The sequence below is a fragment of the Klebsiella sp. BIGb0132 genome, from assembly GCF_024810075.1.
Taxonomy (GTDB): domain Bacteria; phylum Pseudomonadota; class Gammaproteobacteria; order Enterobacterales; family Enterobacteriaceae; genus Klebsiella; species Klebsiella terrigena.
This window is the reverse complement of the sequence record NZ_JANUDW010000001.1, coordinates 1-115,343: the sequence shown is the minus strand read 5'-3', so window position 1 is coordinate 115,343 and position 115,343 is coordinate 1. Positions and strand designations below refer to the sequence as shown.

The window sequence follows — 115,343 nt, the reverse complement described above, 5'->3', positions numbered from 1 at the left end:
CGACGTCGCGCGGGTGGGCGCTTCTCCAGACACCGATCGGCTGATTGCCGAACTTTCCCGCCAGAGCCCGGAGTTTGACGCCTACTGGCGAAGTAACGATGTCGCCGGGCACGGGGAAGGGTTTAAGCGCATGCACCACCCGCAGATAGGGATGATTGAGCTGGAATTCTCGACCTTTAGCGTCGAGGGGCGCGCGGATCTGAACATGATGGTGTTCAATCCGGCCAGCGAAGAGAGCCGGATTAAAATCGCCGCCCGGGTCAGGGAGCAGAGGCCGCAGGCGGAAACCCGCTAGGCTCTTCGTTCAGCGGCGAAAATTCATACAGCACCAGGGCGTTGCTTTGCAGAGAATCAACGCGATGCCAGCCCGACTGCGGGCTCTCCTCGGCGACGCTCAGCGCCGGGCGCGCCTGGTGCATCAGCCAACCGTAGTCTTCATCATCCGGTCCGCTGCGGCTGCGAAACGCTTCAAACAGCGGAAACAGCGCCCCGTGATGCTGGTCGAACAGATGTTGTTTAATCCGCCAGCGCCCGGTCAGGCCAAGCAGCTGAATGCTGTAGGGCTGGCTGAAGCGCTGGGTAAAGGTCTCTTCGCTGGAGAGCCAGGGGTTGAACACGACCGTATTGCGCAGCAGCAGCTGATAGTGCCCGTTATGGCGCAGCAGCAGCAGGTTTCTATCCGCCATCAGCACTTCGCCGCGCAGGCGCCGCCACAGCCACAGAACCCAGTACACCGGACGCGGCAGACCGTGAAGGTAGTGCAGGGCCAGGCTGGAGGTATCCAGCCTGCCGTTGGCGCGCGCCTCTCCCTGCAGGCCTGAATTGAGCCAGAATCCCGCCAGCCATACCCGATCGGCCAGCCCCAGCAGATTATCCATCAGCAGCGCGCCGCGAAAGAAGCGGCCGTTGGTGTCGCGGGTGTTGCCGGTTAGCGTATTCCACGACAGCAGCCACAGGGGGAGTGCGAGCTGGTGCTGGCGCAGGGCGGCCTGGATCTGCCGCAGTTTGTGCACCGGATAGCTCTCGCTGGAGGCCAGCCTGCTGCTATCCAGCTGCGCCAGATCCAGCAGCTCGTTGGCGTCGGCCTGGCAGGCGAGAAAATCGGCTTCGGTGAGGATCGGCGAAGCAAGAAAAGGATCGTCGCTTATCGCCTCTTCGCTAAAGCGGTGCCAGACGCCCAGCTGCGGCTGCGGCAGTAAAGCCTGCAGCGTTTCACGCTGCTGACGCCACGCGTGCAGGCGCGCCTCTTCGCTGGCCTGGGGCGACCAGTGCCAGACAAAGCGCCAGCTGGCGAGCGTGGCGGGGGAGAAATGGTTTGCGGCGAGGCGTAAGAAGCGCTGGAGCAGGTCGCAGCGGGTGGTCAGTCCGGTATGTAAAATCACTCCCCAGCCCATTTTTGCCAGCCAGCTGAAAATTCGCTGCAGATTATACCAGCAGGCGTAGCCCGCCATCTGCGGGTCGTCCCAGCCGGTGCCGAACAGCCGGCTGCTGAGAAAAGGGTCGTTAATATCGATGGCGTAAATCGGTAGGCTGCCGTGCAGCTGCTCGAGCTCGCGGCGCACGTCCTCGCGCAGTAAATCGTCGAGCTCGCGAACGGTGACGACCATCCGGGTATGGCGCAGCGGCGCCGTGCGCTCGGGAAACTGGCGGAGATCAATCTGGCGCGTCTGCTGGGGATTGAGCTGCAGCGGCGGGCTGTCCCAGCCTTTTATCTCCGGCTCGTTTAGCCGGGCGTAGAGCCGCTCGACGGCCACCGGCTGCCAGTCGTCGCCGGCCCCGGCGCGCGGGCGGGCTGTATCCACCGTCGGCTGCGGGCGCTGCTGGCGATACTGTCGCGGCGTTAGGCCGTGCTGGCGTTTAAACAGATCGCTCATCATACGGGTGCTGGCAAAACCGTGCTCCTGAGCGACCTGCTGCACCGTTTTACGGGTGCTGATAAGCTGCTCGGCGGCTTTGTTCAGGCGCAGCGCGGTGATGTACTGCACAAAGCTCATGCCGACCTCTTTGTGAAACAGACGCGACAGCCAGGCTTCGGAGACAAACTCGGCGGCGGCGACCTCGTGCAGCGATAGCCGTTGCCGGTAGCTGGCCTCTATGCGCGCGACGACCCGGGCAATCCGCCGGCTCCAGTTCTCCGTCCCGCGCCTCGTGCCGGCGGCGATCGGCTGCGTAAAGCGGGTGGCCAGCAGCAGAACGATTTCGCTCAGCCAGCGATTGGCCTCGAGGCGATAGCGGGGCTGGTGGTTCACCAGCTCAATCACCAGCAGCTGGCGCATCAGGCGGCGCAGGCTATCGTCGGCGTCGCGGGTGTCGGGGGAAGTTTGGTAGTCGAAGGTAAAAAAATCACCGTCGAGGCGCGTCAGCCAGCTGCCGGAGAGCGTCAGAACCATCACCGCGTTGGGCTCGCGGCTGCTCAGACGCCAGGGGCGGTTGCGGTTCACTATTTTCAGCCGATCGACATCCAGCAGCTGATGCTCCTCACCGTCATGCAGGCTGACGCTGCCCTGCAGCGTCCACAGCAGCGTCAGCGCGTCGCTCTCCGGCTGGCTGAGCTGACGAATATCGCGAACCGCGACGCTAAAGTCGCCTGAATGATGTTCCACCGTCGCCTCCTGGCAAAGACAAAAAACAGCGTGTTATTTTTTGTCATAACCGATTTATATGAAAAACACTTCTCAATATCTCGTCAATATAAAACAAAAAACGGCGTATTAAAGCCGGTCCGGCAGCATAAACTCGAAAGTGTCGCGCAAACACCACAACAGGAATAATAAAAATGACACATCCCCTTATTGAAGCACTACAGGTTAATGAAGCGCAGTTTATTGCCCTCCGTCGTCGCTTTCACCAGCAGCCGGAAATTGGTTTTGAAGAGCATAAAACCAGCGATGAGGTCGCCCGGCTGCTTGGCCAGTGGGGCTATGAGGTGCACCGCGGCCTGGCCGGGACCGGCGTGGTCGGTACGCTAAAAGTCGGCAACGGCGAGCGCCGCCTTGGCCTGCGGGCGGATATGGACGCGCTGCCGATGCAGGAGGCCAGCGGGAAAGCGTGGGCCAGCCAGGTCGACGGCCGCTTTCATGGCTGCGGGCATGACGGGCACACCACCACCTTACTCTACGCCGCCGAGTATCTGGCGCGCACCCGTCGGTTCAACGGCACGCTGCACCTGATTTTCCAGCCGGCGGAGGAGCTGCTGTACGGCGGTCGGGTCATGGTTGAGGACGGGCTGTTCGATAAGTTTCCCTGCGACACCATTTTTGGCCTGCACAACATGCCGGGGCAAACGCTGGGGAAAATCGGCCTGCGCGACGGCGCGATGATGGCCTCTTCTGACACGCTGCATATCGAGGTAAAAGGCGTTGGCGGCCACGGCGCGGTGCCGGAGCATACCGTCGATGCGACGCTGGTGGCCTGCCACATCACGCTGGCGCTGCAGTCCATCGTGTCGCGCAACATCACGCCGTTTGAGCCGGCGGTGGTGACCGTCGGCAGCATTCAGGCCGGGCATGCGCCGAATATTATCAACGACAAAGTGCTGATGAAGCTGACGGTACGCACGCTGAATGAAGAGGTGCGTGAAACCGTGCTGCAGCGGATCCACGATATTGCCGTCGCGCAGGCGGAAAGCTTCAATGCCACCGCCACGCTGATCCACGTCAACGGCAGTCCGGTGCTCAGAAACGATCCTGCCGCCAACGACAGAGTGCGCGCGGTGGCGACGTCGCTGTTCGGCGCCGGGCTGGTCGGGGAGGTGAAGCCGTTTATGGGCAGCGAGGATTTTGCCTTTATGCTCGAGCACAATCCGCACGGCTGCTACTTCACCATCGGCGCCGGGGATGAAGCGGAACGCTGCATGGTGCATAACCCCGGCTACGACTTCAACGACGAGATCCTCCTCAAGGGCGCGGCGCTGTGGTGCGGCCTGACGGAAGACTATCTGCGTTAACCACCTGCGACGGGAGATCCCAATTATGAGTTCCGTATCTTTGAGCGCCACGTCGTTCGTCGGTACCGATCGCCTGCTGGCGGGTATCGTACTCAGCGTGCTGACGTTCTGGCTGTTTGCCCAGTCGGTGATTAACGTCGTTCCGGCGATGAAAAGCAGTCTCGACATTTCCCTCGAAACCCTGACCCTCGCGGTCAGCCTCAGCGCCCTGTTCAGCGGCTGTTTCGTAGTAGCCAGCGGCGGGCTGGCGGATAAGTTTGGCCGCATGCGCATGACCCATCTGGGCCTGGGGCTGAGTATTGTCGGCAGCGCGCTGCTGGTGGTGGCCCAGGGCCCGGGGCTGTTTCTGACGGGCCGCGTGCTGCAGGGGCTATCGGCGGCCTGCATCATGCCGGCGACCCTGGCGCTGATCAAAACCTGGTACGAAGGCAAGGCGCGCCAGCGGGCGGTGAGCTTCTGGGTGATTGGATCCTGGGGCGGCAGCGGCCTGTGTTCATTCGTCGGCGGCGCGATTGCCACCGGTCTTGGCTGGCGCTGGATTTTCGTCTTTTCCATCGTCGTGGCGCTGGCGGCTCTGCTGCTGCTCCGCGGTACGCCGGAAAGCCGCAGCCAAAGCGCGGAGCGGCAGAAGCTGGATGTCAGCGGCCTGTTAACGCTGATTGTCTCGCTGGTGCTGCTGAATTTGTTTATCAGCAAAGGGCATAGCTGGGGCTGGAGCAGCGGGCTGTCGCTGGCGCTGCTGGCCGGTTCGCTGCTCTCGGGCGGCTATTTTATCCTCAGCGGACGGCGCAAGGGCGACGCGGCGCTGATCGATTTTGCGCTGTTTCGCAATCGCGCCTACGGGGCGGCGGTGCTGTCGAACTTTATGCTCAACGGCGCTATCGGCACCATGATGATTACCAGCATCTGGCTACAGAAGGGCCACAACATGACCCCGCTGGAGACCGGAATGATGACGCTGGGCTATCTGGTCACCGTGCTGGTCATGATTCGCGTCGGGGAGAAGCTGCTGCAGCGCTATGGCGCGCGGCTGCCGATGATGACCGGCCCTATTTTCACCGCCGTTGGGATCCTGCTTATCTCCTGCACCTTTCTCGATAAATCGCTCTATATCGTGACCGTCTTTTTTAGCAACGTGCTGTTTGGCCTCGGGCTGGGCTGCTACGCGACGCCGTCGACGGACACCGCGGTGGTTAATGCGCCGGAGAACAAAGTCGGGGTGGCCTCCGGTATTTACAAAATGGGCAGCTCGCTGGGCGGCGCGATGGGGATAGCCGTGACGGCGTCACTTTTCGCGCTATTTCTGCCCCTCGGCATGGCCAGCGCCGCGCAGTACGCGCTGTGGTTCAACGCGGCGCTGTGCCTGGGCTCGACGGCGGTCAGCGCGCTGATGCTGCCGAGAACGGTTCAGAGCTGATGCTTTTTGAGCAGCGCCCGCAGCTGGTGGTAGGTGAGTCCTAGCAGATCCGCCGCCTGCTTCTGATTGTACTTTGCCTGCAGCAGGCTGGACTGCAGCAGGCTTTTTTCCTGCTCTTGCTGAAAAGCGCGCAGATCCAGCGGCAGCACGGGGCCGTCCGGGGTTTGCTCGACGACGGCTGGCAGAGGCTGCTGCGGCTGAAAGGGATTGATAATAATGTTATCCAGCTCGCTGTCGCTGGTGCCGTGGCGATACACCGAGCGCTCCACCACGTTTTTCAGCTCGCGGATATTGCCCGGCCAGCGGTAGCCCAGCAGCGTTGCGGTCGCCCGCTCGCTAAAGCCGGGGAACAGCGGCAGCCCCAGCTCGCGGCACATCTGAATGGCGAACTGGTTTGCCAGCAGCATAATGTCGCTCTGCCTTTGGCGCAGCGGCGGCAGCTGCACCACGTCGAAGGCCAGGCGGTCGAGGAGATCGGCGCGGAAATGGCCGCTTTCCACCATCTGCGGCAGATCGGCGTTGGTGGCGCACACCAGCCGCACGTTGACCTGCAGCGGCTGGCTGCCGCCCACGCGCTCCAGCTCCCCGTACTCAATGACCCGCAGCAGCTTTTCCTGTACCAGCATCGGGGCGGTTGCCAGCTCATCAAGAAAGAGGGTCCCGCCGTCGGCGCGTTCAAAGCGTCCCGGATGGCGCTTGCTGGCGCCGGTAAAGGCACCGGCTTCGTGGCCAAATAGCTCGGAATCCAGCAGGTTCTCATTCAGCGCGGCGCAGTTGAGGGAGATAAACGGCCCCTGCCAGCGGGATGAGAGAAAGTGCAGACGGTTAGCGATAAGCTCTTTACCCGTCCCGCGTTCGCCAATCACCAGCACCGGCTTATCCAGCGGCGCCAGCCGTGAGACCTGCTCCAGCACCTCAAGAAAGCTGTTGGCTTCGCCGAGCAGGTTGTCCTTGTATTCCGCCATGATGAAATTCGCCATTTAGTCGTGTGATTCACCAGGTTACTTTAGCAACCCGCTGCGCATATAACAACCATGCCTTTTAAAATCAATAAGATAAAAAACTGGCACGCTATTTGTATTAGTCTCTGCACAGGCCGTTGCCTGATAACAGAACTATGAGGATTGAAATTATGGGTATTTTTTCTCGTTTTGCCGACATCGTGAACGCCAACATTAACTCTCTGCTGGAGAAAGCGGAGGACCCGCAGAAGCTGGTTCGCCTGATGATCCAGGAGATGGAGGATACGCTGGTTGAAGTCCGCTCGACTTCGGCACGCGCGCTGGCGGAAAAGAAACAGCTGAGCCGCCGCATTGAGCAGGCGCTCGCGCAGCAGGCCGAATGGCAGGAAAAAGCAGAGCTGGCGTTGCGCAAAGATAAAGACGATCTCGCCCGCGCCGCGCTGATGGAAAAACAGAAGCTCACCGACCTTATCGGCAGCCTGGAAAATGAGGCGCAGCTGGTTGATGAAACCCTGGCGCGGATGAAAAAAGAGATCGGCGAGCTGGAGAACAAGCTTAGCGAGACGCGCGCTCGTCAGCAGGCTCTGACCCTGCGTCACCAGGCGGCCAGCTCGTCCCGCGACGTGCGTCGTCAGCTGGACAGCGGTAAAATTGATGAAGCGATGGCGCGTTTTGAATCCTTCGAGCGCCGCATCGATCAGATGGAAGCGGAAGCGGAAAGCCACGGCTTCGGCAAGCAAAAATCGCTGGACCAGCAGTTTGCTGACCTGAAAGCCGACGACGAAATCAGCGAACAGCTGGCGGCGTTGAAAAGCAAAATGAATCAAAATAACTGATGACATTCGCAAAATCCTTCAGGCCGCGCTACCGGTTGAAAGACCGGGGCAGGCGATGCCGCCAGCCTGAAGGATCAAGCGTCGCGGCGCCGTGACGCGCCGCCGCTCACTCACTGTAAGGAGTACACATGAGTACGCTTTTTATTGCCATACCCCTGACGTTATTTGTGCTGTTCGTTTTGCCGGTGTGGCTCTGGCTGCACTACAACAATCGTTCTGCCAGCGGCAGCCTGTCGCAGAATGAACAGCAGCGCCTGCTGCAACTGACCGATGACGCGAAGCGCATGCGCGAACGGATTCAGACGCTGGAAGACATTCTTGATGCCGAGCATCCAAACTGGAGGGACAAATAATGGCCGGACTCGATTTGAGTAAAAAACTGTGGCGAATTCCCCAGCGCGGTATGGTGAAGGGCGTTTGCGCCGGGATCGCGCACTATCTTGACGTGCCGGTGAAGCTGGTGCGTTTGATAACCGTCCTGGCGATGATTTTTGGTCTCTTTTTCTTTGTGGTGGTGGCATACATTATCCTGACGTTCGCCCTCGATCCGATAGCGGAAAGCGAGCTGAACGGCGAGAAAGTGCCGGCCAGCGGCGAGCTGCTCGCCGAGGCGGATCGCGAGCTGGCGGCCAGCGAACGACGCCTGCGGGAAATGGAGCGCTACGTCACCTCCGACACCTTTACCCTGCGCAGCCGCTTTCGTCAGCTGTAGCTTAACCTGAGGTTACCTATGAACATCAAATGGCAGCAGGCAGGACAGAAAATGAAACCCGGGCTGAAAATCGCCGGCCGGCTGGTGCTGCTGACCGCATTGCGCTATGGCCCGGCGGGCGTTGCCGGCTGGGCAATCAAGTCGGTTGCGCGTCGGCCGGTGAAAATGCTGCTGGCGGTTGCTCTCGAGCCGCTGCTCAGCCGCCTGGCAAATCGCTTAACTCGCAACATGAAGTAGCGGGCGGGGATCGTCGTGCCGCACTTTATAACTTCTCGGCTTATCCCCACCTAATGGCTTATGATTAAAGCACTTTCTTCAAAGCACTAGCCTGAAATATTACGGATAGCATGGGATGGCAATGAAGCGACTTAAAACTGAATTCAATGCGCTGGTCAACCGTGGCGTTGACCGGCACCTGCGTCTGGCCGTTACCGGCCTTAGCCGCAGCGGCAAGACCGCGTTTATCACCGCGCTGGTCAACCAGCTGCTGAACATCCACTCCGGCGCGCGCCTGCCGCTGCTCAGCGCGGTCAGGGAAGAGCGCCTGCTGGGCGTCAAGCGCGTCCCGCAGCGCGACTTCGGCATTCCGCGTTTTACCTATGATGAAGGGCTGGCCCAGCTCTACGGGTCGCCGCCGATGTGGCCGACGCCGACCCGCGGCGTCAGCGAGATCCGTCTGGCGCTGCGCTACCGCTCCGGCGAATCGCTGCTGCGCCACTTCAAGGACACCTCCACGCTGTATCTGGAAATCGTCGACTACCCCGGCGAATGGCTGCTGGATTTACCCATGCTGGCGCAGGACTACCTTGGCTGGTCGCGGCAAATGACCGGGCTGCTGCAGGGCCAGCGCGCGGAGTGGTCGGCGCGCTGGCGCCAGCTGTGCGAAGGGTTGGATCCGCTGGCGCCGGCCGATGAAAACCGGCTGGCGGAGATTGCCGCCGCCTGGACCGACTATCTGCACGCCTGCAAGCGCGAAGGGCTGCACTTTATTCAGCCGGGGCGCTTCGTGCTGCCCGGCGATATGGCCGGCGCGCCGGCGCTGCAGTTCTTCCCCTGGCCGGACGTGGACGCCGTCGGCGAAGCCCGGCTGGCTCAGGCGGACAAGCACACTAACGCCGGGATGCTGCGCGAGCGCTTCAGATATTACTGCGAGAAGGTGGTTAAGGGCTTCTACAAGGACCATTTTCTGCGCTTTGACCGCCAGATTGTGCTGGTGGACTGCCTGCAGCCGCTGAACAGCGGGCCGCAGGCCTTCAACGATATGCGCCTCGCGCTGACCCAGCTGATGCAAAGCTTTCACTACGGCCAGCGGACGCTGTTCCGCCGCCTGTTCTCCCCGGTGATTGATAAGCTGCTGTTTGCGGCGACCAAGGCCGATCACGTGACCGTCGATCAGCATGCCAACATGGTGTCGCTGCTGCAGCAGCTGATTCAGGACGCGTGGCAAAATGCGGCCTTCGAAGGGATTAGCATGGACTGCCTGGGGCTGGCGTCGATTCAGGCCACCCAGGGCGGGCTGATTGCGGTCAACGGCGAGAACATTCCCGCGCTGCGCGGCGATCGGCTCAGCGATGGCCAGCCGCTGACCATCTATCCCGGCGAAGTGCCTGCGCGCCTGCCGGGCCAGGCGTTCTGGCAGCAGCAGGGCTTTCAGTTTGAGAATTTCCGCCCGCGGGTGATGGATGTCGATAAGCCGCTGCCGCATATTCGCCTGGACGCGGCGCTTGAGTTTTTGATTGGAGATAAATTGCGATGAGCGAACCGTTAAAACCACGCGTAGATTTCAACGGACCGCTGCAGGCGGAGCCTGCCGAGGCGCTAAAGTCTGCCCGCGCGTTTGCCGGCGCTGACGCAGAAAAGTTCGCCCCGGCGCGGGTTGACCTGCTGACAGAAGACGAAGAGGGCACGGCGGAAGCGGTGGTAGAGTCGGTTCTGCGGCCGAAGCGCAGCCTGTGGCGGCGGATGGTCAGCGCCGGGCTGGCGATATTTGGCGTCAGCGTGGTGGCGCAGGGCGTGCAGTGGACGATGACCGCATGGCAGACGCAGGACTGGATTGCGCTCGGCGGCTGCGCGGCCGGGGCGCTGATCGTGGGGGCGGGCGTCGGTTCCGTTGCCACCGAATGGCGGCGCCTGTGGCGGCTGCGCCAGCGCGCTCACGAGCGCGACGAGGCCCGCGATCTGATGCACAGCCATGCGGTAGGAAAAGGGCGGGCGTTTTGCGAAAAGCTTGCGCAGCAGGCGGGGCTCGATCAGGCGCACCCGGCTCTCCAGCGCTGGTATGCCGCGATCCACGAAACGCAAAGCGATCGTGAAGTTGTCAGCCTGTATGCACAGCTGGTTCAGCCGGTGCTGGATGCCCAGGCGCGGCGCGAAATCAGCCGCTCGGCGGCGGAATCGACGCTGATGATCGCCGTCAGCCCGCTGGCGCTGGTGGATATGGCGTTTATCGCCTGGCGTAATTTACGCCTGATTAACCGGATTGCCACCCTGTACGGCATCGAGCTGGGCTACTACAGCCGCCTGCGCCTGTTCCGTCTGGTGCTGCTGAATATCGCCTTCGCCGGCGCCAGCGAGCTGGTGCGGGAGGTCGGTATGGACTGGATGTCGCAGGATCTGGCGGCCAGGCTATCGGCCCGCGCGGCGCAGGGCATTGGCGCCGGGCTGCTCACCGCGCGGCTGGGGATCAAAGCGATGGAGCTGTGTCGCCCGCTGCCGTGGATCGCTGACGATAAGCCGCGGCTGGGGGATTTCCGCCGCGAGCTGATCGGCCAGCTGAAAGAGACGCTGCAAAAAAGCAAAGCCCGCCCGGAATAACCTTCTTAGCCGATCTGGCCGTCGCTCCCCGGCGGCCAGCGGCGCATTCTCGCTTTTCTTCGCTCGCCTTTACGCCACAGCGGCCATTTTTCCGCCATACTGTCAATATTTGTTGACAGCTATCTTCACGCCAGCAAATAACTGTCCTATTATTCATCCGTCATTGGCCTTTTTAGGGTGAAAACTCCTATGCGTCTTGAAGTCTTTTGTGAGGACCGTCTTGGTCTGACCCGTGAATTGCTCGATTTGCTGGTGCTGCGAGGGATCGACCTCCGCGGTATCGACATCGACCCTATTGGCCGGATCTACCTCAATTTTGCCGAGCTGGAGTTCGCTAACTTTAGCAGTCTGATGGCGGAAATCCGCCGTATCGCCGGCGTGACCGACGTGCGTACCGTGCCGTGGATGCCGTCTGAGCGTGAGCATCTTGCGCTGTCGGCGCTGCTGGTGGCGATGCCGGAACCGGTGCTCTCGCTGGACACCAAAGGGAAAGTCGAGCTGGCGAACCCGGCCAGCTGCCAGCTGTTTGCGCAAAGCCAGGAGCGGCTGCGCAATCACCCGGTGGCCCAGCTGATTACCGATTTTAACATCCAGCGCTGGCTGGAAAGCAGCCCGCTGGAGTCGCACAGCGAGCATGTGGTGATTGGCGGACAGAACTTTGTTCTGGAGATTACGCCGGTCTACCTTGAAGGCGAGCACGGCGAACGCGTACTCACCGGAGCGGTGGCAATGCTGCGTTCCACCGTACGTATGGGGCGTCAGCTGCAGACCATGACCACCCAGGATACCAGCGCGTTCAGCCAAATTCTCGCCGTCGGCCCGAAAATGCGCCACGTAGTTGAGCAGGCCCGCAAGCTGGCGATGCTCAGCGCGCCGCTGCTGATCGTCGGCGATACCGGTACCGGGAAAGATCTTCTGGCGCACGCCTGCCACCTCGCCAGCCCGCGGGCGAGCAAGCCCTATCTGGCGCTGAACTGCGGTTCTATCCCGGAAGACGCGGTGGAAAGCGAGCTGTTTGGCGATGCTATTCAGGGCAAAAAAGGCTTCTTTGAGCAGGCTAACGGCGGCTCGGTGCTGCTGGATGAGATCGGCGAAATGTCGCCGCGGATGCAAACGAAGCTGCTGCGTTTCCTCAATGACGGCACCTTCCGCCGGGTGGGGGAAGATCACGAGGTTCACGTTGACGTGCGGGTGATTTGCGCCACCCAGAAAAACCTCGTGGAGATGGTGCAGAAGGGTCTGTTCCGCGAAGATCTTTACTACCGCCTCAACGTCCTGACCCTGCATTTACCGCCGCTGCGCGACTGCCCGCAGGATATCATTCCGCTGACCGAGCTGTTCGTCGCCCGGTTTGCCGACGAGCAGGGGATCCCGCGGCCGAAACTTTCCGCCGATCTCAGTACGGTGCTGACCCGCTATAGCTGGCCTGGCAACGTTCGCCAGCTGAAGAACGCGGTTTATCGTGCGCTGACGCAGCTTGATGGCTACGAAATGCGGCCCCAGGATATCCTGCTGCCGGATGGCGACGTCGCTTCGCTGCCGGTAGGCGAAGAGGCGATGGAAGGTTCGCTGGACGATATTACTCGTCGCTTTGAGCGTTCCGTTCTGACCCAGCTTTACCGCAGCTTCCCGAGCACCCGTAAGCTGGCGAAGCGACTGGGGGTTTCCCATACCGCGATTGCCAATAAGCTGCGCGAGTACGGCCTCAGCCAGAAGAAGAGCGAAGAATAGCGTAGCCTCGTTGGCCGGCGGGATTGACCGTCGGCCAACGTGCTGCAAACTTATTTTGCAGGAATTCAGATGGTAATGTCGCCTGGCCCGCTGCTGTCGTGGCTGAAACTCCTGACCCTCTCCGCCGCGCTGTCGTTTGTGCTGTTCTGGCTACATCTGCCCGCGGCGCTGCTGCTCGGCCCGATGATCGCCGGCATAACCTTCAGCCTGCGCGGCACGACAATCAGCGTACCTCGACCCTTTTTTATCGCCGCTCAGGCCATTATTGGCTGCATGATCGCCCAAACCCTCACGCCCTCAATTTTTGGCGTGCTGCTCGGCCACTGGCCGCTGGTGCTGTTTATTCTGTTCGCTACGCTGGCCTTCAGCGCGCTGGCCGGGTGGCTGCTGGTGCGCTACAGCTCGCTACCCGGGGCAACCGGCGCGTGGGGCAGCTCGCCGGGCGGCGCTTCGGCGATGGTGGTCATGGCGCAGGATTACGGCGCCGACGTGCGGCTGGTGGCCTTAATGCAGTATCTGCGGGTGCTGTTCGTTGCCGGCGCGGCGGCGCTGGTGGTGCGTTTTGCCTCTGGCGGCGAGGCGCAGGAGATGAACCAGCAGATCGTCTGGTTTCCCGCCATCAGCGGACAGCTGCCGTTGACGCTGCTGCTGACCGCCGCCGCGGGCTGGCTGGGCCTGCGCATGCGCTTTCCTTCCGGCGTGATGCTGCTGCCGATGCTGGCCGGGGCGCTGGTGCAGGGTGAGGGCTGGCTGATGCTGGAGCTGCCGGAATGGCTGCTGGCGCTGGCTTATGCCGCCATTGGCTGGAGCGTTGGTCTAAAATTTAATCGGGAGATTTTTCTGCTGGCGCTAAAGACTCTGCCGCAGATTCTCGCCTCCATCATCGGCCTGATTTTACTCTGCTCGCTGATGGCGTTTGGCCTGACGCAGGTGCTGCCGCTCGATTTTATGACCGCCTATCTGGCGACCAGCCCCGGCGGCCTGGATACGGTGGCGATTATTGCGGCGGGAACGCGAGCCGACATGTCGTTTATCATGGCGATGCAGACCTTGCGCCTGTTCACCATCTTATTGACCGGCCCGGCGATTGCGCGATTTATCTCCCGCTATGCGCCGCGAAAATAAAAAAGCCCTCGATAAACGAGGGCTTAGGACATGCGGGCCGGGCGTGAAGCGCGGTCCGGGGCAGAGGCTGATTACGCTTTCAGCGCAGCCAGGGCCGCATCGTAGTCCGGCTCTTCGGTGATTTCATTCACCAGCTGGCTGTAAACAACCTGGTCATTCTCATCAACAACGACCACTGCGCGAGCGGCCAGGCCGGCCAGCGGGCCAGCAGCAATGGCAACGCCGTAATCAGCCAGGAACTGCGGCGCGCGCAGGGTGGACAGGGTGACGACGTTGTTCAGGCCTTCAGCGCCGCAGAAGCGGGACTGAGCGAACGGCAGATCGGCGGAGATGCACAGCACAACGGTGTTGTTCAGCTCGGATGCCAGTTGGTTAAATTTACGTACCGATGCCGCGCACACGCCGGTATCGATGCTTGGGAAAATATTCAGTACTTTACGTTTGCCGGCGAACTGGCTCAGCGCGACGTCGGAGAGATCTTTGGCGACCAGCGTAAACGGCTGCGCGGCTGCGCCTGCCTGCGGAATGGTGCCCTGAACGGCAACGGGATTGCCCTGGAAATGCACGGTTTGTGACATGTTTATCTTCCTGTTTACATATAGTTAACGTCACGGGTAGTGTATGACATCCGTTATCAGCACGGCAAATCCTATTTAACGTTTCCCCTGGAGGAACCTGGGAATGCGAAACCTGCGAGTGTACGAAGAAGCCTGGCCGCTACATACCCCGTTTGTGATTGCCCGCGGCAGCCGCAGCGAGGCGAAGGTCGTGGTGGTAGAGGTGGAGGAGAATGGCGTTAAGGGCGTCGGCGAGTGCACGCCGTACCCTCGCTATGGGGAGAGCATTGCCTCGGTTATGGCGCAAATTCTGACGATTGGCGAGCAGCTGGAAAGCGGCGCGACCCGCGAACAGCTTCAGCATCTGCTGCCTGCGGGGGCGGCGCGTAACGCCGTCGACTGCGCATTGTGGGATTTACAGGCGCGTAGCGTGGGCAAAAGCATTCCGCAGCTGCTGGGGGTTGCGTTGCCGAACCGGGTGGTGACGGCGCAGACGGTGGTGATCGGCACCCCGGAGCAGATGGCGGCCAGCGCCGCGGCGCTGTGGGAAAAGGGCGCGCGCCTGCTGAAGGTCAAGCTTGACGATCGCCTTATCAGCGAACGGCTGATCGCCATTCGCAGCGCGGTGCCGGAGGCCACGCTGATTGTTGACGCCAATGAATCCTGGCACAGCGATGGCCTGGCGGCGCGCTGCCAGCTGCTGGCCGATATCGGGGTGGCGATGCTTGAGCAGCCGCTGCCGGCGGACGCCGATGAGGCGCTGGAGAATTTTATTCATCCGCTGCCCGTCTGCGCCGACGAGAGCTGCCACACCCGCGACAGCCTGCCGCGGCTGCGCGGGCGCTATGAGATGGTGAACATCAAGCTTGATAAATCCGGAGGCCTGACCGAAGCGCTGTTTCTCGCGCAGGAGGCGGAGCAGCAGGGCTTTGAGCGCATGCTCGGCTGTATGCTCTGCACCTCGCGGGCGATTTCAGCGGCGCTGCCGCTGGCTCCGCTGGCGCGTTTCGCCGATCTCGATGGCCCGACCTGGCTGGCGGTTGACGTGGAGCCGGCGCTGCATTTCAGCACCGGCGTTCTTCATCTTTGAGAGTGCCAGTGTAGCAGGTCGATCATCGCCGGCAGGTACGTTTCCGTGGCCTCGTCGGCGGATATCGGCGGGAATTCTGCGGTAATGCACGGCAGGCCGATATCGGCGCACCAGCTGCCGAAAGAGCCGGGCGTTTCGTACCCGACGCTGCCGACCAGCGGCAGGGCGAACGCGTCGGCCAGCCACTGGCCGAGCTCGCTGTGGCCAGGATCCTCAATGCAGGCCAGCGGATCGTGAAACGAGACCACCCACGCCGGGTGGATCTGGTGGATCAGCTGGCACAGGGCCTGGGTTTCCGGCTCCGAGCCGGGCTTTTCCCCGGTCAGCAGCACGACGTCGCGCTGCTCGGCCGCGCTGTTCCAGCGATAGACCGTTTCCCCTTCTTTCCAGTTTGCCGCGGGAAAATTGCGATTGAGATCGATGCCGCGCGCGTTGGCGCGCAGCCCGAGCTGACAGCCGTCGGGGTTGACCGCCAGCACGACGTGATGGCGACGCAGTTCGGGCTTCAGGGTTCGAAGCGCGCAGGAGAGGGTGACCACCGACGAGTTTTCATCGCCGTGAGTGCCGGCAAGGATCAGGCCGCTGCGGCTATCGGCCAGCGGCGCGGGGAACCACAGCAGCGGTGCGCCAAGATGGGACTGGCCGTAGCGCTGGGTGCCGGGCGGAAAGGCGCCGCGCTGGGTACGAGGACGAGAAACGGGCATAGGGCATCCTGTTAGCAGGTTATTTTCAGCAGTGTTGTGTAAAACCGTCCCGGAATCAAATAGTTTCCCTGGACGATGAAATCAGAATACGCGTCAATTTTCTATCACAAGCCGTTTGCAATTTCAGGTGATGAAACAAATAATCATCCTTCTGCCAGCTCTGGTTTTTTTATTTTAAAGGGGATCTTATGAAGTATCCTGTCACATTGACATGCGGCGCGCTGTGGTTAGCCAGCGTTTCATCTCTGGCCTGGGCGGCGGATGTCCCTCCGGGTACCGTCTTAGCCGAGAAACAGGTACTGGTACGGCATATTAAAGATGAGCCGGCCTCATTAGATCCCGCTAAAGCCGTGGGCTTGCCGGAAATTCAGGTGATCCGCGATCTTTTTGAAGGTTTAGTCAACCAGGACGCTAAGGGCAATCTTATTCCCGGCGTGGCGACCCGCTGGCAGAGCAACGATAACCGGGTCTGGACCTTTACCCTGCGCGATGACGCCCGCTGGTCGGACGGTACCCCGGTTACGGCGCAGGACTTTGTCTACAGCTGGCAGCGCCTGGTAGACCCGAAAACGACGTCACCCTTTGCCTGGTTCGCCGCGCTGGCGGGCATAACGAATGCGCAAAATATTATCGACGGTAAGGCCGCGGTCGATACGCTGGGGGTTACCGCCGTAGATGCGCGCACGCTGCGGGTGCAGCTGGATAAGCCGCTGCCGTGGTTCAGCAATCTGACGGCCAGCTTCGCGTTTTATCCGGTACAGAAAGCGAACGTCGAGAGCGGCGCTAACTGGACGCGTCCGGGCAGCCTTATCGGCAACGGGGCCTACGTGTTAAAAGACCGGGTGGTTAACGAAAAGCTGGTTGTCGTCCCTAACAGCCACTACTGGGATAATGGCAAAACGGTTATCCAGCAGGTGACCTTTGTACCGATTAACCAGGAGTCGTCGGCGACCAAGCGCTACCTGGCCGGGGATATCGATATCACCGAGTCCTTCCCGAAAAACCTGTACCAAAAATTGCTGAAAGATATTCCGGGGCAGGTGTACACCCCGCCGCAGCTGGGCACCTACTACTACGCCTTTAACACGCAGAAGGGGCCGACCGCCGACGAGCGCGTGCGCCTGGCGCTGAGCCTGACTATCGACCGCCGCCTGATGGCGGAAAAAGTGCTGGGAACCGGCGAAAAGCCGGCCTGGCACTTCACCCCGGACGTGACGGCAGGGTTTACGCCGCAGCCCTCGCAGGCGGAGAGCATGAGCCAGGCCGAGCTGAACGCGCAGGCCAAGGCGCTGCTGCAGGCGGCGGGCTATGGCCCTGGCCGTCCGCTTCAGCTGACGCTGTTGTATAACACCTCGGAAAACCACCAGAAGATTGCCATCGCGGTGGCGTCAATGTGGAAGAAAAACCTCGGCGTCGACGTTAAGCTACAGAATCAGGAGTGGAAAACGTATATCGATAGCCGAAACACCGGGAATTTCGACGTGATTCGCGCCTCGTGGGTGGGGGATTACAACGAGCCTTCCACCTTCCTGTCTCTGTTGACCTCAACCCATAGCGGTAATATCTCCCGCTTTAACGATCCGACCTACGACAAGATCTTAGCCCAGGCGGCGCAGGAGACGTCGGATAAGGCGCGCAACGATGATTACAACGCAGCGGAAAAGATAATCATGGCCAAAGCGCCCATCGCGCCAATTTATCAGTACACCAACGGACGTTTGATTAAGCCGTGGCTGAAGGGCTATCCGATTACCAACCCGGAAGATGTTGCCTATAGCCGGACAATGTATATCGTCAAGCACCCGTAGTTCGTTATCCCATCGTGATTCGGTAATGGCGCGGTTCTCCACGCCATTACCGCCTGCCAGCGGCTTTCGCCCGCGTTGACGTGTCGTTCAACCTATTGCTGCTGCAGCACTTCGGCAAATTTCGCCAGCCACTGCGGGTGCGCGGGCCAGGCGGGAGCGGTGACCAGGTTGCCGTCAACGTGCGCCTGATCGATACCGATGTCGGCATAGTGTCCGCCGCTGAGCCGAACTTCCGGCGCACAGGCCGGATAGGCGCTGCAGGTACGTCCTTTTAGCACGCCGGCCGCAGCCAGCAGCTGCGGGCCGTGGCAAACGGCGGCAATTGGCTTACCGGCGCGGTCAAACGCCTGCACCAGCTTGAGCACCTCCTCATTCAGGCGCAGATATTCAGGCGCCCGTCCGCCGGGGATCAGCAGCGCGTCGTAATCTTGTTCTTTTGCTGCGGAAAAGTCGGCGTTAAGAACAAAGCGGTGGCCGGGTTTTTCGCTATAGGTCTGGGCACCGTCAAAATCGTGGATCGCCGTCATGATATAGTCACCTTTGGTTTTATCGGGGCACACCGCGTCAACCTGATGACCAATCATCTGCAATGCCTGAAACGGCACCATCGTTTCGTAATCTTCGGCGTAGTCGCCCACCAGCATCAGAATCTTCTTGCTCACCACCATCACTCCTGTACGCATAAAGGTGTCTAAGATATAGCCTGGTGGAAGAGGGAATGCGAACCGTCAATCTCCGTCCTGGGAGCTTCATTCCATCCGGCGATGGCTGATTTCTGACCCGTTGCTCGCGGATGCGACATTTCGTCATTTATTCGCCATACAATTGTAACGAAAACGATTGCTTACTGGTTTTATATGGTTCTTAATGTTACCCATAACATTAAGTGATAGATAAAAGGGACGTTGTGAACGTTGCTGAAACTGGTGCCACCCTGTTATGGCTTGTCGGCGTTATCGTGGTTATTTTTGCCATCGATCTTAAATTTAAGCGTAAGTATCGGCGTAAGCGGAAGAAGAAGTAGGTATGCCGGCCGTCTCCTCGGCCAGCGCGTCAGCGCCTCCGGGTGACGGCTCGGGGAGAGGTTACGGCAGCGGAAGGCAGAGTCGGGCACCCGCGGCGGTAAAGCGCTTCTGCAAAGGAGAGGGTTCTGCAAAGAAGAGGGCGGCGCTACGGAAAAACGATAATCGCTGACGTGCGGTATGTAGGATCAGCGACAGGGAAGCCAGAGCTTCGACGATAGCCCGAAGAGCAATCAGAACTCGTCGGGGTTATTGGATACAGCAATTCCAACTTTTGCCAGGCTCAATACGAACAGGCTAAGCACGGCAAGCGTTGTTACAACAATCATAAGTGTGGTCACAGCAGTCTCGATAGTTTAATACAGACGGTAATCAGACTGCGTACCTGAGCAATAGTTCCGCAAATAAACAGAACCCGTTCGGGATGCGATGGCCTGACGTGATGCAACAATAATATTTCTCGTTTCCCGAAGCCTGGCCTCACTGTAATAATTCAGGCTATTTAAGCTATTTCAAACAGATACCGTCAAGGACGGTCCCTGCGCTCGCCCGGCTGCGTAGGTTAAAGGGACTCAACGTCTGTTCGTCCCCCTAACGTTGTTGCCGCTAGCGTCTTTTTTTGAAGGTAAACTTTTGTTTCTTGCGATCTCTTATATACGAAATAAGAGAAAAAACGGCGACCAGGAGCAGTGCGACCGCCAGTGCCAAAAAGAGTAAATTCGCCATACGCATTTATTCCCCGAGAAATTTATGGATATTCTTGCTTTTATGCGAAGAAATTTACTCTCGCCTTAAGAAAAATCCTAATGAAATATTTTTCATAGTTATCAAAAAAGCTTTTTTAATGATATTTATGAATCAATGCTGGGTTTTCATATCGATGTCTCCGCAGCGGTGTAGCATAATATTTCAATTAATCGCCGCTATTTTGCTTAAAGATGCTGGAGGGGATTTGGGCCGTTTGCGCCAAAAGAGAGCATCATCCGTGCCGTTTTCATGGACTAACTGACTGAAACAATTTAGAAACATTGGTGCGCCCTCGGATGAAAAGCGCCGCGGAGGAAAAAAGAGCGGCCAGGCGGTAACGCCTGCGCTACCTGGCGGGCGTTGCCTGAATCTTTTGCGGCAAACCTGCCTGTAAAAAATGGCTATGGACACGACGGGAGTGATTCCTCAGCCGCCATGGTCAGAATAATCTGCAGTGGGTTTCATTTTATTCAGGTTGTGAATATAAAATTACGTAATATTCAGGGAGTCAGGTTGTATCTGGTGTTGATGGCGCAGTTTGCTTCCCTGGCCGCGGATAAATTTAAGTCTGGTGAACAGGATAGCGTATTTAAATGACCGGCGGGCAGCGCCGGTGGCCGGGGAAAATATTTGCAGGGCAAGGTGATATCCAGGGAACCGTATTGGGTAATGCTAACGCCGGCCCCTGAAAAAACGCTGTTGATATCAACGCGGCGGCCTGGCTTATTCGTCTGCGGTCATCCACATATCCGCTTCTTCAAACATCTCCTGAACGGCGCGGCTGATCTGCTCCTTTTCATGCTTGCTGGCATCCGTATTGATGGCGGGCAGCGTCATCATCGGCTTAACGCGAACGTCGGCCTCAGGAAAAATGCGGTGAATACGTTTGGTGAGTTCAGCCATAATGGTCTCTCTGGCCCCGGCTAACCCTTCAAAATTTCTTTTGTCATAAACCAGTTCTACAAACATGCTTTGGCTCCTGTAACGGTAGGCAGTAGTTATACTGTTTTTTTGTACAGTGTCAAGGCGAGAGGAAGAACCGCGCGCGTTTTCCGCCTCGCCAGCCGGCCAGTGCAGGGCATGTAGGTAATAAGCGGGGGTCGGTTATTCAGCTACTGAACAACCGTTAATCGACGTTGTTAAAATAGTCTCGTGCAACCGCCTCGACATTCTTCGCGTCAATGCCCGTTTTTTCCGTAATCAGCTCGATGAACTGCCTGAACTTGTCGGTCATTACGTTGCCGCCATCCCAGTGGGCAACGTAGAAACGGCACTGATAGCGATAGAAGTGGAGGGTGGTATCTCCTAACGTGTAGTACATAAGAATCTCCCGTTCAGTATGTCGGACGAATCGCCATAGTTTGTGGTTATGGTACCTCACCATAACGCGCTGCTTGCAAGCATCTATCCTGCTACGAATCGCGTGAGATTGCCAGAGACGCGTTATTTTTAGCGCCGCCTGGCGCGACGAGCCGCAGCATCCGCCTAAATATGGCCGAACTTCAAGACCTTCGCGATAACGGAGCATGAGCGGCTTGATTAACCCTGATGATTTATTAATACTGTATATAAACACAGTTATTATGCCAGGTGAGTTTATGTTGACGTTCTACAAGCCGGTTGAGCCGTCGCCACGGTTTTTGGTGCCGCTGTTTCGCGATCTTGTTCCCTGCGGCTTTCCCAGCCCGGCCTTTTTCCCCATATTGAAGCTATATCAATGCACTTTTTTATTTTATACGATGACTGGCAGGAGGGCCGCCGCAGGTCGCCGCACTGATGATACGAATGTGCTTGCCCGTATACACCAAGTTATCGGCGTGCTGTCCACGTATGGCTATCGCCGGGGGGGGTTCTGCTTCGCAGGCCGACAGAACCTGATGGTGCGGCAACGAATAACGCCAAACGTGTTTACCGAAACATACGTCAGAATACGCTACTGCTTGAGAGTAAACCCGCGTACCACCAGCGAAACGGGCACATACCAGCAGAGTGTCCGTGAAGAAAAGCAACCAAGTGGTGCTCTGGTGGGTTCTAATTCCGCTGTGATAATGGCGAAAACTGCGTGCCGCGTTCGCGCTGGGCTACTGCGATCGTGAAACGCTGCACTGGGCAGCCAGTATGGGCGGCTTCAATAGCGAAACTGTACAGGACGTCATGCTGGGAGCCGTGGAGCGTCGCTTCGGCAGCGGTCTTCCGCCGTCGCCAGTGGAATGGCTGACGGATAACGGTTCATACTAACGGGCGAATGAAACAAGGCAGATCGCTCGGATGGTGAGACCTGAGCCGAAAAACACGGCGGTGCGAAGCCCGGAGAGTAACGGAATAGCAGAGGGGCTTCGTCAAAATGATGGAGCGTGACTACATCAGTAGCATACTCAAACCTGGCGGGTTAACGGCAGTAAATAACCTTGCGGAGGCGTTCGAGCACTATAATGAATGGCATCCGCATAGTGCGCTGGGTTCTCGCTCGCCACCGGAATATCTTCGGTGGCGTACCAGTAATAGATTAAATGATAATAGGTGACTGGAAATATAGGGTTAAATACAAATACATTCAATATGGCTAATATATGCATTTTAATACATTCTGGCTGTTACCAGATCGGCTTGTTGAGAAAATGATGGTCTGGCTTCATAATCTTACTGACGTCTCAGGAACGGTGTGAGATATAGCTTCAAGATTTACCTCAATTCTCTGACGACATTCTCCGAATTTTGATTGTAAGTCTAATATTCAGAAGGTAATGATATTGCTTATCTCACCGATTTTCTGGCGAACAGGTCAAGAAAAACAGCAGGAGACGCCTATTTTTTTCGAATCCAGATACATTAACAACAATATTGGACGAACCATCTAGCGGATCCATCAGCAAACTGTGTTTTGCATGCTCCCTCCCGCAAAAATAACAATGTTATCATCTTATTCAGAGGCTATTCATGCAACAATGTTACGGGAACGTAATGCATTTTTTAGCTTTTCATTGGCAAACAGATCAAGTTTTTGTTGTTCTTCTCCTTGTATGTTTCCACGTCCACGTCCACTTGCCCCAGGGATACCGACGAATTCGGCCTTATTGATATCCCTGTGGATAAATTTGCGCCAAGTTTAATCGCCGATAGCAATGTCGTAAACTCCTCTGTTGCATGAAGGGAATTATGTTGATTTTCTACAATTAATTCACCTACTATTTTCATTGCCAGTTCCTTCTATCTATATGAATAATTGAATTTTCAAAAAAAACTCTTCCTGAGAGGGAACTGTATAAAAAATAAATTACCTCAGTGTTAAAGGTGTTATTTTTATATTGGTGGAGTTGATGGTTGATGGTTGATGGTTGATGGTTGATGGTTGATGAGGGAAGAGGACTCTTCTCATGCTATTCATCCTGTTAAATAAAGCATTTTTGGACCTGTGTTTTTAACATTAAATACGGGGGTATAATATTCAGCCAGTCAGTTAAAAAACTGACTGGCATTATCAATCTTAATGATTTTTATATTATAGGAGTATTGATCAGCGACTCAGTGACGCGTTCAAGGCATCAATTGATGTACATAAGCCTGCTTCTACACTCATCGTCAGATCTTCCATTTCAAGAGATACATAACCATCGTATCCGGTCATTCGAAGAACGGAGAAAAATTCCTTCCACCATTTCAAATCCTGACCACAGCCTACAGCGACGTAGTTCCAGGTACGGTTTTTAGTATCGGTTACCGGTTTGTATTCCAGCAGACCATCAATATCAGCCAACCCGCGCTCGATACGGGCATCTTTACCGTGGACATGATAAACCGAACCTTCGAGTTTACGTGCTGCAGCGATTGGATCGGCTCCCATCGCTATCAGATGAGATGGATCGAGATTCATGCCGATAATATCGCCGACTGCCTTGCGCAGACGCAACAGAGTGTCTGGGTTATACACCAGCTGGCTTGGGAACTCTTCCAGTGCGATTTTTTCAATGCCATGCTCTTCGGCATGACGAGAAAACGCTTGCCACCACGGAATTGCAACCTGATTCCACTGGTAATCAATTACACCAGGCATATAATCTGGCCAGGAGATCGTTGAAGTGATCCAATTTGGGATTTTATCTTCAGGACATCCTCCCGGCAAACCACTCATCATGACAATTTTTTTCACACCCAACTTCGCGGCGAGCTCTACGGTTCTGTAACTGCTTGCTGAATGTTTTTTGCCTAGTTCACCTGGAGCAAGTGGATTACCTGAACAATTGAGAGCGACGATCTCCATCTCACGTTTTTCTAGTTCGCCACGAAATACCGCAAGTTTTTCAGGTGACTCCAGCATTTCTTCCGTCTTAACATGAGGGCAGGGTGACCAGCCGCCTGCTGTCATTTCAACACCATTGATTCCATATTGCTTAACACGGTCAAGCATATCAGTAAATGACAAATCTCCAAGAACGTCGGTACATAATGCCAGTTTCATAACTTTTCCTTTCTTTAATTAATTAGTTGCCTTCGAGGATTCCCAGAAATTCTTCTTTGCTTTTGGCACTGGCCAACAATGTAGTTTTTACTTCATCGTCGAGTAGATCCGCCAAAGCAGCAATAACGTCAATATGTTCATTATTTTGTGCTGCGACGGCTACAACCAGGAAAGCAACTTTACCCTCCCCCCAGCCGACTCCCTCCGGGAACTGAAATACCTGAAAGCCTGTTTGTGTCACTAAATCGATACCTTCTTTTGTACAGTGTGGCATTGCCACCCCTGCGCCCAGCCAGGTTGAAAGCACTTTTTCACGATCCAGCATCGATTCAAAGAAGCCATTGCTGACATAACCACTCGCCTGTAAGGCATCAGCTGCAATACGCAGAGCCTTCTTTTTTGAATTCGCGCGGCAGCCAATAAAAATATCTTCTTGCCTGATAGTTAGCATGATGCTCTCCTGTGGCTGCGATAATTAGCGGTACAGAGCCGGGCATTCCGGCAGGTTAACTGCGTGTTTTTCCCCGTCTTTCAGTGATTCCAGGCCAGCGTCGCAGACGACAGCAACTACGTAGCCATCCCATGAAGATGGGCCGGTCATTTCGCTACCTTCACTTACTCTATCCACAAAGTTTTGTACTTCACGATCGTAGGCAGTAGCAAAACGTTCCATACAGGTCATTGGGATGGCGTGACTATGACCTTTGGATGAGCGCGTTGCGGTTAAAGCCTGTTCAGTGAGACCAGCAATGGCGTTCTCTCCGATCACTTCACATCGGATGTCGTAACCGTAATTGCAGTTCACGAATAATTCGTCATCGATCCGAACACCTGATTCGGTTTCAAAAATAACAATCAGGGGATCCTGTAAGTGCGCACAAGCGCGGCTGGTTTTTTTATGGGGTTTATCCACGCGTACAGAGACAATATTTTCATTAAGTAAATATCGAATGATGTCTATTTCGTGTGTTGCTGAGTCATTTACCGCCATTTCCAGGGTGTAACTTTCTGGAACTGATGCGTTGCGATGCGCGCAGTGGATTAACAGAATTTCACCTAATTCACCGCTGTCCAGCGTCGCTTTCAGTGCGTTATAGCCAGGGTCAAAGCGGCGCATAAAACCCAGTTGTATCATTCGTTTACCGTAAGCAACTTCTGCATCAATGATAGCGCGTGCTTCATTTGCGGTTGGTGTCAATGGTTTTTCACAAAATACAGGTTTGCCTGCTTTAATTGCAGCGAGTATTTGATCTTTATGAGCTGGGCCAATGGAACAGATGAAAATCGCATCAACGCTGTCAGATTTGATCATCTCTTCCGCATCGTAAAACGCACTGGCACCATATTCACTTGCAAGATTATCAGTGACGCTGCGGTTGATATCGCAAACCGCACTCACTCGGGCATTTTTAATGATGGAATGGAAACGCTGCAGGTGATCGCGGCCAATCATTCCTAAACCAATTAATCCGATATTAACTGTCATAAACTGTTCCTCTTGGCTAAGTTAGAATCTGAATTTCTTTTCAATTTGTTCAAGCGTTAATCCGCGGGTTTCTGGTAAATATTTCACCAGCAGGATCAACATGATTACGTTTGTTGCGGCAAAGAAACCAAAGGTCATGCTGCCTCCATAATGGTTCAGTAAGAACGGGAACACCGACTGAATGATGAAATCGAAAATCCATAGTCCAAATACAGCAAATCCCATTCCAAGCCCCCTCATTTTTAGGGGATAGATCTCTGCCAGCATTAACCAGAAGACCGGTGCGATCCATCCTTGCATAAATACCAGGAAGACCAGCATCAAGCCGAGAATCAGATAACTGGCACCGTTAAAGTTCGGATGCAGAGAAGTTACTTGATCGACAGTTTCCATGTGGAAACAGAATTTAAAGGCTAAACCAATCATTATCAGACTGAGCGTCACGCCAAGCTGGCCAGTGAAAAACATTTTCCGGCGTGAATGTTTCCCGATTAGAACCATACCCAATAATGTGGCAAGAATTGAAACAATCCCGTTGGCAACTGCACCGGTCACCGCAGCTGCATCCCCTAGTCCAGTAGATTTCAATACGGTTGGTGCGTAATACATGATGGTGTTAACACCGGTGACTCGTGTTGCAAGAACAATCATCAATCCAATTAAAATGAGCTGAAGTACCCATTTCTTTTTAATTTCTTCAAAAAAGCTGCCGTGAGAAGAATCGATTTGAATCACCTGCTGAATTTCTCTAATCTCCTGGGCCACTTCATGGGGCTGTCGCAGTGTTTCCAGTACTGCGACCGCTTTATCTGTTTGTCCTTTGCGGACAAAGAACCTCGGTGATTCTGGCATTACGAGCATGCCTAGCCACAGGAGTGCGCCAGGTAAGGCCGGAATGGCCAGCATAATGCGCCAGTTGTGGGACATGTCCGGGTAGAAGTTTACGATTGCCGCGTTGACCGAATAAGCCAAAAACTGGCCGGTCACGATCATCAGTTCGTTTACGGTCACCAGTCTTTCCCGCTGTGTAGGTTTCGCAAGCTCCGTAATGTAAATAGGTACAGTTACTGACGCACACCCTACGGCAAGACCTAGGATGAAGCGTGCGACAATCATTGAAGTGACATCCCATGCCATCGCGGTACCCAGGGCTCCGAAAATGAAGATCACAGCAACCCACAGGATATTTTTTCGACGTCCCTGACGATCTGATAGCCAGCCCCCCCCTACAGAACCAAGAGCAGCACCAAACAGCAGGAAAGAGGTAACCAACCCTTCCTGTAATGGTGTGAGGCTTAGGTCGTGTTGCATGAAAAGCAAAGCGCCAGAAATAACACCGGTGTCATAGCCAAAACATAAACCTCCGATGGTGGAGACTAAGGTTATTAACCTCATCTTCTTGTCATTTCTTGCTATTGAATTATTTATTGCGTTATCAGTCATATGTTTATCCTGTCAGGGTGAATGCACTATCACTATGTTTTTATTGGATATAATAGCTATTACAAAATACGGAGTAACATTTAGAGCATCGTCCCTGATGACGTGTATTTGTTTTTGCACTCGGGTGCACGTGCTTACACGGTTGTTATACCCGCATGGTTTTAAAAGTCCATAGCGTGTCATTTGTGAAATATTCATTTCGTTATGGGCGTCAAGTTTTTGAAAAAATACTCGTTGATTTAACAATCTTGATCACGTTTTTTCACGTCTGAAAAAGGGAGCTAACAGCGCATGTCAGTAATCTGGGAGGAGAGGTACGTAGGAGTATGGGGAGACTCGCCTCGTATCTGATGGTTAAGTTAGATTTTTTTGGCAGTATGGAGCTAATGTACTGATCTGAAAGGTAGATGTAGAATGCGGTTATACGGATTGATAGACACAGTTTTGGGAAAAAATGTGACATAGATTATGCGGCTCTGCCACAGCATAAGCATAGACCTCTATCCTGTTGCTCTGTTAGTGACGTTTTTACTGATAGTCGAAGCGTCTCCGCTGTCATAGCTGGAATGCATAAGGCTATTGATTTTAAAATCAATAGTTTATGTTTTTTTGATTAATAATTTTGTATTATTTTATGTGATTTAAGTCACATTATTAATTATTTTGGGTTAATATGTTTTGTTTTTCCATAAAATGGAATGTACATTTCAATTGCGTTTGCATTTATCTGTCAGTTGGATAGCAAGGTAACTGAATCCCTGGACTGATAAGACAGTAATGCTAAGTATCGGAGATGATTGCTCGGGTTTCAAACAAACATCCCGAAACATTTTCAGTAAATAAAACCACATAGGTAATTGTAGCTTTTTCCATATGAAGATGTCGGAGGGCAGGGGAGAGTCATGAAAGTTCTATTTTATAGATATTTGCCAGTTTGTTGGTATCTGGTAGTTTTTATATATACGAGATTTAGTTTTGAGCATAAAAAAGAAGTTGCTTTATAAATTAGAAGTCTTTAGAGTCAATAAATCCATATAATGTTTTGAAAAGAAGGGGCCTTATGAAAAATAATGAACAAGCGTATGCATTAGAACTTGTTAATATTAAAAACAAGAAAGTGGCGAAAATACATTTGGAGAGCATCTCTGGTTTTCGAACTCATCAGGATTATCAGTTCATTATAGAAAAATTATTGAGCGAAGTGGCGGGGGATACCCTTAAAGATGAAGGCGTTAGACTTACGCTTACCAACCAACTTAGTGGAATATCAGTTGAAAGAGAGTACAGTTCTTACTCTTTTTTTAAGGATATAAATTTCCCCACAATTGAAATAAATCAATTGATTACCATTGTCATGGGATATGAGGAAGCTGAAGATCTATTTATTCATGAATAATACACAATGCCCGTGAAAACTTTATCAGTGAAAGTGTTTCTTTGGGAGTATTTTATTTAGTATGTTTAACGCTGTAGGTTGTCTATTTTAATTGATGTATTTAATCATTCCACAATATCAGTGTAAAAAGTGCAATTTACCATCTTTCTCAGGAGGGAAGAATGTGTAGACCTCCTGAACAGTTAGTAGTGCTAAAAAAAGAAATTCTAGATAAGTACGATAAGCTTAATAAACGACTTCGATTTGTGGCTCGTTACATTCTTGATGATAATAATATTTCTTTTGAAACGATAGAGTCACTATCAGAGCGCCTGCATGTTTCACCATCAACCTCAAATTATTTTTTTCCAGGATAATTATCACTGTTAACCCATGCGTGATCCTTTTCCCAGGTAAATTTCCATAGGCGAACCGGACCAGCCATTACGTTAAGATAATAATTATCGTAACCCGCAATAGTTGCAACTGGATGGTAACCACGCGGTACCATAACTACGTCTCGGTGATAAGCAACAACACATTCATCCAGAGAACGATCATCGGCATATATACGCTGCATGGCGAACCCTTGCTCAGGATTAAAGCGATGATAGTATGTTTCTTCCAGATAAGTCTCATCCGTCGAGTTCTCCTGGTCATGTTTATGGCTGGGATAAGAACTTGTATCACCTTCGTTGCTATAAATTTCAACAACGAGCAAACTATCTGCTGGCTTATCATCCGGCAAAATATTATGTACAAGACGTTTCTTACGTCCTTTACCACGCTGTTCAACACCAACATCTCCAGGAGTTATTAGTTGGGCAGGCAAATTACCTTGTGAAGGCGCGCTGCACACCGCCAGTTCCAGGTCGCTATCGGCTAGAATTTCTATCTGATCATTGTGTGGAACGCATACTGGGTATGGCGGTATGCGTTCAAATGAGGACATACGTTTACCGATCCCCGGAAACTCGGCAGACTGTGTTTTGATTGGGGCTAACCCGGCGACTAATTCCAGACAAAGTTCTTTGTCACCGTTTGTCAGCTGCAATGTTTGCCCTTTTTTAAGCATATAAACATCAAAGCCAACATAACGCCAGCCGGTAGATTCTGGCGTTACATGCCGGATGCGCCCTCGCGCGTCCGGCTTTTGATTTCGGGAGAGTACTGATATTGTGTTCTCCTTTTGATTTTCAGCCCAGGGTCGGCATACTGAACTCAGAAACCGTCTGCTGGCCGGCAGGCCACCGTGTGGTTGCTGTCTTCATCCGGGTATAGAAACGAACGCCATCAGGACCATGTACGTTCAGAGCCCCAAAGACAGAACGTTTCCAGCCGCCAAAACTGTGGAATGCCATCGGTACCGGTACCGGAACGTTAACTCCAACCATGCCAGCCTCTACGTCATGGACGAACTCACGTGCTGTATGGCCGTTACAGGTAAAAATGGCGCTACCATTGCCAAACTCATGGCTGTTGACTAGTTTCAATGCGCTTGCATAGTCCGCTTCGCGCATTATGCAAAGTACGGGGCCAAAAATTTCCTCACGCCAGATTGTCATATCCGCAGTTACGTTATCAAATAATGATCCACCTACATAATAACCTTCCGCATAACCATCGACATGATAGTTACGACCATCAACAATAAGTTCCGCGCCTTCTTGTGTACCCTTGTCGATATAACCCAGCACCTTTTTCTGGTGAGCAGCGGAAATAACGGGGCCCATTTCGTTTTCTTCGGCGCCTTTTTTGATCCCCGGGCCGACGCGCAATGCTTTCACCAGTGGGGTGAGGCGAGTAATGAGTTTATCTGCAGTTTCATCACCAACAGCAACCACCACCGGTAGAGCCATACAACGCTCACCGGCAGAGCCGAAAGCACCACCCATAATGGCGTTAACTGTTGCATCGAGATCCGCATCGGGCATCACGATCGCGTGGTTTTTCGCTGCACCATACGCCTGCACGCGTTTCCCGTAGGCACTGGCAGTTTTGTAAATGTGTTCTGCAACACCAGAAGATCCAACGAAGCTGACGGCGGCAATACGTGGATCCCTGTACAGTTGTTCGGCATTTTCGTTAGAGCAGTGGATAACGTTAAAGACGCCGTCTGGCAAACCGGCTTCAGTCAGAAGTTCTGCCATACGAACTGAGGCTGAAGGATCGAGTGCAGGAGGTTTTAGTACAAAGGTATTTCCGCAGGCCAATGCAATAGGGAACATCCACATTGGCACCATTGCCGGGAAGTTGAAAGGTGTGATGCCCGCCACAACGCCGACTGGCTGCATTAAGGAATAACTGTCGACACCGGTACCCACATCTGAAGAGTATTCACCTTTCATCAGGTGAGGAATGCCGCATGCAAACTCAACCACTTCAAGACCACGTGTTAATTCACCTAGCGCATCAGACCATACTTTGCCATGCTCACTAACGATCAGTTCTGCCAGCTCATTACGATGCTGCTCCAGCAGCATTTTAAAGTTGAACAAAACTCGAGCACGGCGCAGGGGAGTTGTTCGGGACCAGTTATAAAATGCATCATGTGCAGTACCTATTGCGTCAGAAACTTCCTGCGTAGTACTTTGCGTTAATTCCCGTACCACTTTTCCTGTAGATGGATCGTAAACAGAAATTTTTTGGTTGCTGGAGCTGATGACTGTTTTTCCATTAATAAAGTTGCCGATTGTTTGCATGTTTTTTTTTCACCTTTACTTTGATATTCCACGTCAGGGGCAACAATATATAGATTTATAGGGAATTCGATATTGATGCGTGTATTTTCTATTGAAAATCTCAATGGCTATCCGTGTTATTTTAACCACGAGAAACATGTGAGATTTATAATTCTTCCATGATATAAAGTAGCGGCCGGAATTTAATGAATGGGCACTTAATTATGGGTGGTAGATCATATTTCCCAATAATGTGCCCGATTTTCGATTTTCGATTTTCGATTTTCGATTACCGATTACCGATTACGATACAGCCGCCAGTAACTAATTAGGGTCTTATAACGATTTTTCACATCGTCAATCAACTCCTTGTCTGAATATTCATGGTTCAGCCAGCGACGGGATGGTTCCCCGAAAATAGTACGCCCAACGGCAAAACCTTTTACCCACGGCTCACCAGCTGCTGCTGCAAATCCAGCTTTTAATTCATCTTCAGGTGCGTCAAGACCGAGGATTACAATGCCATGGCAGTGTGGATCGTTGGCATCAAGCAGGACGGAGACCGATTTCCATGCTTCTGCGCTGAGTGACGGCAATTTCCACCAGTCCGGTTTCACACCTAGTTCGTAGAAGCGTTTAACAATTCGACTATAGTGGCTTTCGTCCAGATCAGTCGATGTGGCCGGTAGAATGACTTCAATTAACAGTTCATGGCCTGATTTACAGCATCCTTCATAGACTTCTTTAACCAGTGCTTCCTGCTCTTCGCGTAACGCAAGTTCATCATCCGGATGGTAGAAAACCAGACATTTTACGACATGTTCCAACGGCCAGTCGATCAGCTGCGAGCCGATGTTGCCGTGCTCAAGTCGCAGTGGCCGTGAACCGGGCAGTTCTATAGGGCGGCCAATCCACCAACCTTCCCCTGTAATGGCATTCAGAGCATCCTGACCATAAGTCGTATCAGCAAGGATACCCGCGTTGTGCTGCAAACCTGCTTCTTGTGCACTCTGGCGAGCGGCTTCCAGTAACAATAACTTGAGTTTAGGGATCTGGTCGTAACTGGCACCAGCCTGTTGAGCAATTTCTTCCAGTTGCTTACGGTGATCGAATGCGAAAACGCACAGTTCCGGCCATTGCTTTTTACGTGTTGTAGTACGGTGAAGATGATTTAATTTTTCATCCTTATCCGGACGAGTAACGTTTTGCTCGCGGGTCAGGTAGTCATCCAGTTCTTTGCGAGTTGGCATCGCTGGTGCGCAGCCATGCCGGGAAACGACCAGTGCACCGCAGGCATTGGCATAGCGACAGGCTTGTTCCCAGCCTTCATCATTGAGGTAGCCACGTAGAAGACCGGATAAAAAGGCATCGCCAGCACCGAGGACGTTTAGTACATCGACGCGAACTCCCGAGTACAGTGTTACACCTTGCCAGTCAGATGGAATGTCTCCTTCAAAAACAGAGCAACCGAGTGCCCCGCGTTTGCACACTAGTGTCGCCTGCGTACGCTGACGAACCTGCTGCAACGCAACGAGTGTTTCGGTGGAGCCGCCAGCAATATGGAATTCTTCCTCCGTACCCACAATTAAATCAAAGTGATGCAGGACATCCTGCAATTCACGGGTCACTTTGTCTGATTTAATATAACGTGTTTCACCGTCGCCCGGTGACGTCAGCCCCCAAAGCACCGGACGATAGTCGATATCCAGTACCCTGCGAAGTTGATGTTTTTGAGCCAGTTCCAGAGCCTTCTGCACGGAAGAGCGTGTATTAGGATGGGAAAGATGAGTACCGGTAATAGCAAGTGCACGGGATGACGCTATATAACTTTCATCAATATCTTCCGGGGACAGAGCCATGTCAGCACAATTTTCGCGGTAGAAAATTAACGGGAAATTATCTCTGCCTTTGATCCCAAGCAGTACCAAAGCAGTCAGGCGCTCCGCATCAGTAATCAGGTATTGGGTATCAACCCCTGCACGGTTCAACTCCTCCCGAAGAAAACGCCCCATATGCTCATCACCTACTCGAGCCAGCATGCCGGAGCGTAACCCCTGAATCGCTGTACCGTAAGCTACGTTACCCGAAGAACCACCCAGATACTTCGCGAACGTACTCATATCTTCCAGTCGTGCGCCAATCTGTTGCCCATATAAATCGACCGCAATTCGGCCAATGCAAATGACATCCAGAGCCTTTTGCTCGCTGCCCATTATTCATGTCCTCTGTATAAGTATAAGTAGGGGGGTAGGGAAATATCATAAGGATTAAAAATTTCATTTTCAATAAAAATGGAATAATCATTCCTTTGTAGTCTGTTTTTTTAAGCGTGTAATCAGGATGTTTTGTGGGTGTTTTTTATCTATATATTTGATACTTAATGGATTTTTTATCATTTTTCTTTATGCTAATTTTGAAAGCATAAATCTATTTTTATGATCCGTGCCACATAAATGGAATTTTTGTTCCATTACGGGCTATGAAGAGATGAGAGATTTCATATAATCGAAGCTATGCAGTTCCGTCAGGAAAGGTTGACTTTGATTACAGTACCGCAATTCCCAACGCACTTGCTACCGGGTGCAAGATTAAATTAATTGATTACAGGTAATACTCATGACGACAACACGGTTAACCGTCGCGCAAGCGCTAGTCCGTTTTCTTGATAATCAGTACCTTGAAGTAGATGGAAGAGAGATTAAATTTGTTAAAGGCATCTTTGCTATTTTTGGTCACGGCAACGTCCTTGGGTTGGGGCAGGCACTTGAAGAAGATAGTGGTCAGCTAAGCGTACATCAGGGCCGAAATGAGCAGGGTATGGCCCATGTTGCTGCGGGCTATGCTAAGCAGAAACTACGTCAGCAAATCTTCGCATGTACGTCATCCGTAGGTCCGGGGGCTGCGAATATGATCACTGCGGCGGCAACAGCTACCGCCAACCGCATTCCATTATTACTCCTGCCTGGAGATGTGTACGCTACCCGTCAACCTGACCCGGTATTACAACAGATTGAACAGACACACGATCTCAGCATCAGTACCAATGATGCCTTTAAAGCCGTCAGTAAATACTGGGATCGCGTTTGCCGTCCGGAACAGCTGATGAGCGCCTGTATCAGCGCGATGCGTGTGTTGACCGATCCGGCGGAAACCGGTGCAGTGACACTGTGTCTGCCACAGGATGTCCAGGGGGAGGCCTATGACTATCCTGAGTATTTTTTCGCTAAGCGTATCTGGCGCCTTGAACGTCAGGCGCCGACTGATGCCATGCTGGCAGATGCTGAAGCATTAATTAAGGGTAAACGTTGCCCGCTTATCGTCTGTGGCGGGGGGGTTAAATACTCACAGGCGGAGCTGGCATTGCTGCAGTTTGCAGAGAAATTCAATTTGCCAATTGCGGAAACACAGGCCGGGAAAGGGGCGCTTTCTTCTGAACACCATCTCAATCTCGGGGGGATCGGTGAAACAGGGGGCCTGGCGGCGAACCTGCTTGCCAAAGAAGCCGATCTCATTATTGGTGTCGGCACCCGGTATACGGATTTTACGACGTCATCAAAATGGATTTTCCAGAATCCGGAAGTTTCTTTCCTGAACATAAATATTAACCGCTTTGATGCTTTCAAACTGGACGGCGTTCAACTGTTGTCGGATGCCCGTATCGGCTTACAGGCGCTTGAAGCTAAGCTTAATAATTACCACTCTGGTTGGGAAGGGGCGATTGCTGATGCGCGCGCGCAATATCACGAAGAAGTCAAACGTGTATTCAGCGTGGAGTACAGCGGTGGCGATTTTATCCCTGAAATTGACGATCATCTCGATCGCAAGAAGGTGTTTGCAGAATTTAACGAAATTACTCGTTCTTTCCTGACACAGAGTCGCGTGCTGGGAATTCTGAACCAGCACCTGGCCAAAGATTCGGTTATTGTCGCAGCTGCGGGCAGTCTGCCCGGCGATTTACAGCGCGTCTGGCAGAGCCGAGGTTGCAATGATTATCATGTTGAATATGGTTATTCCTGCATGGGATACGAAGTCAATGCCGCACTGGGCGTTAAGATGGCGCAGCCGGAAAAAGAAGTGTATGCCATGGTGGGTGACGGTTCGTTCATGATGCTTCACTCCGAGCTGGTGACCTCCTTGCAGGAAGGGAAAAAGATTAACGTTATCCTGTTCGATAATATGACTAACGGGTGTATCAATAACCTGCAAATGGAACACGGAATGAATAGCTTCTTCACGGAGTTTCGTTACCACTCTTCAGAAAGTGGCAGGCAGGACGGTGGGTTAATACCCGTTGACTTTGCCGGGATTGCAGAAAGCTATGGTTGCCGGGCTTACCGGGTGAACACCGAAGAGCAACTGCTGCAGGCACTGGAAGATTCCCTTCAGCAATCTGTCTCCACACTTATTGATATTAAAGTGTTGCCAAAAACCATGGTCCACAAATATTTCAGCTGGTGGCGCGTGGGTGGAGCTCAGGTCTCCCGAAGCGAACGTATTCAGGCTGTCGCTAATATGCTCGATGAAAATATCGCTAAAGCACGTCAGTATTAATTACTCTGAACGGAGATAGATAACGATGAAAGTGGCATTTGATGTTGATGTGATTAAAGAACGCTCAATTACAGATATGGTTCGCCAGGTATCCGAATGGGGCTATAAGTATATTGAACAATCGCCGCACCCACGCATTAACCCGTTTTACAAGCATCCGAAAGCCAGTCGGGAAGTTATGACGGAATACAAACATGCGTTGCAGACATATGGTGTGGAGATTTCCTCCTTTATCGTTGTCTACCGTTGGTCAGGTCCTGATGAACTGCGTCGCCAGGCTGCGATAAAAAACTGGAAGCGCATGATCGAGATTGCTGTTGATATGGGGGTTCAGGTCATTAATACCGAACTAGCCGGTACACCTGATGAACCCGAAATCTGTGAAGAAATGTGGTATCGGTCAATGGATGAGCTATTGCCAATTATTGAGAGGGAAGGGATCCGTGTTGAAATTCAATCTCATCCATGGGACTTCTGTGAGCTAAGTAATGAAACCGCAGATATGGTGAAATCTTTACGTAGTGATAATTTAACCTATCTGTATAGTTCACCGCATACTTTCTTCTATGATAAAGGTAAAGGTGATGTTAAGAGCATGCTGGAGTATGCCGGTAGCGACTTATCACATGTACTGTTAGCCGATACTATGAATCACACGCTACCGTGCCGTTATATTGTCAACCCACCTGGGGTTAATGCTGCAATTCATCAGCATCTTGGTATGGGTGAAGGTGAAGTCGATTTTGATGGTATCTTCCAGGCGCTACGGGACATGGATTTCGCAAAAAGGACTTTTAAAGTAGGTGGGGAGTCAATTATTACTGCATCTCTGTTTGGCTACCCGGAAAAAATGAATGTCCAGGCGGTTGAAACACGTGAGCGTATCGAAAAGGAACTGCTTGCTCGTTGATTTTATTTTATCTGAGAATGCATTAATAATGTATTGGCTAACTAATGTGTATGGCGTGCTTCATAATGTAATCCAAAATTAAATCTAATTAAATATGCTATTAGAGTAAGGGCGCCGTGTATCTCTGGTAGCGTATATTAATACTAACTCAAAAGTTGATCCTCTATCTCCTCATTGAGTTGGAGATATTGCTAATTGATTTTGTCAAATTGTCACTGACTTAATAAGTTAATTTCAATTTGATGAGACATGGAGGCTGTCGGATGTCAGATTCTAATCGTATAAATGCAAGATATGTTTATAGCTTATGCTGCCTCGCGACTATGGGTGGAGTAATGTTTGGTTACTCGACCGGAGTCATCTCAGGTACTGTTGACTCTATTCAACAATATTTCCAGCTTAACTCTACTGAAACAGGCTGGCTGGTATCCAGTATCTTTGTCGGGTGTATTTTTGGATCAATATTTGCGGGGCGCCTGGCGGACAAACTGGGAAGAAAAGCAATTCTCTTGCTTTCGACATTAGCATTTGCTGTTTCTGCTGCAGGGTCAACTTTTGCTGATTCTTTTTTAATGTTTTCACTGGCAAGGATTATCGCCGGATTTGGAGTAGGACTTGCCGGGACCGTAGCCCCAATGTATATGAGTGAGATATCACCAGCAAGTATACGTGGTAAAGCTGCTGGAGTTTTTAATCTTTCTCTTGTTGGCGCACAAACGTTAGTGTTTTTTGTTAATTTTCTCATTGCAAGAGGTATGAGTGATTTCTGGCTTGCTGAGGAGGGATGGCGATGGATGATGGGGGCCCAGTTTGTTCCTGTGGCTATAATGCTGGTGAGTACGATCCTGTTACCTGAATCACCACAGTGGTGCATGGTAAATGGTCGAAACACTGATGCAATCAAGATTTTTGGCAAAATCTACCCTGATATGAATTCAGAAGAGGCAATGCAGGTATTTAGTCTTAAGAAAGATAATAAAAATGAAAAAAATGCAGGATCATCAAGTCTGAAATATATCCTAAGTCACAAAACCTTACGATATGGACTTATCATTGGATGTTCAATTGCTGTATTGCAACAGTTCACTGGAGCCGCTATCGTTATGTATTACGCTCCCCTGGTCCTTCAGACTGGAGAACTCAGTAAGGAGTCGATCCTTTTCCAGACAATTTTTATAGGCCTGTTGAATGCAATTGGTGCATTCGTTGGAATGAATCTTTTTGACAAGTTCGGGCGCCTACCCATTATGAAAATCGGTACTCTGGGGTCTATTCTTAGTCTTCTTACACTATCTTATAGTATGTTCACACACAGTTCCGGGTATCTTGCTATTAGCTCCGTTCTTGTATTTATGGTTATGTTTGCAATTAGTTGGGGCTCTGGATGTTGGGTGTTGATTAGCGAAATATTCCCACCTAGAATAAAAGGTTATGCCATGGGGATGGCTGTTGGGTTAATGTGGATATTCAATTTTTCAGTAACTCAAATCTTTCCTATGATTAATGAGATCCCAATACTGAAAGAAAATTTTAATGGTGCATTTACCATATGGATATTTGTGGGGATGAATGCTTTCTGTTTTTATTTCTTGAATAGGTATATCCCGGAAACTAAAGGTGTCGCACTGGAAAATATAGAATCAATTCTACAGGAGCGTTTAGAGTCTCTGTCATCAGGAAAAGGTAAGAACACTGCATCTATAGTCCAACAAACCAGGAAAATAAATCATGATTAAAGCACTACACGGAATTTCAACTCATTATTGTAATGTCGTTTCGGAAGCCAGGATTGCTGCTGAAACAGGTTATGATGGTTTAGAGTTTTTGCATTACAAATTACTGCGTTACCTTGACAACGGTGGAAGCACATCTGCACTTAAGAAAATTGTCTCAGGGTATGGTTTGCAAACTGTGTGCCTTAATGCCTTGATAGATATTGAACGGTATCAGGGTGAAGATAAAAAGCAACTCCTTAAAGAGGCGGTACGCCTGACTCAGGTGGCATCTGAACTTGAATGTCCTACTATTCAGATCCTTGCTCAGCATGGTATTGATCATTTACCGCAAACTCAGATCCTGGACATCATGACAGAGAATATTTCGCAAATCGCAGATATTGGTCAACAGTACGGTGTTCAGTACCAAATCGAAGTTATCGCACATACGAAATTTAACACAATGGATCAGGCGCTAGAAGTTATTCGCCGGGTAAATAAAAAGAATGTCGGGCTCGTTATTGATTTCTGGCATCTTTTTGCTGCTGGTGTCACACAACCTGAAGATGTCGCGGCTTTAGACCCATCCCTTATATTTGGCGTTCATTTTTGCGATGGACGCAAGCCTGTTTCTGGCGAAGCCTGGGATGAAACCGTTTTACGCGCCTATATGCCTGGAGAAGGCCAGCTTGATGTACAGGCCTGGACGAATGCAGTAAAGACCACTGGTTTTGACGGCGTCTGGTCCGCGGAACTTTTCAGTCCTGTATGCTGGGAGATGGACCATTATGATCTAGCACGAAAAGTTCATGAAAATCTGACCAGCTATACAGGGTAAATCTGAATAGTTACTCATATAATGGCAATCAACCTCACTTGCGGAGGTTGATTCTTTTCATCTGATACAGGGCGTGGAATGAGCACTTTTTGTAAATCATCACGCTTTCAAGTGGCTGCATTTGGGGGCGGTTGTGTTTTATGATTTTGTATTTAAATGGTTTTTTGTTAATGCATGGGAGGGCCGACTGTGGGGGCGCGGAAGATTTTATCGTGATAGTGTGTTAGATCTTAGGGATTAATGATCAACCCACGACAACGATGATGAACGAAACTCATAAGAATATAATGACAAAAACACAGCGATCACAGAAAGCGACTGCAAGCGATGTGGCTGAACTTGCTGGTGTATCGAAATGGACGGTTTCTCGTGCGTTTACCGAAGGGGCATCTATCTCAGAGAAAGCACGCTTAGCTGTACTGGCTGCAGCGAAAGCGTTGGAGTACAGACCTAATTTATTGGCCCGGAGTTTATCGAAAAAATGTACTCATATAATTGGTGTGGCTATTGATGAACTAAAAAATCCACACTCAATGATGATGCTCGGCACAGTGACACGACAGTTGCAGGCGAGAGGTTACACCGCATTATTACTGAACGTTACTGAGGGAGAAAACTATCGCTCGGTGATGATGATGGCAGAGCAGCTTCAGGTAGATGGTATATTGTTTTTAGGTAACCTGTTGAGTGGTGAAATGAATACAGTAATCAGGTCGCTACATCATATTCCACTGGTACAGGTTTTCCGTAACGCTGAGTCTCCTGCTATCGACTATGTCGCCAATGATGGATACCAGGCAGGATTGCAAATCGCCGGGTTACTTATGGAGCAAGGATATTCTCGATTTGGGTATATGAAGGGACCGGATACGCTTTCTTCTCATCTGCTCAGAATGGAAGGTTTTCGAGATGGCCTCGCTAAGGATAATCGTCAATTAGAGTTAATGCTGACTGCGGGGCATTACGAACGAGAGCTTGCTTATCTGACAATGAATGAATATTTGCGTGGTTTGGGTAATGAACAACCGGTCGATGCTGTATTCTGTGAAAACGATGTACTGGCTCTTGGTGTTATGGATGCGTTAAGAGATGCGAATATTTCGATGGCTGTAGTTGGTTTTGATGATATTGATGAAGCAACACTGCCTTCCCGGCAATTGACGACCTACAGCCAGAACCGGGAGTTATTAGTGGCCGAGGCATTGAATCGTCTAATTGATGGTGTTTCCACTCCCGATGGTCCATGGCAACAGGGAGAGTTATGTATTCGCCGTTCTCACCTGAAGAACTGAATACAGACATTGAATAAAACCTGAAAAAGCCGGTTATTCCTGATTATGCCTGGATCATATTCGGGGTCAGGGTCAAGTGCGATGTTGGCGGTTATCTCCAGGGCTCATAGCGTGACGTATCTATTCACTTAACAGTGGGTAGATCGGCAAATCGTGTTGTGTATCGAGGTGAGAGCATTTCCCGTTTCATTTGCCATTGTTGCTGAATACCCTGTCCCGCAAAGTAGAGCGTTCCACGGCCATTTTCAGCATTCAGCTGATCTAATACATCCATTAACTTTTGGCTATTTTTCCTTGGTGCATTGTCGTCAAACAGATTAAGTTGTGCGACACTCTGGCTATAAAAATCGCCTAGCAGTACGCCAGCTTTCTGGTACCGACATCCGCTTTTCCAGATTGCATCCAAACAGTGCGTTGCTGCAGCGCTGATATCTCTGCTGTCCTGGGTTGGAGTGAGCAGCTTTAAAGATGCGCTATTGCCGTAATAGGGCTCGTTAACCGCAAAGGGGGAAGTTTTCACAAACGCCGAGATAAATCGACAGTATTGATGTTCAATACGAAGTTTCTCTGCTGCCCGGGCCGCGTAGCTGCAGATAGCCTGACGCATCTCCTCATATTCGGTGATGCGATCGCCGAACGAACGAGAACAGATGATTTCTTGCTTTACCGGTGCGAACTCTTCGAGCTCAAGACAGGGGTCGCCCCGTAATTCACGGACTGTTCTTTCCAGCACGACATTGAAGTGTTTCCTGATGAATCGGATATCAGAGTCTGCCAGTTGCAAGACTGTCTTGATCCCCATCATGTTAAGTTTCTTCGTTATGCGTCGCCCTACCCCCCAAACCTCGTCTACCGGTAGAGCAGCCATCAATTTTCTCTGACGATCCACATTTGACAACTCAACAACTCCTCTTGTCTGCAGTTGCCATCGTTTAGCTGCATGATTCGCCAGTTTAGCCAAGGTCTTTGTTGGTGCGATTCCTACCCCTACGGTCAGGTGTGTGCGCTGTAGAACAGTATCTCTCATTTCCCGCCCAAATTCGGAAAGATCGCGACAGTTACGCACGCCAGTAAGATCACAAAAGATCTCATCAATTGAATATATTTCGCTACGAGGGGACATCTCTTCAAGCGTGGTCATCACCCGATCGGACATATCGGCATAAAGTTCATAGTTGCTACTGAAGCACACCACACCATGATGTCTGAACAGCTCTTTCTGTTTGAAATACGGCTCACCCATCTTCACAAAGGGTCTTGCTTCCGCTGAACGGGAGATGACGCAACCATCGTTATTTGACAAAACTACGACCGGCCGGCCCTTCAGGTCCGGGCGAAAAGCGGTTTCGCAGGATGCATAGAAAGAGTTCACATCACACAGTGCAAACATGCTCAGCTCGCAGATTTCACGATATAGGTCACAACGCCGAATACTTCCAGGCTATCGTCACTGCCTATCATAATGGGCTTGTAGGCAGCATTTTCAGGTTTGAGCATGACAAAAGGATGCAATTGCAGGCGTTTAACCGTGAATTCACCGTCGATAGCTGCAATGACGATGCTTCCATGCTCGGCCTTGCGGGAGCTATCCACAACCAGCAAATCACCTTCGCCGATTCCGGCATCAATCATTGAATCACCGCTGGATTTTACGAAATAGGTCGCGCTGGGGTGTTGAATCATCAGTTCATTTAGATCGATACGACGCTCAATGTAGTCCTGCGCAGGACTTGGAAAGCCACAGGGGACAAGGTCATTGAACATGGGGAGCACTACTATCTGGTGTAGCTCAGTAGGTGTGAAAAACTGCATTTTGATCACCGTTAACTAATACTGTTTTTATATACAGTATTGTATGTCGATAGCAAAGATCAAGGGGGGGGGACCACGAATAGTGTGATATGGGTGTAGAAGGGCGATTGTCATGTCCGAAATTTTTGGCGATGCCCATCTAGCTGCCGAATTTCGCGGCTAAAAAGTGGCGCAAAACCGGCGGCGTGGTCGAATTATCGAATCGCGATCGCCAGCGTAAGCTGCTCGCTCTGGTGCCGGTGCATGAAGTTTGGGGCGTGGGCCGTCGGATCGCAAAAAAGCTGGAGCTGATGGGCATCGAAAACGCGCTGCAGCTTGCCGACAGTTCTACCTGGGTGATGCGTAAGCACTTTAACGTCGTGCTGGAGCGTACGGTGCGTGAGCTGCGGGGGGAATCCTGCCTGCAGACGGATGAGTTTGCGCCGACTAAACAGCAGATTATCTGTAGCCGTTCGTTTGGCCACCGGATTACCCAATATAGCGATATGCATCAGGCGGTTTGCGCCTATGCTGAACGCGCGGCGGAAAAGCTCAGGGTAGAGAAGCAGTACTGCCGCGCGGTTAGCGTCTTTATGCGCACCAGCCCGCATGCCGGAAATGAAGCCTTCTATGCTCCCCAGGCCAGCGGTCGGCTGGCAACGCCCTCCGACGATACCCGGGACATTATTCGCGTCGCTATCCACGCCCTGGACAGAGTGTGGAAGGACGGCTTTCGCTATATGAAAGCCGGCATCATGCTGGGTGATTTCTTCAGTCAGGGCGTGGCGCAACTCAATCTGTTTGATGAGTATCAGCCGCGGGCGAACAGCGCCGCGCTGATGCAGGTGGTGGATAGCCTGAATCGCTCGGGACGCGGCAGCGTGTGGTTTGCCGGGCAGGGCATTCAAAAAAGCTGGGCGATGAAGCGCGAGATGCTATCGCCCGGCTATACGACCCGCTACGCCGATTTGCCCGTCGTCAAATAGGCCTCCGGGGCGTTCACCGCGCTACCGCCGAGCTGCTGCTGCAGCGCGCTGAGCATCCCGGCAATATTTTCCGCGGATGACACGGCGCCGTAAATATAGAAGTCCGGGCGCATTAATACGGCGTTAACCTGATGACGGCGCATAAACTCCCGGTATTTACCGGAGACATCCTCCCAGTACCCGGGAGAATTTGCACTATCGGCAATGACTATTACCTCGCCGCCGATCTGCGCCATCGCGCGGCGGGCGAAATCGAGCAGGGTGCGCGTTGCCACGGCTTCGCTGAGAATCAAATGAAATCCTCGCCCCATCGCATCATCGAAGCGCCGAGTCTGGCCTCCGCGCCGCAGCGAGCCGTGGACAAAAAGCTCGCCGCTGAGTAACGAAGAGGAGTGTGGCTGCAGGTAAATCAGCCCTCCTTTTAGCCCCGGGAAAGGCGGGAGAGGGGGAACATCCCCGCGAAGATAGGCCCTGTCGCGGGTCTCTGCCTGCTCCGCATCTGAAACGCAAACTACGCGCCCCATCGCGATAGAGGCCTCGATCACCGCCTGGATCTGCGGCCTGCGCTCGATCGTATAATCATCCAGCAGCTCATCGCAACAGGCGCCCCGCAGTACGCGATCGAGGCGCCAGCTTAAATTCCAGACGTCGCGCAGGCCGGAACACATGCCCTGGCCCATAAACGGCGGCATCAGGTGCGCGGCGTCGCCGGCCAGCAGGACCCGGCCCTGCCGCCACGTTTCGGCAATACGTGAACGGAACTGATACACCGCGTGGCGCACCAGATCCACGCTCTCCGGCGTGGCCCACGGCTGCAGCAGCTGCCAGACCTTGTCCGTTGACTGCAGCTCCTGCAGCGCCTCGTGTGGCAGGCGCATAAACTCCCAGCGGCGGCAGCCTGGGCCTCCTGGCACCATGGTCGTCGGCCGCTGCGGATTGCACCACTGAGCCGCCTCCGGGACGTCGAGCGTTACGCCCGGGCGCGGCTTGACGTCCACCACCAGCCAGTCCTCGGCAAAACCTAAATCCAGCCATTCAATGCCGCAGGCCTGACGGATGGTGCTGTTCGCCCCATCGGCACCGATAATATAGCGGGCCTGCACGCGCTGGCACGCCGCATCCGGGTTATCGCGATCCGCGGTGCGTACCATCAGCAGCTCGCCGGATTCGGGATGCTGCTTTAACTGCTTCACTTCCCAGCCATGCTGCACGTGCACGTTGTCTAACATCTTCACGTGCTTATCAAAAATGGCTTCCAGCTCCGGCTGATTGAAAAAATAACCAAAGGGCCCGTCGCTGATCGATTCTGACGCCCAGTCAACTTCCACTAACATTTCCCAGCGGGCGTTGAACCACTGATAGAGGGAAGAGGGATGGGAAATAGCCGCCACGTCCTCTTCAAGATTCAGCATGCGCAGCATTCGACGGATCTCGTGATCGTGGAAAACGGCGCGCGGCAGAGGGTAGAGCGTCTCCCAGCGTTCAAAAACCGCCACCCGATAACCCTGCCGTCCCATAATGAGCGATAACAGTTGACCGACCGGCCCGTAGCCGACGATCGCAATATCGTACATAGTGTTATTCATAACGTTTGCCTGTATTCGTGACGGGAGCCGCCTGATGGCGGATTTACGCTTCGCTGTTATGGATAAAGTCGGGCGGGACATCAGGGCCCCATAGGTAGAGCGAGTTCTCCGGCGGAAAATCGCCCGCCGGCCAGGTGGCGTTGGCGCTGATAAAATCAATGTCCGCCGAGTACTCAAAAAACGATCCCCACGGATCGCGGACGTAGTGGAAATAGTTTGAGCCAAGGCAGTGTCGGCCGGTTCCCCAGCCGGCCTTATAGCCGGCGGCGGCCATCTGGGATGCGCCGTTGCCGACATCATCAATACTGTCAACTTCCCAGGCCGCATGATGAAAGCCTTTGCTCGAGCTTTTGGCGAACGCCACCAGATGGTGATCGCAGCCGTGGCGAGCGTGCATAAAGGCGATAATATCCTGCGAAAAATCAGACAAATTCAGCCCCAGCGCCTGCTGATAAAAGCGAATAGCGCGCGGCACGTCCGGTGAGAAAAGCAGCACGTGGGACAGCCGGTGCGGCCTGATTTTTTTGACCGCATCGCGGGTGACGGTGCCGCGCGTATCGACTGACTTCGACTGGAAAGGCACCACCCGGCGGGTATCCGGGATCGTCTTTTTGCCGGGCCTGACGTTCAACAGGTTGCCGTCGGGATCGCTGAACCAGAAGCCGGTATCGTCAACAAACTCGGGTTCGCCGCCGCTCGCGCGCACCTGGCGGATCAGGGCGTCATAATCCTGCTCGAAGCATAAGAAGCTGATGTAGGCCAGCGACTTGCGTTCGGCCGGTAAAATTTTGGCCCAGGTATGCCCGTCGGCGGCGGCCAGCTGCAGGCCCTCCGCCGTGCTGCGGGTTGTCAGGCCAAAATGGTCATAAAAGAACGCGGCTTCCTCTAATGAAGGGACAAACAGCGCAAAGTGATCGATGGAGTGAACACCACGTAGTTCCGTCATCATTCCTCCTGGTTGTGTAGGGTACGTCGGGTAACGTTAGATTATTTTTCTAAAACCACGGGATTGCGCAGCGTGCCGACCTGCTCCACGCTCACCTCGACAACATCGCCTGCCTGCAGATAGCGCTTTGGATTCATCCCGAAACCGACGCCTGCCGGCGTGCCGGTAACAATCACATCCCCAGCCTCGAGGGTGATGGCCTGGCTCAGCGTGGCGATAAGCGTCGCGACGTCAAACAGCATGTCGCTGGTGTTGGCCGACTGTACGACCCGGCCGTTTACCCGCGTTTCCAGCAGCAGGCCGCGGGCGCCGGGAGGGAGTTCATCGGCGGTGACTAAATCGGGACCGAAGGCGCCGGTATCGTCAAAGTTTTTGCCGACCGTCCACTGCGGAGTCAGGAACTGATACTCCCGCACGGAGGCGTCGTTAAACAGCGCGTAACCGGCGACGCACTCCAGCGCGTGCTGAGGGCTGATATAACGTCCACCGCTTTTGAGGATCACCGCCAGTTCGCCCTCATAATCGAGGGTGTCGGAAAGCCGGGGCAGGACGATAGGCTGGTTATGCGCCAGCAGGCTGCTGTTAAAGCGCGGGAAGACCGTCGGATAATCCGGCTGAGCGTAGGGCGATTCGCTGGTGTGGTCGGCGTAGTTCAGGCCCACGCAGATAATTTTCCCCGGGCGGGTCAGTACCGGCAGGTAGCTATCTTCCTCCGGCACGACGGTTTCGCCCTGCGCCTCTTTGCCGTACTGGCTCAGGTCGACGCCGCGGCCGAGCAGGGATTCCAGCGGTTCTTCACCTAAGATTTTGACGCCTTCCGCGGTGCGCACGCCGAGAGTCGCCCGCTGCCGATGAGTAAAATATACGTAACGCATAGGTCATTTCCTGTAATGGTTGTGAGTCGTTAGTTGCAGGCTAATGGCAATAAAATATATGATCAATAAAAAATATATATTTTTAAAGATTAAGTTCTATTGTGTGATCTGTATATAATTTTGCCATTCAGCGCGGCCTGCGGGCTGCCGTATCCCTATAGCGAGTCGATGAGATGAATGAAAAACGTACGATGGCGTCACGGCTGGAAGAGCGGGTGCGGCGGGATATCATCAACGGCAAGCTGAAGCCCGGGAGTAAAATGCGCCTGAAGGCGCTATCCGAGCACTATGACGCCGGGGTTATTCCGCTGCGTGAAGCGCTGTCGCGCCTGGCGACCACCGGGTTTGTTGCGGCTGTCGATCAGAAAGGTTTTAGCGTGCGCCGCGTTTCGGCCCCGGAGCTGCGTGATATCACCCTGACTCGCCTGCATATTGAGTGTAAAGCCCTGGAACTCTCGCTCCTTAATGCCGACATCGACTGGGAAAGCCGGCTGATTGCCGCCCATCACCGTATGGAACGCCACGACATGCGCGATCCGCAAAGCCAGCAGCTGGACCCGGCGTGGGAAGAGGCGCACGAGGCATTTCACTCGGCGCTGCTCGCCAACTGCGGCTCGCCGTGGCTGCTGAATTTTGTCGATACCCTTTGCGATCAGACGCTGCGCTACCGCGCGCTGGCGGTGGAGTCGCCGGTCAGCCAGGGTCGCGACGTAGCGCTGGAGCATCGCCAGCTGCTGCAGGCCGCGCTGGATCGCAATATCGCGCTGGCGACGTCGCTGCTTACCGCGCACTATTTGAAAACGATGGAGATCGTGCTGGAAAACGAAGCCCTGGGCTGAAGCCGGGGGAAGGGCATGACCTGCGTAGCCGCAGGCCATGTTTATACGAGGATTACTTCAGCGCGGCCAGCTCGTCGGCGGTGAGCGCTAACGTCTGCAGCGTGCCGGTTTCTGCGGAGATAACGGCGGCCTCCAGTACGGCCATCACGGCAAGTGCCTGCAGCGGCTGCACCGGGTTTTCAATCTTGCCGGTGAGCGCATCGCGTACGCTGATGTAGTACTGGCGCTGATCGCCCTGCGGCGCGCCCACTTCCTGCACCTGCGATTGCGCGTCGTAAATGCTCAGGCTATCGTCATCCTGGCCCCAGCCTGCGCTGCCGGGAATGACGCCCGCCAGCAGCTGGCTCTCCTGCTGGTCGGCTTTCTGTTTGACCGCGCTGCCCTGGTCACCGTGAACGGTAAAGCGCGCGCTGCCGCCGGCGACCAGCATGCTGCAGTGCAGAATGACCTTATGCTGAGGGTAATTTAAGACCACGTGCGCCCAGTCATTGATCTCCGCGCCCTGACGCAGGGTGGCGATATTGCCCTGCACCGACTGCGGCAGGCCGAACAGCTGCAGGGCCTGATCGATCAGGTGCGGGCCTAAATCAAACCACAGGCCGCTGCCCGGCACGTTCTGCTCTCTCCAGCGCACGCGAACTTCCGGGCGGAAGCGGTCGAAATGCGACTCAAATTGCTTCACGTTGCCGATAAGCCCCTGCTCAATAACCTGTTTGATCCCGAGGAAGTCGCTGTCCCAGCGGCGGTTGTGGAACACCGAGAGCAGCAGCTGCTTCTCCTGCGCCAGGGCGATAAGTTCGCGAGCTTCCTGCATATCGAGGGTAAAAGGTTTATCAACGACCACGTGCTTGCCGGCGTTTAGCGCCAGTTTGGCGAGCGGGGCGTGCGTGGCGTTAGGGGAGGCGATCACCACGAGATCGATATCCGGGTGCTGAATCGCCTCTTCGGGTGAGGCGATGACGGTAACATCGGGGATGTCGCGCTTAACCTTCTCCTCGTCGCGCGATGCGACGACGGCTAGCTTCAGGCCGTCAATCGAGCGGATCAGCGGCGCATGGAAGGTTTTGCCCACGAACCCATAACCGATCAGCGCAATATTAATGTTCTTACCGTCACCGGCGATAACTTTGTTCATTATTCTCTCCACGTTATTGAGCGTCAGCAATGTTGATGCGCGTTGAAATGTCGTCCCCGGCGTCTTCCCAGGCTGTATCTAAAAATAGCTGATGAATTTCTGCTAATCCGGCGACCTGATAAGGCTCGCAGTGGTTCAGCTTCATATGGTCGGCAACCAGCCAGCACTCGGCGCTGGCCGCCAGCATGGCGCGCTTGATCTCGGCGTCGGCCTCCTGGCTGGCGCTTAAGCCCAGCTGCGCATGCAGCGCACAGGCGCCGAGAATAGCGATATCAGCCCGATAGCGCGCGAGCAGCGCGAGGGTGGCGCTGCCGGCAAACAGGCGCTGCTGCATATCCCATCTGCCGCCGAGCAGGATCAGCTGAATATCCGCCCGGTCGCTGAAGTGCTGGGCGATGTCTAAAGAGGTAGTGATGACGGTCATCGGCCCCTTGATGTGGCTGGCGACGGCCAGCACGGTGCTGCCGGCATCTAAAAAGATCGTCGAGCCGGCGGGAATTTTCTCCGCCACCATTTTACCCAGCCGCTGCTTGGTCTTCGGCAGCAGGGCGTTTCTGCCCTGGCGGTTCATCGCCGACAGGTCGAGGGCGATAGCGCCGCCGTGATTCTTTTGCGCCAGCCCCTGCTTTTCCAGGTCGGTCAGGTCGCGGCGAACGGTGTCCGCGGAAACCTGCAGCCTGTCGACCAGCTCGCTGATGCTGACCTGGCCATTTTCGCTAATGATATCCAGGAGGTATTTTTGTCTGGCGGTTTTGTGCACGGTCTTCAATCCTGCAAATTGCTGCAATAAATCGCATAATACAGCATTTTGCGGCAAAAGAAATCCCGCACCGACTAAAGTGGGGGAAGCGTGGGGGAAGGCGCCGCCATCCCTGGCGGCCGGTGTTGTTTTTCGGGCTTCGGGGCGCTGATTGCGGCGGAGGCCCGGCGTTTCTTTACCAGGCCCGGGTCGCGCGCGGCGCGGCGAAAACTCAGTCGAGCTTAATGCGGGCGACGCTGTCCGGGCCCTTAGTGGAGTTATCCTCGTTGAACTCCTGCTTGATGCTGACGTACAGGGTCTCCTGGTCAGGGGAGAGCAGCAGGCTGTTCGGGTGGCTGGCGAACGACCAGGCGTTTTTCAGCGCATAGGTGGTGGCATCCAGCTGGAGCACCTTCTTCGATTCGCGCTGGCTGATATAAATCTCGTTGCGCTTCGCGCTGAACTTAATACCCAGCGCATCGCCGTCGATACGCTTGATCACCTTACCCGTACGCTCATCAAAGACCAGCGTTGCTTTGGCCTTAGAATCATCGGTGACAAACAGGCGGCCGGTGGCCGGATCTTCCGCCAGATTGAGGAACAGGTACTCTTTGCCGTCGCCCGGCGTCCAGCGCTGCTCAATTTTGTGGCTGGTCGGGTTAATCACCAGAATTTCACCGCCGCCGTTTGCCGCATAAATGCGATCGGTGTGCGGAGAGTAGATAAGCCCCGTCACCCACTTCCCGGCGTTATCAATGCGCCCCTTGAGGGTCATGGTTTGCGCATCCACGATGGAGATAAAACCCGGATCGGCCACGCGGCCAATAAACAGTTGGTTATTGTGGAACAGCACTTCACGGGCGCCGATAGGGTCGCCGTCCTTATCCTGACCGACGAACATCAGGCGCTGTAGCACCTTACCGCTTTGCGCATCCACTTTGGATACCCCGCCGTCCAGCGAGTTGGTGGTATAGAACGCCTTGCCGTCATCCGCGACCGCCATGCCGAAGTTCTTCAAATCGGTATGGGTTTCCGTCCGGGTGGCCAGCGTGGTGGGATCCAGACGGTAGATCATGCCGCCGTTAACCGCTTTAAATCCCTGGGCGCTGGCGACAACCAGCGCGCTCTGCGCCGGTAAATAGGCCATCTCGTACAAACCATCCCCCAGCGTCCGCTGGCTTAATGACGCCGGCGCTTTGGCGGGCGGCGTGGCCTCGGCCGAAGCCTGCCATGCCGTCAGGGTTAACGCGGAGAGAAGCGCAGCGCACAGCGCTGATTTACGCGGGCCAAACAACGATTTCATTCTGAACCCCATCATTGGATAAAGCACTCCCGCCGGGGCAAACCGCGGCGGAAACGTAAAAAACAAGAATGAGAATCATAATCATTTATGCTGCAGGCGCAAATAATCCCGGCCTCAGGCGCCGCCCTGAGCGCCCGAACCGGCACGAGGATCGCCGACGACGCGGCTATTTCTCCCTGCGTTCTGAAGCAGCCCGGCGGTAGATCCGCCCGCGCTAGCGCCAGGCTATTGATTTACATGGCATATACATTTACTTACATATTTCTTACGATTAACTGACAAAATAGCCTGCGATAAATAAGGCAAATAATTATTATTCCCATTCTCATTTGTTGTTTTCTCGCGCCGTATGCCGTCAGCAACCTGCTGGCAAAGCGCAGTTTCTCAGCGCGGCGGCGGGCGAGATAACGCCACTCACAATAATAATTCCTGATGGGAAAATTTATGTTTTTCAACGACAGGGGCACGGGCGGCAGGCTGCCGGCACAACGATTATCTAAACCATTTACCGTTTCACTGCTGGCGCTGGCGATCCAGGCCTTTATCCACCCCGTGCAGGCGGCGGAGAAGGATGAAGGCGCGGCGGCCGACACGCAGCAGGATATGGTGGTCTACGGCAGCGCGGGAAGCGCGTCCGAAGAGCAGCAGGACTACGCGGCCAAAACCACCCGTGCGGGGACGAAGATGCTGCTGGCGCCCCGCGATGTGCCGCAGTCGGTCACGATTGTGACCCAGCAGCGGATGAAGGATCAAAATCTGCAGACCATCGACGATGTGCTGACCAACGCGACCGGCGTCTCCTCGCAGCAGATCGACAGCGAGCGTTCGGATTACTATGCGCGCGGATTTCAAATCACCAGCTTCGCCTACGACGATATTCCCACCTCGCTTGGTGATGCCTGGAACTACGGCGATGCGCAGGAAGATACCGCTATTTACGATCGCATCGAAGTGGTTCGCGGCGCCACCGGCCTGATGACCGGCGCGGGCGACCCCGGCGCCACGGTGAATATGGTGCGTAAAAAGGCGGACAGCAAAACTCTGACCGGGAACGTGAGCGCCAGCTACGGCAGCTGGAATAAGCAGCGCTACGTGGGCGACCTGTCGGCTCCGCTCAATGCCGACGGCAGCGTGCGCGGGCGGGTGATTGCCGGCTATCAGGATCAGGATAGCTGGCTGGACCGCTATCATAAGAGCAAAAAGTTTCTCTACGGTGTCGTGGATGCTGACCTGACGGATAGCACCCACGTATCGCTGGGCTGGGACTATCAGAAGTCGAATACCGGCAATCCGACGTGGGGTGGACTCCCCAGCCTGTATAGCGACGGTTCGCGGACCCGCTACGACCGCAGCACCAACACCGCGGCGGACTGGACGCGCTACGCGATTGAATCCCGCAAGGTATTTGCCAGCCTGACGCAGGAGTGGGATAACGGCTGGTCATTCCGCTTCAACGGCACCCACGGCGAGCAGACGCTGAACGACACGCTGCTGTATGTGATGGGGAATCCCGATGCCGATACCGGCGAAGGGGCCAGCGGCTGGGGAAGCAAGGATCGCGGCAAGCGAACCCTCGACTCCTTCGACGCCTACGCCAGCGGGCCGTTTGAGCTGCTGGGGCGCCAGCATCAGCTGATGGCCGGCGCCGGCTACAGCCGCCAGCATAACGCCAGCTTTAGCCAGGACGGGCCGATGGATAGCGCGCAGATCGGCGTCTTTAATAACGGCTGGAACGGCAGCGTGGCGCAGCCGGAGTGGGGCGACTGGTATCTGAATGCGGATGATATCGTGCGGCAGAAATCGGCCTATACCGCCGCCCGATTCTCGCTCGCCGACCCGCTATCGCTGATCCTCGGCGCGCGCTACACCCAGTACAGCGCCAACGGCAGCAGCGGCGATATGCGTAAATACAACGTCACGCCGTACGGCGGCGTGGTGTACGACATCACCGAGAGCCTGTCGGCATACGCCAGCTATACCTCAATCTTCTCCCCGCAGACCAAGCGTTCGGCGGACGGCGGATGGCTGGCGCCGATAACCGGCAAGAACTACGAATCCGGGCTGAAGGCCGACTGGCTGGATAGCCGGCTGACCACCAGCTTCGCCATCTTCCGCATTGAGCAGGAGAATGCGCCCGAGGCGGTGAGCGGCGAGTTCGTTAACGGCTCCAGCGAGCAGGCCTACCGCGCGGCGAAGGGCGCGGTCAGCAAAGGGGCGGAGCTGGAGGTTAACGGTGCGGTCAGCGACAACATGCAGCTGACGTTCAGCGCCACGCGCTACGTCGCCACCGACAGCAGCGGCCGCTATAACAGCTTTGCGCCGCAAACCCAGCTCAAGCTCTTCACGCGCTATCGTATCCCGGCGCTGCCCGAGCTAACCGTCGGCGGCGGGGCAACCTGGCAGAATCGGGTCTACAAAGACGTCAGCGGGCCGGACGGCGAAACGCAGCGCCTGTATCAGGGCAGCTACCCGCTGGTGAGCCTGTTCACGCAGTATCAACTGACGAAACAGCTTAGCGTGCAGGCCAATATCAACAACCTCTTCGATCGTGAATATTACTCCTACCTCGATGATTCCGCGGTGTACGGGGAGCCACGCAGCGTTTCGCTGAGCATGAACTACAGGTTCTGATTACCGCTCCCGCAGGCGCCTCGCAAGAGGGCCTGCGGGCAGGGAGGCTAGCGCATTACCCAGTGCTGGGGGCCAACCTGTTCATAGGTGCGGGCGGGGGGTTGCCAGGCCTTATCGCGAAACGGCGTCGGCAGCTCGTCATTACTGCCTTCGCGCAGCAGATGGCGGCGCGCGGGATCGGTCTTGGGGATTGCCGCGATCAGCTTTTGCGTATACGGGTGCTGAGGGTGGGTGAAAATCGCCTGACGCGGACCAATTTCGACGATTTCGCCGAGATACATCACCGCCACCCGGTGGCTGATGCGCTCGATAACCGCCATGTCGTGCGAGATAAACAGAAAGGCGATCTGCATGGTGCGCTGCAGTTCGATGATTAAGTTGACCACCTGCGCCTTCACCGACACGTCCAGCGCCGACACCGACTCATCGGCAATAATCACCTTCGGGTTCATCGCCAGCGCCCGGGCGATGCAGATACGCTGACGCTGGCCGCCGGAGAACTCGTGCGGATAGCGGTTCAGCACCGACGCGCTCATCCCGACCTTTTCAATCAGCTCCTGCGAGCGCGCCAGCGCCTGCTGGCGCGTGGCCAGCCCGTTTTCCAGCAGCGGCTCGATCAGCGTTTCCTGGATCTTCAGCCGGGGGTTGAGGCTGGCAAAGGGATCCTGGAAAATCATCTGCATATCCTGACGCAGGCGCTTTTGCTGCGCCCGGTCGGCCTGCAGGACGCTGTAGCCATTGAGCATCACGTCGCCGGACTGCGCCTGAATCATGCGGATCAGGCTGCGCCCGGTGGTCGATTTTCCGCAGCCCGATTCGCCCACCAGCGAGAGCGTCTCTCCCGGCCACAAATCGAAGCTGACGTTCTCCACGGCGTGAATATGGCCGCTTAGCTGATTGAAAAAACCGCGCTTAACCGGGAAGCGGGTCACCAGATTCTTTACCGACAGCAGCGGCGGCTGCGAGCGGTCGGGTAGCGCGGCCTCGGGCGGATAGCGCCGGGTTTCGCCGGTTTGTAAATCCACCGACGGGAACCGGCACGGGGCGCTGACGGCCGTCATTTCACCGGCCGCCGGCACCGAGGCCAGCAGCGCGCGGGTGTAGGGCTGCCGGGGGGCGGAAAACAGCCCCGGGGTTGGCGCGCACTCCACCGCATCGCCGCGGAACATCACCAGCGTATGATCCGCGGTTTCCGCCACCACGCCCATGTCGTGAGTAATAAACAGCACCGCGGTGTTATTTTCCGCCTGCAGCGTTTTAATCAGATCGAGGATCTGCCCCTGAATCGTCACGTCGAGAGCGGTGGTCGGCTCGTCGGCAATCAGCAGCTTAGGCCTGAGGGCCAGCGCCATCGCAATCATGGCGCGCTGGCGCATGCCGCCGGAAAACTGATGCGGATACTCGTCGTAGCGCTGCGCGGCGTGGGGAATGCGGACCTTCTCCAGCAGGGCAATGGCCTGGCGCTTCGCCTCGCGTTTGGATAATCCCTGGTGATGAATAAAGACTTCGGCGATTTGGTGCCCGATGGTAAAGGCGGGATTGAGGCTGGTCATCGGCTCCTGGAAAATCATCGCCACCTCGGCGCCGCGGATGCGGCGCATCTCCTCTTCCGGCAGCGTCAGCAGCGACCTGCCGCCGAGGCTCACGCTGCCCTCCGTGCGGCTGTTGCGCGATGACAGCAGGCGCATAATCGCCATCGCGGTGACGCTTTTCCCCGAACCCGATTCGCCGACAATGGCCAGCGTTTCGCCCGGATTAAGGGTAAAGCTGATATTACGCACCACTTTCTGCCAGCCGTCGCCGCGGCGAAACGAGACCGACAGATTATCTACACTCAGCACCGGAGAAGGCGTCGGGGTATTCATCAATCAGCACTCCCCGGCAAAAGGGGCTCTGGCGGAAACGAACGCCTGCGGCGTGAACTCAAGCGAGCCGGTGAACGGCCAGGTCGGGGTGAGCATCCGCCGGCGCGGCACGCGCTCGATATCCTGATCGACCACTCCTTCGGAAAGGGCCATCAGGTTGGGGTTGGCCAGCGGCGCCAGCTCCGGCGACAGATAGCCCGATTTGACCACCAGAATCTGCACCCGACGCGGGTCCAGGCCGAGCGCGCTAAAATCGGCGAGATCGTGATAGGGGCGACGACGGTCGGCGACCACCACGGTGATGCCGGCCACCTGCAAAACGGCCTGGTTAGCGCTACCGTGCGCGCCCGCGGGCAGAAGATGCTTCACGGTAAAGAGTGCGCTGACGCTTTCGCCAGCCGGGTCGAGCTGCGCGCCAACGGTCAGCTCAAGCTCTGCGCCAACGCCGGCGCGAAACGCGGCCTGGGTCGCCGGGGCATCGGCAATGCCCGCCACCAGGGTATTGCCGGCATGCTGGCGCAGAAGCTCGGCCAGCACGTCGCCGCGATCGCCCACGCCGCCGCCGGTGGGGTTATCGCCGGAATCCGCCAGAATAACCGGTGCCGTCGGGCTGGCGATGGCCTCCTTCACGCACTCAGCCACGCTGCCGGTGCGGCAGCCGAAGACAAACTCCTCGCGCGCGTCCCAGTAGGACTGCGCCAGCTTCTCCGCCTGCTGTTTCAACACCTTCAGGTCGGTACCGGTAAAAATGGCGGCGGCGGTGGCGCGCGGTTCATCGGCCCAGACGTAGCCCACCATCAGCGAGCTATCGAGGACGCCGGGAAGGCGATCGCTTGCCGGCAGGGTGGCGTAGAGGCTTTTCGCCGGCTCATCTTCGGTGCTGGTGCGCTCGCCGGGGAGCATCACCGGCACCGGCGCCCACACCACCCCGGGCCGTACGCCGGTGGTGATGCTGTTGACCAGCATGGTGACGGAGCGGCGCATGGTCTCTTCAACGTCAATATGCGGCGCGGTACGGTAGGTTGAGTACATATCAATGGCGTCGATAATGCGCTGGGTCACGTTGCCGTGCAGATCGTAGCTCACGGCTATCGGGCAGGCGTCTCCGACGCAGGCCCGGGCGGCGGCGATCCAGTCGCCTTCGGCATCTTCCAGCCCTTCAACGTACATCGCGCCGTGCATCGCCAGATAGAGACCGTCAACGGGCAGCGCCGCCTGCAGGCGGGTCAGAAACTCGGTCTTAAAGCTCTCATAGGCGGCACGCGCGACCGGGCCGCCGGGAATGGCGCGGGCGTGCAGGGTGGGCAGAAAGGTTGCCGGATAGTCCTTGAGAAACTGAAAGTAGGGCGCCGCCAGCAGCGCGTCACCTTCGACCGTGCGAAATTCGTCCTCGTGAGTCAGTACGGGATTGAACGTGCTGCATTCAATGTGTATTCCGCCAACGGCAATGCGCATAGGGACCTCGTTAATATTCAGGAAATAAAACGTGAGTAAGGGCCACGCTTGCGGCAGCAAGCGCCCAGCTGTCCTGCTCGAGCGGCCGGTAGATGAACGGCGTTTTTCCCGCCATGCCGGGGAGCAGATAGGTTTCGATGGCCTGCTGCATCACGGTATTGAGCAGCCCCTGAAAGCTATCGGGCTGATGCGCCAGCATGATCGCCGCCGGATCGTGGGTCTGAATCTGATGGGAGATAGCCATCCCGAGCGCGTCGCCGGCCTGGTGCAGGATATGGATCGCCCCGGAGTGCCCTTTGCGGGCCAGCGCCTCGAGCTCGGCGAGGCTGGTGGCCTCGATGCCCTCCATGCGCGCCTGTTCAAAGATGGCGGTCAGGGAGGCCACGGTGTCGAGGCAGCCGCGCTTCCCGCAGCGGCAGGGCTTACCCGCCGGCACGATTGTGCAGTGGGCGATTTCCCCGGCGCCGCCGTGGGCGCCGCGCCAGATGCGCCCGTAAATCACCGCCGCGCTGCCGATGCCGCTGCCGTGGGAGATAGCGACCGCGCTTTCGTACTTGCGCAGATGGCCAAAGGTCTTCTCGTAGGTGGCCAGGGCGCGGGTATCGTTTTCGATAACCACCGGGATCCCGCCGGTGGCGCGGCTCAGCAGCTCAGCCAGCGGAACCTGATGCCAGCCCAGCAGCGCGGACTGCACGCAAACCGACTGGGCGGCGTCAACGAAGGCGGAGAGCGCAAAGCCGATGCCGGCCAGGCGCTGGCGGTTAACGGCCGCGCTGCTGAGCAGGTCGGCAATTTCCGCCGCCAGCTGCTGGATCAGCGCCGGGATCTCGACCTCGGGAGTGAGATGGCGCTCGGCCATCTTTGCGCCGATGCCGTTCATCAGCACCACCACCAGCTGTTGGTCGATCAGGGAGATGCCGATGGCACAGGCGGCATCAGGGGAAAGTGACAGGGTAACCGAAGGCCGCCCCTGGCCGCTGGAGGCGGCCATCGCGCTCTCCTGCAGAACGCCAGCCGCCAGCAGCTCTTTGACCAGCGCGCCGATGGCCGGCTTGCTCATGCCGGTCAGGCGGGCGAGATCGGCCCGGCTGGCCCCCTCTTCGCTGCAGACCAGATGAACCAGTTGTTGTTGGAGTTTGTTCAGCATAGTGCCCCGATCCTTCGCTTTTTTTTGAACATAGTGGCGACCTGCTGATTTAGCAATCAGTTTTTTCACAAAAGTAACTAAGTGATCGCATATAAGTTAAATTTATTACCTAATTAAGCGCTAATGGTGGCTAATATCACAGTTAAAGAATTTTGTTATGTGTAAAAACAAAACTTAATAGCAACATAATGACCACAACTGGCGAAATAACATACGGGCAGGGGTTGAGCGATGAAGGTATTGATGAGCAAATATCGACTTGCCGTTCTGGCAGGCGTTCTGGCGGTAGGCAATATCACGGCGCTGCAGGCGGCGACGCTGAATGTGATGCAAAATGAAGCGCCGCGCAGCATGGATCCCGGCGACCAGACGGCGACCTTCACCGACACGGTCCTCAAGCCGATGTATGAGGGGCTGGTCGATCTCTCTCCCGATTACAAAATTACCCCCGCGCTGGCCACGGCCTGGCAGGTGAGCGAGGACGGCAAGGTCTGGACCTTCACGCTGCGCAAGAACGTCACCTTCCATGACGGTACGCCGTTTAACGCCGACGCGGTGGTGGCTAATATCCAGCGCCATATCGATCCCAAAGGCAGCCTGGCCGCCAGCTCGCGGATGCGCAACGTGATTGCGTCGGTGAAGAAAATTGACGACGGCAGCGTCGAAATTACGCTGAAAAAAGTCTACCCCTCGTTCCTCAATTTACTCACCGGCGGCGCGGCGAAAATGGTCAGTCCGGCGGCGGACAAAGCCGGCACCATTGGCCGCAAAGCGGACGGCACCGGCCCCTATATGCTGCAGGAATATAAAACCGGGGAGTATGTTTTAGAGAAAAAGAACCCGCATTACTGGGGAGAAAGCGGCGGCCCGGAGCAAATCAAATGGACATGGAGCTCGGAGCCTTCGGTGATGAATATGGCGCTGCTCTCCGGCCAGGTTGACGTGATTAACCCGGTGCCGCCGCAGTTCGGTATGCAGCTGAAAAGCAATCCGCAGGTGAAGCTGGAGCAGGGCGAGGGTGCGTCGGTATTCTGGGTGGCGCTCAACGTTGAGCAGAAGCCGCTCAACGACGTCCGCGTGCGCCAGGCGCTGAATCTGGCGACGGATAAAGACGCCCTGCTGAAGGCGGTGATGTTCGGCTACGCCTCCGCCGCTAACTCGCCGCTGGCGCCGGTGAATGAAGGCTACGATAAGTCGCTCAACGAATACGCATACAATATCGACAAAGCCAGGGCGCTGCTCAAGGATGCCGGCTATCCGCAGGGATTTGACATCAACATCGCCGTACAGGGGCCGGACGCCCGGACCGCGCAAATCCTGCAGGCGATGTGGGGCAAGGTGGGGGTTAAGCTGAATATTCAGCAGATGGAAAGCGGCGTCTGGAGCAAAGCCGCCTTCGCGCCGGCGGCCGAAAAGCTGGCGAACCGCACCGATTCCGTGCTTGCCTCCTGGTCTTCCGGCCTCAACGGATCCGATTTACAGCTGCGTCCGCTGTACTACTCCCAGAGCGCCGCGCCGGTTGGCGCCAACCTCGGCTTCTATAAAAACCCGACCCTTGACGACCTGCTGGACAAAGCGGCGACCACCATGGATGACAAGGCGCGCATCGCCGATTACGTGCAGGCGCAGAAGGTCATCATGCAGGATGCGCCGCACGTGATGCTCTACTTCCAGGACGATCTCTACGCCACCCGCGCGGATATCAAAGGCGTGCGGATGGAGCCGGGCGGCGAAATTATCGTTATCAACGCGCAGAAGCCGTAAAGCAGGGGCCTGACTGGAGTCGCTATGAAAGCCTACGTCATCAAAAAACTGCTTTCCTTACCGCTTATCCTGCTCGGCGCATCGCTGATCGTCTTTTTGGCGATCAGGATGCTCCCCGGCGACCCTGCGCGGCTGATGGCCGGCCCGCAGGCGACCCAGGACGACGTAAGCCGAATGCACTCCCGCCTCGGGCTTGACGATCCGCTGGCGCTGCAGTACGGGCACTTTGTGGTCGGGATGCTCAAAGGCGACTTCGGCATTTCGCTAAAATCGGGGCAGCCGGTCTCCGCCGAGCTCGGCGAGCGGGCGCCCTATACCCTCGGCCTCGCGCTGCTGGCGTGGCTGATGGCGGTGGTGCTTGGAATTCCGATGGGGATGTGCGCGGCGATTTATCGCAATCATGCCGCCGATCACGCCCTGATGCTGATCGCGATTGCCGGCGCCTCAATCGCCAACTTCTGGCTGGCCCTGATCGCGATGGATACCTTCTCGGTGAAGCTGGGCTGGCTGCCGCTGCTGGGGGCTGAGGGCTGGAAAAGCTATATTCTGCCCTCGGTGTGCCTCGGCATCTTCCCGATGGCGGTGATGTCGCGCATGACCCGCTCGAGCATGGTGGACGTGCTCGGTGAAGACTATATTCGCACCGCGAGGGCCAAAGGGCTGGCGCCGTTCTACGTTTACTTTAAGCATGCCTTACGCAATGCCCTCATCCCCATCGTGACCATTATTGCGCTCAACTTTGGCAGCCTGATCGGCGGAGCGGTGGTGACGGAGTCGGTATTTAACTGGCCGGGCATCGGGCGCTACCTGGTGGATTCCGTGCGCTATCGCGATTATCCGGTTATTCAGGGCGTGACGATGATAACGGTCGCCAGCGTGGTGGTGATGAATCTGGTGGGCGAAATGATTATCGCCAGGATCAACCCGAAAATAAGGTTTGATTAATATGTCTGAAATCTCACTCGCCAAATCGCGCAATGGCCTGATGAACGGCCTGCGCTGGGGAATAGACCATCCGTCGATCGCCATTGGCGGTTTTATCGTGGCCTTAATTGTTCTTGGCGCGCTCTTTGCGCCGTGGCTGAGTCACTACGATCCCTATGACCAGGATCTGCTCAATATTCTCTCCGCGCCTTCGGCGGAACACTGGCTGGGCACCGACGACTACGGGCGGGATATTTTTTCCCGCATCATATACGGCGCGCGGATCTCCCTTATCGAGGTGGTGGTCAGCGTGGCGCTGTCGCTGGCGATGGGGCTGCCGCTGGGGATTATGGCGGCGCTGTGCGGCAAAAGCGTCGACCACATCATTATGTGGATTATGGATGTAATTTTCGCCTTTCCCGGGATCGTACTGGCTATTTTGCTGGTGAGCGTACTGGGGGCGGGGCTGATAAACATGCTGCTGGCGATCGCCATTTTCTCGGTGCCGGTATACGCCCGCCTGAGCCGCAACCTGACGCTGGGCATTAAAAATATGGAGTATATGGAAGCGGCGCGCGCGCTGGGGATCGGCTACCGGCGGCAGATTATTCACTATATTCTGCGCAACACGCTGGGGCCGATTACCGTGCAGGCCACCCTGACCGGTGGTTCGGTGATTCTGGCCGCCGCCTCGCTGTCGTTTTTGGGCATGGGGGTGCAGCCGCCGATGCCGGAGTGGGGCACGATGATGAGTGACGGGCGCAACTTCCTTGGGATCAGCCTTGGGATCTCGCTGTGGCCGGGGCTGGCTATCGTCCTTTCGGTTCTCGGGTTTAATATTCTCGGCGACGGCCTGCGCGACCTGCTGGACACTCGCCTGTGAACGCGCCGGTGCTCTGTCTCGATATTGGCGGTTCGTTTATCAAAAGCGCCATCTCCGAAACCGCGGGCGCTATCGACGATATCCGCCAGCGCCCCGTTCCCACCGGCAGCTGGGGCGATTTTTCGGCGGCCGTTGGCGATATTATTGCCGGCTACGGCGACAGGCTAGGGGCCGAGAGCCCGCTGGCGCTCTCCTGCGCCGGGGTGGTGGATGTCGCTACCGATCGCATTCTCTCCAGCAACGTGCCGCCTTTTCAGGGCGTCAGCGTGACCCGGACCCTTAGCGCGGAGCTGCGGCGTCCGGCGGTGATGGCCAATGACGCCGACTGCTTTACCCTCGCGGAAGCGAGCGGCGGCGCGGCGCAGGGGTTCCCGGTGGTGCTGGGGATTATTCTCGGCAGCGGCATCGGCGGCGGCATCGCGATTCATGGCAATATTCTTTACGGTAATCAGGGGATCAGCGCCGAGTGGGGCCACGCGCCAATCGTGCAGACCGCGCTAAAGGTCGGCGAGCACAGCCTGAGCCTGCCGCGCCTGCCCTGCGGCTGCGGGCAGACTGGGTGCCTCGACACCTTAGGTGGGGCGAGGGGGATTGAGCGGCTGCATCATATTCTGAGCGGCCAGGCGCTGAGCAGCCGGGAGATTGTTGCCCAGGGTTTGGCGGGCCGCGAACCCCAGGCCCTGACCCTCGCCGCGTGGCTGGAGGTGGTGAGCGAGCCGCTGGCCCATGCGGTCAATATTCTCGGGCCGCACCGAATAGTGGCCGGCGGGGGCATGGCGAGCGAGGCGGCGCTGATTAGCCGCCTTGACGAGGCCCTGCGGCGTAAGATTTTGCTGAAAACCGCGCGGCCGCTGATCGTTGCGGGTCGCCACGCGAGCGACGGCGGCCTTATCGGCGCCAGCATTCTCGGGCAGCGGCTTTTATCAGCGAATTCAGCACCCTGCTTGTTTTAGCCCTTGCTTAACGGAGGCGTCAGGCTAGACTACGAAAATTAAGCCTGAGTTGACGGAGGTCTGGTGGAGGCGATTAAAGGTGCGGAACTGAATGTACCGGATGCCGTTTTTGCATGGCAGTTTGACGGCAAGGGCGGTGTAAAACCGCTGACGAATAGCGACACTATTGATAAAGAGCATCCCTGCTGGCTGCATCTCAACTACACCCACGCCGACAGCGCACAGTGGCTGGCGGAAACGCCGCTGCTGCCGAACAGCGTGCGGGATGCGCTGGCGGGCGAAAGCACCCGGCCGCGGGTGACGCGGGTCGGCGACGGGACGCTGATTACGCTGCGCTGCATTAACGGCAGTACCGACGAACGGCCGGATCAGCTGGTGGCGATGCGCTTATATATGGACGAGCGTTTAATCGTCTCTACCCGCCAGCGGCGGGTGCTGGCGCTGGACGACGTGCTCGGCGACCTGCGCGAAGGCACCGGCCCGGTGGACTGCGGCAGCTGGCTGGTGGATATCTGCGATGCGCTGACCGATCATGCCAGCGAATTTATCGAACAGCTGCACGACCGGATTATCGACCTTGAGGATAATCTGCTGGATCAGCAGGTCCCTCCGCGCGGCTTCCTGGCTCTGCTGCGCAAGCAGCTGATTGTGATGCGCCGCTATATGGCTCCGCAGCGCGATGCCTACTCCCGGCTGGCCAGCGAACGTCTGCCGTGGATGAATGACGACCAGCGTCGGCGCATGCAGGACATCTCCGATCGCCTCGGCCGCGGCCTGGATGAGATCGATAGCTGCATTGCCCGCACGGCGATAATGAGCGATGAGATCGCGCAAATTATGCAGGAGGCGATGTCGCGCAGAACCTATACTATGTCGCTGATGGCCATGGTCTTTCTGCCCAGCACCTTCCTGACCGGCCTGTTCGGCGTTAACCTCGGCGGGATCCCCGGCAACGAGTGGCATCTGGGCTTCTCCATCTTTTGCGTAATGTTAGTTGTTCTGATTGGCGGTGTTGCGTGGTGGTTACATCGCAGTAAATGGCTGTAAATAATCGCCTTTTATCAGCGTCTGATTGCGAAAACCCGGCAATGTTTGAGCGAAATCAATAAACCATCTACCCATTCGGGGCAATATCTCTCTCGCAGGTGAATGCAACGTCAAGCGATGGGCGTTGCGCTCCATATTGTCTTACTTCCTTTTTTGAATTACTGCATAGCACAATTGATTCGTACGATGCCGACTTTATTGAGTCGGCTTTTTTTTTGCTCTCCGGCGGTCAGCTTCTACGCTTAATGGGTGGTACACCCGCTCATAACCGGGAGAGTCAAAATGCGATATCAGCCTTTAAATTCAATACCCATTTCACCTGAACCCAACGACCCGACGCCGGTGCCGGACCCGCGGCCTCGTCCGCATCCTTTACCCGACCCGCCGCCGGACGACGAACCGATTAAATTGTCGCATCAGAGGCGCAATTCTGCGAGGATACGCGCCTGCCAATTGCGCGCCCTTTAACACGAGAAAAAATTGTGACCGCTTTTTCAACACTAAACGTTTTGCCCGCCGCCCAGCTCGATAACCTGAACGAGCTGGGATACCTTGCAATGACCCCGGTCCAGGCGGCGGCTTTGCCGGCGATTCTGGCCGGTAAAGATGTGCGCGTGCAGGCAAAAACCGGCAGTGGAAAAACGGCCGCATTCGGCCTCGGCCTGCTCCAGCAGGTTGACGCCACGCTGTACAAGACGCAGTCTCTGGTCCTGTGCCCGACGCGCGAGCTGGCGGATCAGGTCGCCGGCGAGCTGCGTCGCCTGGCACGCTTTCTGCCGAATATTAAAATTCTCACCCTCTGCGGGGGCCAACCCTTTGGCGCCCAGCGTGATTCACTCCAGCACGCGCCGCACATTATCGTCGCCACGCCGGGACGCCTGCTCGATCACCTGCAGAAGGGCACCGTCTCGCTGGACGCGCTGCAGACGCTGGTGATGGACGAAGCGGATCGAATGCTCGATATGGGTTTCAGCGACGCCATTGATGAAGCGATTCGCTTTGCGCCCGCCGAGCGGCAGACGCTGCTGTTCTCCGCGACCTGGCCTGAGGCCATTGCGGCGATTAGCGGACGCGTGCAGAACGACCCGCAAACCATCGAGATCGATTCCGTTGATGCGCTGCCGGCAATTGAACAGCAGTTCTTCGAAACCTCGCAGAAAGGCAAAATCGCGCTGCTGCAAAAGCTGCTCAGCCAGCACAAGCCGGCCTCCTGCGTGGTGTTCTGTAATACCAAAAAGGATTGCCAGTCCGTTTGCGATTCGCTCAACGCTGCCGGGCAGAGCGCGCTGTCGCTGCATGGCGATCTCGAGCAGCGCGATCGCGACCAAACCCTGATCCGCTTTGCGAACGGCAGCTCGCGCGTGCTGGTCGCAACCGACGTGGCGGCGCGCGGTCTCGATATTAAATCCCTGGAGCTGGTGATTAACTACGAGCTGGCCTGGGACCCGGAAGTTCACGTTCACCGCATCGGCCGCACCGCACGCGCCGGCGCAAGCGGGCTGGCGATCAGCCTTTGCGCGCCGGAAGAGGCCCAGCGCGCCAATATTCTGGCGGAAATGCTGCAGCTGAAGCTGAACTGGATGAACGCGCCGACCGGCGGCACGATCGTACCGCTGGAAGCCGAAATGACGACCCTGTGCATTGACGGCGGTAAGAAGGCCAAAATGCGCGCAGGGGACGTACTGGGTGCGCTGACCGGAGATTTGGGATTCGATGGCGCCGATATCGGCAAGATCAACGTTCATCCGGCGCACGTCTACGTGGCGCTGCGCCAGGGCGTGGCCAACAAAGCGTTTAAGCTGCTGCAGAACGGCAAGATTAAGGGCAAGAACTGCCGGGTTCGTTTGCTGAAATAGAGTAGGCAAGAGCGTCTCAGCCACCGCGCTGAGACGCCTGTTGGCGGTTTACTTCACTTCCACCACGTTCAGCCGCAGCTCGTCCAGCTGGGCATCATCCTCTTCCGGCTGCCAGCCGGCAGGCTGAAGCGGGATCTCTTCGCGATCGAACGCGAGGTCGCCGCCGTCAACCACGTCAGAACCGTGGGTAATTCCTTTAAAGTCAAACAGGCTGACGTCGCTAAGGTGCGACGGCACGACGTTCTGCATGGCGCTGAACATGGTTTCGATACGCCCCGGATAGCGTTTATCCCAGTCGCGCAGCATGTCGCCGATCACCTGACGCTGCAGGTTAGGCTGAGAGCCGCAGAGGTTGCATGGGATAATTGGGAAACCCTTCGCCTGCGAGAAGCGCTCGATATCCTTTTCACGGCAGTAGGCCAGCGGGCGGATAACGATATGCTTACCGTCGTCGCTCATCAGCTTCGGCGGCATGCCTTTCATCTTGCCGCCGTAGAACATATTGAGGAACAGCGTCTGCAGGATGTCGTCGCGGTGGTGGCCGAGGGCGATTTTAGTCGCGCCGAGTTCGGTGGCCGTGCGATAGAGGATCCCGCGACGCAGGCGCGAACAGAGCGAACAGGTGGTTTTGCCCTCAGGGATCTTCTCTTTGACGATCCCGTAGGTGTTCTCTTCGACAATCTTATACTCGACGCCGAGCTGCTGCAGGTACTCAGGCAGAATGTGCTCAGGGAAGCCGGGCTGCTTCTGGTCGAGGTTTACCGCGATCAGAGAGAAAGAGATGGGGGCGCTTTTTTGTAAGCTGCGCAGGATTTCCAGCATGGTGTAGCTGTCCTTCCCGCCGGAAAGGCAAACCATAATCCGGTCGCCGTCTTCAATCATATTGAAATCGGCAATGGCTTCGCCGACGTTGCGGCGCAGGCGCTTCTGCAACTTGTCGGTGTTGTACTTTTCTTTCTTACTAATATCTTGATTCTGCAGCATTTAATAATGGCTCAGTTCGTAGTGTGGCGCACGCATTCTGCCAGCAGCGTTGCTGACGGCGGCAACTTATGGCGTCTGACGTCGATGAGTATCAGTCTGTGGCGTGTATGGTACGGATTCGCGCCGGGGATGTCAGCACATTTAAGAGAGTTTAAGCGGCGAAGGATTAAGATAAAAAGCCCGCACCGGCGGCGGGCTGGAGAGGTTAGCGGACAACCAGTACGGAGCACTCAGCGTGACGCACGACGGCCGCGGCGTTAGAGCCAAGCAGGTAGGTCGTGATATCCGGGCGGTGCGAGGCGATGATGACTAAATCTGCCGGCAGCGACTTCGCCAGTCCCAGAATATTGTCCTTCGGCGAACCTTCGGCAATATGGAAATGCACCCGGTCTTCAGGGATGGCAAACTGCTTCACCACCTCTTTCAGTCGGGTTTCGGAATCCGCCTTGAACTCATCCATCGGCGGCATCTCGGCGGTATAGGCCATGCCTAGCGAGGCATAATAGGGAAGAGAGGGGATCACGGTCAGAAAGTGGACTTCGGCATCATCAATCCGTGCTTCGGCTTCAACGTGGCTGATAACGCGTTGAGTTAATTCTGTATCAGAAATATCTATGGGTACAAGAATTATTCTGGTCATAAAACCTCCTGTTTAATTAACCTTTAAAAGTGTACGACATTCAGGGGCAATATGTACAATGACCAGGGTCACACTTTGGCTTCAGACCGCGGCACGTTCGGTAAATTTACCTTTGATAACCCCGTCATAAAAACGACCTTTTGAAACGACCTGCAGAAAGTTGTGAAACACCCGCGGTGGAACGTCGCAGTACTGTAGCGTTTTATTGTCACGAAAGCGTATTTCAAGGATGCCGGAGGCTTCGTCGTAGGCGACGGAGCTAATTCGTGATGATTTTACGGGATGATGATGCATTGCTGGCGTCCTTTACGAGCGGTCTTTTAAGCAATATATCATCCACTGGACGACTATTTTAACGCAACAGGTATATTGTTTTGATTTGGTTAAAATGTCGGCAGAAGGAGGAGCGCAGGCCCGCTGTCGCCAGCGGGCCACGGCATCAGAACTGGTAAACCAGGCCTAGCGCCACGACGTCATCGGTGCCGATGCCGTTGTTTGCATAGAAGCTATCGTCTTCGTCCAGCAGGTTGATTTTGTAATCAACGTAGGTGGACATATTGCGGTTAAAGTAATAGGTCGCGCCGATATCAGCATATTTCACCAGATCCTTGTCGCCGTCGGTGTTGTTCAGGTCTTTCCCTTTCGACATCAGGAAAGAGACCGCCGGGCGCAGGCCAAAGTCGAACTGGTACTGAGCGGTGACTTCAACGTTCTGCGTCTTGTTGGCGATTGTGCCGCTCTGGTTGCCGTAAGGGGTCATGTTGCGGGTTTCAGAGTACATGGTGGCCAGGTAGATATTGTTGGCGTCATATTTCAGGCCGGTGGTCCAGGCGTCGGCCTTATCGCCGCCGGCGGTCGAGCGGTGAGTCTGCTCGTTGGTACGATCGGAGCTGGAGTACGCCGCGCCGAAGCTGACGCCCATGCCCAGATCGTAGGTCGAAGAGATACCGAAACCGTCGCCGTTGGCGTTTTTAACCGAGCGGTCGCCGCCGTTGCCGGTGCCTTGCTGCTCGTTTGACACCTGGTTTTCGTTCGCGCCCTGATACTGCAGCGCGAAGTTCAGGCCGTTCACCAGACCGAAGAAGTCGCTATTGCGATAGGTTGCCACGCCGTTAGCGCGGTTGGTCATAAAGTTGTCGGCCTTCGACCAGGCGTCGCCGCCGAACTCCGGCAGCATGTCGGTCCAGCCTTCAATGTCGTACAGTACGCCGTAGTTGCGGCCATAGTCGAACGAACCGTAGTCGCCGAATTTCAGACCGGCGAATGCCAGACGGGTCCAGGCGTTATTGGTATCGGATTCGCTATTATTGGCCTGAACGTTATATTCCCACTGGCCGTAGCCGGTCAGCAGATCGTTAATCTGAGTTTCGCCTTTAAAGCCGAGGCGGATATAGCTCATATCGCCATCAGAGTTAGTATCATCGGAGAAATAATGTAAACCATCTACTTTACCGTAGAGGTCTAACTTATTGCCGTCTTTGTTATAAATTTCGGCGGAGTGAGCAGCGCCAGCAGCTAATAATGCCGGAATAACGAGGGCCAGTACTTTTCTTTTCATTTAGATATTCCTTTAATGTTTTTGTTTTGACTTCCTGCGAGGAAGTAAACTCATGCTAAATGAAGGCTGTTAAATCCGGGTAAGTATCAATTGTTACGATATAAGTAAAATCTAAAATAAATAATACCGTTGTTACGGCAATAGCTTTGGTGAATATATCAAAAAAACACATATAAAATAAAAATTATACGGCGGAAAATTAATGGGGTATTATTCGCGCGTTATATGCCTTTATTTATTGTCAGCCGCATTTTTGCTGCCGCAGCTCGCTGTCCTCTTACGGGCTATTTAAACGGTAAAATGACAAGCCCGAATATCTATTCGGGCTTTTTTTATGGCAACGCTCAGGTGCGCTACAAATTAGCTTCCGACGGTGGGCTTCTCCGCTTTACCGGCCATCTGCGCAAGGAACTCATAGCGTTTTTGCAGATCGGCTGCGGCATCCTTCCATAGCTGCTCCGCCACCTCCGGCTGCTGGGCGTTGAGGCGACGGAAGCGCTGCTCGTTGAGCAACGTGTCCGCCAGCGCGTCCGACGGCGGGCGAGAGTCCAGCGCCAGCGGGAGCTTACCTTCATCCGCCCGGCGCGGGTCGAAGCGGTAGAGCGGCCAGAACCCGGTGGCGGTCAGCTGACGCATCTGATCGTGGCTCAGCGCCAGATCGTAGCCGTGCTCTTCGCACGGGCTGTAGGCGATAATCAGCGACGGTCCCGGATAAGCCTCCGCTTCCTGAATCGCTTTCACCGTCTGATTTAGCTGGGCGCCCAGCGAAATCTGCGCCACGTAGACGTGACCGTACATCATCATGCTGACGCCGAGGTCTTTGCGCGATTTACGCTTGCCGTGCTCGCCAAATTTAGTGACCGCCCCGAGCGGCGTGGCCTTCGAGGCCTGGCCGCCGGTGTTGGAGTAGCACTGGGTGTCGAGCACCAGGATATTGACGTTTTCGGTCAGGCTCAGCACGTGGTCGAGGCCGCCGAAGCCGATATCGTAGGCCCAGCCGTCGCCGCCGATCAGCCAGATGGATTTTTCCACCAGCGCGTCGGCGTCGGTCAGCAGCTCCTGGGCGCCCTCAACGCCGACCAGCGCGCGGCGCAGCTCTGCCACCTGCTCGCGGCGGACGTCCGGGGTGGCCTCGGCGTGCAGAGCATCGTTGAGCTCCGCCGGTATCGCGTCGGCAAACTGCCCCAGCAGGCGCATCACGCGCTGACGGTGCTGGTCCACGGAGAGGCGGAAGCCGAGGCCAAATTCAGCGTTATCTTCAAACAGCGAGTTGGCCCACGCCGGGCCGCGCCCGTTGGCGTCGGTGGTATACGGCGTTGACGGCAGGTTACCGCCGTAAATCGACGAGCAGCCGGTGGCGTTGGCGATCAGCATCCGGTCGCCGTAGAGCTGGGTCAGCAGCTTGATGTACGGCGTTTCGCCGCAGCCGGAGCAGGCGCCGGAGTACTCAAACAGCGGGCTTATCAACTGAGAGGTACGAATATCAATGCGCTCCAGCGCGCTGCGGTCGATCTCCGGCAGGCTGAGGAAGAAGTCGTAGTTGACCTTCTCCTCCTCAACGTGCTCAAGGCGCGACATCATATTGATGGCCTTGATCTCCGGGTTCTGCCGGTCTTTGGCCGGGCAAACCTCCACGCACAGATTACAGCCGGTGCAATCTTCCGGCGCCACCTGCAGAACGTATTTTTGGCCGCGCATATCGCGGGATTTTACGTCCAGCGAATGCAGGCTGGCCGGGGCCGCTTCCATCGCTTCAGGAGAGATAACCTTGGCGCGGATCGCCGAGTGCGGGCAGGCCGCGACGCAGTGGTTACACTGGGTGCACAGCGCCTCTTTCCAGATAGGGATCTCTTCGGCGATATTGCGTTTTTCCCAGCGGGTGGTGCCCATCGGCCAGGTGCCGTCCGGCGGCAGGGCGGAGACCGGCAGCGCATCGCCGAGGCCGGCCAGCATGGCGGCGGTAACGGTTTTGACAAAGTCCGGCGCGGCATCGGAGACCACCGGTGGGCGGTTAGGGCTGGCGGCGTTGACCGGCTGCAGCGGCACTTCGGCCAGCGACTCGCGGGCCAGCGCCAGCGCCTGCCAGTTACGCTCAACCAGCTCCTTGCCTTTACTGCTGTAGCTTTTGGCAATCGCGCCCTGGAGCTCGGCCAGCGCGCTGTCGCCCGGAAGAATTTGCGTCAGATGGAAGAACGCCATCTGCATCACGGTATTGATACGCGCGCCGAGGCTGCATTCGCGGGCAATTTTGGCGGCGTTGACGATATAAAAGCGCGCCTGCCTCTGGTTGAGCATCGCCTGCACTTCCTGCGGCAGACGCGACCACGCCTCATCGGCGGCATACGGCGTATTCAGCAGGAAAATCCCGCCGGGCTTCAGCCGCTCCACCATCTGATATTTGTCGATAAACTGCAGCTGATGGCAGCCGACGAAATCGGCCTGCGAGATAAGATAGGAGGAGCGAATCGGCTTCTCGCTGACGCGCAGGTGCGAAACGGTGAGTCCGCCGGCCTTTTTCGAATCGTAGACGAAGTAGCCCTGCGAGAACCACGGCGTCGAGTTGCCGATAATTTTGATGTTGTTCTTGGTCGCCGACACGCTGCCGTCGCTGCCCAGTCCGTAGAACAGCGCCTCCAGCTTCGCCTCCGACGGCAGGGTGTTTTCCCCCAGCGGCAGAGAGAGGTTGGTGACGTCGTCATAGATACCGACGGTAAAGCGGGGCTTCGGTTTCGCCGTGTTCAGCTCGTTAAACACTGCCAGCACGCACTCCGGGCCGAACTCTTTTGACGACAGGCCGTAGCGGCCGCCGATGGTGCGCGGCAGCGTTTCGCGTTCACCGCGGTTAAACGCCTCCGCCAGCGCGGTCATGATGTCGAGGTACAGCGGCTCCGCGTGGGCGCCGGGCTCTTTGGTGCGGTCCAGCACGGCGACGGCGCGCGCGCTTTCCGGCAGCGCTTCCAGCAGGTGAGCGGCGGAGAAGGGGCGATAGAGCCGCACTTTCAACACGCCGACCTTCTCGCCGCGGCTGAGCAGCTCATCCACCACCTCTTCGCAGGTGCCGATGGCGGAACCCATCACCACAATCACCCGTTCGGCCTGCGGATGGCCGTAGAATTCGAACGGTTTATAGCGACGGCCGGTGGCGGCGGCGAAATCGTCCATCGCCGTTTCAACATGGTCGTAGACCGCGTCGTACCACGGATTAGTGGCTTCACGGGACTGGAAATAGGTGTCCGGGTTAGCCGAGGTTCCGCGGATTGTCGGATGTTCGGGATTCAGCGCGCGCAGGCGATGCGCGTCGATCTCAGCCTGCGGCAGCAGGCTGCGGAGGGTGTCATCCGCCAGCGGCGCAATTTTGTTGATTTCGTGCGAGGTGCGGAAGCCGTCAAAGAAATGGATAAACGGCACCCGGCTTTTGAGGGTCGCAATGTGCGAAATCAGGGCGAAATCCTGCGCCTCCTGGACGTTGCTGGCGCAGAGCATCGCGCAGCCGGTCTGGCGCACGGCCATCACGTCGGAGTGATCGCCGAAAATAGAGAGCGCGTGGGTCGCGACGGTACGTGCGGCGACGTGCAGGACAAACGGCATCAGCTGACCGGCCAGTTTGTACAGCGTCGGGATCATCAGCAGCAGGCCCTGCGAGGAGGTGAAGGAGGTCGAAAGGGCCCCGGTTTGCAACGCCCCGTGCACGGCGCCGATAGCCCCGGCTTCCGACTGCATTTCGACCACCCGAGGCACGTCGCCCCAGATATTTTTTAGCCCATTACCCGCCCAGGCATCCGCCTGCTCGGCCATCGTTGAGCTGGGGGTAATGGGGTAGATGGCGATAACTTCACTGGTGCGAAACGCGACAGAAGCGGCCGCGCCATTACCGTCGATAGTAATCATAAAAAGAGACCCTAACATTGCGCAAACAAAAAAGAAGGGACCCGCAAAACGGCGGCGGATCCTGTAATTATATGGAGTGAGTATAGGGGCTTTCAGTATGCCCTTGAAGTTATGCGGCTTTCGAGTGCACAAATTGATCCATGAGGCTCTCCCCGCCGACGGGCTGGGCGAGGAGAACCAGTGTCTGCTATCTTGCTGATTACTATGACATTAGTCTGAGCGCGCCGGGCTCGCTGGCGGCTAAGCCCCGCGCCGGGGGCGCTGACGCCGTTTAAAACCAGGTCTCGAGCTGGGCGCCGAAGATCAGCGTGCCTCCGCTGTGGTAGCCCGCGCTGCCAAAGGTGTCAGTGGTGGAGTAGCTATCCAGGGCTTTGTCCCAGTTCATCCAGGTGGCGAAGAAGCGAATTTCCGGGCGCTCGAAAAAGTCGGTCACGTTGTGCATTTTAAAGGTCGGAGCAAAGGTCAGCTTGTAGTAGCTCCCGCGGGCGGGCCGGTTGCCGTTAAAGCCTTTCGGGTCGATATCCATATACTGGTAGCTGGCCTCGTACTGCAGGGCAAAGTTCTGATTGAGCTCCTGGATAACCCTGCCGTTGAGGGTGACCCAGTCGTAGCGGTCGCCGTCCAGGTAGCGGCTATTGCTGCTCTGGGCAACGATAAGCGGCGCCAGGCTAAGCCGGTCGGTCAGGGAGGTGATGCCGTAGGAGGCGAATTTAACGGTCCAGGCGTTATCGATCAGATAGCCGTCCGACCCCGGGCCGCGCACTTCCGCTCCCAGCGCCTGGCCATACAGCAGCACCGTTTTGGACAGTCCGGGCCGGAGCCCATAGAAAGTGTCGCCATGATAGGCCAGCATGGTGTTGAAGCCTTTAGACGCCGCTTTATCCGTCGCCAGGCCGTCATTAATACGCTTATCGTTATCCTTAGAGTAGAGGCCGTTAACCATCCACTGCCACGGGCCTAATTTATTATTGAGCGACAGGGTATAGTTCTGAATATAGGTATTGGCGGCCCCGGTCATGTTGTTATATTCAACGTTCTCCATGGCATCAATATCATTAAAGTTACGCCCGTAAATCGCCAGATTGGTTTTGACGTCGCCGGCCAGGTTAACGTCATAAATACCGGCGCCGGTACCGATTAAATTCATCATGTCGGAGTCGAGCCAGTGAATATCGAAGTTATCGCGATCCTCGCGCTTGCCTGCCCACAGGGTTGCGTGCCTGAACGCCCCGGAAAAGGCCGGAAGGTCGCTCATTTCGGCAAACGCCTGACGCAGGTTCATCTGGCCATTAAAGGCGCTGTCGGTATTATAGGTTTTATCCCATTCGGCAATTTTCATGTAATAACGCAGCTTAGCGTTATTATCATAGCGACGCAGATAGTTAATATCGGCGGTGACGTAGGTGTCTGATTCATTGCCGAGACGGCCGACGCTGCCGCCGGTACTTCCGGCAGGCGTCAGGGAAGGGCCGACGGTGCTGGTAGCCCCTTGCTTTCCGGTGAGGATCCCGGTGCGGGCATAGCCGCCGATTTTAATTTCAGCTGGGTCCTGGCTAAGCGGCTGTTTTTTTATTGAAGCAATATCGCGATCCGTTTTTTGCTCAACGGCCAGCAGGCGCTGCCGGGCCTGGCTGGCGTTATTCTCGGCGGCGGCGGCTCTCTTTTCCGCATTATCAATTTTTTGTTCGGCGGAGCGTAAATCTATTTTTGATTGTTTTAATTCAGCTTCAAGTTTTTCCAGACGGGCGTTGATGGCATTAAGCGTAATATCGGCGGCGTGCGCCGATAACGGCAGCGCCAGCGCGCAAAGCGTGAGGGTATAGGCTTTCATTATTAATCCCTGTGCAGAGAATTCCCGCGCTGCGGGCATAGGCAAGCCTGCAGCACGGAAGTGTGTGCCAGCAAAAATTATGTTGCGGTGATTAAGCCGTCAGGTGGCGGCTAGCTGCGGGTTATCATTTTTTGGCCACGGGTTTATTGGTATTAACAAAAAGAGTCGTGGCAATAAAGGCAAAAATAAATACCGCGATGCCGACGGTGATATAGCTAATAAACTGGTAGCGGTCGTAGAGGTACATCAGCGGAGAGAGCAGCACCGCCAGGCCGTAAGAGTTAGCCTTGATCGCCATCAGCGAGAGCACCATGCCGCCCAGCGCGGAGCTGGTGAGCATCACGACAATGGCGCGGATCCCCGACTGCATCACAATCCCGAACAGGGCCGGCTCTGAGACCCCCAGCAGCTGCGTTATAGTGGCGGAGATGCCGGCGGTCTTAAAGGCCACGTTCTTTGATTTCAGCGAAATGGCCAGACACACGGCGGCGTTGGCAAAACCGTACATCGCGCAGACCGTAATCAGCGGATTAAAGCCGGTGCCGGCAATCAGCGACGTTTCAATCATGATGAACATATGGTGCATCCCGGTCATCACGGCGATGGGATAAATAAAACCGATCAGCAGGCCGCCAATTCCAGCCGGCAGGGCGAGGAACTGCCCAATCGCCATCACCGCATAATGTTCGAATCCGTGCACCAGCGGGCCTAATACCAGCAGGGCAATGGCGATCGCAATCAGGATGACGATAAAGGGCGTGAAAATAAGGTCCATCGAGTTCGGCATGACTCTGCGGAAATAGATCTCGAGCTTCGCGCCGATAATACCGGTAATAAGCGCGGTGAGGATCGAACCCTGATAGCCGACCAGCGGAATAAAGCTAAATATATATATTGGCGCGGCGTTGCCATATGCCACATCGTAAGCGTTGGGCAGCGCCGGTGAAACCAGCATCAGGCCAATTAAAAAGCCGATAATCGGCGTGCCGCCAAACTTTTTAAATGCCGACCAGCAGATAAACGCCGCGAGGAAAGCAAAGGCGGTATCGCAAAGGACGGTGGTTAACGTCTGCAGGTAAACCGGGATATCCTGCACGTTGCTGCCAAACCAGCCCAGCACCGTATCGTTAAAAATGACCCCCTTTAGGCCGAGAAACAGGCCGGTGGCGCCGAGCACCGGAACGATCGGCACGAACACGTCAGAGAGGTTTCTGATGCCCCGCTGCAGCCTGCCCGTGCTCTGCCGGCTCATCTCGTCTTTGCTGACTTCGGCCACCTGGAACTCTTCCACAAAGGCCTGGTAAACCTTATTGACGATACCGGTGCCGAGAATGATCTGATACTGACCTGAATTATAAAATACGCCTTTCACTTCGCCAATCTGGCGAATTTTTTCGTCATCAATGGCTCCGCGATCCTTCACCTGTAAGCGCAAACGCGTCGCGCAATGGGTGGCCGATGCAATGTTGTCCTTGCCAATCGTATTAACAATATCAACCGCGATATTTTTATATTTGTTCATTTTTAACGCATCCCTTAATGAGAATGGTTTGGTAGGGTTTGAGGGTAGAAGTCACGTTGCTGTAATTACTGAGCACGATTTCCCCGTCAGGCAGGGTAAACGGATGCTCTTTGGCGCTGAGGTTGGTGATGGAAATAAGGCGCTCGGTTGCCGAGCTTCTTGCATAGGCGATAACGTTCCCGGCTGCCTCCTCCAGCGGGGTGAAGGTGCCGTAAATCAGCGTTTCAGGGAAGTCGATATTTCTCAGGGCAATCATCTTTCTGTAGAAAGAGAATACCGAGTCGGCTTGCGCCAGCTGGCTCTGCGCGTTCAGCGAGGTATCGTCAGTGGACAGCGCCAGCCACGGCGTAGCGCCGATGTTAAAGCCCGCGTTGACGCCGTCGGACCACGGGAACGGCGTGCGCGAATTATCTCTTGAGCGGCGGTTAACAAAGCCCATGGCCTCCTCGGCGCTAAAGCCTTCTGCCAGCGAACGGTAGTAGTTATCGAGGCTTGAGATATCGTTAAATTCGCTGATCTCGCTGCGGCAGAAGTTCTTCATCCCCAGCTCCTGTCCCTGATAGATAAACGGCGTGCCGCGCATGAAAAAGTACATGGCCGCGAGGGCCGTGGCGCCGATCTCGTTCTGATAGTCAGCGTCGCGCACCAGTTTCGACAGGGCGCGAGGCTGGTCGTGATTCTCAATAAAAGTGGTGCCCCATCCCGCCCGGGCGAAGGCCAGCTGGCTGGCAAACAGGGTTTCCCTGAACGCCTTGACGCTCCAGTCGCATTCCCGGAACCACTCTGAACCATTTTCAACGTCGATATCGGCGGCGTGGAAGTCAAATATCATGTCGAAATAGCCTTCCGGACCGATAAAGCGCTCATACTCTTCCAGCGGAACGCCGGGGGCTTCACCGACGGTCACGCAGCTGAATTTGTTAAAGGTCTTTTGCTTTAGTTCGTTGAGGAAAAGCTCAATCCCCGGCCGGTTGCGGGCCTTGCTTTTGACGGAGGCCAGGCCGTCGATACCGTCTGGCGGCAGCGGGCTGAAGTCCTGATCCTTTTTGATAAAGGTAATGGCGTCGATGCGGAACCCGGCGATCCCTTTTGCCAGCCACCAGTTAATCATTGCGTAAATTTCTTCGCGCAGCGCCGGGTTTTCCCAGTTCAGGTCGGGCTGTTTTTTATGAAACACGTGGAGATAGTAAGTCTCTTCGCCGGGCACTTTTTCCCACACGCTGCCGCCGAAAATAGAGCGCCAGTTGTTGGGGGCCGCACCGTTAACCGCCGGTTTAAAAATGTAGTAATCGCGGTAGCGGGAGTCCGGGTTCGCCAGCGCCTGGCGGAACCAGCGGTGCTCGTCGCTGGTATGATTGACCACCAGATCGATCATCACCTTTATCCCCATCTCTCCGGCCTGCGCTATCAGGTCGTCCACGTCCTGCATATCGCCAAAATCAGGATTCACCGCGAAGTAATCGGCGATGTCATAGCCGTTATCCGCCATCGGCGACCGATAAAAAGGTGACACCCAAATAAGGCTAATCCCCAGGGCCTTGAGATAGGGGAGTTTCGCAATGATGCCGCGAATATCGCCGGTCCCGTCGTTGTTGCTGTCATAAAAGCTCTTCGGGTAAATCTGATAGACGACGGATTCCTTCCACCATGCGCGCTGCTGGGGTGTGTTCATCACTTCTCCTTGATATGATATCGATACCATATTGAAATAAAAAAATTAAGCGGACGCTCTGATAATCAATTCAGAGTGCAGATCCTGCTCGTCGTACTGATAGCGGGTGCCGCTGATGAGCGCCAGCAGGCGTTCAACGGAAATTCTGCCCAGCTGCTCAATCGGCTGGCTGACGGTGGTGAGAGGGACGTTGATCATCTCCGCCACCGGCAAATTATCGAAGCCCACCACCGCAAGATCTGCCGGTACGTTAACGCCGCCGGCGGTGAGGCCGGCAATCAGGCCGCAGGCGACCTCATCGCTGCCGGCAAAAATCGCGTCCGGGCGCTCGCTGGCGGCCATCTGCAGCATTTTGGCGGCGAGGCCTTGCCCGTCTTTATAGGTATGCATCTGGCGGAAAATCAGCGCGGGATTGATATCCCGCTTTCCGGCCTGCATGGCGTCGATATAGCCCTGGTTTCTGCGGCTGCCGTGGCCTTTCTGCTCGAAGGTGCCGCCGGTAGAATAGGCGATATTTTTATAGCCTTTGCTGAGCAAGTAGGTCACGGTGTTATAGGTCGCCCGGCGATCGTCAACTTTGACCACCGGCAGGCTGGTGGCCTCGAGGCTGGTATTACACAGCAGGATCGGACCGTATTGCTGGTACTTCTCCAGCACGTTCTTATTACTCTCTACCGCGCACAAAATCAGGCCATCGATGATTTTTTTCTTCAGCAGGTCGAGGCAGTTCTTCTCCTCTCCGGCGCTGTCGTGGTTTTGCACAATCAGCACCGAGTAGCCATTTTTGCGCGCGGTGACTTCCAGGGCATCGACCAGGCTTGCGAAGAAGGGGTTGGTAATGCGCGAGATAAGCACCCCAATACGGTACGTTTTGACGCCGCGCATCTGCTGGGCAACGGTGCTTGGCTCGTAATCAAGCGCCTTCATCGCCGCCAGAATCTTCTCTTTTTTATCATCAGAGATATAGGGATGATTATTCAGGAAGCGGGAGACCGTGGTGACGGAAAGCCCGGCTTTTTCTGCTACGTCTTTTATGGTGGCCATAGAATTTTTATGAAAACGATATCATAGGTCGGTAAGCTATTTTCAGCCGCCGCTTAAGTCAACCGGCATGTTTTAAAATATGATCGATCACACAACAATTTTATCCGCCGGGAGCCGCTGAGGTTATTCATCTGCGGAGGAGTGAGGGGATATCTTGCCGGGAATCGGCTGTTCGGCGGGAAATTTGCTAGAAAATGTTAATGGAGCGCATAAATAGCGGTTTCGCCTCTCGACGTCGGGCGCCGGGCTGCCTATTATTCTTGGGTTTGTTTATTTTAAGATGTTTCCGAGGGGAGAGACGATGCGAGCTGCGTTTTTAGTTGGGTGTGCCGCGTTATTACTGTCGGCCTGCAGTAGTGAACCCGTTCAGCAGGCGACGGCGGCCCACGTATCACCGGGCATGCGCGCTGCGATGAGCAGCACCGGGCAGGCAAACTGCGCGATGATCGGCGGCTCGCTGTCGGTGGCGCGTCAGCTGGACGGCTCGGCGATAGGGATGTGCGCACTGCCTAACGGCAAGCGCTGCAGCGAGCAGGCTCTGGCCGGCGGCAGCTGCGGTAACTACTAAGCAGCACTCCTGCCTCTGCGAGCGCCGTGAGCTACCCTCGTGCCCGCTGCGTTGAGGCACCGTTGGGCGCCAGCCGGACGGGGGGATCAGTTAACCAGATCGGCGAGCTTATACACCAGCGTGCGATCGGCGGTCGCCAGCGTCAGCTGATTTTCGGTTAAATCGACCTGCGCCCCGTCGCGCAGCATTTTGCCGAGCGTGGCATCCAGCTCGTTAAGCTGCGGGTCAGCGCACAGCATCCGGGTCATCGCCAGCTCTTTGACCTTCAGCTCGCCGTCCGACACCTTGCCTTCGCCGCTAAAGCGGTTGCACATATTGCCTGAGACGAACGTCTTCTCGCCAAAGCTCAGTTCCAGCGGTTTCGCGCCCTCCTTGAGCGGCTGACCGTTGACGCTGGTCAGGACAAACCGATGGTGCTGAAGCTGCTCCGCGCTGGTGGACACCTTGCTGTTATATACGCAGCCGGAAAGCAGCATTCCTGCCGCCAGCAGTGCAGCAAACTTATTCATTTTTTCTCCAGAAATATTTCACATCTTTTAGGTAAGCGGAGTGTAACTGTACTGCAGGCAAATTCTGTGGGGCTTATCTGAATGTGCCCCCCCGCGGGGGGAGGGCACAAAAGGGGAAGGATATCAGACCAGCGCGTTGGCGCACGCTTCACCGGCGTCAACCTGGCGCAGGTTATCGAGGGTGGTTTGCGAAATACTGATTAACGCCTCGGCGGTGAGGAACGCCTGATGCCCGGTGAACAGCACGTTATGGCAGGCCGACAGGCGGCGGAACACGTCATCCTGAATCACGTCGTTGGATTTATCTTCGAAGAACAGATCGCGCTCGTTCTCATAGACGTCCATCCCCAGCGCGCCGATTTTCTGGTGCTTCAGGGCGTCGATTGCCGCCTGTGAATCAATCAGGGCGCCGCGGCTGGTGTTGATCACCATCACGCCATCCTTCATCTGATCGAACGCCGCATGGTTCAGCAGATGATAGTTCTCGTCGGTCAGCGGACAGTGCAATGAGATCACGTCCGACTGCGCGTACAGCGTCGGCAGGTCAACGTACTCGACGCCGAGATCCAGCGCGGCGGCGCTTGGGTAAGGATCGAACGCCAGCAGGCGCATGCCGAAGCCTTTGAGGATCCGCAGGGTTGCCACGCCGATTTTCCCGGTACCGATAACGCCCGCGGTTTTACCGTGCATGGTGAAGCCGGTTAGGCCTTCAAGGGAGAAGTTGGCATCGCGGGTGCGCTGATAGGCGCGGTGAATGCGTCGGTTCAGCGACATCATCATGCCGACGGCGTGCTCGGCGACGGCTTCCGGTGAATAGGCCGGCACGCGCACCACCCGCAGACCCAGCTCTTTGGCCGCGTCCAGATCGACGTTATTAAAGCCGGCGCAGCGCAGGGCGATGTACTTCACGCCGTGCGACTTCAGCTCTTCCAGCACCGGGCGGCTGCCGTCGTCGTTAACGAAAATGCACACCGCCTCGCAGCCGTTGGCCGTTTTGGCGGTTTTTTCGGTTAACAGGAAATCGAAGAACTCGAGTTCAAAGCCATATGTATCATTAACATGCTGAAGGTACTTTTTATCGTACTGCTTTGTACTATAAACAGCGATTTTCATAAGACTTTTCTCCAGTGATTATACCGTCACGGTAGCATATTTAAAATAATCATACAATTCTTAAAAATTAGTTTAAATAACAGGTTATAATCATAATTCTAGAGTATATCTCTGCGCGGAGGTATCGCTTTAAAACATAATGTGTTTTTACCACAGGCTGAAGCTGAAGGCGCCTGGCGCCAGCAGAATCAGCGGCCACAGCAGACCGGAGCTGACGTTGGCGAGCTGAAAGCTCCAGAAAGAGGCGCCGCTGGCCCCGCTGGCGAGCGGCAGGGTGGCGCGCAGCGGAGAGAGAAAGCGGCTGAAAAATACCGCCCAGGCCCCGTGGCGGCGTAAAAACAGCCGGCTGCGAGAGAGGCGCTCGGCGCTAAGCCAGCGCAGGCGGTGAAGATGGTGTTGATAGCGGCGTCCCACCCGCCAGGAGAGCCAGAATCCGCCGATTGCCCCAAGCCCGGCGCTGAGCCACATTAGCAAGAAATGTCCGAGGCTGGCGGAGGCGAAGGTACCGAGCAGCAGCAGACCTGAGGTGCCGGGCACCAGCAGCGAGACGATCGCACAGGATTTACTGAACGTCAGCAGGAACACCAGCAGCAACAGCAGCGCATAGTGGTTCTGCGCCGACTCAATCAGCGAGTAGATAAACGCCACGCTTCCCCTCCGGCCTGCTCTGATGATGATTAGCCAGTGTGACAGGGGTTGGCTAAATGAAGGCTAAATCAGCGGTGGGTCAAAAATCGCCGCAACGATGGCGGCGCAGCGGCTATTCTTAGGCAGGACGCAAACTTTAACTCACTGGTCGAACGTGCCACAATACGCGCTACATTCGGCATATACTTTTGTTGATTCAGGATATTAAGCGCCCATGAAGGGTAAATATAAAGCCGCTATCGCGCTGGTGTTAGCACTCCTTTTGCTCCCGCTGGCGCTGCTGTCGACGCTAACCCACTGGGTGCCGACGCTTGCCGGGATCTGGCTCCCGGAGGGGACCCGGATCTCGCTAACCGACAGCCCGCGCCTGACGCGCACCGCGCTGCGTATCCCCGATTTACGCTATATGGTTGGCGACTGCGAGCTGGCAAGGGTCACTAACGCCCAGCTTTCCCACCCCAGCCGCTGGCGTCTGCATCTCGATGAGCTGGATATCAACAGCGTCTGCCTGAGCAAACTCCCGGAGAGTGAACCCGCCCCCGGCGCGCCGCGCACCCTGGCGGAGTGGCAGTCGATGCTGCCCTATAGCTGGCTGACCATCGAGAATCTGCGCCTGTCGCCGTGGGAAAGATGGCAGGGGCGGCTGGTGATGTCGCTCACGCCGACGCAGCAGGATATCGGCTACAGCGGGCCGGAGGTCACCGTGCAGGCTCGCCTGCGCGGCCAGGCGCTGACCGTCAGCGACTTCTCCGCGCGGCTGGTTGAAGGCCAGGCGCCGGTCAGGCTGGTCGGTGAGTTCCATATGCCGCTGGTGCCGGACGGTTTCCCGGTTGACGGCCATCTGCTGAGCACCTTCGAATTTCCGCAGGAGCCGGGGCTGGTTGACGCCGAGCTGGAGTGGCAGAAAAACCGCGGGCAGCTGCTGGTGACGCCGCGGGGTGAGGTGCAGCCGATGCTCGACCTGCCGTGGGAAATTACCCCCGAACGCATTGCGATCAGCGACGGTCGCTGGAGCACCGAATATGCCGGCTATCCGCTGAGCGGCCGCGTGGCGCTGTCGGTAGACGACTGGCAGGAGGGAACCGAGAATATGCAGGTCAGCGGACGCCTGAACGTGCTGACCCAGGGGGAGGCCGGAAAAGGCAACGCGGTTCTGAACGTCGGGCCCGGTAAGCTGAGCATGGATAGCAGCGATATGCCGCTGCGGCTCACCGGCGAGGCGAAGCTTGGGGATCTTATCGTCTACGCCGCGCTGCCGGCCAGGCTGAGCGGTCCGCTGACCACCCCGGAGCTGACTTTTCATCCCGGCGCGCTGCTGCGCTCGCGCGGGCGGGTGATTGACTCCCTCAATATCGATGAAATACGCCTGCCGCTGGCGGGGGTCAAGGTCACCCAGCAGGGCGTCGACGGCCGGCTGCAGGCGATTCTGCGCGCCCACGAGCAGGAGATGGGCGACTTCGTCCTGCATCTTGACGGCAAGGCCGACAACTTTATGCCCGACCGCGGCCGCTGGCAGTGGCGCTACTGGGGAGAGGGACACTTCACGCCGATGCAGGCGCGTTGGGACGTGAAGGGCGCGGGAGAGTGGGTGGACAGCGCCATCGTCCTGAACAGCCTGTCGACCGGCTTCGATAAGCTGCAGTACGGCACCATGCTGGTCAGCACCCCGCGGCTGACGCTGGAACAGCCGATTCGCTGGCTGCGCGACGAACAGCATCCGAAGCTGACCGGCGCGCTGTCGCTGGATGCCGGCAAAACCAGCTTTAGCAGCGGCAGCGAGTTGCCGCCCTCCACGCTGAAATTTAGCCTCGACGGGCGCGACCCGACCTGGTTCCAGTTTAACGGGTCGCTGCACGCCGATAAAATCGGCCCCGTGCGGCTGACCGGCCGCTGGGACGGCGAGCGCCTGCGCGGCCAGGCGTGGTGGCCGAAGCAGTCGTTGACCGTCTTCCAGCCGCTGCTGCCGCCGGAGTGGAAAATGAACCTGCGCGAAGGGGCGCTGTACGCCCAGGTGGCCTTCTCCGCCGCCGCCGATCAGGGCTTTGAGGCCGGCGGGCACGGGGTGCTGAAAAGCGGGAGCGCCTGGATGCCGGATAATCAGATCAACGGCGTCGATTTTGTGCTGCCGTTTCGTTTCAGCCAGGGGACCTGGCAGCTCGGCACCCGGCGGCCGGTTTCGCTGCGTATCGGTGAGATAGTTAACCAGGTGACGGCGCGCAATCTCACCGCCGACCTGCAGGGCTCGTATCCCTGGAGCGAAAGCAGTCCGCTGCAGCTCAGCAACGTCAGCGTCGATATTCTCGGCGGCCAGCTGACCATGCAGCAGCTGCGCATGCCGCAGCACGACCCGGCGCTGCTGCGCCTGCGGCACATCTCCAGCAGCGAGCTGGTGAGCGCGGTGAATATCAAACAGTTCGCCATGTCCGGCGCGTTTAACGGCGCGCTGCCGCTGTGGCTGGATAACGAAAAATGGATAGTCAAGGACGGCTGGTTGAGTAACCCCGGTCCGATGACCCTGCGCCTTGACCCGGATATGGCCGATGCGATGGTGAAGGATAATATTTCAGCGGGTGCGGCGATCAACTGGCTGCGCTATATGGAGATCGCCCGCTCGTGGACGCGCATTAATCTCGATAATCTCGGCGTTCTGACGCTGCAGGCGACGATTAGCGGCACCAGCCGCGTCGGGGAGAGAAGTAATACGGTGCATCTCAACTACTCTCATCAAGAGAATATTTTTGACCTGTGGCGCAGCCTGCGCTTCGGCGACAACCTGCAGGCATGGCTTGAACAGAATGCGGTGCTTCCCGCTCAGCGCTGTAAGGATAAGCAACACTGTACGCCTGTTGGGACAGGCGCTAAGGAACAACGATGATAAAACTGCTAACGATGCTGCTGGCAACGACGATACTGCTGACGGGCTGTACGCCGAGGATTGAGATTGCGGCATCGAAGGAGCCGATCACCATCAATATGAATGTCAAAATTGAACATGAGATTCATATCAAAGTGGATAAGGACGTCGAGGATTTACTCAAGTCGCGTAGCGATCTGTTCTGAGGTGGCGATGAGAAAACGACTGTTAACGGCCGGCCTGGCGCTGGCGCTCTTTAGCACCCCGGCGATGGCCCTGACGCTCGGCGAGGCGCGGGAGCAGGGGCGAGTTGGCGAAACGCAGAGCGGCTATCTGGCCCCGCTGCGCCAGGACCGGGAAACGCTGGATCTGGTGAAGCAGATCAACGCCGCGCGCAGCGAAGGCTATCAGCGGCTGGCGGATGATAACAATCTGCCGGTGGATGAGGTGGCGAAAATGGCCGGTCAGAAGCTGGTGGCGCGGGCGCAGCCGGGTGAATACGTCCAGGGCCTGAACGGCAAATGGCTGCGTAAGTAATCAGCGACAGCGCTTGCGGTACTCTCCCGGTGAAACGCCGAAGCGCTGCTTAAAGGCGGTCGAGAAGTGGCTGTGGTCGCTAAAGCCCCAGCTGTAGCCGATCCCCGCCAGCTTTTCATCATCGTGGGCGTTGCTCAGCGCCCGCGCGCACAGATCCAGACGGCGGTTCTTAATATACTGGGCCACCACCAGCCCCTTATCGGCGAACAGCCGGTAGAGGCTGCGCACTGACATCCCCGTTTCGCCGGCCAGCCACTCCGGGCGCAGATGTTCCGCCTGAATCGACTCATCAATCAAAGCCATAATTTTCTGAAACTGCTTCTCACGACGCGACGGCTGGGCGTCGTGATGGTGCAGCATCGGGCGCAGCAGGCAGACGATGGCCTCCAGCGCGGCCTCGCTCTCGCTCTGCGAAAGTGCCGGGCTGCTCATGCTTTCGTGCAGCAGACGTTGGCTCAGCTGCACCATCGGCAGGGACTTGCCCAGGCGGGTGGCGATGCTGATTTCGCTCCCGCGCAGCTGCTGCTCCAGCAGCTGGCGGGGCAGCAGCAGCGACGCCTGGCGCGAGGTTTGCTGCCAGAAGATAGAGCAGGGGCGGGAGGCATCGATCAGCGTGATATCGCCGGCTTCCAGCACCACCTGACGATCGTCCTGCTCAATGGCCGCCTGGCCGGAGAGCTGGAATACGGTATAAAACCAGGCATCGTTATCGCGCCTGATTTCGTTGCGGGTGCGGTACAGGTTGACGCCGCGCGCGGTGACGGTGCTGACCTTGAGATTGCCGGCATAGCTGGCGTCAATCTCCCCGTGAAAATCGCTGTCCAGCGGACGTGCGGCAAAGTTTCCGCAGACCTGATTGATTTTCGCCAACCAGCGCTGGTAGTCCTGTCCGTTATCTGCCGCCGCCATAGCTCGTCTCTTGTAATAATAATGTTTTCGCATTGTTGCATTTACGCTGCGCCAAACAAGAGCGAAGCGCGGAGTATATGAAAGAACTATTACCTGAGGCACATTTTTGCCCGCGCAATATGCCTAATTGCGGCGGCTGTCACAGCGGCAAAAACGAATGTCACAGAGAAAAAAGCGCGAAGCCTGAGCGCGTCGTAGACTGAATTCACGATCCGTAAGGAATAAGGAAGCGATATGTCCACAGCACAGGTAGCGCTGCTTGCCAGCGTACAGCAGTTTTTAGACAGACAGCATGGCGTGTATATCGACGGCGCCCAGCAGGCGGCGCAGAGCGAAAAGCGGCTGACCGTCTGGAATCCGGCGACCGGGGAGGCGATAGCCAGCACGGCGGACGCCGGCGCTGCGGACGTCGACCGCGCCGTGATGTCGGCGTGGCGCGCGTTTGTCTCCCGCAGCTGGGCCGGACGCACGCCGGCCGATCGCGAACGTATCCTGCTACGCTTTGCCGACCTGGTTGAGCAGCACGGCGAGGAGCTGGCGCAGCTGGAGACCCTCGAGCAGGGCAAGTCGATTAATATCTCCCGCGCCTTTGAAGTCGGCTGTACGCTGAACTGGATGCGTTACACCGCCGGGCTGACCACCAAAATCAGCGGCCGCACGCTGGACGTGTCGATTCCGTTCCCGCAGGGCGCGCGTTACCAGGCGTGGACCCGCAAGGAGCCGGTCGGGGTGGTGGCGGGGATCGTACCGTGGAACTTCCCGCTGATGATCGGCATGTGGAAGGTGATGCCGGCGCTGGCGGCGGGCTGCTCCATCGTGATTAAGCCCTCAGAGACCACGCCGCTGACCCTGCTGCGCGTGGCGGAGCTGGCGAGCGAAGCCGGCGTGCCGGACGGCGTATTTAACGTGGTCACCGGCAGCGGCGCGGAGTGCGGGGCGGCGTTAACCTCGCATCCGCAGGTGGCAAAGGTGAGCTTTACCGGCTCGACGGCGACCGGCAAACAGATTGCCCGCGTGGCCGCCGACCGGCTGACCCGCGTGACCCTTGAGCTGGGCGGCAAAAACCCGGCCATCGTGCTGAAAGACGCCAACCCGGAGTGGGTCATTGAAGGGCTAATGACCGGCAGCTTCCTCAATCAGGGGCAGGTGTGCGCCGCCAGCTCGCGGATCTATATCGAAGCGCCGCTGTTCGATACCCTGGTGAGCGGCTTTGAGCAGGCGGTGAAGTCGCTGCAGGTCGGCCCAGGCATGCAGGAATCAACCCACATTAACCCGGTCGTTTCCCGGGCGCACTGCGACAAGGTCGCCGCCTATCTCGATCAGGCGCGGCAGCAGAACGCCGAGCTGATTACCGGCAGCAGCGGGCCGGACGGCAAGGGCTACTACATTGCGCCGACGCTGGTGATTAACCCCGATGCCGGGCTGCGGCTCAGCAGAGAGGAGGTCTTTGGCCCGGTAGTGAACCTGGTGCGCGTTGCCGATGGCGAAGAGGCGCTGCGTCTCGCCAACGACAGCGACTTTGGCCTGACGGCCAGCGTCTGGACCGGCGATTTGAGCCAGGCGCTGAGCTACACCGAGCGCCTGCAGGCGGGCACGGTATGGGTCAACAGCCATACGCTTATCGATGCCAACCTGCCGTTTGGCGGCATGAAGCAGTCCGGTACCGGGCGCGACTTCGGCCCGGACTGGCTGGACGACTGGTGTGAAACCAAATCGGTCTGCGTGCGCTATTAGCCGCTGACCCGGCGCCTGAGGTTCGACCGCTTACCCCGGCCGCGAATTTCGGGCGCCGCATGGCGCAACGCTTCCCTCCGATCTACTTCTTTTCCGATGCCCCTGCTCGATAAACGTCTGCTATTTTTAATTTGTCAAACACCCCTCTCTTAATGCGGCCTGTCGATGAGGTTCATATGAACTTACTGGTCTTTTGTGACGGTACCTGGAACACCCCCCAACAGCTTGATGATGGCAAACCCGCGCCGACGAACGTGGTCAAACTGCGCAACGCCGTGGCGGAAAATAGCGGCCAGCGCGTCTATTATCACCCCGGCGTCGGCACCGACGGCGGGGTTGTCGATCGTTATATTGGCGGTGGCATAGGCGACGGTCTGGATAAAAATATTATTAGCGCCTATTACTGGCTCGCCACCAACTATCGACCCGGCGATAAAATATGGTTATTTGGCTTTAGCCGCGGGGCCTATACGGTGAGAAGCCTTGGCGGAATGATCTCGCGCTGCGGTTTATTAAATGCTGGCGGAGCCGGAACCGGCGACGATAAAGTCTGGGAGGACATCAACGCGCTGTTCAGCCTTTACCGCCAGCCGGCGGCCAGCGCGCCGGCGGTGATAGCCAGCGTCGGGCGGCCTTTCTATGAGGTCGCCACGGGAAATCCCAGCAAAGAGAGCGTGCCTGTCTATTTTATTGGCGTCTGGGAAACGGTGGGGTCGCTGGGGATCCCTGACGACCTGGCCTTAGCCAACCTGCTGGACGACCCGCAAAAGTACGCGTTCCACGATACCTCCTTGAGCCCGATCGTCAAAAACGCCCGCCACGCGCTGGCGCTGGACGAGCAGCGGCAAAGCTTTATCCCGACGCTGTGGGATAACGTGGCGGCAAACCCGCGGGTGAAGCAGCGCTGGTTCGTGGGCGTGCACTCCGACGTTGGCGGCGGCTACGCGCAGTGCGGCCTTTCGGATATCCCCCTGCGCTGGATGATGTCCGAAGCGCGCGATCTCGGCCTTGAGCTGCATCCGGATATCGCTACCCAGCTCAAGCCCGACCCCCAGGCGCTGCTGCACGATTCGGTGACCGGGGTGTTTAAGCTGCTGCACACCTGCCCGCGCGGGGTACCGCAGATGGTGGCGGGCAGCGCCGACGTTGATAACAGCGTCCTGCAGCGTCAAAGCCAGCCGTCGCTGCTCCACGGCGGCTACCGGCGCCTCAGGGCGCTGACGCCAGAGCATCCGGTAACGTTCGACGTCTTTTCTCGTGAGCGCTGGAATGAAACCGGGGTTTGGCTGGAGGCGGGCGTCGAGTACCGGTTCAGCGCCGCGGGAAAATGGATGGACAGCTCGATTCCCTGCGATGCCGACGGCACCGATGACGGGAAGTTTTACCCCGGCGAGGCGGCGCAAATTCTGGCTTCCGTCGCCGATAAACTGGAGATGCTGTGGAAGGGGGCGACCAAAAATCAGGACGTCGACTTTTGGCTGAGCAGGCGCGTTGGCACGGCCCCGTGGTTCGCGCTGATCGGCGTGGTCGCCAACGGCGCCGGCGCCGCTCCCGCCGTCCCTCAGCAGCTGCATCAGATCTTCGTCATTGGCAGCGGATGCCGCTTTACGCCGGCCAGAAGCGGCTATCTATACGCTTATGCCAACGATGCCTGGCAAATGTACGATAACAATCGCGGCAGCGTCGCCCTGACCGTCAGCCGCTAAACCGACCGCGGGCCGCCAACAATCGTTTTCCTGCCGGTGGGGCTTGCTGAAAGCGATGATTTATCGCTACTGTTTGTTTTCTTTCCCGCCGTCAGGGCGGGAACTGACCCAACAGGAGGCGATCGTCATGTCGAAAGAACCTGCAGTTGCGCTGATAGGCCCCGGCGCCATCGGTACCACCATCGCGGCAGCGCTGCACGAGGTCGGTCGTACGCCGACGGTGTGCGGGCGCACCGCTCATCCGCAGCTATCGCTGCGCTTTGACGGCGGACAGATTACCGTTCCCGGTCCGGTACTGACCGATCCCGCGACCGTAGCGCGTCCGTTCGATCTGGTTTTCGTGGCGGTGAAGGCGACGCAGATTGACGACATTAGCGCATGGCTGACGGCGCTGTGCGATAAAAATACCCTGGTTTGCGTGCTGCAAAACGGCGTTGAGCAGCAGGAGCAGTTTGCCGCCAGGGTTGCGGGCGCCACGGTGCTGCCTGCGGTGGTGTGGTTCCCGGCGCTGCGGGAAGCCGCCGCCTCCGTCTGGCTGCGCGCGGCCCCGAGGCTGACGATACCCGACACCGCGCAGGCCAGACGGGTGCAGGACGCGCTGCGCGGGACCCGCTGCGCCGTAGATCTGGCCGAGGATTTCACTACCGTTGCGTGGCGCAAGCTGCTGCAGAACGCCGTCGCCGGCCTGATGGTGCTGGCGGGGCGTCGCGCCGGCATGTTTGCCCGGGAGGATATTACCGCCGTGGCCTTAGCCTATTTGCGCGAGTGCCTGAGCGTCGCGCGCGCCGAGGGGGCAAAACTGAGCGACAGCGTGCCGCAGGAGATCGTTGAGGTCTTTCACCGCGCGCCCGCCGATCTGAGCACCTCCATTCTTATCGACCGCGAGGCCGGGCTGCCGCTGGAGTGGGATATTCGCAACGGCGTGGTGCAGCGACGCGCTCGCCGGCACGCTATCCCGACGCCGCTGAGCGATCTTATCGTACCGCTGCTGGCCGCCGCCAGCGACGGGCCGGGCTGAGGGGCAAAAGGATGGCAGGGAGCCGCTGAGCAAACTCTGCTATCATCCTGCTTTTATCGTGCCGTGCTGAATATGCTCAACCATGCCATCTGCTACCACCGCTACGGGCCGCCGGAGCGCGTGCTGGCCCTGCACACGCAGCCTCTGCCGACGCTGGCGGCGGGGAAAGTGCGCGTGCAAATGCGCTATGCGCCGCTCAACCCTTCCGATCTTATCCCCGTCACCGGCGCCTATCGCCACCGCACGACGCTTCCCGCCGTGGCCGGCTATGAAGGCGTTGGCGTGGTGGTTGCCGCATCGCCGGGCTCGGGCGCAGTGCCCGGCCAGCGGGTTCTGCCGCTGCGCGGCGAGGGGACATGGCAGAGCTATCTGGATATCACCGGCGAGTGGCTGGTGCCGGTGCCGGACGGGATTGATGACAGGCTCGCCGCGCGGGGCTATATCAATCCCCTGACCGCGCTGCTGATGCTCAGGCGCTGGCCGGTGGTGGGTAAAAATATTGTCCTTACGGCCGCCGCCTCATCCTGCGCCAGCCTGCTGGGCCAGTGGGCGCTGCGGATCGGCGCCCGTTCGGTATGCGGGGTGATTCGTTCGCCGCAGCATCGTGAACGGCTGGAGCAGCAGGGGATCTATCCGCTGATGGCGACGGATCGCGGCATGCTTGGGCAGGTGCTTCAGCAGACCGATCTGCTGTTTGATGCGGTGGGCGGCGACTCCTCCAGCGAGCTGCTGGCCATGCTGCCGGCATCCTCGACGCTTATCTCCTACGGCTTACTTTCCGGCGCGCCGCTGACGCAGTCGCGCCACGGCGCGCGAGTGAGTAAATTTCATCTGCGCGAGGCGCTGCCGCCGCTGAACGTCGGCGAGTGGCGGGCGGCGTTTAGCGACATCTGGCAGCTGCTGCCGCAGACCGCCATGCCCGCGGCGCAGGTGCTGCCTTTTAGGCGCTGGCAGGAGGCTATCGTCGCCAGCGAGCGGCAGGGAAGAGAGCGCAAAATCCTGCTCGATTTCAGCTCGCCCTGCGGCGCTGTCGGCGGGGTGCCCGCAGATAAAGCGGGGGATGTGCCGCCGGGGGACTTGATCTCTGCACAGAGCTGGCTAACCTTAAAAGGTAGCGTTGCGTTTTAGCTCAGCGACCGCACGATTCTATTCTGACTCTGGCTATTTATTTCACACCTTCTTCCGGGGTTCTCCCTGTGTTTTTTATACCTGAAATTTATTTTTATTTTTCCGGGCGTAATGGTGACCCGCGCCTGCACTGGTTTTAAAAAATGACGCTAGCGCTAATTATTATATGCATGGGCCTGTTTTATTCTGCTTAATAACATCAAAAGCTCGACGGAGGTTTTATGTTAAAGATGGGTGATGAAGGTATTGCGGTAGCGAAATTAGTTGACGATCTACGAAAGCTATTATTTGGCCTGGCCCCAGGTAATAAATTTGATGCGCTGGTAAAAAAATCGGTAGAAGCATTTCAGGTTGCCAACGTTGACGCCTCCGGCCAGCCGCTGGTTGTCGATGGTAAGGTCGGTCCCCATACCCGCTGGGCGCTGGATGCGGTGCTGGGTAAGCATAGCGGGATCGTGCCACACGCACAGCCGCCGTCCTTGCCGCCGGTGACGGGCGGCAGCAAAACCGGCCAGGCGGCGCTTAAGATAGCGCTGGCGGAAGTCGGACAGGGTGAAGGAGCGTCTGACAATTACGGCCCTGATATTAAAAGGTATTTCGCCGGCTACGGGAAGCAGGGACAAAGCTGGTGCGCCGCGTTTGTCAGCTACTGTTTTAGCCAGGCGCTGGGCGCGGAGCCGCTATTTGGCTATCAAACTTCGGCGCAGGCGCTGCATAACAAAATGAAATCATTGGGCTATTCCTATACTCCCTCGCTGAGCAACCCGCCGCAGCCGGGCGATATTATCTGCTGGCTAAGGGTTGACCCCAGCAAGGTGAAGGAGACGGCCTGGCAAGGCCACGTCGGTATCGTGCAGCGGTATGCTGACGGTATTTTGTGGACTGTCGAGGGCAATCGTGGAGCCTGGCCATCGAAAGTTAACCTATTTCATTATTCATGGTCAGTGCTGGTCACCTCAGCCACAAGCGACAAGTTTAAGGGGCTCTACGGGCTCTCGCGACATCCCTGATAATAATTAAATGCGGTCAGGAAAATAAAATGACAAATAAAAAAGCGCCTTTTTATCCCATTATCTATGTTCGCGGTTATGCCATGACCCAGCGCGAGATCAATGAGACGACAGCAGATCCGTTTAATGGTTTTAATCTTGGCTCAACGATGCTGCGCGCTTCGGCGAGTCAGAAAGAGCGGCCGAGAAAGTTTTATTTTGAATCACCCGTTATTCGCCTGGCATCGGAGTTTGGCTACAGCGATGTTTTTGAGCAGGGGCTGGATATCACCGACGCGGGCTGGGCGCTCGACCCGATGGGAAAACCCACCGGCAATACGCTGGATGACAAATCGGTGATCGTCTATCGCTATTACGACGAGGCCTCGACGCTGCTGGGCTCCGGCAGCACCCCGGACATCCTGGCGGCGGCTGCGGGGCTTTCCAGCCTGCTGGCACAGGTCAGGCAGCTGCTGCTGGATAATCCAAACAGCGGCGTGCAGGCTGCGGCCGATTTTCGCTGCTATCTGGTTGCCCACTCGATGGGAGGGCTGGTGTGCCGCGCTTTCCTGCAAAATGCGGCGCTTGATCCTCAGGGAATGGCGAAAAGCGTCGATAAGTTTTTTACCTACGCGACGCCGCATAACGGGATTGATTTTGCCGGCATCAATATTCCCGATCTGCCGTGGCAGAGCAGCGTCACCAACTTTAGCCGCGATCGCATGGCGCAGTATCTCGACCTTCAGCAGGCCTACGCCCGCTATCAGCGGGTTGATTTGATACCCGAATCCCGCCTCGCATCGTCGCGTATCTTCACGATGGTCGGCACCAACCGCATGGATTACGACGTGGCCGCCGGGCTATCGCGAACCTTCGTCGGCAACGGCAGCGATGGTCTGGTAAAAATTGAGAATGCGACGCTGAACGGCCTGAATGACGACGGTTCCATCGGTGCGCCCTGCGCCAAGGCCTTCACCTATCGCGCGCACTCCGGCTATTTCGGCATCGTGAATAGCGAGGAGGCGTTTCAGAACCTGTCGCGCTTTCTTTTTGGCGACGTTCGGGTGGATATATGGCTGGATCTCAGCGACATTCGCCTTCCCGATGCGGCGGTGAAAGCGGCGGGCGGGGATGCGACGAAAATTGACGCCATTTATCAGGTAGAAGCGATTGCCTCGCCGCGAGGTAAGCCCTGGTCGTTAACCCGCCGGGTCTCGGAAGAGGACTCCGTTGCCTGCCTGACGCAGAAAGAGTGGAATCAGCGAGGCTCATCTTCGCAATACCTCTCCAGCGTCTTTTTGTCGAAACGCGCGCGGGTGCAGAAAACCCGGCGCTCGCTGGCCTACAGCCTGATACTCGGGGTCAAGATCCCGGATTATGAAATTGATAAACGCTTCTGGTTCAATGAGCACTTTGAGGGCGGATATCTGTTTCGTAACTCGCTGATTCTTGAAATCGTGCCGCCGGCGGACGACAGCGGGGCATGGAGGATAAAATATGCGTGGCAGGATAGCGGATATTCCAGCGCTGATATTGTGCTCGACCCGCAGCTCACCGCCGATGCCGCCTGCGAGGTTACGATCCCGGTTGAAAGCGTGACCGTTGACGCCGGCGGCACTAAGCGGCCCTCGGTGCCGGGGATTTCAGGCAGGCTGCGTTTCAAGGTTCAGTCATGGAACAGCGGCGAAGCCTGAGACGCAAAAACGCCGCCGGAGAGGGCCCCGGCGGCGCCAGGCCGTGTTGCTTCAGCAGAGCAGCGTCTACTTCTTCTTCTCGCCCAGGGTTGGGGTTTCATCGAAGAAGTTCCACGGCTTCAGCAGTGCGTGGGCCCATTCGGTAGGCATAATCGGCCACTCTTCGGCGCGCGCCACGTGGGTGGTGCCGGTGGTTATCCACACCACGTCATCGTGGTTGTCCAGCGACTCGTTATCTTTTGCGTACTGACCAAGGCCGGTATCGTGAATCGAACGGTTCGGATATTTGCCTTCCGGGTAGCGTTCTTCCTGATGATAGCGGGTGACCCACAGCTGTTTATCCATAAAGCTCAGGCGGTGATAGATCCACTCATCGGGGGCAAACTTGGCGCCGGTTGCCACCGGATGCGTCCCGCCGGCGTAAGGGATTATCTGGTACGACACCGGGTTACCCATCCGGTTTTCTTTCGTGGTGTTGCTCAGCAGGCGGATAGTGCCTGGGTCAAATTTCTGCGCCGCTTTCTGTTCCGTATCGATGGCGTACTGGTTAATCTGCATGGTGCTGGTACGCGGGCCGCCGGCGGTATTCGGCTTCACTTCCGGGTCCATCGCCACCAGGCTGTTGTTCTCGCCGTCAACGTCGAGATCGAGGCGGAAGTTGTAGATATGCTGATGGGTGGTGCCGACGATGTTATGGTCGATCAGCGTCCCGTAGCGGGTATCCTCTTTGGCGCTCGGATCGTGCATGGTCTTCGCCAACACGCCCTTCACCGCCTCAATGCCGGTGGCGCCGGCGTCGATGCCGATGGTGCCGTTCTCGTGGAAGACCCAGTCAAAGATGTAGTCGTAGTTGCCGACGGTGCTTATCCAGCGCACCACCAGCTCGCGACGCTCGGTGCTGACGTTGGGCTGGCCCATCTCCTGATGTTTGTACTCCGGCCCGGCATAGCGTTCAAAGATCGCCACGGCGCGCGGAATGGTGGTCGGCGTGCCGGTGTAGTCGGCGATGGTTTCATCCAGCAGCACCGAGTTGGCCGGCGCGTCCTTGCCGCGCACGATAGGCGAGGTCAGGGTGCCCATGCCGTAATCGCCGGAGTCGAGATAGGCCTTAAAGTACCAGCCGACGTCCGGATCGCCGTACGGCACAATCATCCCGCCGAGGGAGCCTTCGTACATCACCTGACGCTTTTTACCGTTATCGTTGTAGGTCACGGTGGACAAAATCGGCCCGACGCGCGAGTTCAGGCGCAGGTGGAAATCCCAGTTCTGCCAGTGGATCATATCGCCGGTGATGGTGTAGTTTTTGCCCTCCGGCTCGGTGATATCCAGCGGCTTCACCGCCGGCTTCACGCGGTCGCGGCCGTCGTAAGGGCGCGACTCCATCGGTACCGGGATCACCGGACCTTCCTCAATCTTGATGATTTTCTTCTGCTCGAGATCGACCACCGCCACCAGGTTCTCAATCGGGTGCGCCCAGTAGTTGCCGTCGCCGGTATCCAGATAGCTCACCACCTTCAGCAGCCGCGCGTCCTGTTTCAGGCCATCTTTGCCGTCAAAGTAGCCGACGGTCAGCGGGGTGGTGATCACCTTTTTGGTATCGGTGATGCCGTGCTTTTTCAGCACCGCGGCAAACTCATCGCTGGCGTTGATGATGTTTTGCACGCTGGCGAAATCGTCGAGCAGCACCATGCCGTGGGCGTCTTTGATCGCTTTCCAGGAGAGGATCTTCTTGTTGTGTAAATCGACCACGCTTTCGATAACGTGCTTACCGTCGAGCATCACCACGTCGGCGGTACGCGGCGCGTCTACGGCGGTACCGTTCAGCGCAAAGGCCCACACCGCCGCCTTGTCCGGCTCGTGGAGGGATATTTCGGTGAAGCGCGTATTCGGCCGGAACTCCGGCGCCGCTTTGACGATGGTGACCGCTTCGCTGATTTCTGCCGAGGTTAAGGAGTTGAGCGGGTGGGGGCGTTTTTCAACCTGGAAGGTTTGATCGAGGCCGGACTGGAATACGTCGTTAATAAAGGTCTCGGAAACCCAGGCTTTACCCTCTTTCATCACCACCGGAACCTGCAGGTTCAGCGGCTTGCCGTTGACGATGGCCGTTTTGGCGCCGGGCTTCACTTTGACATAGGCGCCGTCTTTGATCAGCGTAAACATCTGGGCATAGTCGTCCCACTGCACGTCGGCGCCAAACTCCTGCAGCGTCTTGTCCATCGGGACCATATGCGCTTCGCTACCGTGCGCCAGTACCGGCGTTTGCCAGGCGCAAAACAGGGCGACAGCCAGGGCCAAAGCCGTTTTACGCGGGGAAAGGATCGAGCCGTTTGCCATTGTGACCTCGTCTTATTGTTGTGTTGTGCCTTGCCGCTGCGAAAGTCGGCTTCAGTAGCACTAGGCTATCAGCGCCGGGCCATCAGGCGTTTGTTTGCTCTTGCCAGGTTGTTTGTCAGATTTGCCAGTTATGCCCCGGGAGGGCGCTGCGGCCATGACCCGGGGCGATGGGGAGGGCGTTTTGCCGTCAGGCCGGGAAGTCGCCGTGCTGGCGGGCGACGAGGGTCAGAATGGAGTAGAGCGCCACCGGCTGCTGGTGCTGGTTAAATATCTCTACCGCCCACTCGACGACGCCGGTGGCTTTCTCTTCCGCCGTGCGCTGGCGTTTGACCGTTTTACGCTTGCAGGTCAGGCGTACCTGGATGGTGTCTCCCGGCTTCACCGGCTCGATAAAGCGCAGATTTTCCATGCCGTAGTTGGCGATAACCGGCCCGACGCCGGCATCGACGAACAGCCCGGCGGCCGCGGAGATCAGGAAGTAGCCGTGCACCACCCGTTCGCCGAAAATCGACTCGGCGGCGGCAATTTTATCCATGTGGGCGTAGAAGTGGTCGCCGCTCAGGCAGGCAAAATTGACGATATCCGCCTCGGTCAGCGTGCGGCGCGGCGTCAGCAGGCTGTCGCCAGGCTGGATCTCTTCGAAATATTTGCGGAACGGATGAATGCGGTCCTCGGCCACCTGCGCGCCGCGAACCCACTGTCTGGAGATAGCGGCCAGCATGGTCGGGCTGCCCTGAACCGCCGTGCGCTGCATGTAGTGCTTCACCGAGCGCAGGCCGCCGAGCTCTTCGCCGCCTCCGGCGCGTCCCGGGCCGCCGTGAACCAGCTGCGGCAGCGGAGAGCCGTGGCCGGTAGACTCGGCGGACGACTCTTCGTTGAGGATCTGAATACGCCCGTGGCAGCGGGCGGCGCCGAGAATAAACGATCGCGCCAGCTCGCCGCTGGCGGTGACCAGCGTCCCCACCAGGCTGCCTTCACCCGCCCGGGCGAGGGTCAGGGCGTGCTCGCGGTTTTGGTACGGCATCAGGGTCGCTACCGGGCCGAAGGCTTCGATGGCGTGCACCGCCGGGGTTTCATCCGGCTGCGGGCAGAACAGCAGCGTTGGCGGGAAAAAGGCCCCGGCGGCGCTGAGGTCCGCCCGGCCGCCGAGGCGGATTTCGCAGCCGGCCGCAATCAGCTTATTGACGTTCTCCTGCACGTCCCGGCGCTGGTCGCTATTCACCAGCGCGCCCATTTTGACCCCTTCCTGCGCCGGATCGCCCACCACCACCTTCTCCAGGCGGGCGATCAGCGCCTCGCTCACCGCGCTGACCTGCGCCTGCGGCACGATGATCCGGCGGATAGCGGTACATTTCTGCCCGGCTTTAGCGGTCATTTCGCGCACCACTTCGCGAATAAACAGCGCGAACTCCGGCTGCTCCGGCGTGACGTCATCCCCCAGCACGCAGCAGTTCAGCGAGTCGGCTTCCATGGTGAAGGGGATGGATTTCGCCACCAGGTTCGGGTGCACGCGCAGCTGCTGGCCGGTGGCGGCGGAGCCGGTGAAGGTCACCACGTCCTGGCTATCGAGACGCTCGAGCAGATCCCCCGCGCCGCCGCAAATCAGGCTGAGGGCACCTTCCGGCACCAGGCCGCTGTCAACGATGGATTGCACCATCGCCTGGGTCAGCTGGGCGGTGGCGGTAGCCGGCTTGACGATTGCCGGCATCCCGGCCAGCCAGGTTGGCGCCAGCTTCTCCAGCATCCCCCAGCAGGGGAAGTTGAAGGCGTTGATATGCACCGCCACGCCGGACTTTGAGGTCAGCACGTGGCGGGCGGCGAAGCCTCCCTGTTTTGACAGCGGGATCGGCTCATCTTCCGGCCACAGATTATCGTCCGGCAGCTCGCGGCTGCCCAGTCCGGCGTAGGTAAAGAGCGTGCCGATGCCGCCTTCGATATCGACCCAGCTATCGGTGCGGGTCGCCCCGGTTTGCGCCGAAATAGCATAGAAGTCGGCCTTGTGCTCCAGCAGGTGTTTGGCCACCGCCTTGAGCATCGCGCTGCGCTCAATAAAGGTCATGGCCTGCAGCGCTTTGCCGCCGCGCTCGATGGCAAAGCGGCGCGCCTGCGCCATATCCAGCCCTTCGCTGGTGACTTCCCACAGCGCTTCGCCGCTGATGGCGTGGTGAATAGTACGGGTGCGGCCCCGGCCGGTCTGCCAGGCGCCGGATAAGTAGCTGGCTAACTGCTGCATCGCGAATCTCCAGATGTGTTACGTGAAATATCTATAAATAGTTATTTTATGAATCATTAAATGCAAGCCTATATTTAATAATTTATTAACATTGTGATCGATGATGTCGTGAGCTCGTGCCGTATGTTGTTGTATTTACGCTGTTAGTGGAATGTTTTGCGGCGATCGTCACAAAAAAGACAAACAAAATTTGTGGTTTTATTTAACCAGAGTGTAACTTTTATAAAACAATGTGATTCACAAAAATTGATTTGTTGAATTTACAGGAATCATAAAGGTGATGACGTGACAGAAGAACAACGCTTTGACCAGCGCATCGCGCAGGATACGGCCATCGAACCGCAGGACTGGATGCCCGACGCCTACCGCCAGACGCTGATCCGCCAGATTGGCCAGCATGCGCACTCCGAAATTGTCGGCATGCTGCCGGAAGGGAACTGGATCACCCGCGCCCCGACGCTGCGCCGCAAGGCGATCCTGCTGGCTAAAGTGCAGGATGAGGCCGGCCACGGCCTCTATCTGTACAGCGCGGCGGAAACCCTCGGCTGCGCCCGGGAAGATCTCTATCAGAAGATGCTCGACGGGCGGATGAAGTACTCCTCTATTTTTAACTACCCGACGCTGAGCTGGGCGGATATCGGCGTGATCGGCTGGCTGGTGGACGGCGCCGCCATCGTCAATCAGGTGGCCCTGTGCCGCACCTCCTACGGCCCGTACGCCAGGGCGATGGTCAAAATCTGTAAGGAAGAGAGCTTCCACCAGCGCCAGGGGTTTGAAGCCTGCATGGTGCTGGCCCAGGGCAGCGACGAACAGCGGCGGATGCTGCAGGACGCGATCGACCGCTTCTGGTGGCCGGCGCTGATGATGTTTGGCCCCAGCGATGACAGCTCGCCCAACAGCGCGCGCAGCATGGCGTGGAAGATCAAGCTGCACTCCAACGATGAGCTGCGCCAGCGCTTTGTCGACAACACCGTGCCGCAGGTCGAGCTGCTCGGAATGACCGTCCCGGACGCCGAGCTGCGCTTCGACGAGGCCAGCGGCCACTACCGTTTCGGCGAGATTGACTGGCAGGAGCTGAACGAGGTCATTAGCGGCCGCGGGATCTGCAACCACGAACGGCTGGCCGCCAAGCGTAAAGCCTGGGAAGAGGGGGCATGGGTGCGGGAAGCCGCGCTGGCCCACGCGCAAAAACAACACTCCCGCGACGCGGCGTAAGGAGCACCACATGAGCAACGTTTACTGGCCGTTATATGAAGTTTTTGTCCGCAGCAAACAGGGACTTTCGCACCGCCACGTCGGCAGCCTGCATGCCGCCGACGACCAGATGGCGCTGGAGAACGCCCGCGACGTCTACACCCGCCGCAGCGAAGGCTGCTCGCTGTGGGTGGTCAAGGCCAGCGAAATCATCGCTTCGCAGCCGGAAGAGCGCGGCGAATTCTTTGACCCGGCGGAGAGCAAAATCTACCGCCATCCCACTTTCTACAGCGTGCCGGACGGCATGGAACATATGTGAGGCAGCGATGAATAACCTGAATCCCGTTGCAACCTATGCCCTGCGTCTGGGCGATAACGGCCTGGTGCTGGCCCAGCGCCTGGGGGCGTGGTGCGGCCACGCGCCGGAGCTGGAGATTGACCTGGCGCTGGCCAATATCGGCCTCGACCTGCTCGGCCAGGCGCGTAACTTCCTTACCTACGCGGCGGAGCTGGCGGGAAGCGGGGACGAAGACACTCTCGCCTTTGGCCGCGACGAGCGCCAGTTTCACAACCTGCTGCTGGTGGAGCAGCCGAACGGCAGCTTCGCCGACACCCTCGTCCGCCAGTTCTTTATAGACGCCTGGCACGTGGCGCTATTCACCCGGCTGGTAGAGAGCCGCGATGCGCAAATTGCCGCGATCGCCGCCAAGGGGCTGAAGGAGGTGCGCTACCACCTGCGCTTTAGCCGCGGCTGGCTCGAACGTCTGGGCAACGGCACGCCGCTCTCCGCGCAAAAAATGCAGCAGGCGGTTGATGGCCTGTGGCGCTTTACCGGCGAGCTATTTATGGCCGACGCGCTGGAGCTGAGCCTGGTCGAGCAGGGAATTGCCGTTGACCCGCGCGAGCTGCAGGGGGCGTGGCAGAGCACGGTGCATACCGCGCTGCTGGAGTCGGGTCTGCAGATCCCGCAGGAAGCGGCGTTTCGCAGCGGCGGCAAGCAGGGTTTGCACAGCGAACACCTCGGACCGATGCTCGCGGAGATGCAGTATCTGCAGCGCGCCTATCCCGGCCAGCAGTGGTAGCAGGAGGTGGCTATGCAACGACTGACCGCGATCGCCCCCGCCGACGTGCACGCTATCTGGGCCCTGCTCAGCGAGATCCCCGACCCGGAAGTGCCGGTGCTGACCATTACCGACCTCGGGATGGTGCGCAGCGTGGCGCCGCGCGGCGAGGGCTGGGTGATTGGCTTTACGCCGACCTACTCTGGCTGCCCGGCAACGGAGCATCTGCTGGGCGAGATCCGCGCGGCGATGGCCCGCCACGGCTACACGCCGGTGCATATTGTCCTGCAGCTTGACCCGCCGTGGACCACCGACTGGATGAATCAGGCGGCCCGCGAGCGCCTGCGCCAGTACGGGATCAGCCCGCCGCAGGGGCACGCCTGCCACGCCGATATGCCGCAGGAGGTGGTTTGCCCGCGCTGCGGCAGCGTCCACACCTCGCTGATTAGCGAATTCGGTTCCACGGCCTGCAAAGCGCTCTACCGCTGCGACAGCTGCCGCGAACCCTTTGATTACTTTAAATGTATTTGAGGTTGCCATGACGACGTTTCATTCGCTTACCGTCGCGAGAGTGGAGCCGGAAACCCGCGATGCGGTGACCATTACCTTTGCGATCCCCGACGCGCTGCAGACCGAGTATGCCTTCCGTCCCGGCCAGCACCTGACCGTAAAAGCCCGCCTCGGCGGGGAAGAGCTGCGGCGCTGCTACTCCATCTGCCGCAGCCGCTCCCCGGCCGAAATCAGCGTGGCGGTAAAGGCCATCGACGGCGGCCGCTTCTCCCGCTATGCGCAGAACGATATCCACCAGGGCATGGCCCTGGAGGTGATGGTTCCGCAGGGCCATTTTGGCTACCAGCCGCAGGCCGAACGGCGCGGCGAATACCTGGCGATTGCCGCCGGCTCCGGCATAACGCCGATGATGGCGATTATTGGCGCCACGCTCGCCACCGAAGCGCAAAGCCGCTTCACCCTGATCTACGGCAACCGCAGCAGCCACAGCATGATGTTTCGCCAGGCGCTGGCGGACCTGAAAGACCGCTATCCGCAGCGGCTGCAGGTGGTGCACCTGTTTAGCCAGGAGTCGATGGACAGCGACCTGCTGCAGGGGCGCATCGATGGCGCTAAGCTGCGCGCGCTCTCCGGCCGGCTGCTGGACTTCAGCCGCTTCGACGAGGCCTTTATCTGCGGCCCGGCGGTGATGATGGATGACGCTGAGGCCGCGCTGGGTGAGCTCGGGATGGCGGCGAACAGCATTCATCTTGAGCGTTTTAATACGCCGGGCAGCAGCGTTAAGCGCGCGACCGGGGTGCAGGCCGAGGGCCGCACCGTCACCATTCGTCAGGACGGCCGCGACCGGCTGGTGGCCCTCAGCGCGGAGGATGACAGCATTCTCGACGCGGCGCTGCGCCAGGGGGCGGATCTGCCGTTCGCCTGTAAAGGCGGCGTCTGCGCCACCTGCAAATGCAAGGTGCTGAGCGGGGAAGTGGCGATGGCGGCAAACTACAGCCTCGAAGCGGACGAGCTGGCGGCCGGCTACGTGCTCAGCTGCCAGGCGCTGCCGACCAGCGGCGACGTGGTGGTGGATTTTGACGCCCGGGGGATGGCATGAGCGAACTGTTGATTACCCGCCACCAGCGGGTGCTGCATCTGACCCTCAACCGGCCGCAGGCGCGCAATGCGCTCAATAATACGCTGCTGACGCTGCTTGCCGAGGCGCTGGAAGCCGCGGCGGCCGACCCGGAGGTGAGCGCCTGCGTGATTAGCGGCGGCCAGCGCTTCTTTGCCGCCGGCGCCGACCTGAACGAAATGGCGGAAAAAGATCTCCCGGCCACGTTCGATGATATTCGCCCCCGCCTGTGGGCGCGAATTGACGCCTTCCCGAAACCGCTGATTGCGGCAGTGAACGGCTACGCCCTCGGCGCGGGCTGCGAGCTGGCGCTGCTCTGCGACCTCGTGGTCGCGGGGGATAACGCCCGCTTCGGGGTGCCGGAAATCACCCTCGGCATGATGCCCGGCGCGGGCGGCACCCAGCGGCTGATCCGCTGCGTCGGTAAGGCGCTGGCCAGCCGCATGGTGCTGAGCGGCGAAGCCATCGACGCCCGGCGAGCGCAGCAGGCCGGGCTGGTGAGCGATATCTATCCGCCGGCCTTAACCGATGAATATGCCCTCAGGCTGGCCGCCACCGTAGCCCGCCACTCGCCGCTGGCGCTGCGGGCGGCGAAGCAGGCGCTGCGCCAGTCGCAGGAGGTAGGGCTGCAGGCCGGGCTCCAGCAGGAGCGCCAGCTGTTTACGCTGCTCAGCGCGACGGAAGATCGGCGCGAAGGCATCGACGCCTTTTTACAAAAACGTACCCCGCAATTTAAAGGACGCTAATGGTGGAAGCTTTTATTCTCAGCACCGTAGAACAGGGCGTGATGACGATTACCCTTAACCGTCCGGATCGCCTGAACAGCTTTAATGACCTGATGCACCAGCAGCTCGCCGAGTGCCTGACCCAGGCCGAGCGCGACGACAGCGTGCGCTGCCTGCTGATCACCGGCGCCGGACGCGGATTTTGCGCCGGCCAGGATCTTAACGACCGCAACGTTGACCCCAGCGGCCCGGCGCCGGATCTGGGGCTGTCGGTGGAGCGTTTCTATAATCCGCTGGTGCGTCGCCTGGCGGCGCTGCCGAAGCCGGTGATTGCGGCGGTTAACGGCGTGGCGGCCGGGGCCGGGGCAACGCTGGCGCTGGGCTGCGACATGGTACTCGCCGCGCGATCCGCCAGCTTCGTGATGGCCTTCAGCAGGCTCGGGCTGGTGCCCGACTGCGGCGGCAGCTGGTTCCTGCCGCGGGTTGCCGGACGCGCCAGGGCGATGGGGCTGGCGCTGCTGGGCGAGAAGCTCAGCGCCGAACAGGCCGCCCAGTGGGGGATGATCTGGCAGCTGGTGGAAGACGCCGAGCTGGCGGACACCAGCCTGCAGCTGGCCCGCCATCTGGCGGCGCAGCCGACCTTTGGTCTCGGCCTGATTAAGCAAGCCCTGCTGGCCGCGGAAACCAACGGCCTCGATGCCCAGCTTGACCTGGAACGCGACTACCAGCGCATGGCCGGACGCAGCGCCGACTACCGCGAAGGCGTAAGCGCTTTCCTCGCCAAACGTCCTCCACAGTTCAGCGGGAAATAGCCTATGAGCACAACACTGCATCTCGTCGCCGTGATCGGCGGCGGCACCATGGGTTCAGGGATTGCGGAAGTTGCCGCCGGCGCCGGGCATCAGGTGCTGCTTTACGATATCGCCGCCGATGCGCTAACCCGCGCGGTGGACGGTATTCGCCAGCGGCTGGCCTCGCGCGTCGCGCGCGGCAGGCTGACCGCAGAGCAGGCCGAGGCGCTGCTGGCCCGTATCGTGCCGACGACGGAGCTGGCCGCGCTGGCGCCGGCGCAGCTGGTGATTGAAGCGGCTTCCGAACGTCCTGAGGTCAAAAAAGCGCTGTTCAGCCAGCTGGCGGAGATCTGCTCGCCCTCAGCGCTGCTCACCAGCAACACCTCCTCGATTTCGATTACCGCGATTGCCGCCGACGTTAAGCACCCGGAGCGTGTTGCCGGGCTGCACTTCTTTAATCCGGCGCCGGTGATGAAGCTGGTGGAAGTGGTCAGCGGCCTGGCCACCTCGCCGGAGGTGGTCGAACAGCTGTGCCGATGCGTCACCGCGTGGGGCAAGCAGCCGGTGCGCTGCCGCTCAACGCCCGGGTTTATCGTCAATCGCGTCGCGCGCCCGTTCTATGCCGAAGCCTGGCGCGCGCTGGAGGAGCAGGTCGCTCCCGCGCAGGTCATTGACGCGGCGCTGCGCGACGGCGGCGGTTTCCCGATGGGGCCGCTGGCGCTGACCGATTTGATCGGCCAGGACGTCAACTTTGCGGTGACCTGTTCGGTATTCAACGCCTTCTGGCAGGACCGGCGCTTTCTTCCTTCATTGCTACAGCAGGAGCTGGCGCTGGCCGGGCGTCTGGGCAAAAAGAGCGGGCAGGGCGTCTACCGCTGGCCGCTGGATACCGAGACGGAACTGACCCTCAGCGCGGTGGCCGACCCGGCAGGCGCGTTGAAAATTCGCCGTAAAAGTGACGCTGTCACTGAGCTTGACGAACTGCTGCTGATGGAGACCGAAGGCCAAACCGCCGAGGCCCTGAGCGCCCAGTACGGCCGTCCGGTAGTGGTCTATGACCACAGCGCCGGGGAGACGGTGGTGCTGGCGAGCGCGGAGTCTAATCCGCAGTCGGCTACCGATAAAGCGGTGCACTATTTTCAGCAGCAGGGCAAAAAGGTGCTGCAGATTGCCGACTATCCGGGGCTGCTGGTGTGGCGCACGGTGGCGATGCTGGTAAATGAAGCGCTGGATGCGGTGCAGAAAGGGGTGGCCGAGCCGGCGGATATCGACACCGCGATGCGCCTCGGGGTGAACTATCCGCACGGTCCGCTGGCGTGGGGCGCCCGACTGGGCTGGAACCGGGTGCTGCACCTGCTGGAAAACCTCCAGCAGCACTACGGCGAGGAGCGCTATCGCCCCTGTTCGCTACTGCGCCAGAAGGCGCTGCTGGAGATGCATCATGAACGATAAGGCCTGGCGCAACGCGCGCGCGATGTACGAACTCGATACCTGCGCCCAAACGCTGGGGATCGACATTATTGAGATGGACGAAGGCTACGCGCAGATGACCATGACCGTCGCGGCGAACATGCTTAACGGCCATCAAACCTGCCACGGCGGGCAGCTCTTTTCCCTCGCCGACACCGCTTTTGCCTACGCCTGCAACAGCCAGGGGCTGGCGGCGGTAGCCTCGGCGGCGAGCATCGACTTTCTGCGCCCGGCCTTCGCCGGCGACCGGCTGGTCGCCACCGCGCGGGTCAGGCAGCAGGGCAAACTGACCGGCGTCTACGACATCGACATCGTTAACCAACAACAGAAAATTGTCGCCCTGTTTCGCGGTAAATCGCACCGCATCGGCGGCACAATCACAGGAGAAGTTTGATGCGCGACGCCTTTATTTGTGACGGAATTCGTACGCCGATCGGCCGTTACGGCGGGGCACTCGCCAGCGTGCGGGCCGACGATTTGGCCGCCGTTCCGCTGCGCGAGCTGCTGAGCCGCAACCCGCGCCTCGATCCCGGCTGCATTGACGACGTGATTTTCGGCTGCGCCAACCAGGCCGGAGAAGATAACCGCAACGTGGCGCATATGGCGACGCTGCTGGCGGGCTACCCGCAGAGCATCTCCGGCACCACCATCAACCGCCTGTGCGGCTCCGGACTGGACGCAATTGGCTTTGCCGCCCGGGCCATCAGGGCCGGGGACGCCGACCTGATGATTGCCGGCGGGGTAGAGTCGATGTCGCGGGCGCCGTTTGTGATGGGCAAGGCCAGCGCGCCTTACCAGCGTCAGGCGGAGCTGTTTGATACCACCATCGGCTGGCGTTTTGTGAACCCGCTCATGCAGCAGCAATTTGGCACTGACAGCATGCCGGAAACGGCGGAGAATGTAGCCGAGTTGTTAAATATTAGCCGCGCCGATCAGGACGCCTTCGCTCTGCGCAGCCAGCAGCTGACGGCGAAGGCCCAGCGTAACGGCATCCTGGCGCAGGAGATCGTCCCGGTACAGATTATCGGCAAGAAAGGGGCGGTGAGCGCCGTTCGCGACGATGAGCATCCGCGGGCGGAGACCACCCTGGAGCAGCTTTCACAGCTTAAAACCCCGTTTCGCAAGGGCGGCGTGGTCACCGCCGGAAACGCCTCCGGAGTTAACGACGGCGCCGCGGCGCTGATTATCGCCAGCGAACAGCAGGCGCTGGCCCAGGGGCTGACGCCGCGGGCGCGCATCGTGGCGATGGCCACGGCGGGGGTTGAACCACGGCTGATGGGGCTCGGGCCGGTGCCCGCCGTGCGCAAGGTGCTGGAGCGCGCGGGGCTGAACATTAACGATATGGACGTCATTGAACTGAATGAAGCCTTCGCCGCCCAGGCGCTGGGAGTGCTCAGACAGCTGGGCGTGGCGGACGATGCCGCGCACGTTAACCCCAACGGCGGCGCCATCGCTCTCGGCCACCCGCTGGGAATGAGCGGCGCCCGGCTGGCGCTGAGCGCGAGCCTGGAGCTGCAGCGCCGCGGCGGGCGCTACGCCCTGTGTACGATGTGTATTGGCGTGGGTCAGGGCATTGCCATGATCCTCGAGCGAGTGTGAGCTAATTTACCTGCGAGTACCCTAAAATGATAACTAATACAAAATTAGATCCGATTGAAAACGCTTCTCGTGACGAATTACAGGCTCTGCAAACCCAGCGTCTGAAGTGGACGCTGAAACACGCTTACGACAATGTTCCTATGTACCGCCGCAAGTTTGACGCGGCGGGGGTGCATCCTGACGATTTCCATGAGCTGAGCGACCTGAGCAAGTTCCCGTGCACCACCAAGCAGGATCTGCGCGATAACTACCCGTTCGATACCTTTGCGGTGCCGATGGAGCAGATTGTGCGCATCCACGCCTCGTCGGGAACCACCGGCAAGCCGACGGTGGTCGGCTACACGCAAAACGATATTGATACCTGGGCCAGCATCGTCGCCCGTTCCCTGCGCGCGGCGGGCGGCACGGCGAAGGACAAAATCCACGTTGCCTACGGCTACGGCCTGTTCACCGGCGGCCTTGGTGCGCACTACGGCGCGGAGCGTCTGGGGGCCACGGTGATCCCGATGTCCGGCGGCCAGACGGAAAAACAGGCGCAGCTGATCCGCGATTTTCAGCCGGATATGATTATGGTTACGCCCTCGTACTGCCTGAACCTGATTGAAGAGCTTGAGCGGCAGATGGGCGGCGATGCCAGCCGCTGCTCTCTGCGGGTTGGCGTATTCGGCGCCGAGCCGTGGACGCTGGCAATGCGGGCGGAAATCGAGCGCCGTCTCGGGATCACCGCCCTGGATATCTACGGACTTTCGGAAGTCATGGGGCCGGGGGTGGCGATGGAGTGTCTGGAAACCGCCGACGGCCCGACCATCTGGGAAGATCATTTCTATCCAGAGGTGGTCAACCCGCACGACGGCACGCCGCTGGCGGATGGCGAACACGGCGAGCTGCTGTTCACCACCCTGACCAAAGAGGCGCTGCCGGTGATCCGCTACCGCACCCGCGATCTGACCCGCCTGCTGCCGGGCACCGCGCGCAGCATGCGGCGGATGGATCGCATCAGCGGACGCAGCGACGACATGCTGATCATTCGCGGCGTCAACGTCTTCCCGTCGCAGCTGGAGGAGGAGATCCTCAAGGTGGAGCATCTGGCGCCGCACTACCAGCTGGAGGTCAATCGCCGCGGCCATCTTGATTCACTTTCGGTACGCGTGGAGCTGAAAGAGAGCAGCCTGTCGCTGACCCACGAACAGCGCTGCCAGATCTGCCATCAACTGCGTCACCGCATCAAGTCGATGGTCGGGATCTCCACCGATATCAGCATCGTCAACTGCGGCAGCATCCCGCGCTCGGAAGGCAAAGCCTGCCGGGTGTTCGACCTGCGCAAGGTTGCCGCCAACGGCTAGGCCAGCGCCTCCCGGCACGGCCGGACGATGAACTCCCCGGCGGGACGCCGCGCGCCTGCCGGGAGCTCCCTGTGCTATGATTCGTCATGGACTAATAACGGCAACGGAATGAATCAGATGAGCAGGCTTGATAATTTTATTCAACAGGCGGTAACGGCGATGCCGATTAGCGGGACCTCGCTGATCGCCTCGTTGTACGGTGATTCGCTGCTGCAGCGCGGGGGCGAAGTGTGGCTCGGCAGCGTGGCGGCCCTGCTCGAAGGGCTGGGGTTCGGCGAGCGTTTTGTGCGTACGGCGCTGTTTCGCCTCAACAAGGAGGAGTGGCTGGACGTGGTGCGCATCGGCCGCCGCAGCTTCTATCGTCTGAGCGACAAGGGGCTGCGCCTGACCCGCCGCGCGGAGCACAAAATTTATCGCGCCGGCGCCCCGGAGTGGGACGGCACCTGGCTGCTGCTGCTCTCCGAGGGGCTGGAAAAGAACACCCTGGCGGAGGTGAAAAAGCAGCTTCTGTGGCAGGGTTTTGGCGCGCTCGCGCCGAGCCTGCTCGCCTCGCCGGCGCAGAAGCTGGCGGACGTCCAGTCGCTGCTGCACGAGGCGGGGGTGGCGGAAAACGTCATCTGCTTTGAAGCGCACTCTCCGCTGGCGCTCTCCCGGGCGGCGCTGCGCGCGCGCGTCGAGGAGTGCTGGCATCTGACCGAGCAAAACGCGATGTACGAAACCTTTATTTCGCTGTTTCGCCCGCTGCTGCCGCTGCTGCGCGACGTCGATAGCGCGGAGCTCACCGCAGAGCGCTGCTTCCAAATCCAGCTGCTGTTAATCCATTTTTATCGTCGGGTGGTGCTCAAAGATCCGCTCCTGCCGGAGGAGCTGCTGCCGGCGCACTGGCTGGGGCAGACCGCGCGCCAGCTGTGCATCAATATTTATCAACGCGTCGCCCCCGGCGCGCTGGCCTTCGTGAGCGAGCACGGGGAGAGCTCGGTCGGCGAACTGCCGACGCCGGGGCCGCTCTATTTTCAACGTTTTGGCGGCCTGACCGCCGCCTAAGGAGAGCCGATGCCGATTTATCAGATAGACGGAATGACCCCGGTGGTCCCCGATGAAAGCTACGTTCACCCCACGGCAGTGTTGATTGGCGACGTGATCCTCGGGAAAGGCGTGTACGTCGGGCCCAACGCCAGCCTGCGCGGTGATTTCGGGCGTATCGTGGTGAAAGACGGCGCTAACATTCAGGATAACTGCGTGATGCACGGCTTTCCCGGCCAGGATACGGTGGTCGAAGAGGACGGGCATATCGGCCACGGAGCGATCCTCCACGGCTGCGTCATCGGCCGCAACGCGCTGGTGGGGATGAGCGCGGTGATTATCGACGGCGCGACGATTGGCGAAAACAGCATCGTTGGCGCCTCGGCGTTCGTGAAGGCCAAAGCCGAGATGCCGGCCAACCATCTGATCGTCGGCAGCCCGGCGAAGGCGATTCGCACCCTGAGCGAGCAGGAGATCGCGTGGAAAAAGCAGGGGACGCGGGAGTATCAGGTGCTGGTCGAACGCTGCCAGCAAACGCTGCATCAGGTGGAGCCGCTGAAAGAGGTGGAACCGCAGAGAAAGCGCCTGGAGTTTGACGAAAGCCTGCGGCCGAAATCATCATCCTGAGCGGTAGCCCTCCGGCATGGAGGGCCTAATATTTAGCCAGCTCCTGAAAGAGCGCCGGGTTCGCCTGAATCGCCGCCAGCACTTTTGCCGCCAGCCCCGTTGGGTTGCGTCGTCTGGATTCCCAGCTTTTAATGGTATCCACGCTGGTTCCCAGCGCTTGCGCCATTTCCGTCTGGGAAACGTTCAGCCGCGCTCGAATGGCCTTCACGTCAGCAATCTCATAGCGAGTCACGCGGGCCGGGGCTTTATCGCCATTTTTGATATCCACGGCTTCTTTGAGAGACGTTTGAAGCTCATCAAAAAAACTCATATCACACCTCATTTTTCAGTTGTTTTGCTAGTTTTTTGAGCTGCGCTTTTTCAGCATCGGTCAGGCTATCTTTAGTGCTTTTTGGGTAAGCCAAAACCAGATAGATAATCTCAGCGGTTGCGAGGAAGTAGATCACCCTCGCGCTGCCGCTTTTCCCCTGAGAGCCTGTCGCCATCCTGATTTTCCGTAAGCCACCCGTATTCTGGATGATATCCCCGGCATCCGGATTGCCAATGAGTTCTTTCTGCAGCGCCCGAAGCTCATCGTCAGTAGCAAGCTGTTGTATCTGCCGGGTAAACAGCGGTGTTTCGATAAATTCAATCGCACAGCACATGAGTACGCGCCTTGTTAAGGTACCATGTACACTTTAATATTTACATGGTACCCATGCATAATTTTACGGCAATCTGTCAGGCGGGTGCCCGCAGGTCGGAGACGGGTTGCCTCAAGCCGTGAGCGCTATCGTACAGGCTGAATGGTTTGCTGACTGAATGAGCTGCTGATGTTACGAGGCGTCTCGTAAAGTGGGTGAGGGGGAGAAAAAACTCCCACCGGGCGGTGGGAGTGAAAATCTATTACGCCGCAACCACGCTATCGATGGCTGCTTTGGCGTCGTTCTGCGCTTTGGCCGCCACTTCCGGACCGTAAGCGATGCCTTCAGCGAAGACGAAGTTCACGTCGGTGATGCCGATGAAGCCGAGGAAGGTCGACAGGTACGGCGTGACCAGGTCAGTCGCGGTATCTTTATGGATGCCGCCGCGACTGGTAACAACAACGGCGCGTTTACCGGTAACCAGACCTTCCGGCCCTTTCTCGGTGTAGCGGAAGGTGACGCCAGCGCGAGCCACGAGGTCGAAGTAGTTTTTCAGCTGAGTCGGGATGTTGAAGTTATACATCGGCGCGGCGATAACAATCACGTCATGCGCCTGCAGCTCGGCGATCAGCTCGTCGGACAGCGCCAGCGCTTCCTGCTGACGCGGAGTCAGCGGCGCATCGCTCGGACGCAGAGCACCCACCAGTTCGCCATCCAGTACCGGAATCGGATTTGCTGCCAGGTCACGCACGGTGATAACGTCTTCAGCGTGCTTTTCACGCCATTGTTCAACAAAATAGTCGGACAGCTGACCGGATTGCGAGTACCCTGCCAGAATACTGGATTTGAGAACTAATACTTTGCTCATGGGTGTTTCCTTATATGAGATTGACGGGTCGATGCCCTGGTGCTTGCTGACACTTTATTCACAATCATGCCACAGAGAAAGCGCAATAAATCGAACTCAGTGTTCAGTTTTTTTGAACAAGGCATGAAATGATCAGCTGTGGTAATCTACAGCAATACTTCAAAAGAGATTTTTCCTGGCAGAGCACTGCCCGATAACGCTATGACAGAACAACACATTTTCACCTTCCCCCAGCTCTTCCAGCAGCTTGATGGCCTGATGCTGCGCGACAGGTCACGCTTTTCCCGCCGTCTGCACGGCGTGAAGAAGGTTAAAAATCCTGAATCCCAGCAGGCTATTCTGCGAGAGATGGCGCAGGAGATTGCGGCGGCGGCAGGGAAAGTCCTGCTGCGTGAAGCGGCGCGGCCGGCGATTACCTATCCGGAAAACCTGCCGGTAAGCCAGAAAAAGCAGGAGATCCTCGAAGCCGTGCGCGACCACCAGGTGGTGATTGTGGCGGGGGAGACCGGCTCCGGTAAAACCACCCAGCTGCCGAAAATCTGCATGGAGCTCGGGCGCGGAGTGAAAGGCTTAATTGGCCACACCCAGCCGCGTCGTCTGGCGGCACGCACCGTGGCGAACCGCATCGCCGAGGAGCTGCAAAGCGAACCGGGTGGCTGCATCGGCTACAAGGTGCGCTTTAGCGACCACGTCAGCGACAACACCATGGTCAAGCTGATGACCGACGGTATCCTGCTGGCGGAAATCCAGCAGGACCGGCTGCTGATGCAGTACGACACCATCATTATCGATGAGGCCCACGAACGCAGCCTCAATATCGACTTCCTGCTCGGCTACCTGCGGGAGCTGCTGCCGAAGCGTCCGGACCTGAAAATCATCATCACCTCGGCGACCATCGATCCGGAACGCTTCTCGCGCCACTTTAACCACGCGCCGATTATCGAAGTTTCCGGTCGCACTTATCCGGTCGAAGTTCGCTACCGGCCGATCGTGGAAGAGGCCGACGACACCGAACGCGATCAGCTGCAGGCGATTTTCGACGCCGTCGATGAGCTGGGCCATGAAAGCCCCGGCGATATCCTGATCTTTATGAGCGGCGAGCGGGAGATCCGCGATACCGCCGATGCGCTCAACAAGCTCAACCTGCGGCATACCGAAGTGCTGCCGCTCTACGCCCGGCTGTCGAACAGCGAGCAGAACCGCGTCTTCCAGTCCCACAGCGGGCGGCGCATTGTGCTGGCGACCAACGTCGCGGAAACCTCGCTGACGGTGCCGGGAATTAAGTACGTTATCGACCCGGGCACCGCGCGCATCAGCCGCTATAGCTTCCGCACCAAGGTGCAGCGCCTGCCGATTGAGCCCGTTTCTCAGGCCTCCGCTAACCAGCGTAAAGGCCGCTGCGGCCGCGTATCGGAAGGGATCTGTATTCGTCTCTATTCCGAAGACGATTTCCTGTCGCGCCCGGCGTTTACCGACCCGGAAATCCTGCGCACCAACCTGGCGTCGGTTATTCTGCAAATGACCGCGCTGGGGCTGGGCGATATCGCCGCCTTCCCGTTCGTTGAGGCGCCGGACAAGCGTAACATCCAGGACGGCGTGCGCCTGCTGGAGGAGCTCGGGGCGATTACCACCGACGAGCAGATGACCGCCTATAAGCTAACCCCGATGGGCCGCCAGCTCAGCCAGCTGCCGGTTGACCCGCGGCTGGCGCGAATGGTGCTGGAAGCGCAAAAGCACGGCTGCGTGCGCGAGGCGATGATCATCACCTCGGCGCTGTCGATTCAGGACCCGCGCGAACGGCCGATGGACAAGCAGCAGGCTTCGGATGAGAAGCACCGCCGCTTCCACGATAAAGAGTCGGACTTCCTCGCCTTCGTCAACCTGTGGAACTACCTCGGCGAGCAGCAGAAGGCGCTGTCGTCGAACCAGTTCCGCCGCCAGTGCCGCCTTGATTTTCTTAACTATCTGCGGGTGCGCGAGTGGCAGGATATCTATACCCAGCTGCGCCAGGTGGTGAAAGAGCTGGGCCTGCCGGTCAATAGCGAACCGGCGGAGTACCGCGAAATTCACACCGCGCTGCTGACCGGGCTGCTGTCGCATATCGGCATGAAGGATACCGACAAGCAGGAGTTTACCGGCGCGCGCAACGCCCGCTTCTCGATCTTCCCGGGCTCCGGGCTGTTTAAGAAGCCGCCGAAGTGGACCATGGTTGCCGAGCTGGTGGAAACCAGCCGCCTGTGGGGGCGCATCGCCGCGCGCATCGACCCGGAATGGGTGGAGCCGGTGGCGCAGCATCTGATTAAGCGCTCGTACAGCGAACCGCACTGGGAGCGGGCGCAGGGGGCGGTGATGGCGACGGAGAAAGTGACCGTTTACGGCCTGCCGATCGTTGCCGCCCGCAAGGTGAACTACAGCCAGATTGACCCGGCGCTGTGCCGCGAGCTGTTTATCCGCCACGCGCTGGTGGAGGGCGACTGGCAGACCCGTCACGCTTTCTTCCGCGATAACCTCAAGCTGCGAACAGAGATCGAAGAGCTGGAGCACAAATCGCGCCGCCGCGACATCCTGGTCGATGACGAGACGATGTTTGAGTTCTACGATCGGCGCATCAGCCATGACGTTATCTCGGCGCGCCATTTCGACAACTGGTGGAAGCAGGCCAGCCGCGAGACTCCGGATCTGCTCAACTTTGAAAAGAGCATGCTGATTAAAGAGGGCGCGGAGCAGGTCAGCAAGCTGGACTACCCCAACTTCTGGCATCAGGGCAGCCTCAAGCTGCGCCTGACCTACCAGTTTGAACCGGGCGCCGACGCCGACGGGGTGACGGTGCATATTCCGCTGCCGCTGCTCAATCAGGTGGAGGAGGCCGGTTTTGAATGGCAAATCCCAGGCCTGCGCCGGGAGCTGATTATCGCCCTGATTAAGTCGCTGCCGAAACCGGTGCGGCGTAACTTTGTCCCGGCGCCGAACTACGCCGAAGCCTTTTTAGGCCGGGCGACGCCGCTGGAGCTGCCGCTGCTGGATTCGCTGGAGCGCGAGCTGCGGCGGATGAGCGGCGTGACCATCGACCGCGAGGCCTGGCAGTGGGATCAGGTGCCCGATCACCTAAAAATCACCTTCCGAGTGGTGGATGATAAGAACAAGAAGCTCGCAGAAGGCCGTTCGCTGCAGGAGTTAAAGGACGCGCTGAAGGGGAAAGTGCAGGAGACGCTCTCCGCGGTGGCCGATGACGGTATCGAGCAGAGCGGGCTGCATATCTGGAGCTTTGGCACCCTGGCGGAAAGCTATGAGCAAAAGCGCGGCAACTATCGGGTTAAGGCCTGGCCGGCGCTGGTGGACGAACGTGACAGCGTCGCCATTAAGCTGTTCGACAATCCGCTCGAGCAGCAGCAGGCGATGTGGCGCGGTCTGCGGCGGCTGCTGCTGCTGAACATTCCGTCGCCGATTAAATATCTGCACGAGAAGCTGCCGAATAAAGCCAAGCTGGGGCTCTATTTTAACCCCTACGGTAAGGTGCTGGATCTGATTGACGACTGCATCTCCTGCGGCGTCGATAAGCTTATCGACGAGGCGGGCGGGCCGGTATGGACCGAAGAGGGTTTTGCGAAGCTGCACGAGAAGGTCCGCGCCGAGCTCAACGATACGGTGGTGGAGATTGCCAAACAGGTTGAGCAGATCCTGACCGCGGTGTTCAACGTCAACAAGCGCCTGAAAGGGCGCGTGGATATGACCATGGCGCTGGGGCTGTCGGATATCAAGGCGCAGATGAGTGGGCTGGTCTATCGCGGATTCGTCACCGGCAACGGCTTCCGCCGGCTGGGGGATACGCTGCGCTATCTGCAGGCGATTGAAAAGCGGCTGGAGAAAATGGCCGTCGATCCCCATCGCGATCGCGCGCAGATGCTGAAGATTGAGAGCATTCAGCAGGCGTGGCAGCAGTGGTTGAATAAGCTGCCGCCGACGCGGCGCGACGATGAGGACGTGCAGGAGGTCCGCTGGATGATTGAGGAGCTGCGCGTTAGCTTCTTTGCCCAGCAGCTGGGTACCCCGTACCCGATTTCCGATAAGCGGATCCTGCAGGCGATGGAGCAGATCGTCGCCTGATCGGCGGGCTTTAGGGTGGTTTGGGCGAATAAGCGCGTTGGATGCTGGTGGTATGGATATTCCGTCCAGTTTCGTGGAATATTCCGTTCACGGTAAATCTGGCGCTATTCTCAAACCCGCTGCGGGTGAACGGCACAGGGGGCGTTTCGCCCGCCCCCCGTGGCCCCCGGCATGGCGCTGAAAACTGCCGCTGCGCGGTACGCTCCACTCCGGCTTCATCTGGCGGACCGGG

The 115,343-nt window shown here is 57.3% G+C and carries 96 protein-coding genes and 4 pseudogenes (1 of these 100 running past the window's edge); 54 read left to right on the top strand and 46 right to left on the bottom strand.

Annotation, left to right across the window (positions count from 1 at the left end; all coding sequences use genetic code 11):
* Positions 1-295 carry the 3' end of a helix-turn-helix transcriptional regulator gene (locus tag M2416_RS00490; protein ID WP_259221558.1) on the top strand. Its footprint begins 548 nt before the window's first position, so the window shows 295 of its 843 coding nt (coding positions 549-843); its start codon lies beyond the left edge, outside the window; it ends in the stop codon at positions 293-295.
* On the opposite strand, the gene M2416_RS00485 is transcribed toward M2416_RS00490, so the two are convergent.
* The gene (locus M2416_RS00485; RefSeq protein ID WP_259221557.1) at positions 261-2,603 is read right to left on the bottom strand and encodes a helix-turn-helix domain-containing protein; all 2,343 of its coding nucleotides are present in this window, start codon (positions 2,601-2,603) and stop codon (positions 261-263) included. The genes M2416_RS00490 and M2416_RS00485 overlap by 35 nt on opposite strands.
* A 173-nt stretch (positions 2,604-2,776) precedes the next feature.
* Between M2416_RS00485 and M2416_RS00480 the strand changes: the two genes are divergently transcribed.
* On the top strand, positions 2,777-3,946 hold the full coding sequence (locus M2416_RS00480) for a M20 aminoacylase family protein (RefSeq protein WP_259221556.1): 1,170 nt from the start codon (positions 2,777-2,779) through the stop codon (positions 3,944-3,946).
* 25 nt (positions 3,947-3,971) lie between these two features.
* Positions 3,972-5,363: an MFS transporter gene (locus M2416_RS00475; RefSeq protein WP_041145217.1), complete on the top strand. Its 1,392-nt coding sequence runs from the start codon at positions 3,972-3,974 to the stop codon at positions 5,361-5,363.
* Here M2416_RS00475 and pspF read toward each other — a convergent pair.
* The gene (gene pspF, locus M2416_RS00470; protein WP_175636942.1) at positions 5,354-6,343 is read right to left on the bottom strand and encodes a phage shock protein operon transcriptional activator; all 990 of its coding nucleotides are present in this window, start codon (positions 6,341-6,343) and stop codon (positions 5,354-5,356) included. The genes M2416_RS00475 and pspF overlap by 10 nt on opposite strands.
* Positions 6,344-6,495: 152 nt before the next feature.
* On the opposite strand from pspF, the gene pspA reads away from it, so the two are divergent.
* The 8 genes from pspA to M2416_RS00430 all read left to right on the top strand — a co-directional run bounded on the left by pspA (position 6,496) and on the right by M2416_RS00430 (position 13,543).
* Complete coding sequence (pspA, locus tag M2416_RS00465; protein WP_041147594.1) at positions 6,496-7,161, top strand: phage shock protein PspA; 666 nt, start codon at positions 6,496-6,498, stop codon at positions 7,159-7,161.
* 128 nt (positions 7,162-7,289) lie between these two features.
* Complete coding sequence (gene pspB / locus M2416_RS00460) at positions 7,290-7,514, top strand: envelope stress response membrane protein PspB (RefSeq protein WP_041145218.1); 225 nt, start codon at positions 7,290-7,292, stop codon at positions 7,512-7,514.
* Complete coding sequence (gene pspC / locus M2416_RS00455) at positions 7,514-7,873, top strand: envelope stress response membrane protein PspC (RefSeq protein WP_259221547.1); 360 nt, start codon at positions 7,514-7,516, stop codon at positions 7,871-7,873. The genes pspB and pspC overlap by 1 nt, the downstream gene beginning before the upstream one ends.
* Positions 7,874-7,891: 18 nt before the next feature.
* Positions 7,892-8,110: a phage shock protein PspD gene (gene pspD, locus M2416_RS00450; protein ID WP_041145220.1), complete on the top strand. Its 219-nt coding sequence runs from the start codon at positions 7,892-7,894 to the stop codon at positions 8,108-8,110.
* Positions 8,111-8,231: 121 nt separating this feature from the next.
* Complete coding sequence (locus tag M2416_RS00445; RefSeq protein ID WP_132510733.1) at positions 8,232-9,629, top strand: YcjX family GTP-binding protein; 1,398 nt, start codon at positions 8,232-8,234, stop codon at positions 9,627-9,629.
* Positions 9,626-10,687, top strand: coding sequence for a YcjF family protein (locus tag M2416_RS00440; protein WP_076945408.1), 1,062 nt, complete (start codon positions 9,626-9,628; stop codon positions 10,685-10,687). Before M2416_RS00445 ends, M2416_RS00440 begins: the two co-directional genes overlap by 4 nt.
* 189 nt (positions 10,688-10,876) lie before the next feature.
* Positions 10,877-12,418, top strand: coding sequence for a transcriptional regulator TyrR (gene tyrR / locus M2416_RS00435; RefSeq protein ID WP_076945409.1), 1,542 nt, complete (start codon positions 10,877-10,879; stop codon positions 12,416-12,418).
* A gap of 69 nt (positions 12,419-12,487) precedes the next feature.
* On the top strand, positions 12,488-13,543 hold the full coding sequence (locus tag M2416_RS00430) for an AbrB family transcriptional regulator (protein ID WP_076945410.1): 1,056 nt from the start codon (positions 12,488-12,490) through the stop codon (positions 13,541-13,543).
* 71 nt (positions 13,544-13,614) lie between these two features.
* Here the strand turns inward: M2416_RS00430 and tpx are convergent, their stop codons facing one another.
* On the bottom strand, positions 13,615-14,121 hold the full coding sequence (gene tpx / locus M2416_RS00425) for a thiol peroxidase (protein ID WP_041145224.1): 507 nt from the start codon (positions 14,119-14,121) through the stop codon (positions 13,615-13,617).
* A gap of 103 nt (positions 14,122-14,224) precedes the next feature.
* Between tpx and ycjG the strand changes: the two genes are divergently transcribed.
* The gene (ycjG, locus tag M2416_RS00420) at positions 14,225-15,190 is read left to right on the top strand and encodes an L-Ala-D/L-Glu epimerase (RefSeq protein ID WP_076945411.1); all 966 of its coding nucleotides are present in this window, start codon (positions 14,225-14,227) and stop codon (positions 15,188-15,190) included.
* On the opposite strand, the gene mpaA is transcribed toward ycjG, so the two are convergent.
* Complete coding sequence (mpaA, locus tag M2416_RS00415; protein ID WP_076945412.1) at positions 15,181-15,894, bottom strand: murein tripeptide amidase MpaA; 714 nt, start codon at positions 15,892-15,894, stop codon at positions 15,181-15,183. The genes ycjG and mpaA overlap by 10 nt on opposite strands.
* Before the next feature lie 188 nt (positions 15,895-16,082).
* On the opposite strand from mpaA, the gene M2416_RS00410 reads away from it, so the two are divergent.
* The gene (locus M2416_RS00410) at positions 16,083-17,702 is read left to right on the top strand and encodes a peptide ABC transporter substrate-binding protein (RefSeq protein ID WP_076945413.1); all 1,620 of its coding nucleotides are present in this window, start codon (positions 16,083-16,085) and stop codon (positions 17,700-17,702) included.
* Positions 17,703-17,794: 92 nt separating this feature from the next.
* On the opposite strand, the gene M2416_RS00405 is transcribed toward M2416_RS00410, so the two are convergent.
* From M2416_RS00405 to M2416_RS00390, 5 genes are all read right to left on the bottom strand, one after another.
* Positions 17,795-18,364 (bottom strand): DJ-1/PfpI family protein, encoded by a 570-nt coding sequence (locus M2416_RS00405; RefSeq protein ID WP_123551492.1) that lies wholly within the window; start codon positions 18,362-18,364, stop codon positions 17,795-17,797.
* Between the two features lie 593 nt (positions 18,365-18,957).
* Positions 18,958-19,053 carry a YnaM/YnfT family protein gene (locus M2416_RS26950; RefSeq protein WP_353853576.1) on the bottom strand — a complete coding sequence of 32 codons (96 nt, stop codon included), beginning with the start codon at positions 19,051-19,053 and terminating at the stop codon, positions 18,958-18,960.
* Between the two features lie 277 nt (positions 19,054-19,330).
* Positions 19,331-19,450 (bottom strand): small membrane protein, encoded by a 120-nt coding sequence (locus M2416_RS00400; RefSeq protein WP_139339383.1) that lies wholly within the window; start codon positions 19,448-19,450, stop codon positions 19,331-19,333.
* Positions 19,451-20,194: 744 nt separating this feature from the next.
* Positions 20,195-20,440, bottom strand: coding sequence for a DinI family protein (locus M2416_RS00395; RefSeq protein ID WP_041145229.1), 246 nt, complete (start codon positions 20,438-20,440; stop codon positions 20,195-20,197).
* Between the two features lie 157 nt (positions 20,441-20,597).
* On the bottom strand, positions 20,598-20,792 hold the full coding sequence (locus tag M2416_RS00390) for a hypothetical protein (RefSeq protein ID WP_076945414.1): 195 nt from the start codon (positions 20,790-20,792) through the stop codon (positions 20,598-20,600).
* Positions 20,793-21,212: 420 nt separating this feature from the next.
* Here M2416_RS00390 and M2416_RS00385 point away from each other — a divergent pair.
* Positions 21,213-21,995 (top strand): annotated as a pseudogene (locus M2416_RS00385) (integrase core domain-containing protein); the annotation flags it as partial.
* 298 nt (positions 21,996-22,293) lie between these two features.
* Here the strand turns inward: M2416_RS00385 and M2416_RS00380 are convergent.
* The 5 genes and pseudogenes from M2416_RS00380 to M2416_RS00360 all read right to left on the bottom strand — a co-directional run.
* A pseudogene (locus M2416_RS00380) lies at positions 22,294-22,666 on the bottom strand (FIG domain-containing protein); the annotation flags it as partial.
* A gap of 319 nt (positions 22,667-22,985) precedes the next feature.
* Positions 22,986-23,927: a sugar phosphate isomerase/epimerase family protein gene (locus M2416_RS00375; RefSeq protein ID WP_259221519.1), complete on the bottom strand. Its 942-nt coding sequence runs from the start codon at positions 23,925-23,927 to the stop codon at positions 22,986-22,988.
* Between the two features lie 22 nt (positions 23,928-23,949).
* Positions 23,950-24,378, bottom strand: coding sequence for a PTS sugar transporter subunit IIA (locus tag M2416_RS00370; RefSeq protein WP_259221517.1), 429 nt, complete (start codon positions 24,376-24,378; stop codon positions 23,950-23,952).
* Positions 24,379-24,402: 24 nt separating this feature from the next.
* On the bottom strand, positions 24,403-25,413 hold the full coding sequence (locus M2416_RS00365; protein WP_259221515.1) for a Gfo/Idh/MocA family protein: 1,011 nt from the start codon (positions 25,411-25,413) through the stop codon (positions 24,403-24,405).
* A gap of 21 nt (positions 25,414-25,434) precedes the next feature.
* Complete coding sequence (locus tag M2416_RS00360) at positions 25,435-26,856, bottom strand: sugar porter family MFS transporter (protein WP_259221512.1); 1,422 nt, start codon at positions 26,854-26,856, stop codon at positions 25,435-25,437.
* 1,060 nt (positions 26,857-27,916) lie between these two features.
* Here M2416_RS00360 and M2416_RS00355 point away from each other — a divergent pair.
* Positions 27,917-28,252, top strand: a complete 336-nt coding sequence (locus M2416_RS00355; protein WP_259221510.1) for a DUF1869 domain-containing protein — start codon at positions 27,917-27,919, stop codon at positions 28,250-28,252.
* A gap of 337 nt (positions 28,253-28,589) precedes the next feature.
* On the opposite strand, the gene iolB is transcribed toward M2416_RS00355, so the two are convergent.
* The 3 genes from iolB to M2416_RS00340 form a co-directional block, all read right to left on the bottom strand.
* Complete coding sequence (gene iolB, locus M2416_RS00350) at positions 28,590-29,408, bottom strand: 5-deoxy-glucuronate isomerase (protein ID WP_259222845.1); 819 nt, start codon at positions 29,406-29,408, stop codon at positions 28,590-28,592.
* 19 nt (positions 29,409-29,427) lie between these two features.
* Entirely contained in the window at positions 29,428-30,933 is a 1,506-nt protein-coding gene (locus M2416_RS00345; RefSeq protein ID WP_259221509.1) for a CoA-acylating methylmalonate-semialdehyde dehydrogenase, read from the bottom strand.
* Between the two features lie 275 nt (positions 30,934-31,208).
* Entirely contained in the window at positions 31,209-33,125 is a 1,917-nt protein-coding gene (locus M2416_RS00340; RefSeq protein WP_259221507.1) for a bifunctional 5-dehydro-2-deoxygluconokinase/5-dehydro-2-deoxyphosphogluconate aldolase, read from the bottom strand.
* Positions 33,126-33,528: 403 nt separating this feature from the next.
* Between M2416_RS00340 and iolD the strand changes: the two genes are divergently transcribed.
* From iolD to M2416_RS00315, 5 genes are all read left to right on the top strand, one after another.
* Entirely contained in the window at positions 33,529-35,463 is a 1,935-nt protein-coding gene (iolD, locus tag M2416_RS00335; protein WP_259221505.1) for a 3D-(3,5/4)-trihydroxycyclohexane-1,2-dione acylhydrolase (decyclizing), read from the top strand.
* A 25-nt stretch (positions 35,464-35,488) separates the two neighbouring features.
* On the top strand, positions 35,489-36,373 hold the full coding sequence (locus M2416_RS00330) for a sugar phosphate isomerase/epimerase family protein (RefSeq protein ID WP_259221503.1): 885 nt from the start codon (positions 35,489-35,491) through the stop codon (positions 36,371-36,373).
* 263 nt (positions 36,374-36,636) lie between these two features.
* Positions 36,637-38,109 carry a sugar porter family MFS transporter gene (locus M2416_RS00325; RefSeq protein ID WP_259221502.1) on the top strand — a complete coding sequence of 491 codons (1,473 nt, stop codon included), beginning with the start codon at positions 36,637-36,639 and terminating at the stop codon, positions 38,107-38,109.
* Positions 38,102-38,926: a sugar phosphate isomerase/epimerase family protein gene (locus tag M2416_RS00320; protein WP_259221500.1), complete on the top strand. Its 825-nt coding sequence runs from the start codon at positions 38,102-38,104 to the stop codon at positions 38,924-38,926. The genes M2416_RS00325 and M2416_RS00320 overlap by 8 nt, the downstream gene beginning before the upstream one ends.
* A 260-nt stretch (positions 38,927-39,186) precedes the next feature.
* Positions 39,187-40,218: a LacI family DNA-binding transcriptional regulator gene (locus M2416_RS00315; protein WP_259221497.1), complete on the top strand. Its 1,032-nt coding sequence runs from the start codon at positions 39,187-39,189 to the stop codon at positions 40,216-40,218.
* Positions 40,219-40,342: 124 nt separating this feature from the next.
* Here M2416_RS00315 and M2416_RS00310 read toward each other — a convergent pair whose 3' ends face one another.
* Together M2416_RS00310 and M2416_RS00305 are read right to left on the bottom strand one after the other, a co-directional pair.
* On the bottom strand, positions 40,343-41,608 hold the full coding sequence (locus M2416_RS00310; RefSeq protein ID WP_259221496.1) for a Y-family DNA polymerase: 1,266 nt from the start codon (positions 41,606-41,608) through the stop codon (positions 40,343-40,345).
* Positions 41,609-41,610: 2 nt separating this feature from the next.
* A complete protein-coding gene (locus M2416_RS00305; RefSeq protein ID WP_259221494.1) occupies positions 41,611-42,030 on the bottom strand; it encodes a translesion error-prone DNA polymerase V autoproteolytic subunit in 420 nt (139 codons plus the stop codon).
* Between the two features lie 143 nt (positions 42,031-42,173).
* Between M2416_RS00305 and umuC the strand changes: the two are divergent.
* Positions 42,174-42,995 (top strand): annotated as a pseudogene (gene umuC / locus M2416_RS00300) (translesion error-prone DNA polymerase V subunit UmuC); the annotation flags it as partial.
* On the opposite strand, the gene mhpA reads toward umuC, so the two are convergent.
* Genes mhpA through M2416_RS00285 form a run of 3 tightly spaced genes read right to left on the bottom strand, consistent with a single transcriptional unit; the run spans position 42,968 to position 46,402 of the window.
* Complete coding sequence (gene mhpA / locus M2416_RS00295) at positions 42,968-44,581, bottom strand: bifunctional 3-(3-hydroxy-phenyl)propionate/3-hydroxycinnamic acid hydroxylase MhpA (RefSeq protein ID WP_259221492.1); 1,614 nt, start codon at positions 44,579-44,581, stop codon at positions 42,968-42,970. The pseudogene umuC and the gene mhpA sit on opposite strands and share 28 nt — an antisense overlap.
* 43 nt (positions 44,582-44,624) lie before the next feature.
* The gene (locus tag M2416_RS00290; protein ID WP_259221491.1) at positions 44,625-45,527 is read right to left on the bottom strand and encodes a VOC family protein; all 903 of its coding nucleotides are present in this window, start codon (positions 45,525-45,527) and stop codon (positions 44,625-44,627) included.
* 41 nt (positions 45,528-45,568) lie between these two features.
* On the bottom strand, positions 45,569-46,402 hold the full coding sequence (locus tag M2416_RS00285; RefSeq protein WP_076945419.1) for a fumarylacetoacetate hydrolase family protein: 834 nt from the start codon (positions 46,400-46,402) through the stop codon (positions 45,569-45,571).
* Between the two features lie 173 nt (positions 46,403-46,575).
* On the opposite strand from M2416_RS00285, the gene M2416_RS00280 reads away from it, so the two are divergent.
* A complete protein-coding gene (locus M2416_RS00280) occupies positions 46,576-47,241 on the top strand; it encodes a GntR family transcriptional regulator (RefSeq protein ID WP_076945420.1) in 666 nt (221 codons plus the stop codon).
* 52 nt (positions 47,242-47,293) lie between these two features.
* Here M2416_RS00280 and M2416_RS00275 read toward each other — a convergent pair whose 3' ends face one another.
* The 3 genes from M2416_RS00275 to M2416_RS00265 all read right to left on the bottom strand — a co-directional run bounded on the left by M2416_RS00275 (position 47,294) and on the right by M2416_RS00265 (position 50,418).
* The gene (locus M2416_RS00275; protein ID WP_259221486.1) at positions 47,294-48,376 is read right to left on the bottom strand and encodes an oxidoreductase; all 1,083 of its coding nucleotides are present in this window, start codon (positions 48,374-48,376) and stop codon (positions 47,294-47,296) included.
* Between the two features lie 13 nt (positions 48,377-48,389).
* On the bottom strand, positions 48,390-49,136 hold the full coding sequence (locus tag M2416_RS00270) for a DeoR/GlpR family DNA-binding transcription regulator (RefSeq protein WP_045855472.1): 747 nt from the start codon (positions 49,134-49,136) through the stop codon (positions 48,390-48,392).
* 211 nt (positions 49,137-49,347) lie between these two features.
* Positions 49,348-50,418, bottom strand: coding sequence for a YncE family protein (locus tag M2416_RS00265; protein WP_259221480.1), 1,071 nt, complete (start codon positions 50,416-50,418; stop codon positions 49,348-49,350).
* Positions 50,419-50,862: 444 nt separating this feature from the next.
* Between M2416_RS00265 and fhuE the strand changes: the two genes are divergently transcribed.
* The gene (gene fhuE / locus M2416_RS00260; protein WP_076945423.1) at positions 50,863-53,049 is read left to right on the top strand and encodes a ferric-rhodotorulic acid/ferric-coprogen receptor FhuE; all 2,187 of its coding nucleotides are present in this window, start codon (positions 50,863-50,865) and stop codon (positions 53,047-53,049) included.
* Between the two features lie 47 nt (positions 53,050-53,096).
* Here fhuE and M2416_RS00255 read toward each other — a convergent pair whose 3' ends face one another.
* The 3 genes from M2416_RS00255 to M2416_RS00245 are packed head-to-tail and all read right to left on the bottom strand — an operon-like array spanning position 53,097 to position 57,516.
* Positions 53,097-54,914, bottom strand: a complete 1,818-nt coding sequence (locus M2416_RS00255; RefSeq protein WP_259221477.1) for an ABC transporter ATP-binding protein — start codon at positions 54,912-54,914, stop codon at positions 53,097-53,099.
* Positions 54,915-54,917: 3 nt separating this feature from the next.
* Positions 54,918-56,369: a M81 family metallopeptidase gene (locus M2416_RS00250; RefSeq protein ID WP_076945425.1), complete on the bottom strand. Its 1,452-nt coding sequence runs from the start codon at positions 56,367-56,369 to the stop codon at positions 54,918-54,920.
* 10 nt (positions 56,370-56,379) lie between these two features.
* The gene (locus M2416_RS00245; protein WP_259221473.1) at positions 56,380-57,516 is read right to left on the bottom strand and encodes an ROK family transcriptional regulator; all 1,137 of its coding nucleotides are present in this window, start codon (positions 57,514-57,516) and stop codon (positions 56,380-56,382) included.
* Between the two features lie 231 nt (positions 57,517-57,747).
* On the opposite strand from M2416_RS00245, the gene M2416_RS00240 reads away from it, so the two are divergent.
* From M2416_RS00240 to dbpA, 7 genes are all read left to right on the top strand, one after another.
* Positions 57,748-59,280 (top strand): ABC transporter substrate-binding protein, encoded by a 1,533-nt coding sequence (locus M2416_RS00240; RefSeq protein WP_165972954.1) that lies wholly within the window; start codon positions 57,748-57,750, stop codon positions 59,278-59,280.
* A 24-nt stretch (positions 59,281-59,304) separates the two neighbouring features.
* Positions 59,305-60,225, top strand: a complete 921-nt coding sequence (locus tag M2416_RS00235) for an ABC transporter permease (RefSeq protein WP_045855111.1) — start codon at positions 59,305-59,307, stop codon at positions 60,223-60,225.
* A 1-nt stretch (position 60,226) separates the two neighbouring features.
* Positions 60,227-61,087 (top strand): ABC transporter permease, encoded by an 861-nt coding sequence (locus M2416_RS00230; RefSeq protein ID WP_041145240.1) that lies wholly within the window; start codon positions 60,227-60,229, stop codon positions 61,085-61,087.
* Complete coding sequence (locus M2416_RS00225; protein ID WP_259221467.1) at positions 61,084-62,040, top strand: ROK family protein; 957 nt, start codon at positions 61,084-61,086, stop codon at positions 62,038-62,040. The genes M2416_RS00230 and M2416_RS00225 overlap by 4 nt, the downstream gene beginning before the upstream one ends.
* 63 nt (positions 62,041-62,103) lie before the next feature.
* The gene (gene zntB, locus M2416_RS00220) at positions 62,104-63,087 is read left to right on the top strand and encodes a zinc transporter ZntB (protein ID WP_076945429.1); all 984 of its coding nucleotides are present in this window, start codon (positions 62,104-62,106) and stop codon (positions 63,085-63,087) included.
* A gap of 282 nt (positions 63,088-63,369) precedes the next feature.
* A complete protein-coding gene (gene ynaL / locus M2416_RS26945; RefSeq protein WP_071844916.1) occupies positions 63,370-63,555 on the top strand; it encodes a proline-rich small protein YnaL in 186 nt (61 codons plus the stop codon).
* A 14-nt stretch (positions 63,556-63,569) separates the two neighbouring features.
* Entirely contained in the window at positions 63,570-64,943 is a 1,374-nt protein-coding gene (dbpA, locus tag M2416_RS00215) for an ATP-dependent RNA helicase DbpA (RefSeq protein WP_076945430.1), read from the top strand.
* Positions 64,944-64,991: 48 nt separating this feature from the next.
* Here dbpA and ttcA read toward each other — a convergent pair whose 3' ends face one another.
* The 9 genes from ttcA to M2416_RS00170 form a co-directional block, all read right to left on the bottom strand.
* Positions 64,992-65,927 carry a tRNA 2-thiocytidine(32) synthetase TtcA gene (gene ttcA / locus M2416_RS00210; protein WP_259221460.1) on the bottom strand — a complete coding sequence of 312 codons (936 nt, stop codon included), beginning with the start codon at positions 65,925-65,927 and terminating at the stop codon, positions 64,992-64,994.
* Between the two features lie 205 nt (positions 65,928-66,132).
* Positions 66,133-66,567, bottom strand: coding sequence for a universal stress protein UspF (gene uspF / locus M2416_RS00205; RefSeq protein WP_045855116.1), 435 nt, complete (start codon positions 66,565-66,567; stop codon positions 66,133-66,135).
* A gap of 81 nt (positions 66,568-66,648) precedes the next feature.
* A complete protein-coding gene (locus M2416_RS00200) occupies positions 66,649-66,861 on the bottom strand; it encodes a KTSC domain-containing protein (protein WP_041145246.1) in 213 nt (70 codons plus the stop codon).
* Between the two features lie 145 nt (positions 66,862-67,006).
* A complete protein-coding gene (gene ompC / locus M2416_RS00195) occupies positions 67,007-68,125 on the bottom strand; it encodes a porin OmpC (protein ID WP_259221454.1) in 1,119 nt (372 codons plus the stop codon).
* A 360-nt stretch (positions 68,126-68,485) separates the two neighbouring features.
* Positions 68,486-72,013, bottom strand: a complete 3,528-nt coding sequence (nifJ, locus tag M2416_RS00190) for a pyruvate:ferredoxin (flavodoxin) oxidoreductase (protein WP_259221451.1) — start codon at positions 72,011-72,013, stop codon at positions 68,486-68,488.
* Positions 72,014-72,284: 271 nt separating this feature from the next.
* Entirely contained in the window at positions 72,285-73,844 is a 1,560-nt protein-coding gene (locus M2416_RS00185) for a carbohydrate porin (RefSeq protein WP_259221448.1), read from the bottom strand.
* 124 nt (positions 73,845-73,968) lie between these two features.
* Positions 73,969-75,366 carry a PTS transporter subunit EIIC gene (locus M2416_RS00180; protein WP_259221447.1) on the bottom strand — a complete coding sequence of 466 codons (1,398 nt, stop codon included), beginning with the start codon at positions 75,364-75,366 and terminating at the stop codon, positions 73,969-73,971.
* Positions 75,353-77,038 (bottom strand): glycoside hydrolase family 13 protein, encoded by a 1,686-nt coding sequence (locus M2416_RS00175; protein WP_259221443.1) that lies wholly within the window; start codon positions 77,036-77,038, stop codon positions 75,353-75,355. Before M2416_RS00175 ends, M2416_RS00180 begins: the two co-directional genes overlap by 14 nt.
* A gap of 45 nt (positions 77,039-77,083) precedes the next feature.
* Complete coding sequence (locus M2416_RS00170) at positions 77,084-78,082, bottom strand: LacI family DNA-binding transcriptional regulator (RefSeq protein ID WP_259221440.1); 999 nt, start codon at positions 78,080-78,082, stop codon at positions 77,084-77,086.
* 301 nt (positions 78,083-78,383) lie between these two features.
* On the opposite strand from M2416_RS00170, the gene M2416_RS00165 reads away from it, so the two are divergent.
* Positions 78,384-78,650, top strand: a complete 267-nt coding sequence (locus M2416_RS00165; protein ID WP_041145253.1) for a putative hemolysin — start codon at positions 78,384-78,386, stop codon at positions 78,648-78,650.
* A gap of 86 nt (positions 78,651-78,736) precedes the next feature.
* On the opposite strand, the gene hslJ is transcribed toward M2416_RS00165, so the two are convergent.
* From hslJ to M2416_RS00150, 3 genes are all read right to left on the bottom strand, one after another.
* Positions 78,737-79,159, bottom strand: coding sequence for a heat shock protein HslJ (gene hslJ, locus M2416_RS00160; RefSeq protein WP_041145254.1), 423 nt, complete (start codon positions 79,157-79,159; stop codon positions 78,737-78,739).
* 123 nt (positions 79,160-79,282) lie between these two features.
* Complete coding sequence (locus M2416_RS00155) at positions 79,283-80,272, bottom strand: 2-hydroxyacid dehydrogenase (RefSeq protein WP_076945438.1); 990 nt, start codon at positions 80,270-80,272, stop codon at positions 79,283-79,285.
* A gap of 147 nt (positions 80,273-80,419) precedes the next feature.
* On the bottom strand, positions 80,420-80,920 hold the full coding sequence (locus M2416_RS00150) for a DedA family protein (RefSeq protein ID WP_076945439.1): 501 nt from the start codon (positions 80,918-80,920) through the stop codon (positions 80,420-80,422).
* A 214-nt stretch (positions 80,921-81,134) separates the two neighbouring features.
* On the opposite strand from M2416_RS00150, the gene M2416_RS00145 reads away from it, so the two are divergent.
* The 3 genes from M2416_RS00145 to M2416_RS00135 are packed head-to-tail and all read left to right on the top strand — an operon-like array spanning position 81,135 to position 84,311.
* Positions 81,135-83,795 carry a YdbH family protein gene (locus tag M2416_RS00145; protein WP_259221416.1) on the top strand — a complete coding sequence of 887 codons (2,661 nt, stop codon included), beginning with the start codon at positions 81,135-81,137 and terminating at the stop codon, positions 83,793-83,795.
* A gap of 14 nt (positions 83,796-83,809) precedes the next feature.
* Complete coding sequence (locus M2416_RS00140) at positions 83,810-83,980, top strand: YnbE family lipoprotein (protein ID WP_370461201.1); 171 nt, start codon at positions 83,810-83,812, stop codon at positions 83,978-83,980.
* A 7-nt stretch (positions 83,981-83,987) separates the two neighbouring features.
* Entirely contained in the window at positions 83,988-84,311 is a 324-nt protein-coding gene (locus M2416_RS00135) for a YdbL family probable chaperone protein (RefSeq protein WP_259221414.1), read from the top strand.
* On the opposite strand, the gene feaR is transcribed toward M2416_RS00135, so the two are convergent.
* A complete protein-coding gene (gene feaR / locus M2416_RS00130; RefSeq protein ID WP_041145257.1) occupies positions 84,312-85,220 on the bottom strand; it encodes a transcriptional regulator FeaR in 909 nt (302 codons plus the stop codon).
* A 234-nt stretch (positions 85,221-85,454) separates the two neighbouring features.
* Between feaR and M2416_RS00125 the strand changes: the two genes are divergently transcribed.
* The 6 genes and pseudogenes from M2416_RS00125 (at position 85,455) to M2416_RS00100 (ending at position 93,489) form a co-directional block, all read left to right on the top strand.
* The gene (locus tag M2416_RS00125; RefSeq protein ID WP_076945441.1) at positions 85,455-86,954 is read left to right on the top strand and encodes an aldehyde dehydrogenase family protein; all 1,500 of its coding nucleotides are present in this window, start codon (positions 85,455-85,457) and stop codon (positions 86,952-86,954) included.
* A gap of 176 nt (positions 86,955-87,130) precedes the next feature.
* Positions 87,131-88,660, top strand: a complete 1,530-nt coding sequence (locus M2416_RS00120) for a DUF2235 domain-containing protein (RefSeq protein ID WP_259221410.1) — start codon at positions 87,131-87,133, stop codon at positions 88,658-88,660.
* 127 nt (positions 88,661-88,787) lie between these two features.
* Positions 88,788-89,678 carry an oxidoreductase gene (locus tag M2416_RS00115; RefSeq protein ID WP_076945443.1) on the top strand — a complete coding sequence of 297 codons (891 nt, stop codon included), beginning with the start codon at positions 88,788-88,790 and terminating at the stop codon, positions 89,676-89,678.
* 72 nt (positions 89,679-89,750) lie between these two features.
* Positions 89,751-90,695, top strand: a pseudogene (locus tag M2416_RS00110) (zinc-dependent alcohol dehydrogenase family protein); the annotation flags it as partial.
* Between the two features lie 332 nt (positions 90,696-91,027).
* Positions 91,028-91,816 (top strand): CHAP domain-containing protein, encoded by a 789-nt coding sequence (locus M2416_RS00105; protein ID WP_259221405.1) that lies wholly within the window; start codon positions 91,028-91,030, stop codon positions 91,814-91,816.
* A 29-nt stretch (positions 91,817-91,845) separates the two neighbouring features.
* A complete protein-coding gene (locus M2416_RS00100; RefSeq protein WP_259221403.1) occupies positions 91,846-93,489 on the top strand; it encodes an esterase/lipase family protein in 1,644 nt (547 codons plus the stop codon).
* A gap of 66 nt (positions 93,490-93,555) precedes the next feature.
* On the opposite strand, the gene tynA is transcribed toward M2416_RS00100, so the two are convergent.
* Both tynA and paaZ read right to left on the bottom strand, forming a co-directional pair.
* Positions 93,556-95,823, bottom strand: a complete 2,268-nt coding sequence (gene tynA, locus M2416_RS00095; protein ID WP_259221402.1) for a primary-amine oxidase — start codon at positions 95,821-95,823, stop codon at positions 93,556-93,558.
* Positions 95,824-96,010: 187 nt separating this feature from the next.
* Entirely contained in the window at positions 96,011-98,056 is a 2,046-nt protein-coding gene (gene paaZ, locus M2416_RS00090) for a phenylacetic acid degradation bifunctional protein PaaZ (RefSeq protein ID WP_259221399.1), read from the bottom strand.
* A gap of 285 nt (positions 98,057-98,341) precedes the next feature.
* Here paaZ and paaA point away from each other — a divergent pair, with 285 nt between their 5' ends.
* The 13 genes from paaA (at position 98,342) to paaY (ending at position 109,516) form a co-directional block, all read left to right on the top strand.
* Positions 98,342-99,271: a 1,2-phenylacetyl-CoA epoxidase subunit PaaA gene (gene paaA / locus M2416_RS00085; protein ID WP_076945449.1), complete on the top strand. Its 930-nt coding sequence runs from the start codon at positions 98,342-98,344 to the stop codon at positions 99,269-99,271.
* 10 nt (positions 99,272-99,281) lie between these two features.
* Entirely contained in the window at positions 99,282-99,569 is a 288-nt protein-coding gene (gene paaB / locus M2416_RS00080) for a 1,2-phenylacetyl-CoA epoxidase subunit PaaB (RefSeq protein ID WP_041145265.1), read from the top strand.
* Between the two features lie 7 nt (positions 99,570-99,576).
* Positions 99,577-100,332, top strand: a complete 756-nt coding sequence (gene paaC, locus M2416_RS00075) for a 1,2-phenylacetyl-CoA epoxidase subunit PaaC (RefSeq protein WP_134525754.1) — start codon at positions 99,577-99,579, stop codon at positions 100,330-100,332.
* A gap of 12 nt (positions 100,333-100,344) precedes the next feature.
* Positions 100,345-100,842: a 1,2-phenylacetyl-CoA epoxidase subunit PaaD gene (gene paaD, locus M2416_RS00070; protein WP_076945451.1), complete on the top strand. Its 498-nt coding sequence runs from the start codon at positions 100,345-100,347 to the stop codon at positions 100,840-100,842.
* A gap of 7 nt (positions 100,843-100,849) precedes the next feature.
* Entirely contained in the window at positions 100,850-101,920 is a 1,071-nt protein-coding gene (paaE, locus tag M2416_RS00065; protein ID WP_259221387.1) for a 1,2-phenylacetyl-CoA epoxidase subunit PaaE, read from the top strand.
* Positions 101,917-102,684, top strand: a complete 768-nt coding sequence (gene paaF / locus M2416_RS00060) for a 2,3-dehydroadipyl-CoA hydratase PaaF (RefSeq protein ID WP_259221385.1) — start codon at positions 101,917-101,919, stop codon at positions 102,682-102,684. Before paaE ends, paaF begins: the two co-directional genes overlap by 4 nt.
* Positions 102,685-102,686: 2 nt before the next feature.
* Positions 102,687-103,475, top strand: coding sequence for a 2-(1,2-epoxy-1,2-dihydrophenyl)acetyl-CoA isomerase PaaG (gene paaG, locus M2416_RS00055; RefSeq protein ID WP_237373779.1), 789 nt, complete (start codon positions 102,687-102,689; stop codon positions 103,473-103,475).
* A 3-nt stretch (positions 103,476-103,478) separates the two neighbouring features.
* Entirely contained in the window at positions 103,479-104,906 is a 1,428-nt protein-coding gene (gene paaH / locus M2416_RS00050) for a 3-hydroxyacyl-CoA dehydrogenase PaaH (RefSeq protein WP_259221382.1), read from the top strand.
* Positions 104,896-105,318 (top strand): hydroxyphenylacetyl-CoA thioesterase PaaI, encoded by a 423-nt coding sequence (gene paaI, locus M2416_RS00045; RefSeq protein WP_259221380.1) that lies wholly within the window; start codon positions 104,896-104,898, stop codon positions 105,316-105,318. Before paaH ends, paaI begins: the two co-directional genes overlap by 11 nt.
* A complete protein-coding gene (pcaF, locus tag M2416_RS00040) occupies positions 105,318-106,523 on the top strand; it encodes a 3-oxoadipyl-CoA thiolase (protein ID WP_259221378.1) in 1,206 nt (401 codons plus the stop codon). Before paaI ends, pcaF begins: the two co-directional genes overlap by 1 nt.
* A gap of 26 nt (positions 106,524-106,549) precedes the next feature.
* Positions 106,550-107,866, top strand: a complete 1,317-nt coding sequence (gene paaK / locus M2416_RS00035; protein ID WP_259221377.1) for a phenylacetate--CoA ligase PaaK — start codon at positions 106,550-106,552, stop codon at positions 107,864-107,866.
* Positions 107,867-107,983: 117 nt separating this feature from the next.
* A complete protein-coding gene (gene paaX, locus M2416_RS00030) occupies positions 107,984-108,910 on the top strand; it encodes a phenylacetic acid degradation operon negative regulatory protein PaaX (RefSeq protein ID WP_259221375.1) in 927 nt (308 codons plus the stop codon).
* A gap of 9 nt (positions 108,911-108,919) precedes the next feature.
* Positions 108,920-109,516, top strand: a complete 597-nt coding sequence (gene paaY / locus M2416_RS00025) for a phenylacetic acid degradation protein PaaY (protein ID WP_041145275.1) — start codon at positions 108,920-108,922, stop codon at positions 109,514-109,516.
* 25 nt (positions 109,517-109,541) lie between these two features.
* Here paaY and nadS read toward each other — a convergent pair whose 3' ends face one another.
* From nadS to azoR, 3 genes are all read right to left on the bottom strand, one after another.
* Complete coding sequence (gene nadS / locus M2416_RS00020) at positions 109,542-109,826, bottom strand: NadS family protein (RefSeq protein ID WP_041145276.1); 285 nt, start codon at positions 109,824-109,826, stop codon at positions 109,542-109,544.
* A 1-nt stretch (position 109,827) separates the two neighbouring features.
* Positions 109,828-110,160 (bottom strand): type II toxin-antitoxin system RelE/ParE family toxin, encoded by a 333-nt coding sequence (locus M2416_RS00015; protein ID WP_041145277.1) that lies wholly within the window; start codon positions 110,158-110,160, stop codon positions 109,828-109,830.
* Between the two features lie 241 nt (positions 110,161-110,401).
* Positions 110,402-111,007 carry an FMN-dependent NADH-azoreductase gene (gene azoR / locus M2416_RS00010; protein WP_041145278.1) on the bottom strand — a complete coding sequence of 202 codons (606 nt, stop codon included), beginning with the start codon at positions 111,005-111,007 and terminating at the stop codon, positions 110,402-110,404.
* A 201-nt stretch (positions 111,008-111,208) separates the two neighbouring features.
* On the opposite strand from azoR, the gene hrpA reads away from it, so the two are divergent.
* Entirely contained in the window at positions 111,209-115,111 is a 3,903-nt protein-coding gene (gene hrpA / locus M2416_RS00005) for an ATP-dependent RNA helicase HrpA (protein ID WP_259221359.1), read from the top strand.
* Positions 115,112-115,343: the final 232 nt, after the last annotated feature.

Coding starts and splice junctions, on each gene's coding strand:
- M2416_RS00480 (WP_259221556.1), top strand. CDS start 2,777: ATGACACATCCCCTTATTGAAGCACTACAGGTTAATGAAGCGCAGTTT.
- M2416_RS00475 (WP_041145217.1), top strand. CDS start 3,972: ATGAGTTCCGTATCTTTGAGCGCCACGTCGTTCGTCGGTACCGATCGC.
- pspF (WP_175636942.1), bottom strand. CDS start 6,343: ATGGCGAATTTCATCATGGCGGAATACAAGGACAACCTGCTCGGCGAA.
- pspA (WP_041147594.1), top strand. CDS start 6,496: ATGGGTATTTTTTCTCGTTTTGCCGACATCGTGAACGCCAACATTAAC.
- pspB (WP_041145218.1), top strand. CDS start 7,290: ATGAGTACGCTTTTTATTGCCATACCCCTGACGTTATTTGTGCTGTTC.
- pspC (WP_259221547.1), top strand. CDS start 7,514: ATGGCCGGACTCGATTTGAGTAAAAAACTGTGGCGAATTCCCCAGCGC.
- pspD (WP_041145220.1), top strand. CDS start 7,892: ATGAACATCAAATGGCAGCAGGCAGGACAGAAAATGAAACCCGGGCTG.
- M2416_RS00445 (WP_132510733.1), top strand. CDS start 8,232: ATGAAGCGACTTAAAACTGAATTCAATGCGCTGGTCAACCGTGGCGTT.
- M2416_RS00440 (WP_076945408.1), top strand. CDS start 9,626: ATGAGCGAACCGTTAAAACCACGCGTAGATTTCAACGGACCGCTGCAG.
- tyrR (WP_076945409.1), top strand. CDS start 10,877: ATGCGTCTTGAAGTCTTTTGTGAGGACCGTCTTGGTCTGACCCGTGAA.
- M2416_RS00430 (WP_076945410.1), top strand. CDS start 12,488: ATGGTAATGTCGCCTGGCCCGCTGCTGTCGTGGCTGAAACTCCTGACC.
- tpx (WP_041145224.1), bottom strand. CDS start 14,121: ATGTCACAAACCGTGCATTTCCAGGGCAATCCCGTTGCCGTTCAGGGC.
- ycjG (WP_076945411.1), top strand. CDS start 14,225: ATGCGAAACCTGCGAGTGTACGAAGAAGCCTGGCCGCTACATACCCCG.
- mpaA (WP_076945412.1), bottom strand. CDS start 15,894: ATGCCCGTTTCTCGTCCTCGTACCCAGCGCGGCGCCTTTCCGCCCGGC.
- M2416_RS00410 (WP_076945413.1), top strand. CDS start 16,083: ATGAAGTATCCTGTCACATTGACATGCGGCGCGCTGTGGTTAGCCAGC.
- M2416_RS26950 (WP_353853576.1), bottom strand. CDS start 19,053: ATGATTGTTGTAACAACGCTTGCCGTGCTTAGCCTGTTCGTATTGAGC.
- M2416_RS00400 (WP_139339383.1), bottom strand. CDS start 19,450: ATGGCGAATTTACTCTTTTTGGCACTGGCGGTCGCACTGCTCCTGGTC.
- M2416_RS00395 (WP_041145229.1), bottom strand. CDS start 20,440: ATGTTTGTAGAACTGGTTTATGACAAAAGAAATTTTGAAGGGTTAGCC.
- M2416_RS00390 (WP_076945414.1), bottom strand. CDS start 20,792: ATGTACTACACGTTAGGAGATACCACCCTCCACTTCTATCGCTATCAG.
- M2416_RS00375 (WP_259221519.1), bottom strand. CDS start 23,927: ATGAAACTGGCATTATGTACCGACGTTCTTGGAGATTTGTCATTTACT.
- M2416_RS00370 (WP_259221517.1), bottom strand. CDS start 24,378: ATGCTAACTATCAGGCAAGAAGATATTTTTATTGGCTGCCGCGCGAAT.
- M2416_RS00365 (WP_259221515.1), bottom strand. CDS start 25,413: ATGACAGTTAATATCGGATTAATTGGTTTAGGAATGATTGGCCGCGAT.
- M2416_RS00360 (WP_259221512.1), bottom strand. CDS start 26,856: ATGACTGATAACGCAATAAATAATTCAATAGCAAGAAATGACAAGAAG.
- M2416_RS00355 (WP_259221510.1), top strand. CDS start 27,917: ATGAAAAATAATGAACAAGCGTATGCATTAGAACTTGTTAATATTAAA.
- M2416_RS00345 (WP_259221509.1), bottom strand. CDS start 30,933: ATGCAAACAATCGGCAACTTTATTAATGGAAAAACAGTCATCAGCTCC.
- M2416_RS00340 (WP_259221507.1), bottom strand. CDS start 33,125: ATGGGCAGCGAGCAAAAGGCTCTGGATGTCATTTGCATTGGCCGAATT.
- iolD (WP_259221505.1), top strand. CDS start 33,529: ATGACGACAACACGGTTAACCGTCGCGCAAGCGCTAGTCCGTTTTCTT.
- M2416_RS00330 (WP_259221503.1), top strand. CDS start 35,489: ATGAAAGTGGCATTTGATGTTGATGTGATTAAAGAACGCTCAATTACA.
- M2416_RS00325 (WP_259221502.1), top strand. CDS start 36,637: ATGTCAGATTCTAATCGTATAAATGCAAGATATGTTTATAGCTTATGC.
- M2416_RS00320 (WP_259221500.1), top strand. CDS start 38,102: ATGATTAAAGCACTACACGGAATTTCAACTCATTATTGTAATGTCGTT.
- M2416_RS00315 (WP_259221497.1), top strand. CDS start 39,187: ATGATGAACGAAACTCATAAGAATATAATGACAAAAACACAGCGATCA.
- M2416_RS00310 (WP_259221496.1), bottom strand. CDS start 41,608: ATGTTTGCACTGTGTGATGTGAACTCTTTCTATGCATCCTGCGAAACC.
- M2416_RS00305 (WP_259221494.1), bottom strand. CDS start 42,030: ATGCAGTTTTTCACACCTACTGAGCTACACCAGATAGTAGTGCTCCCC.
- mhpA (WP_259221492.1), bottom strand. CDS start 44,581: ATGAATAACACTATGTACGATATTGCGATCGTCGGCTACGGGCCGGTC.
- M2416_RS00290 (WP_259221491.1), bottom strand. CDS start 45,527: ATGACGGAACTACGTGGTGTTCACTCCATCGATCACTTTGCGCTGTTT.
- M2416_RS00285 (WP_076945419.1), bottom strand. CDS start 46,402: ATGCGTTACGTATATTTTACTCATCGGCAGCGGGCGACTCTCGGCGTG.
- M2416_RS00280 (WP_076945420.1), top strand. CDS start 46,576: ATGAATGAAAAACGTACGATGGCGTCACGGCTGGAAGAGCGGGTGCGG.
- M2416_RS00275 (WP_259221486.1), bottom strand. CDS start 48,376: ATGAACAAAGTTATCGCCGGTGACGGTAAGAACATTAATATTGCGCTG.
- M2416_RS00265 (WP_259221480.1), bottom strand. CDS start 50,418: ATGAAATCGTTGTTTGGCCCGCGTAAATCAGCGCTGTGCGCTGCGCTT.
- fhuE (WP_076945423.1), top strand. CDS start 50,863: ATGTTTTTCAACGACAGGGGCACGGGCGGCAGGCTGCCGGCACAACGA.
- M2416_RS00255 (WP_259221477.1), bottom strand. CDS start 54,914: ATGAATACCCCGACGCCTTCTCCGGTGCTGAGTGTAGATAATCTGTCG.
- M2416_RS00250 (WP_076945425.1), bottom strand. CDS start 56,369: ATGCGCATTGCCGTTGGCGGAATACACATTGAATGCAGCACGTTCAAT.
- M2416_RS00245 (WP_259221473.1), bottom strand. CDS start 57,516: ATGCTGAACAAACTCCAACAACAACTGGTTCATCTGGTCTGCAGCGAA.
- M2416_RS00240 (WP_165972954.1), top strand. CDS start 57,748: ATGAAGGTATTGATGAGCAAATATCGACTTGCCGTTCTGGCAGGCGTT.
- M2416_RS00235 (WP_045855111.1), top strand. CDS start 59,305: ATGAAAGCCTACGTCATCAAAAAACTGCTTTCCTTACCGCTTATCCTG.
- M2416_RS00230 (WP_041145240.1), top strand. CDS start 60,227: ATGTCTGAAATCTCACTCGCCAAATCGCGCAATGGCCTGATGAACGGC.
- ynaL (WP_071844916.1), top strand. CDS start 63,370: ATGCGATATCAGCCTTTAAATTCAATACCCATTTCACCTGAACCCAAC.
- ttcA (WP_259221460.1), bottom strand. CDS start 65,927: ATGCTGCAGAATCAAGATATTAGTAAGAAAGAAAAGTACAACACCGAC.
- uspF (WP_045855116.1), bottom strand. CDS start 66,567: ATGACCAGAATAATTCTTGTACCCATAGATATTTCTGATACAGAATTA.
- M2416_RS00200 (WP_041145246.1), bottom strand. CDS start 66,861: ATGCATCATCATCCCGTAAAATCATCACGAATTAGCTCCGTCGCCTAC.
- ompC (WP_259221454.1), bottom strand. CDS start 68,125: ATGAAAAGAAAAGTACTGGCCCTCGTTATTCCGGCATTATTAGCTGCT.
- nifJ (WP_259221451.1), bottom strand. CDS start 72,013: ATGATTACTATCGACGGTAATGGCGCGGCCGCTTCTGTCGCGTTTCGC.
- M2416_RS00185 (WP_259221448.1), bottom strand. CDS start 73,844: ATGAAAGCCTATACCCTCACGCTTTGCGCGCTGGCGCTGCCGTTATCG.
- M2416_RS00180 (WP_259221447.1), bottom strand. CDS start 75,366: ATGAACAAATATAAAAATATCGCGGTTGATATTGTTAATACGATTGGC.
- M2416_RS00175 (WP_259221443.1), bottom strand. CDS start 77,038: ATGAACACACCCCAGCAGCGCGCATGGTGGAAGGAATCCGTCGTCTAT.
- M2416_RS00170 (WP_259221440.1), bottom strand. CDS start 78,082: ATGGCCACCATAAAAGACGTAGCAGAAAAAGCCGGGCTTTCCGTCACC.
- M2416_RS00165 (WP_041145253.1), top strand. CDS start 78,384: ATGCGAGCTGCGTTTTTAGTTGGGTGTGCCGCGTTATTACTGTCGGCC.
- hslJ (WP_041145254.1), bottom strand. CDS start 79,159: ATGAATAAGTTTGCTGCACTGCTGGCGGCAGGAATGCTGCTTTCCGGC.
- M2416_RS00155 (WP_076945438.1), bottom strand. CDS start 80,272: ATGAAAATCGCTGTTTATAGTACAAAGCAGTACGATAAAAAGTACCTT.
- M2416_RS00145 (WP_259221416.1), top strand. CDS start 81,135: ATGAAGGGTAAATATAAAGCCGCTATCGCGCTGGTGTTAGCACTCCTT.
- M2416_RS00140 (WP_370461201.1), top strand. CDS start 83,810: ATGCTGCTGGCAACGACGATACTGCTGACGGGCTGTACGCCGAGGATT.
- M2416_RS00135 (WP_259221414.1), top strand. CDS start 83,988: ATGAGAAAACGACTGTTAACGGCCGGCCTGGCGCTGGCGCTCTTTAGC.
- feaR (WP_041145257.1), bottom strand. CDS start 85,220: ATGGCGGCGGCAGATAACGGACAGGACTACCAGCGCTGGTTGGCGAAA.
- M2416_RS00125 (WP_076945441.1), top strand. CDS start 85,455: ATGTCCACAGCACAGGTAGCGCTGCTTGCCAGCGTACAGCAGTTTTTA.
- M2416_RS00120 (WP_259221410.1), top strand. CDS start 87,131: ATGAACTTACTGGTCTTTTGTGACGGTACCTGGAACACCCCCCAACAG.
- M2416_RS00115 (WP_076945443.1), top strand. CDS start 88,788: ATGTCGAAAGAACCTGCAGTTGCGCTGATAGGCCCCGGCGCCATCGGT.
- M2416_RS00105 (WP_259221405.1), top strand. CDS start 91,028: ATGTTAAAGATGGGTGATGAAGGTATTGCGGTAGCGAAATTAGTTGAC.
- M2416_RS00100 (WP_259221403.1), top strand. CDS start 91,846: ATGACAAATAAAAAAGCGCCTTTTTATCCCATTATCTATGTTCGCGGT.
- tynA (WP_259221402.1), bottom strand. CDS start 95,823: ATGGCAAACGGCTCGATCCTTTCCCCGCGTAAAACGGCTTTGGCCCTG.
- paaZ (WP_259221399.1), bottom strand. CDS start 98,056: ATGCAGCAGTTAGCCAGCTACTTATCCGGCGCCTGGCAGACCGGCCGG.
- paaB (WP_041145265.1), top strand. CDS start 99,282: ATGAGCAACGTTTACTGGCCGTTATATGAAGTTTTTGTCCGCAGCAAA.
- paaC (WP_134525754.1), top strand. CDS start 99,577: ATGAATAACCTGAATCCCGTTGCAACCTATGCCCTGCGTCTGGGCGAT.
- paaD (WP_076945451.1), top strand. CDS start 100,345: ATGCAACGACTGACCGCGATCGCCCCCGCCGACGTGCACGCTATCTGG.
- paaE (WP_259221387.1), top strand. CDS start 100,850: ATGACGACGTTTCATTCGCTTACCGTCGCGAGAGTGGAGCCGGAAACC.
- paaF (WP_259221385.1), top strand. CDS start 101,917: ATGAGCGAACTGTTGATTACCCGCCACCAGCGGGTGCTGCATCTGACC.
- paaH (WP_259221382.1), top strand. CDS start 103,479: ATGAGCACAACACTGCATCTCGTCGCCGTGATCGGCGGCGGCACCATG.
- paaI (WP_259221380.1), top strand. CDS start 104,896: ATGAACGATAAGGCCTGGCGCAACGCGCGCGCGATGTACGAACTCGAT.
- pcaF (WP_259221378.1), top strand. CDS start 105,318: ATGCGCGACGCCTTTATTTGTGACGGAATTCGTACGCCGATCGGCCGT.
- paaK (WP_259221377.1), top strand. CDS start 106,550: ATGATAACTAATACAAAATTAGATCCGATTGAAAACGCTTCTCGTGAC.
- paaX (WP_259221375.1), top strand. CDS start 107,984: ATGAGCAGGCTTGATAATTTTATTCAACAGGCGGTAACGGCGATGCCG.
- paaY (WP_041145275.1), top strand. CDS start 108,920: ATGCCGATTTATCAGATAGACGGAATGACCCCGGTGGTCCCCGATGAA.
- nadS (WP_041145276.1), bottom strand. CDS start 109,826: ATGAGTTTTTTTGATGAGCTTCAAACGTCTCTCAAAGAAGCCGTGGAT.
- M2416_RS00015 (WP_041145277.1), bottom strand. CDS start 110,160: ATGTGCTGTGCGATTGAATTTATCGAAACACCGCTGTTTACCCGGCAG.
- azoR (WP_041145278.1), bottom strand. CDS start 111,007: ATGAGCAAAGTATTAGTTCTCAAATCCAGTATTCTGGCAGGGTACTCG.
- hrpA (WP_259221359.1), top strand. CDS start 111,209: ATGACAGAACAACACATTTTCACCTTCCCCCAGCTCTTCCAGCAGCTT.